74 protein-coding genes, 1 tRNA gene and 1 riboswitch are annotated in these 83668 nt (G+C 55.0%); of the genes, 57 read left to right on the forward strand and 18 right to left on the reverse strand.

The window, feature by feature from the left end; all coding sequences use genetic code 11:
* The first annotated feature begins 353 nt into the window (after positions 1 to 353).
* From KXG62_RS23680 to KXG62_RS23705, 6 genes are all read left to right on the forward strand, one after another.
* On the forward strand, positions 354 to 1010 hold the full coding sequence (locus tag KXG62_RS23680) for a hypothetical protein (RefSeq protein WP_218094492.1): 657 nt from the start codon (positions 354 to 356) through the stop codon (positions 1008 to 1010).
* A 98-nt stretch (positions 1011 to 1108) separates the two neighbouring features.
* The gene (locus KXG62_RS23685) at positions 1109 to 1777 is read left to right on the forward strand and encodes a response regulator transcription factor (protein ID WP_218094493.1); all 669 of its coding nucleotides are present in this window, start codon (positions 1109 to 1111) and stop codon (positions 1775 to 1777) included.
* Complete coding sequence (locus KXG62_RS23690; RefSeq protein WP_218094494.1) at positions 1774 to 3420, forward strand: sensor histidine kinase; 1647 nt, start codon at positions 1774 to 1776, stop codon at positions 3418 to 3420. The genes KXG62_RS23685 and KXG62_RS23690 overlap by 4 nt, the downstream gene beginning before the upstream one ends.
* A gap of 241 nt (positions 3421 to 3661) precedes the next feature.
* The gene (mscL, locus tag KXG62_RS23695; protein WP_218094495.1) at positions 3662 to 4048 is read left to right on the forward strand and encodes a large conductance mechanosensitive channel protein MscL; all 387 of its coding nucleotides are present in this window, start codon (positions 3662 to 3664) and stop codon (positions 4046 to 4048) included.
* Between the two features lie 183 nt (positions 4049 to 4231).
* On the forward strand, positions 4232 to 5323 hold the full coding sequence (locus tag KXG62_RS23700) for a M24 family metallopeptidase (RefSeq protein ID WP_218094496.1): 1092 nt from the start codon (positions 4232 to 4234) through the stop codon (positions 5321 to 5323).
* Positions 5324 to 5371: 48 nt separating this feature from the next.
* The gene (locus tag KXG62_RS23705; protein ID WP_218094497.1) at positions 5372 to 5605 is read left to right on the forward strand and encodes a hypothetical protein; all 234 of its coding nucleotides are present in this window, start codon (positions 5372 to 5374) and stop codon (positions 5603 to 5605) included.
* Here the strand turns inward: KXG62_RS23705 and KXG62_RS23710 are convergent.
* Positions 5602 to 6090 carry a cation:proton antiporter regulatory subunit gene (locus KXG62_RS23710; RefSeq protein WP_218094498.1) on the reverse strand — a complete coding sequence of 163 codons (489 nt, stop codon included), beginning with the start codon at positions 6088 to 6090 and terminating at the stop codon, positions 5602 to 5604. The two genes, KXG62_RS23705 and KXG62_RS23710, sit on opposite strands and share 4 nt — an antisense overlap.
* Complete coding sequence (locus tag KXG62_RS23715; protein ID WP_218094499.1) at positions 6087 to 7328, reverse strand: cation:proton antiporter; 1242 nt, start codon at positions 7326 to 7328, stop codon at positions 6087 to 6089. Before KXG62_RS23715 ends, KXG62_RS23710 begins: the two co-directional genes overlap by 4 nt.
* 331 nt (positions 7329 to 7659) lie before the next feature.
* A riboswitch (cobalamin riboswitch) is annotated at positions 7660 to 7846 on the forward strand.
* A 224-nt stretch (positions 7847 to 8070) separates the two neighbouring features.
* On the opposite strand from KXG62_RS23715, the gene KXG62_RS23720 reads away from it, so the two are divergent.
* The 5 genes from KXG62_RS23720 to KXG62_RS23740 all read left to right on the forward strand — a co-directional run bounded on the left by KXG62_RS23720 (position 8071) and on the right by KXG62_RS23740 (position 16528).
* Complete coding sequence (locus KXG62_RS23720; protein ID WP_218094500.1) at positions 8071 to 12084, forward strand: S-layer homology domain-containing protein; 4014 nt, start codon at positions 8071 to 8073, stop codon at positions 12082 to 12084.
* A 165-nt stretch (positions 12085 to 12249) separates the two neighbouring features.
* Positions 12250 to 13221: a DUF4430 domain-containing protein gene (locus KXG62_RS23725; protein ID WP_218094501.1), complete on the forward strand. Its 972-nt coding sequence runs from the start codon at positions 12250 to 12252 to the stop codon at positions 13219 to 13221.
* Positions 13222 to 13239: 18 nt separating this feature from the next.
* A complete protein-coding gene (locus KXG62_RS23730; RefSeq protein WP_218094502.1) occupies positions 13240 to 14118 on the forward strand; it encodes an energy-coupling factor transporter transmembrane component T in 879 nt (292 codons plus the stop codon).
* Positions 14100 to 15857 carry an ABC transporter ATP-binding protein gene (locus KXG62_RS23735; protein ID WP_218094503.1) on the forward strand — a complete coding sequence of 586 codons (1758 nt, stop codon included), beginning with the start codon at positions 14100 to 14102 and terminating at the stop codon, positions 15855 to 15857. The genes KXG62_RS23730 and KXG62_RS23735 overlap by 19 nt, the downstream gene beginning before the upstream one ends.
* Positions 15858 to 15880: 23 nt before the next feature.
* Positions 15881 to 16528 (forward strand): ECF transporter S component, encoded by a 648-nt coding sequence (locus KXG62_RS23740; protein WP_218094559.1) that lies wholly within the window; start codon positions 15881 to 15883, stop codon positions 16526 to 16528.
* Between the two features lie 114 nt (positions 16529 to 16642).
* Here KXG62_RS23740 and KXG62_RS23745 read toward each other — a convergent pair whose 3' ends face one another.
* Positions 16643 to 17302, reverse strand: coding sequence for an SGNH/GDSL hydrolase family protein (locus tag KXG62_RS23745; RefSeq protein WP_218094504.1), 660 nt, complete (start codon positions 17300 to 17302; stop codon positions 16643 to 16645).
* 245 nt (positions 17303 to 17547) lie between these two features.
* On the opposite strand from KXG62_RS23745, the gene KXG62_RS23750 reads away from it, so the two are divergent.
* The 11 genes from KXG62_RS23750 (at position 17548) to KXG62_RS23800 (ending at position 30547) form a co-directional block, all read left to right on the forward strand.
* Entirely contained in the window at positions 17548 to 18210 is a 663-nt protein-coding gene (locus tag KXG62_RS23750; RefSeq protein WP_218094505.1) for a 3'-5' exonuclease, read from the forward strand.
* A 25-nt stretch (positions 18211 to 18235) separates the two neighbouring features.
* Positions 18236 to 18481, forward strand: a complete 246-nt coding sequence (locus KXG62_RS23755; RefSeq protein ID WP_218094560.1) for a DUF3977 family protein — start codon at positions 18236 to 18238, stop codon at positions 18479 to 18481.
* 382 nt (positions 18482 to 18863) lie between these two features.
* Positions 18864 to 20657 carry a golvesin C-terminal-like domain-containing protein gene (locus tag KXG62_RS23760; protein WP_218094506.1) on the forward strand — a complete coding sequence of 598 codons (1794 nt, stop codon included), beginning with the start codon at positions 18864 to 18866 and terminating at the stop codon, positions 20655 to 20657.
* A gap of 190 nt (positions 20658 to 20847) precedes the next feature.
* Positions 20848 to 21789 (forward strand): nucleotidyltransferase domain-containing protein, encoded by a 942-nt coding sequence (locus KXG62_RS23765; protein ID WP_218094507.1) that lies wholly within the window; start codon positions 20848 to 20850, stop codon positions 21787 to 21789.
* A 133-nt stretch (positions 21790 to 21922) separates the two neighbouring features.
* Positions 21923 to 24814 carry an excinuclease ABC subunit UvrA gene (gene uvrA, locus KXG62_RS23770; protein WP_218094508.1) on the forward strand — a complete coding sequence of 964 codons (2892 nt, stop codon included), beginning with the start codon at positions 21923 to 21925 and terminating at the stop codon, positions 24812 to 24814.
* Positions 24815 to 24993: 179 nt separating this feature from the next.
* Positions 24994 to 26145 (forward strand): Gfo/Idh/MocA family protein, encoded by a 1152-nt coding sequence (locus KXG62_RS23775; protein ID WP_218094509.1) that lies wholly within the window; start codon positions 24994 to 24996, stop codon positions 26143 to 26145.
* A gap of 15 nt (positions 26146 to 26160) precedes the next feature.
* Positions 26161 to 27324 carry a dihydrodipicolinate synthase family protein gene (locus KXG62_RS23780; RefSeq protein ID WP_218094510.1) on the forward strand — a complete coding sequence of 388 codons (1164 nt, stop codon included), beginning with the start codon at positions 26161 to 26163 and terminating at the stop codon, positions 27322 to 27324.
* Between the two features lie 24 nt (positions 27325 to 27348).
* The gene (locus KXG62_RS23785; protein ID WP_218094511.1) at positions 27349 to 28170 is read left to right on the forward strand and encodes a sugar phosphate isomerase/epimerase family protein; all 822 of its coding nucleotides are present in this window, start codon (positions 27349 to 27351) and stop codon (positions 28168 to 28170) included.
* A gap of 19 nt (positions 28171 to 28189) precedes the next feature.
* Positions 28190 to 28396: a hypothetical protein gene (locus KXG62_RS23790; RefSeq protein WP_218094512.1), complete on the forward strand. Its 207-nt coding sequence runs from the start codon at positions 28190 to 28192 to the stop codon at positions 28394 to 28396.
* An 84-nt stretch (positions 28397 to 28480) separates the two neighbouring features.
* Positions 28481 to 29314, forward strand: a complete 834-nt coding sequence (locus KXG62_RS23795; protein ID WP_218094513.1) for an AraC family transcriptional regulator — start codon at positions 28481 to 28483, stop codon at positions 29312 to 29314.
* Between the two features lie 18 nt (positions 29315 to 29332).
* Positions 29333 to 30547 (forward strand): Gfo/Idh/MocA family protein, encoded by a 1215-nt coding sequence (locus tag KXG62_RS23800; RefSeq protein WP_218094514.1) that lies wholly within the window; start codon positions 29333 to 29335, stop codon positions 30545 to 30547.
* Between the two features lie 14 nt (positions 30548 to 30561).
* Here KXG62_RS23800 and KXG62_RS23805 read toward each other — a convergent pair whose 3' ends face one another.
* Positions 30562 to 31461, reverse strand: a complete 900-nt coding sequence (locus KXG62_RS23805; protein ID WP_218094515.1) for an AraC family transcriptional regulator — start codon at positions 31459 to 31461, stop codon at positions 30562 to 30564.
* Between the two features lie 227 nt (positions 31462 to 31688).
* Here KXG62_RS23805 and KXG62_RS23810 point away from each other — a divergent pair, with 227 nt between their 5' ends.
* The 9 genes from KXG62_RS23810 to KXG62_RS23850 all read left to right on the forward strand — a co-directional run bounded on the left by KXG62_RS23810 (position 31689) and on the right by KXG62_RS23850 (position 45394).
* Positions 31689 to 33020, forward strand: coding sequence for an ABC transporter substrate-binding protein (locus tag KXG62_RS23810; protein ID WP_218094516.1), 1332 nt, complete (start codon positions 31689 to 31691; stop codon positions 33018 to 33020).
* Between the two features lie 54 nt (positions 33021 to 33074).
* Positions 33075 to 34208 carry a DUF6807 domain-containing protein gene (locus KXG62_RS23815; protein ID WP_218094517.1) on the forward strand — a complete coding sequence of 378 codons (1134 nt, stop codon included), beginning with the start codon at positions 33075 to 33077 and terminating at the stop codon, positions 34206 to 34208.
* A gap of 343 nt (positions 34209 to 34551) precedes the next feature.
* Entirely contained in the window at positions 34552 to 35874 is a 1323-nt protein-coding gene (locus tag KXG62_RS23820; protein ID WP_218094518.1) for an extracellular solute-binding protein, read from the forward strand.
* Positions 35875 to 35946: 72 nt separating this feature from the next.
* Complete coding sequence (locus KXG62_RS23825) at positions 35947 to 36846, forward strand: carbohydrate ABC transporter permease (protein ID WP_218094561.1); 900 nt, start codon at positions 35947 to 35949, stop codon at positions 36844 to 36846.
* Positions 36843 to 37715 carry a carbohydrate ABC transporter permease gene (locus KXG62_RS23830; protein WP_218094519.1) on the forward strand — a complete coding sequence of 291 codons (873 nt, stop codon included), beginning with the start codon at positions 36843 to 36845 and terminating at the stop codon, positions 37713 to 37715. The genes KXG62_RS23825 and KXG62_RS23830 overlap by 4 nt, the downstream gene beginning before the upstream one ends.
* 54 nt (positions 37716 to 37769) lie before the next feature.
* Positions 37770 to 39545 carry a sensor histidine kinase gene (locus KXG62_RS23835; RefSeq protein ID WP_218094520.1) on the forward strand — a complete coding sequence of 592 codons (1776 nt, stop codon included), beginning with the start codon at positions 37770 to 37772 and terminating at the stop codon, positions 39543 to 39545.
* On the forward strand, positions 39523 to 41103 hold the full coding sequence (locus tag KXG62_RS23840; RefSeq protein ID WP_218094521.1) for a helix-turn-helix domain-containing protein: 1581 nt from the start codon (positions 39523 to 39525) through the stop codon (positions 41101 to 41103). Before KXG62_RS23835 ends, KXG62_RS23840 begins: the two co-directional genes overlap by 23 nt.
* A 43-nt stretch (positions 41104 to 41146) precedes the next feature.
* Complete coding sequence (locus KXG62_RS23845) at positions 41147 to 43663, forward strand: beta-mannosidase (protein ID WP_218094522.1); 2517 nt, start codon at positions 41147 to 41149, stop codon at positions 43661 to 43663.
* A 393-nt stretch (positions 43664 to 44056) separates the two neighbouring features.
* On the forward strand, positions 44057 to 45394 hold the full coding sequence (locus tag KXG62_RS23850) for an ABC transporter substrate-binding protein (RefSeq protein ID WP_218094523.1): 1338 nt from the start codon (positions 44057 to 44059) through the stop codon (positions 45392 to 45394).
* A gap of 123 nt (positions 45395 to 45517) precedes the next feature.
* Here KXG62_RS23850 and KXG62_RS23855 read toward each other — a convergent pair whose 3' ends face one another.
* Positions 45518 to 45724, reverse strand: a complete 207-nt coding sequence (locus tag KXG62_RS23855) for a hypothetical protein (protein WP_218094524.1) — start codon at positions 45722 to 45724, stop codon at positions 45518 to 45520.
* Between the two features lie 85 nt (positions 45725 to 45809).
* Positions 45810 to 47447: a type 2 periplasmic-binding domain-containing protein gene (locus KXG62_RS23860; RefSeq protein WP_218094525.1), complete on the reverse strand. Its 1638-nt coding sequence runs from the start codon at positions 47445 to 47447 to the stop codon at positions 45810 to 45812.
* A gap of 109 nt (positions 47448 to 47556) precedes the next feature.
* Between KXG62_RS23860 and KXG62_RS23865 the strand changes: the two genes are divergently transcribed.
* From KXG62_RS23865 to KXG62_RS23875, 3 genes are all read left to right on the forward strand, one after another.
* Positions 47557 to 49857, forward strand: coding sequence for a helix-turn-helix transcriptional regulator (locus KXG62_RS23865; RefSeq protein ID WP_246627610.1), 2301 nt, complete (start codon positions 47557 to 47559; stop codon positions 49855 to 49857).
* A 166-nt stretch (positions 49858 to 50023) separates the two neighbouring features.
* The gene (locus KXG62_RS23870; RefSeq protein WP_218094526.1) at positions 50024 to 50779 is read left to right on the forward strand and encodes a PEP-utilizing enzyme; all 756 of its coding nucleotides are present in this window, start codon (positions 50024 to 50026) and stop codon (positions 50777 to 50779) included.
* A 156-nt stretch (positions 50780 to 50935) separates the two neighbouring features.
* Positions 50936 to 53242, forward strand: a complete 2307-nt coding sequence (locus KXG62_RS23875; RefSeq protein WP_218094527.1) for a glycoside hydrolase family 95 protein — start codon at positions 50936 to 50938, stop codon at positions 53240 to 53242.
* Positions 53243 to 53333: 91 nt separating this feature from the next.
* Here KXG62_RS23875 and KXG62_RS23880 read toward each other — a convergent pair whose 3' ends face one another.
* Positions 53334 to 54059, reverse strand: a complete 726-nt coding sequence (locus KXG62_RS23880) for an AraC family transcriptional regulator (RefSeq protein WP_246627611.1) — start codon at positions 54057 to 54059, stop codon at positions 53334 to 53336.
* 192 nt (positions 54060 to 54251) lie between these two features.
* Between KXG62_RS23880 and KXG62_RS23885 the strand changes: the two genes are divergently transcribed.
* The 4 genes from KXG62_RS23885 (at position 54252) to KXG62_RS23900 (ending at position 57975) form a co-directional block, all read left to right on the forward strand.
* On the forward strand, positions 54252 to 55574 hold the full coding sequence (locus tag KXG62_RS23885) for an ABC transporter substrate-binding protein (protein ID WP_218094529.1): 1323 nt from the start codon (positions 54252 to 54254) through the stop codon (positions 55572 to 55574).
* Positions 55575 to 55653: 79 nt separating this feature from the next.
* Positions 55654 to 55914: a YqkE family protein gene (locus KXG62_RS23890; RefSeq protein WP_218094563.1), complete on the forward strand. Its 261-nt coding sequence runs from the start codon at positions 55654 to 55656 to the stop codon at positions 55912 to 55914.
* A 129-nt stretch (positions 55915 to 56043) separates the two neighbouring features.
* Complete coding sequence (locus tag KXG62_RS23895; protein ID WP_218094530.1) at positions 56044 to 56859, forward strand: helix-turn-helix transcriptional regulator; 816 nt, start codon at positions 56044 to 56046, stop codon at positions 56857 to 56859.
* A 126-nt stretch (positions 56860 to 56985) separates the two neighbouring features.
* Positions 56986 to 57975 carry an ABC transporter substrate-binding protein gene (locus KXG62_RS23900; protein ID WP_218094531.1) on the forward strand — a complete coding sequence of 330 codons (990 nt, stop codon included), beginning with the start codon at positions 56986 to 56988 and terminating at the stop codon, positions 57973 to 57975.
* Between the two features lie 22 nt (positions 57976 to 57997).
* Here the strand turns inward: KXG62_RS23900 and KXG62_RS23905 are convergent, their stop codons facing one another.
* Positions 57998 to 58360 carry a WGxxGxxG family protein gene (locus tag KXG62_RS23905; protein WP_218094532.1) on the reverse strand — a complete coding sequence of 121 codons (363 nt, stop codon included), beginning with the start codon at positions 58358 to 58360 and terminating at the stop codon, positions 57998 to 58000.
* A 250-nt stretch (positions 58361 to 58610) separates the two neighbouring features.
* Here KXG62_RS23905 and KXG62_RS23910 point away from each other — a divergent pair, with 250 nt between their 5' ends.
* The 9 genes from KXG62_RS23910 (at position 58611) to phoU (ending at position 67217) form a co-directional block, all read left to right on the forward strand.
* Positions 58611 to 59516, forward strand: coding sequence for a phosphate ABC transporter substrate-binding protein (locus KXG62_RS23910; protein WP_218094533.1), 906 nt, complete (start codon positions 58611 to 58613; stop codon positions 59514 to 59516).
* A 133-nt stretch (positions 59517 to 59649) separates the two neighbouring features.
* Positions 59650 to 61182 (forward strand): spore germination protein, encoded by a 1533-nt coding sequence (locus tag KXG62_RS23915; protein WP_425517373.1) that lies wholly within the window; start codon positions 59650 to 59652, stop codon positions 61180 to 61182.
* A 38-nt stretch (positions 61183 to 61220) separates the two neighbouring features.
* A complete protein-coding gene (locus tag KXG62_RS23920; protein ID WP_218094534.1) occupies positions 61221 to 62429 on the forward strand; it encodes a Ger(x)C family spore germination protein in 1209 nt (402 codons plus the stop codon).
* A 7-nt stretch (positions 62430 to 62436) separates the two neighbouring features.
* Positions 62437 to 62670, forward strand: a complete 234-nt coding sequence (locus KXG62_RS23925) for a hypothetical protein (protein ID WP_218094535.1) — start codon at positions 62437 to 62439, stop codon at positions 62668 to 62670.
* Positions 62671 to 62739: 69 nt separating this feature from the next.
* Positions 62740 to 63852: a GerAB/ArcD/ProY family transporter gene (locus tag KXG62_RS23930; protein ID WP_218094536.1), complete on the forward strand. Its 1113-nt coding sequence runs from the start codon at positions 62740 to 62742 to the stop codon at positions 63850 to 63852.
* A 90-nt stretch (positions 63853 to 63942) separates the two neighbouring features.
* Positions 63943 to 64881 carry a phosphate ABC transporter permease subunit PstC gene (pstC, locus tag KXG62_RS23935; RefSeq protein ID WP_218094537.1) on the forward strand — a complete coding sequence of 313 codons (939 nt, stop codon included), beginning with the start codon at positions 63943 to 63945 and terminating at the stop codon, positions 64879 to 64881.
* Positions 64878 to 65735 carry a phosphate ABC transporter permease PstA gene (gene pstA / locus KXG62_RS23940; protein ID WP_218094538.1) on the forward strand — a complete coding sequence of 286 codons (858 nt, stop codon included), beginning with the start codon at positions 64878 to 64880 and terminating at the stop codon, positions 65733 to 65735. Before pstC ends, pstA begins: the two co-directional genes overlap by 4 nt.
* A 10-nt stretch (positions 65736 to 65745) precedes the next feature.
* On the forward strand, positions 65746 to 66525 hold the full coding sequence (pstB, locus tag KXG62_RS23945) for a phosphate ABC transporter ATP-binding protein PstB (protein ID WP_218094565.1): 780 nt from the start codon (positions 65746 to 65748) through the stop codon (positions 66523 to 66525).
* A 32-nt stretch (positions 66526 to 66557) separates the two neighbouring features.
* Positions 66558 to 67217, forward strand: a complete 660-nt coding sequence (gene phoU / locus KXG62_RS23950; RefSeq protein ID WP_218094539.1) for a phosphate signaling complex protein PhoU — start codon at positions 66558 to 66560, stop codon at positions 67215 to 67217.
* 67 nt (positions 67218 to 67284) lie between these two features.
* Here the strand turns inward: phoU and KXG62_RS23955 are convergent, their stop codons facing one another.
* On the reverse strand, positions 67285 to 68043 hold the full coding sequence (locus KXG62_RS23955) for an HAD family hydrolase (RefSeq protein ID WP_218094540.1): 759 nt from the start codon (positions 68041 to 68043) through the stop codon (positions 67285 to 67287).
* A 183-nt stretch (positions 68044 to 68226) separates the two neighbouring features.
* Between KXG62_RS23955 and polA the strand changes: the two genes are divergently transcribed.
* From polA to KXG62_RS23980, 5 genes are all read left to right on the forward strand, one after another.
* A complete protein-coding gene (gene polA / locus KXG62_RS23960; RefSeq protein WP_218094541.1) occupies positions 68227 to 70896 on the forward strand; it encodes a DNA polymerase I in 2670 nt (889 codons plus the stop codon).
* 23 nt (positions 70897 to 70919) lie between these two features.
* Positions 70920 to 71777, forward strand: coding sequence for a DNA-formamidopyrimidine glycosylase (gene mutM, locus KXG62_RS23965; RefSeq protein ID WP_218094542.1), 858 nt, complete (start codon positions 70920 to 70922; stop codon positions 71775 to 71777).
* A gap of 71 nt (positions 71778 to 71848) precedes the next feature.
* Positions 71849 to 72550 carry a sporulation membrane protein YtaF gene (ytaF, locus tag KXG62_RS23970; RefSeq protein WP_218094543.1) on the forward strand — a complete coding sequence of 234 codons (702 nt, stop codon included), beginning with the start codon at positions 71849 to 71851 and terminating at the stop codon, positions 72548 to 72550.
* A gap of 27 nt (positions 72551 to 72577) precedes the next feature.
* A complete protein-coding gene (gene coaE / locus KXG62_RS23975; RefSeq protein WP_218094544.1) occupies positions 72578 to 73174 on the forward strand; it encodes a dephospho-CoA kinase in 597 nt (198 codons plus the stop codon).
* Entirely contained in the window at positions 73171 to 73749 is a 579-nt protein-coding gene (locus KXG62_RS23980; protein WP_218094545.1) for a lytic transglycosylase domain-containing protein, read from the forward strand. The genes coaE and KXG62_RS23980 overlap by 4 nt, the downstream gene beginning before the upstream one ends.
* Positions 73750 to 73835: 86 nt before the next feature.
* Here KXG62_RS23980 and KXG62_RS23985 read toward each other — a convergent pair whose 3' ends face one another.
* Positions 73836 to 74060 (reverse strand): alpha/beta-type small acid-soluble spore protein, encoded by a 225-nt coding sequence (locus KXG62_RS23985; RefSeq protein WP_218094546.1) that lies wholly within the window; start codon positions 74058 to 74060, stop codon positions 73836 to 73838.
* Positions 74061 to 74157: 97 nt separating this feature from the next.
* Here KXG62_RS23985 and nrdR point away from each other — a divergent pair, with 97 nt between their 5' ends.
* Together nrdR and KXG62_RS23995 are read left to right on the forward strand one after the other, a co-directional pair.
* Positions 74158 to 74640, forward strand: coding sequence for a transcriptional regulator NrdR (gene nrdR / locus KXG62_RS23990; RefSeq protein ID WP_218094547.1), 483 nt, complete (start codon positions 74158 to 74160; stop codon positions 74638 to 74640).
* 96 nt (positions 74641 to 74736) lie between these two features.
* Positions 74737 to 74809 (forward strand) — tRNA-Ala (locus tag KXG62_RS23995).
* Between the two features lie 275 nt (positions 74810 to 75084).
* Here KXG62_RS23995 and KXG62_RS24000 read toward each other — a convergent pair.
* From KXG62_RS24000 to KXG62_RS24010, 3 genes are all read right to left on the reverse strand, one after another.
* Positions 75085 to 76299, reverse strand: a complete 1215-nt coding sequence (locus tag KXG62_RS24000; RefSeq protein WP_218094548.1) for a site-specific integrase — start codon at positions 76297 to 76299, stop codon at positions 75085 to 75087.
* A 48-nt stretch (positions 76300 to 76347) separates the two neighbouring features.
* Complete coding sequence (locus KXG62_RS24005; RefSeq protein WP_218094549.1) at positions 76348 to 76563, reverse strand: hypothetical protein; 216 nt, start codon at positions 76561 to 76563, stop codon at positions 76348 to 76350.
* A 90-nt stretch (positions 76564 to 76653) separates the two neighbouring features.
* A complete protein-coding gene (locus tag KXG62_RS24010; RefSeq protein WP_218094550.1) occupies positions 76654 to 76857 on the reverse strand; it encodes a helix-turn-helix domain-containing protein in 204 nt (67 codons plus the stop codon).
* A 359-nt stretch (positions 76858 to 77216) separates the two neighbouring features.
* Between KXG62_RS24010 and KXG62_RS24015 the strand changes: the two genes are divergently transcribed.
* Entirely contained in the window at positions 77217 to 78242 is a 1026-nt protein-coding gene (locus KXG62_RS24015; RefSeq protein WP_218094551.1) for a hypothetical protein, read from the forward strand.
* 148 nt (positions 78243 to 78390) lie between these two features.
* Positions 78391 to 79473, forward strand: coding sequence for a hypothetical protein (locus tag KXG62_RS24020; RefSeq protein WP_218094552.1), 1083 nt, complete (start codon positions 78391 to 78393; stop codon positions 79471 to 79473).
* Positions 79474 to 79529: 56 nt separating this feature from the next.
* Here the strand turns inward: KXG62_RS24020 and KXG62_RS24025 are convergent, their stop codons facing one another.
* From KXG62_RS24025 to radC, 5 genes are all read right to left on the reverse strand, one after another.
* The gene (locus KXG62_RS24025; RefSeq protein ID WP_218094553.1) at positions 79530 to 80378 is read right to left on the reverse strand and encodes a stalk domain-containing protein; all 849 of its coding nucleotides are present in this window, start codon (positions 80376 to 80378) and stop codon (positions 79530 to 79532) included.
* An 18-nt stretch (positions 80379 to 80396) separates the two neighbouring features.
* Complete coding sequence (locus KXG62_RS24030) at positions 80397 to 80810, reverse strand: lecithin retinol acyltransferase family protein (RefSeq protein ID WP_218094554.1); 414 nt, start codon at positions 80808 to 80810, stop codon at positions 80397 to 80399.
* A gap of 78 nt (positions 80811 to 80888) precedes the next feature.
* Positions 80889 to 81257: a helix-turn-helix domain-containing protein gene (locus tag KXG62_RS24035; RefSeq protein WP_218094555.1), complete on the reverse strand. Its 369-nt coding sequence runs from the start codon at positions 81255 to 81257 to the stop codon at positions 80889 to 80891.
* A 314-nt stretch (positions 81258 to 81571) separates the two neighbouring features.
* Entirely contained in the window at positions 81572 to 82171 is a 600-nt protein-coding gene (locus KXG62_RS24040; protein WP_218094556.1) for a hypothetical protein, read from the reverse strand.
* Between the two features lie 341 nt (positions 82172 to 82512).
* Positions 82513 to 83121 carry a RadC family protein gene (radC, locus tag KXG62_RS24045; protein WP_218094557.1) on the reverse strand — a complete coding sequence of 203 codons (609 nt, stop codon included), beginning with the start codon at positions 83119 to 83121 and terminating at the stop codon, positions 82513 to 82515.
* 316 nt (positions 83122 to 83437) lie between these two features.
* On the opposite strand from radC, the gene KXG62_RS24050 reads away from it, so the two are divergent.
* The gene (locus KXG62_RS24050; RefSeq protein WP_218094558.1) at positions 83438 to 83650 is read left to right on the forward strand and encodes an AAA family ATPase; all 213 of its coding nucleotides are present in this window, start codon (positions 83438 to 83440) and stop codon (positions 83648 to 83650) included.
* Positions 83651 to 83668 lie beyond the last annotated feature (18 nt).

Consider the following 83668-nt stretch of genomic DNA (forward strand, 5'->3'; position numbering starts at 1 on the left):
TAATGTAAACTTCACGGGCACAGCGTATCCTTCAACTTGCTTGGCTTTTACACATTTCAATGTTTTTCTTTAACTGGCTCGTCAGAAAGACAATGCCAAAAACTGATTTTTCACCACACTTTTAGGGCAATTCATAGTTCGGCTGACCGAATGAATACGGCTCCCTGATTTCAGGGAGCACTTTGTGCAGCTTATCCTCATCCATCAACGGGCTACCGAGATGCCGAGATCGCGTACCGTCACATAATTTCCCACAATCGTCCGATAATTTGTCCGCATTGTTTTGTTACTTTAATAACGCGGGGATGACGCCTCCCCAGACAACAATTCATTCGTGAAGGAGTGCAGTGAAAATGAAAAGATTAAAAGTGTTGACCGCTGGGTCGGTATTGTTGACGATGGTGCTTGGAGCAAGCGGTGCGGCGCTGGCCGAAACGGCCCAGCCCGCCGAAGTCAAGCTGGAAGCTCAAGCTGCGACGACTGCCGTCAAGGCTGCGACCGTGATGGTACGCTCCGCGGGCATGCTGTTCAGTCCTGTGCATGAGCGCAAATATATGCAGCTGCTCGTTCAAGCGTACGCCCCGGAAAGCGCGGCGCAATGGAGCGCGGCGCTGGAGGAGCGCAAGCAGGTCGAGAGCGAGATGTCGAAAACGCTGGAAAAGCAAGTTATACTGAAGACAGACGCCGCTCCGGTGGAGGCCGTCAAGATCCGGAAGGTGGACGGGACGAAGGAAGAAGCGGGCGCTACCGACAGCATCCGGCTGGAGATCAAGGAAGGCGGCGAGCTGCATATGTCTCCTGCCAAGACAATCGCCGCCGTCGGCACAGTTAAGAAGGAACTTACGGAGAGCATGAAGCTTCAGGACGAGTTCGCCAAGGCGGTGGAATCGGGCGATGCCTCGGCGATACAAGCGCTGCTGCCGAAGCTGCTCGACGATTATACGAAGCAGACAGCCGAAATGAAACAAGCCGCAGAGAAGATGAAGACACAGCAACCGGAACAGCAGTAAACTCGGCCCGCATGCTGTACAAGCTGCGGCGCACGGATGCAGGGGCGTTTGCTTTGCGCGGCGCCCTTGTTCCCGAGAGACAACGGAGGGGAAGAAGGATGTATCGGATATTTCTGGCGGAGGATCAGGCCGATTTGGCCGAGGTGCTCACCGTTTATTTGCATAACGAGGGCTGGCAGGTGCGTTCGTTCCTGGAAGGCGAGTCGGCGCGCGCAGCGATTGCGGAGCGGCCGGACCTGTGGATCCTCGATATTATGCTGCCGGGCGTCGACGGCTATCAATTAATACGCGAGATTAAAGCGGATCAGCCCAAGCTGCCGGTCATTTTCATTTCGGCGCGGGATGCGGACATCGACCGGATCGTGGGACTGGAGCTCGGCAGCGACGATTATATGGCCAAGCCGTTTCTCCCCCGCGAGCTGGTCATTCGCACGCGCAAGCTGCTGGAGCGAGTGTACGGCGCGGAAACCGAGCCGAGCGCGCATCCGTGCCGGCCGTATACGCTGGATGAACGGTCGCGGCAGGTCAAGGACGAGAGCGGGCAGCCGATCGAGCTGACAAGCAAGGAGTTCGAGCTGTTGATGTACTTTACACTGCGCGCGGGCCAATTGCTGGAGCGCGAGCAGGTGCTCGCGGCGGTATGGGGCAGCGATTATTTCGGATCCGACCGCGTGGTCGACGATCTGGTGCGGCGGCTGCGCCGCAAGCTGCCGCTGCTGCGGCTGGAGACAGTATACGGATTCGGATACAGGATGGTGAAAGCATGAAAAATTGGCCCGTCGCCGTAAAAATATGGGGAGTATTCGCTTCGATTACGCTGAGCATCTTTATTTTGCTGGCGGTCTTTTTGCCGTGGACGTTGAAAGGGTTCTTTACCGATCAAATTTACGATCTGCTGCTCGATTCGCAAGCTTCCGTGCGCTTCGAGGCGCAAACGCTGCCGGGCATTGCCCTTTCAACAACAACGGTGGCGGCGCCTGTTACAGCAACAGTGGACATGACCAAGCCGGTTATGATTTTACCAATTACCCCGGTGGAGAAAACGATGGACCCAGCGCAGGAGCCGGCGGCGCAAGGAACAACTGCCGTGAAGGAAGTGCGTATCGGGAAGCTGGACGAGGTTGTGAGCCTGCAGGAGACGAAGGCCATGTCTCAGGCAATTTCGGCAGATGGACAAACGATCCGTGTGGGGAAAACGGAAGCGCAGCCGGCGAGGACGTTGACCATCGGGATGGCCAGCGCGCTCCAGCCTCCCGAGGGCCCGGTGGTCCAGCATATGCTCATCATGGGATCCGCGGAAATAAGCCGCTCGGAAGCGGCGCTCCCGCAAACGTACGTGGATGCGATCGAGCAGGATGCACATTTGCAGCAAAGCGAAGTGCAGAAATATTCACGGAACATCGACAATAAAACGATCTTTTACGTTATCCGCAAGGAGGAGCTGTCCGGAAAACCGGGCTATGTCGTGTCCTACTCCTGGGGCAACTACCGCAACGATCTCGTGTACACGATGTTCGGGCGGCTGATGCTGCTGATGGTCGCGCTCATCTTGTGCAGCTGGCTGCCGTGCCTGGCGCTGGCCAAATATTTGACGCGACCGCTCGTACAGATGGAGCGCCATGTCGGGCGCATGTCCGAGCGCGATTGGCACGAGCCGCTGACGACGAAGCGATCGGACGAAATCGGCCGTCTGGCGCGCGCGATCGAAACGATGCGGCTGCGCCTCGTGCGGCAGGACAAAGCGCAGCAGTTTTTCCTGCAAAACATTTCCCATGAGCTGAAGACGCCGGTCATGGTCATCCGCAGCTACGCGCAGTCGATTATGGACGGCTTATTTCCGAAAGGCAGCCTGCAGGAGAGCGTCGAGGTCATCATGAAGGAGTCGGACCGGCTGGAGAAGCGCATTCGCGACCTGCTGTATTTGAATAAATTGAACTATGTTTCATCGCGGGAAAAAAAGCTGCAGCCCTTCGAGCTGAAGCCGGTTATCGAGGATGTGGTGGAGCGGCTGCGCTACCGGCGGTCCGATATCGATTGGGCGATTGAGGCGGATGACGGTACGACGATGTGCGGCGACCGGGAGCAGTGGGGCGTCGCGCTGGAGAACTTGCTGGATAACCAGCTGCGCTACGCGAAGGGACGCATAACGATCGAAGCGCAGCTTCCGGCGGAGCAAGCGGGGACAGAAGCAGGGCAGCCGTCCCTGCCGGCTGTCCGCATCTGGAACGACGGCCCGCCGCTCGACGAACAGGCGGCCGCCGAGCTGTTCGAGCCGTTTCGGACCGGCGCGAACGGGCAATTCGGGCTTGGGCTGGCCATCGTCAGGCAAATCGCCGAGTATCACCGGATGACGGCCCGGGCGGTCAACGAGCGCGGCGGCGCCGCATTTTATCTGGAACCTTCAGGTTAAACGGCAAAGTGGATGAAAGGGCTGCGGCACCGGCTGCGGCTCTTTTCAATTTTGTTGAAGAAAATGCGCGCGGTTGGTGTTATACTATTACCCGTTGACGGGTAATAAGACGAGTCGTGCTGTGCATCGTCTGTCCCGTCGCTTCGCTTGCGCTCATGACAGCGGTATTCCCGTTCGCTTTTATACGGCTTGTAGGCGAAGGGCGGCATTTTTTCAATCGTTAAGGAGGTTTTATTGGAAGATGTGGAAAGATTTTAGAGCATTCGCACTGAAGGGCAATGTGCTTGATTTGGCCATCGGGGTCATTATCGGAGCCGCTTTCGGCAAAATCGTATCCTCGCTCGTCAACGACGTCCTGATGCCGATGCTCGGCCTGCTGGTCGGCGGTCTCAACTTGACGGGACTCCAGTTTACGTTCGGCGGCGCGGTGCTGAAGTATGGCGCGTTTTTGCAGACCGTGCTCGACTTCTTCATCGTCGCGTTCTCGATTTTCCTGTTCATCAAAGCGCTGCACAAATTTAAACGAAAAGAAGAGGACAAGCCTGCGGCGCCGCCGAAGCCATCCAAAGAAGAAGAGCTGCTCGCGGAAATTCGCGATTTGCTCAAGCAGCAGCAACAGTCGCGGTAAGAGAACGAGTTTCTCTTCCGCCTCCTTTTTTTGCCATGATGTTTCACGGCGATGACAGCCGGGCAGCGTAAGCGGTCTCCTTGAGGCTGGCCGGTTTAGGCTGAAGGAATCCGCATTTCCGTTATGTTATAATGATGTCAAACGATGCAAGGGACATAACGGATGAAAGGCGGGTTGCCTGCGATGAACGAACGAATGAAACGATTGTATTCCCTGTTGGAGACGGAAGCTTTGGATGCCGTGTTCGTCACGCTGCCCAAGCTTATTTATTATTTCACCGGCTTTTACACGGAACCGCATGAGCGGTTCATGGCGCTCGTATGCCCGCGCGGCGAAGAGCCGCTGCTTGTCGTGCCGCTGCTCGACTATGAGAAGGCAGCGCAAAGCGCGAGTGTAGACCGCATCGCTGCGCTGGATGACACGGACGATCCGTTCGCGGTGCTGCAGCGCCATCTGAAGGGCGGCATGAAGCGGATCGGCATTCAGGAGGATCATTTGAGCGTGAAGCGGTATGTCGGCCTCATGGAAGCGACCGGGGCGGAGCAGGCAGTGCACATCGAGCGCGAGCTGGCGCAAATTCGCGTCGTGAAAAGCGACGAAGAGGTGGCCTCCATCCAGCGTGCCATTCGCTGCATCGAAGACGTTCTGCATCAGACGCTGCCGCTTGTAAAGCCTGGGGTGACGGAGCTGGAGCTTGTGGCGGAAATGGAGTACCGGATGAAGAAGCTCGGCGCGGACGGCCCCTCGTTCGATACGATGGTGCTATCGGGCGCCAAGACCGGTCTGCCGCACGGCGTGCCGGGGAAGGAGCCGGTTCGGGAGGGCGAGCTGCTGCTGTTCGACGCAGGCGTATTCGTAGACGGCTACGCCTCGGACCTGACTCGAACGTTCGCCGTCGGCGATGTCGGTGACAAATGCCGGGACATCTACGACGCCGTGCTGCAGGCGAACGAGAAGATGATTCAGGCGGTTCGTCCGGGAGCCTCCTTCGCCAGCCTCGATCTTGCGGCGCGAAGCTGCATTGAAGGTAGAGGCTACGGCGAATACTTCATTACCCGGGCAGGCCACGGATTCGGCCTCGAAATTCACGAATACCCGTCTATCCATGCGCATAATGCCGATCTTCTGCGCGAAGGGATGGTCTTTACAGCGGAACCGGGCATCTACATCCCGGGTGTGGGCGGCGTTCGGATTGAAGACAACGTCCTGGTCACGAAGGAAGGCGCGCTTGTGCTGACCTCGTTTCCGAAGGAGCTGACCGTCATCGGCGTGTAGACGCCGGACGGCTTATGGCGGGATGCCGGCGGAAGGCTGGAACGGACGATGAACAAGACCGGCGGGATGCCGGCCATCGTGCCCGAGCGGCGGTGCGAAGGAACGCTGCGTGCCGTCTGGCACGGCTGCCGGTGCAAGCGCATGGCGGCTTCGAGCTGGCGCCGGGCGGAGTCAGCTTCGGCGGCTTCCGCAGCAGCATCTATTATAGAAGAAGCGCATGCTGAGTCCAGGGATCGGTACGATCCGAGAGGACGCAGCATACGCTTCTTTTCGCCGCTTTAGCCTTTGTGCAGCAGCTCTTTCAACTGTTTGATCTGTTTTCTTTCCCCTGCGATAACCAAGGTCATGTCCGCGGCCAGCCTGTCGTCCGGGCCGGGATTGATTTTCTGTCGATGCTTCTGGACAAGGGCCAGGATGGTGGCGCCGGTTTTCGGCCGCACCTCCAGCTCCGCGATCGATTTGCCGACGCAATGAAAGTGCGGCTCCACTTTGCACCATTCGATAATCAATTCATCCAGCGCCACGTCGATCGTCTCCAGCGCCTTCGGCTTGTAGGTCATGCCGCCGATGATCGCCGCAGTCTGCCGCGCCTCCTCGTCATCGAGCGTAATGCTGGAGACCGTCTCGTCCGGATCGTCCTCCGCGAAATGGTACAAATCTCTTCTGCCGTCGTCATGAATGACAATGACCAGCTTATCGCCGGATCTCGTGTCGATTTGATATTTTTTTCCGATCCCCGGCAGGTCGGATTCCCGAATCGTACTCATCCTTTAACATCCTCCGTTGCTCTTTCGTTATTTTTAAGCCTTTCCTTCGGTTCGCTCCATTTGAATATGAGATTTAATCCGTTATATATCAATCTGGACTCTTTCGCGAGCAATGGCCCTATAATAGCTAATACTAACACATACAGAGCGGAAAAGGGTTTCAATTTCGGCAAAAGTCCAGCGGCGATGCCCAGATTCGCGACAATAATGCTGAATTCTCCCCGCGCCATGACGGTGAGGCCGATATTCAGCGAAGCTTTATGCGACAGTCCGGCTTTGCGTCCTGCAATCATGCCGGATATGACATTGGCGGCGATCGTCAGCACGACGGCTCCAAGCGCAACCCAGGCGGCGTTGCCGAGCGTGAGCGGATCGATGCCGAGGCCGAAGCTGAAGAAGAACACGGCGCCGAAAAAATCGCGGAACGGGATGACGAGATGCTCGATCCGTTTGCTGTGCTCCGTTTCCGATAAAGCGAGGCCGAACAGGAGCGCGCCGATCGCTTCCGCCACATGCAGCTTTTCCGAGAAGCCCGCGATAAAAAATAATGCGGAAAAGACGACGATAATGAAAATTTCATGCGAAGCGATATTCAATAGCTTGTTAAGGACCGGGGGTCCTTTGCGCGCAATAACGAAAAACAGCAGCATATACCCGATTGAGATGGCCACGGATAACAGAACGCCCCCGACGGAAGTCGCTCCGCCCAGAAGCAGTCCCGACATGACGGAGAGAAACACGGCCAGAAAAATGTCGTCGAACAAGATCATGCCGAGAATCAGCTCGGTTTCCGAGTTGCCGGTTCGCCTTAGCTCCACGAGCGTTTTGGCCACGATGGCCGTCGAGGATACCGAGAGCATGCCGGCGATGATCAGCGTTTCATAGATCGGAAAATTAGCGATGAGACCGTAGGCGAAGCCGATGGTGAAGTTCATAATGACGTAGACGGATCCGCCGAAGACGATGTTGCGGCCGGACTGGATCAGCTTTGAAACCGAAAATTCCAACCCAAGGTAGAAAAGTAAAAATAGAACCCCGATTCTTCCGAGAAATCCGATAATCTCCTGACTCTCAATAAAGGTGAAGTCAAATATGCCGATGGTCGGTGCGTGCGGGCCGACCAGCATTCCGAGAATGATTAAAAACGGAATGATGGAGAGCTTTAATTTTCCTGCCAGCACCGAAACGATCGCAATCAGGAGCAATGCGGTTCCCACTTCAAAAATCATATGATCCATACAATGTCTATCCCCCCTCGTCTAAATTGGAAATACCCCTTAAGTATACATGATTATGTATAAGTAACCAACCTGGGCGCTACAATGTCCAATGATTTCCGTCTGTTCGAATCCGCTCGTTTTTGGCGAAAAATCCTTTTTTTCGGACAAGACTCGCTTTCATTAGATCGGAGTAGTTCATGTGCCGTGTAAGATAGAAGCTCTGCAGAAAATAATAAAAATACAAAAAAATGTATTGGAAATGCAGTATCATTGAAAAGGCTTCGCTCAAAAACTTTTCTTATAGACTAGCGGAACATGTCGTGATAAGATGAATGCAGTCATTTTCATAGCATTACCAAATCGGACAGGCGACGGGTTGAACATCCGTCATAATAGGGAAACCGGTGAGAATCCGGTACGGTCGCGCCACTGTAAGCGAGGAGCCTCCGCATGAGCCACTGTTTCGCAAGAAACGGGAAGGCAGCGGAAGGCGTCGATGCGCAAGTCAGGAGACCTGCCCGTTCGAGAACACCCCGGGAACCTACGCGATATAGGGAGGTGTGAGAACGTCGGCTGTCATGGCCGTGCCTTGGCGTCAGAATGCGTTATTGCGCCGACGGCTTCGGTTTTTCGTTTCGGCATCCTATCCATACGATCGCAGGCATCTTCCAATTCGGGGGATGCCTTTTTGGCGCGCCCTGCTCGGCGCGAATCTATGAAAATGATCATATCAGAGACAAGAGAGGGAGAAGCGAGAAACATGGGCATCGTTCGTACTTGGAAACGTTCGTTCCATCTGCTGGCGATCGGGCTGCTGCTGGTCGCGCAGCTCGTAAGCGGCATCGGCGGCTTTGCCGGAACTGCGGCTGCAAGCGGGCTTCCGTCCGGCACGGAGTCCGGTCAGGAGACGCGGAAGATAACGGTTCCGCAGGCTATAGAGGAAGCGTCCGCCTGGATCGCCAATCATTGGGACGTTACAAATAAAGACATGAGAGACTGGGACGCTTACGCGCTGCATGCGGCAGGCAAGGCGCTGCCGGATACAGACGGCTATTTGAAAGCAGCGAAAAGCCAGGCTGCAGCGCTCGGGACACAAGCGCTAGTGACCGACTACGTCACCTTGGCGCTTGGCGTCAAGGCGGCGGGAGGAGATCCGGCATCGCTCAACGGGATCAACTTGATCGAGCGGATATACAATCATCCGCAGCTCGACAGGCAGGGAATGAACGGGGTTATTTATGCCTTGCTCGCGCTGAACAGCGGATCGTCCCCGGTTCCGGCCGACGCCGTCTGGACGCAGGAGAAGCTGGTCAACCGGCTGGTGGCCGGCCAACTCCCGCAGCAGGGCTGGACACTGGAAGCCGGGGGCAAGAGCGATCTGGATTTGACTGGAGCGGCACTCTGGGCGCTTGCGCCTTACCGGGACCGGGCCGACGTACAATCGGCCGTAACCCAAGCGTCCGCTTGGATCGCGTCGAAGCAGTCGGGCAACGGGGACTTGAATACGGACGGCGGCGGGGTCGCTAACACCAACACGCTGGCATACATCATTCTCGGACTTTCCGCGCAGCAAATCGACGGTAGTACAGGAAGCTTTCAACATGTATACGGAGATTTATTGACCGCCTTGTTCCGCAATTATAACGCGGACGGCGGATTCGGGGTGGCCAACGGGGCGGCGTCCGACCACGCGGCGACGTATCAGGCGCTGCTGGCGCTTATTGCATACAACGCGCTGACCGGAGGAAAAGGCGGAGAGTATGAGGTTCCGCTGTCTTCGGAAGGCAACACGCAGCCGAAGGCTTCGGTATATGTTCATATCGAATACAAGGACACGACGCTTGCCGAGGGCGACCTGTTGGCGGAAACGCCGCTTGAAGCGCTGCAATTGCTCGCTGCGGCGAATCAGCTTCCCGTCGAGACGTCGGACGACTTCTTCTTCGACGTGACGAAGATCGGTACCGTATCGAAATACGTATACGGCAGCGCCTACGACTACTGGGCCTTCAATATTAAACGCAACGGCAAATGGACTAACGATTATCTCTGGAAGGACGTTAAGCTGCAGGACGGCGATGAGCTGGCCATTTTCTACGGGCCGTACGATGCGTTCAAGCTGCTGGCGGACATTTCGCTTACGCCGGTCGATCCGTTTCCGGGCGAGCCGTTCCGCGTCGCGGTGACGCAGATTGAAAATTTATACGGCGATCCGCTGGAAACCGTAGCTGCGGCCGTTTATGTGCAGGTCGGAGAGCAGAAGGTATGGACAGGTGCGCAGGGCATCGCCGAATTCCCGAACGGGTATACGGCGGAGGATAAGCGGCTTGTCGTCACCGGGCCGCTTGTCAGCGGATATCCTACCGTTCTGCGCGGAGTCAAGCGCTTGACGTTGGACGATAATCCGGGCACGGTTCCGGGAGGACCGGTCACCCCGTCGAGAACGATGACGATCAGCGTGGCAGGCGATGAGAAGCTCGGAACGATCCTGTCTTCGCAGTCGCTGGACTGGCAGAGCGGCGATACGGCGTTTACCGTGCTCGTTCGCGCGCTTGGCGCGGTACGGGTAGAGTCGAAGGGCAGCGCATCGAGCGCGTACGTAGTCGGGATCGACGGCTTGCGCGAGTTCGATAAAGGCTCGAAGAGCGGATGGATGTACGCGGTCAACTGCTCATTCCCGACGACAAGCGCGGGGAGCTATAAGGTCAATATCGGGGACCGCATCGACTGGCGCTATACGAAGAACGGCGGCGACGACGTGAAGGCGGCGCTGAGCGAATCGTGCACGCCTCCGCCGGGCACCGGCACGGCGCAGACGAACCTGAATGCGGCGAGCGAGCTGGACACGAACCTGGCGCTCATTCCGATCGGTTACGCCAACACGACTCCGGCGGATCCGAAGGTGCAAACGGTGCGGGTGTTGAACGGCAATCAAAAAATGACCGATGCCGAGAGACAAAAGCTGCGGCAAACGCTGGCGGCCAACAAGGTGGCGCTGGATCGTTCCTCTTCGGCGGGAGACGCGGCCGAATTGGCTGACGAGAAGGAAGAAGTAAGGCTGCGCGTTCCGGAGAGAGCGCTGCTCGAAGACAAGCAGCTAACCATTCGGGAGCTGGATGACGATGCGGAGCGCGAGGAACTGCTCTCCTCCATCTACGAATTCGGTCCAAGCGGGATGACATTCGATTATCCTGTCTATATCTCGATCCGCACAGCGCTGGATGCGGAAGATCTGACCCAGCTCGCGCTGGTGTGGCTGAACGAGCGGACGTCGCAGTGGATACCGATTCCGGCGGTGATCGACGCCAGAACCGGCGTCGTTACGGGGATCGTCGATCACTTTACGAAGTTCGCCGTGATCGATAAGAGCATGCTTGCCCAGCGGCCGCCGGTCGATGAAGTCGGCAAGGCGATTGACAAAGCGGTCCAATATGTGCGCAGCCATGAGGCGGAGCTGTCCGATTGGGAAGCATACGCGCTGGCGATGGCAGGAGTTCGGGTCCCGTCCGCTTATCTGGCTTCTGCGGAAGCGATGCTGAAGGAGAAGAACGGCAAGCTGCGGAACGTGACCGACTATGAACGGCTGGCTATCGGGGTCCAAGCGGCCGGCGGCAACCCCGAACAGGTTGCAGGCTATAACCTGATCCAGGCGATCGTGACTAGCGAGCGCATGACGGCGCAAGGAACGAACGGCCCGATCTTCGCGCTGACGGTGTTAGGGTCGGGGACATACCGTCTGCCGGCAGACGCCCTTTGGAACGAGGAAGCCTTGATCCGCTGGCTGCTGCAAGCGCAAAATAGCGACGGAGGCTGGCCGCTCGACCGCGGGGATGCATCCAACCTGGACTTGACGGGGATGGCGCTGGCGGCGCTCGCGCCTTACCGGGACAACGCCGAAGTGAAGGCTGCGATCGGCAAGGCGCTCGCATGGTTGTCGAGTGAGCAGCAGGCTAGCGGCGGTTACCGGCTCGGCGGGCAGGAAAATAGCGAGAGCGCGGCGCAGGTGCTGCTGGCGCTTGTCCGTCTCGGCATTCGCGCGGACGATCCGCGGTTCGTTAAATCGGGCCGCACGGTCGCTGCGGAGCTGCTCAGCTACCAGCAGGAAGACGGCGGCTTTGCCCATATGAAGGGCGAAACGTCCGGCAGCATTGCGACGGAGCAGGCGCTGCTCAGCTTGGCGGCCCATCAGGCGGCCAAACCGGCCGCGATGCGTACCGCCACGCAGCAAGCCTTCACGGATGCGGCCGACATCTCGCCTTGGGCTGCCGAATACGCGCAGAAAGCGCTGCGTTACGGCTTGATGGACGGGGTCAGCGAGAAGGAGCTGCGGTTCGCTCCGCAGGAGAAGCTGACGCGCGCGCAGTTCGTGGCGATGACGTTGAGACTGATGGGCACCGCTCCGGCCGCTGAGGCGAAGACGGCGTTCAACGACGTGGAGACCGGCAGCTGGTACGCCGGCTACGTGGCCAAAGCGTCGGAGCTAGGCATCGTCGGCGGCATGACGGAAGAATCATTCGGTCCGGACCGGAGCATGACGCGGCAAGAGATGGCGCTCGTGCTGTCCAGAGCGTTCGGTCTGCCGAAGAATGCGGAGCAGTCCGCACCGTTCGCTGATCTGAACGAGGCGTATGAAGCGGCGGTTCCGGCGATTCGCAGCGTGTTCGCAAGCGGCTATATGGAAGGCGACGACCAGAACCGATTCCAGCCTGCGGCGACCGTGACCCGAGAGATGGCGGCGGCCGTTATGGTTCGCGCGTACGAGCAGCGAAAGCAATAATCAGGTTTGCGGAGGGCACCGAGGGTGCTCTTCGCTCTGTTTAGCCGCCGAAAGGCGCTGTGCAACAGGTCCTGCCATCACAAGCAAGGACAAAGACATGGGAAAATAGGATTCGGGTATTATGAAGACCGGTAATCGCCGTCACGTCTTGAAGGAGGAATGTATATGCGTCGAACGCTCAACGGAACAGTGTGGCTACCGGCGGCTTGGATCGCGCTAACGGTTGCGCTCAGCGCCTGCGATGCGGGAGGCTCCGGAGCCTCTACCGCCTTGCAGCCGGCCGAGGCGAAGACCGAAGCCCCCTCGGGGTCCGCGCAGCCGGGCAGCGATCATCAGAGCGTAACCCATCCGGGGATGTCGCCTGCACAAGGGATCGCAGGCGGGCCGGACCGCCCGGCTGCCGGCGCTTCGCAGCCGGACGCATCTGAGCCGAAGCCGGCGGCTCCGTCCGCGGCGACACACAGCGGCGCGAATGCGGAAGCCGGCGGCTCGGCGCTGTCCGGCTCGTCCGCAGCGCCGGCTTCGTCCGCCCAGGCAAGCTCCGGCTCGCCTGCCGCCTCGCCGCAAGCGGCCTCGGGCGCGGCACTGGCCGAAACGGCCCAGCCGCCGGCACCGGCGTCGGCCGGCGCGCCGCCGCAGGCTGCCGCCTCGCCACCCGGCATCGCTTCGGCTTCCAATGCTGCGGCGCCGGAGGCTGCGGCGGCGAATCCGGCAGACGCGCCAACGCCGCAAGCGCCACAGAACCCGCCCGCTGCTTCTGCTCCTGCGGCCCGGCAAGAGACCCAAGCGACTTCCATCTCCATTCGCATCGTAGGCGACAAGGAGAAGGGGACGATTTTGGATACCGTACAGGTCGAGCTGCGGGAAGGGGATACGGCGCTTGACGTGTTGAAGCGGATCGCCAAGGAAAAGAAAATTCAGCTGGAGACGCGGGGCTCGGGCAAGAGCAGCTATATTGAAGGAATCGCCAATTTGTACGAGTTCGACAAGGGGGCGAAGAGCGGCTGGCTGTACCGGGTGAACGGCAAATTTCCGAATGTCAGCGCCGGCGCCTACGCCCTGAGCAAGGGAGACCGCATCGACTGGCTGTATACGCTGAATCTGGGCAAAGACGTCGGCAAAGAAGCGGACTCATAACGAAGGAGGAGACGACGCGTGAATACCGGCTTTCGTTCGCTGCACCCGCTGCCCTGCTTCCTGTACTTCGCCGGCGTTATGCTGCTGTCGATGCTGCTGCTGCATCCGCTCTTTCTCTCCACGATCCTGCTGCTGCTTGTCGGACTCGGATTTCTGTACGACAAGCCGGCGAAGATGATGCGAACGCTGCTGGCGGTTGCGGCAGCCGGGCTCGTGCTGCTCGTCGTCAACCCGCTGTTTTCCCATCGCGGCGAACATATTTTATTTTATATGGGCGAACAGCCGATCACGCTCGAAGCGGTCCTGTACGGCGGAGTCGTATCGCTCTCCACGATGTCGCTGCTGCTCATGTTCGTCTCTTACCAGCGGGTCATTACGAGCGACAAGTTTCTGTATTTGTTTTCGTTCCTGTGGCCCAAAGGCACGCTTGTGACGATGATGGGGATGCGCTTCGTGCCGCTGCTGCGCCGCCGGCTGCACACCATAACCCAGGTACAGCGGACGAAAGGGGTCAGCGTGCTGCACGGACCGCTGAAGAAACGCGCGCGCGACGGCATGCTGCTGCTGCAGGTGCTGCTCACCTGGTCGCTGGAGGAGGCGCTGCAGACCGCCGATTCGATGAAAGCGCGAGGCTACGGCCTCGGTCCGCGAACGGCCTATACCCGTTACCGCATGCAGGCGCGCGACTGGGCGGCGACAGGCTGGATCGTGCTGCTCGGCGCGGCGTGCGCGGCCGGCCGGCTGGACGGCTACGGTTATCTCGTGATTTATCCGACGCTTGAGCCGATCGGACTGTCGGCTGCCGAGTGGCTCGAGTACGGCCTGCTTGTACTGTTTCTCGTTACGCCCGTCTGGTTGGAAGGAAAGGAGTGGCTGCGGTGGCGTTATTGGAAATAACCGATTTTACCTTTACATACCCGGATAATACGGAGCGAACGCTGGACGGCGTCCGGCTTGCCGTGCGGCAAGGGGAGTTTGTCGTGCTGTGCGGCCCGTCCGGCTGCGGCAAAACGACGCTGCTGCGCAGCTTGAAGAGCGAACTTGCGCCGGTGGGGCGCAGGGAGGGCGAGCTGCGCTTCATGGGCAAGCCGTTTCACGAGCACGACCCGTATGCTTTGGCCAGACATATCGGCATCGTGCAGCAGGATCCCGATAACCAGATCGTGATGGAGCAGGTGATCGGGGAGCTGGCGTTCGGGCTTGAAAATATCGGCGTTCCGACGGAAGCGATGCGGCGGAGAATTGCCGAGATGGTTCATTTCTTCGGGATGGAGGACTGGCTGTACCGCAGCACGAGCGTGCTGTCCGGCGGGCAAAAGCAGCTCGTCACCCTTGCCTCCGTGCTGCTGCTTCAGCCCCGCTTGCTGCTGCTCGACGAGCCGACGGCGCAGCTCGATCCGGTCGCTGCCAAGGAATTTTTGCAGCTGCTGCGGCGGCTGAACGAGGAATTCGGCCTGACCGTGATCATGACGGAGCACCGGCTCGAGGAGCTGCTGCCGATGGCGGACCGGGTCGTCGTGCTGGGAAGTGAGGGCCGGATTCGCTATGACGGTACGCCGCGAGGGCTTGCAGGCAAGCTGGCGGACGGTGAGATGGGCGAATATTTCGATTACATGCCCTCGCTGGTCAAGCTTGCCGTGTCGCTGGAGGATCAAGGCCGGATGCCATCGGGGCCGGGGGATGCTCCTCTCTTGCAGCAGCGCCTTCCGCTGTCGGTCAAGGAGGGGCGCGCCTGGCTCGACCGCTGCCTGCCTGCCGTCCATGACCGCGAAGCGGATGCGCCGAGGAAGAACGTGCGCCAGCCGTGGAGCGGCGGCGCTAACGATGGCGCAGCTGCGGCGGTGAAGCCGCTGCTGGAGTGCCAGGGCGTCCACTTCCGCTATGACAAGAGCAGCCCGCTAATCGTCAAGCAGCTGGATTTTGCGGTGTGTACGGGCGACTTTACGGCGATTGTCGGCGGCAATGGGGCGGGCAAGTCGACGCTGCTGCAGCTGTTGGCCGGCCTGCTGCGCCCGCAGCTCGGCACCGTGAAGCTTGCGGGCAAGCGGATGGAGGCGGTGAAGGAACAGGAGCTGCGGGAGCGCATCGGTTATTTGGCGCAAAATCCGCTCGCCTATTTCCTCCACGATACGGTCGGGGAGGAGTTGCAGCGGGCTTTGCGGCGATCGCGCCACCCGGACGCTTTGCAGCGGATGCAGGCGCTGATCGAGCGGTTCGGGCTGCAGCCGCTGCTGGCGAAGCATCCGCACGATATAAGCGGAGGCGAACGGCAGCGGGCGGCGCTGGCCTGCGTGCTGCTTGCCGGGCCGGAGGTGCTGCTGCTCGATGAGCCGACCAAAGGGCTTGACCCGGTAATGAAGCAATCGTGGGGCTCGCTGCTCGAGGAGCTGCACCGGGACGGGCTGACGATCGTGCTTGTGACGCACGATATCGAATTTGCGGCGCAATATGCGAAACGCTGTGCGATGCTGTTCGACGGCGCGATGACCGCCCTAGGGCCGCCGTCCTCTTTTTTCAGCGAGAACTACTTTTACACGACGACGATCAACCGGATCGTCCGGGACCGGTTCCCGGAAGCATTAACGTATAAGGATGTGCTGGACCAGTGGCCCATACCCGTATCGCTTTCGCCATAACGGCCGTGTTGTTTCTGGCCGCGATGGGCTTTATGACCGCCGTGTCCGACGATCAATATTTGCTGATCAGCCTCGCGCTCGTGCTCGCCTCGATGCTGCCCTTCTTCATCCGCTTCGAAGTCAGGAAGATGCAAGCCCGCGAAATCGTGCTGATCGCGGTGATGGCGGCTATCGCCGCGGTCGGCCGGGTGCCGTTCGCGCCGCTGCCGAGCGTTCAGCCGACAAGCTTCGTCATCATCGTCTCGGCGCTCGTGTTCGGAGCGGAGAGCGGCTTCATGATCGGGGCGTTCGCCGCGCTCGTGTCCAATATGTTCCTCGGGCAAGGGCCGTGGACGCCGTGGCAAATGTTCGCGTGGGGGATGATGGGCTGGACGGCCGGGCTGCTCAACCGGGGCGGCCTGCTAAGCTCCAGCCGCTGGCTGCTATTGCTGTTCGGCGCCGGATGGGGCATGCTGTTCGGCTGGATCATGAACTTTTGGCTCGCTGCAGGCTTGTTGTCGCAGCATGATTGGGAGGCGATCGCCGCGCTCTACGCGTCCAGTCTTTATTTTGACCTGGCGCATGCCGGCTCCAACGTGTTTTTCCTGCTGCTGTTCGCCGCATCGTGGATCAAAATATTGCAGCGGTTCAAACGAAAGTACGGCCTGTTGCAGCCAGACGAAACCCTCTGAACGTTTGGTTCAGAGGGTTTTTGCGCATGTGGACCATGAAGCGTGGCGAAAAAAAGAAAAGATTCGAACCCGCGAACGGGCCGAATCTGATGGACTGAAGTGTGTGCACAGAGGTTACTTATCGCCGTTCCACGAGAAGCCGATGGCGTTCAAGAACGCCTTGGCCAGCGTCATGTGGCCCGTCATGTTCGGATGCACCCGGTCCCAAGCGAGCGTAGCGGGGTAAATATGCTCCAGCACCGGGGCGAACGCTTGCTGCGTATCGACGAACACGGCCTGATGGTCGGCAGCGACTTTTCTCACGACCTGGCCGTATTGATCCATGGCGGCGCGCATCAAGTCGCTCGCGTTCGGCTCGATGTAGAATGGCGTCATCAGGATGAGCCCTTTCAGCGAAGGCTTTGTCCGTTCCACCAGATCGCGCAGCGTTTGCTCGTATTCTTCGATATATACGTGCTTCTCCACGACTTGCGGCAAATCGTACTGGCGCCACACATCGTTAATGCCGATCATGATCGACAGCCAGTCCGGCTTTTGGTCGATGACATCGGTTTGCCATCTTGCGTTCAAATCGCGTACCGTGTTGCCGCTGATGCCCATATTGACGACGCGGATCCCGCGCTCGGGATAGAACGATTGCAGGAAAGAATTAACGAGCGACACATATCCGTTGCCCAGCGCGTCGGTTCGTCCTTCGCCTTCCGGTTTTTTTCTGCCGCAATCCGTAATGGAATCGCCGATCATGACGAGTTTATCTTTTTTTTGTAGCAGCAAGGTGGTTCATCCTCTCGAAGAAGTTTGGTTTCGACATAACTATTTCTCTTTTCATTCGCAGATTCCTTTTCGTTTTTGTTACAATCCGGCAGAAATGTGGCCGGGAGCAGCATCGTGATTCGTTCATCTAATCGTAGCCTTACAGTACATCCATTTGGGCGCTTCGAATCAAACGGCGTTTCGTGTATGATAGTCGTACGGCCGAGCGGGGCCGAATGAAGCGTTAAGCGGAGAGAGGGCGAAGGATGATCATCCGGTACCTATCCGAAGCGGAATACACGGTGTCGGGGCTTACGATCGATAACTTGTCGGCGCAGCGGTTTTGCATATTCGATTTTGAAGCGACCGGACCGGATTCGGGCGAAGATTACATTACGCAGATCGGCGCGATCTTGATCGAGCCTGACGGCACAACGTCCGAGCGCGCCTTCACAACGGTTGTCCGTGCGCCGAAACGGATACCGGAAGCCATCGAACGGCTGACGGGGATTACGAATGCCGTCATGGCGGACTCGCCGGCGTTCTCCGAGGTGTACGGCGATTTTGCGGACTTTGCCCAAGGGACCGTGCTGGTCACGCAGGCGGGCTACGAGTTTGATTGGCCGCTTCTTCAGCGGGAATGCCGTCTGAATGGTCTGCCGCCTTTTACGAATCCGATGATCGATACGAAAGCGTTGTTTACGTACTTGTATCCGGAAGTCGAAGACATCGTATCGACCAACTTTTTGATTCGATGGTTCGGGATCGACGATACCGACATCAAGAGGCATGACGCGCTCGGCGACAGCGTATTGATCGGAAGAATCTTCGTCGCGTTGATGGACGAGATGCGGCGCAGACAGCGGAACGGCATTCAATGGCTTGAGCCCATGAGCGTGAAGCGGATGAAGCTGCCGCCCTTGCTATAGACATGAAAGCTGGAGGGGACGAAATCTGAAATACATCGAGTTCGGGATCGGCAACCGCTGGCTCGTTCGCACGGAAACCGAGCTGGAGGACGGCAGCGAGACGGAGGCAAGGGGCATCGTGCGACCCATCCTGTATCATTCTTTTTACTTTCGGATCTGGGTCGGCAAGACTGTATGGATCTGGAGCTCCAAGGAAGGCTTCAAGAAAACGGCTAAGTCCAGACATGCGTTCAAGCTGATCTTCGGGATTGTAAGTGATCTAGAGCGTTGAACGGATCGGGGCGGTTTCGATAAAATACAGTCTAGTGCGCAGCGGAATACGCTACGTGAAGCGAAGGGGGCCGGTTCGGGAGACCGGTTTCTTTTTTTGCAGGCAGGGAGACGTAGCAGGGAATGAAAATTCATTTGGACAAATGCTTATATCGGAACAAATGATTGAAATTTACTTGTTTCCGTTTTAAAATGAAAGCGCAAACATGAAGGTGCTAACTGCTGGCCCCACGTCATCTGAAACCGAAAGCGAGGTGAAAAAAAGGCGCAAAACGAACCGGCATGAGGCTGCGCTATGCAGCATGGCCTGCGGCAGCCCGTCGGCTTGCATGAAACGCACGGAAGCGGAAATCGGATCAAACATTCGAAGGAGGTTTCTTCATTTGCCCAAGTTACATGTGCAGTTGAAGCGAAGCATGGCCGGAGCGCTCGCGTTATGTATGATCGCAATCGCTCCGCAATCCGCCTTAGCCTGGGGCGGCGTAGGTACGCGCAACGCCAGCTTAACGAACAGCAACAGCTCCGGTCACGGCAAAATTACGATGGACGCCTACAATGATTCCCGTGCCTCAGCGTTCAAAACCTACATGAATTCGATTCCCGACACAGGCTACGGGACTATGTCTTCGCGATTGCTGCGGTTCGTCGCGGAAGCGGATGTGGCCGACGAGAAGAAATGGGTCGCTGAGCTGGACGACGCCGGGAACCCGGATGTACCCATTGCGATCAGTATTTCGGAAAATGCGACGAATGACAGCGTCATTCACCTGGCAGGACACGCGGTGACTAGCATGAAAAACGACGTGCGTCTGCACAACGCGACGGAAATGCTGCGGGTGGCGATCTATTGGAAGAAGCTTAATCAGAAGCCGGAGCTGCAGTTCAGACTGCTGGCCAACGGCGTGCATCTGGCGCAGGATTATTTTGCCCATCTGAACGGCGGGCGGGATTCCGGCATGCCGCATGGCATCAACTCGGCGCTGAAAGTCGATGACAACGGGGACGGCATCGCCGAGTCGGCGGTAGGCGACGGCAATGTGATGGACAGCCTGAACTGGGATAATCATTCCGATCATAACAGCGGGCTGCCGTACGTTCTGCGAATCGCGGACGCGTTCAATGTATCGTACTGGCACAAGGACACGAACTGGAACAACAATTACCGCTACAAGCAGTCCAAGGAATTGAGCATCAGCTATTTCAATGCCTTCATGTCCGAGACGGAAGCCGACTTTGTCAAATCGCTGGAGCAAGGCTTTGTCGTTAACGGGAGCACGACGACCTACATCAATTTCTTCGGCAAAGTGGTCGTCGACAATACCGACAGCAGCTTCGCCGCCTTCGATTCGGCATGGTCCGCGTCGACGAGCGGATCGGGATACTGGGGAACGAATTACGCTGTCGACGGCACCAGCGGGGCGGATGCTTCGACGCGATGGGCGAAATTTTCAACGCCGGATTCCAGCTCCTGGTATACGTTCCGGCCGGGCCGGTACGACATCTACATGAGATGGCCGGCCGGCGCGGACAGGCCGGATGCCGCTCCGCTGGAAATTGCGTATAACGGCGGCGTCGATACGACCAAGTCGGTGAATCAGAAGGTGAATGGCGGCCAGTGGAACTTGATCGGCAATTACAATTTGGCCGCAACGGGCGGTTATGTCAAGCTGCTGGCTACGGATGCGGGGAATACGGCTGCCGATGCGGTGATGTTCGTCAAAACCGCGGACAACTTCCCGATCGCAAGCGCGGCGTATTCCAGCTCTCATGAAGGCTCGGGCTGGACGTTCGCCAATATGTACGACGGCATCCGTTCCTCCGTATCGGGGAAATTAGGCTGGAGCAGCCAAAACAATACTTCGGCCAACCATACTGAATGGTTCACGGCCGATCTCGGCAGTGCGAAGACGATCAGCCGGGTCGATCTGTACCCGAGAAACGACGCCACCCGCGTCGGAGACTGCTTCCCGATCGATTTTACGATCGAAGTGTCGGCGGATAACGTCAACTGGACGACGGTCTCGACGAAGACGAATTACGCCAAGCCGGGGAATCAGGCGCAAAGCTTCACGTTCGCGCCGCAATCCGCCAGATATGTCAAAATTAACGGAACGAATTTGAGGACCGATCAATACGGCGCTTACCGGATGCAGTTCGCCGAGATCGAAGTGTTCTAATCGCTCGATAGGTTGCGGTGCAGAGCAGCCTGGACATGGATACGTGTTCAGGCTGTTCTTTATTTTCTTGCGGAGCGAATACCGCGTGCGCTCGCTGCTTTCAAAAGACAGGCGAACAATTGTTCTTGAAAGGCGCGGGGAATCGTGTTAATATTTGGATATTATGGAATCTGTGGAGGAGGGATTTCGATTGCTGCGCCAACCGGGCGATACTATAAAAGCCGTTTTCGTGCAAGCCCTTGAATCGTTCACCGATAAGCTGAAGAAGGACGATCAGGTGATTGCCGCCATACTGATGGGCAGCCTGTCCTATGACGAAGTATGGGAGAAGTCGGACATCGATTTGAAGCTGATCGTTCATGAACAGAAGCTGGTCAAACGGTATGTTTGCTTTACGGAGAACGGCATTCCGATTAACGCCAGCATCGATTCCCGCAACGATTTCAAGCGATGGGTGGAGAAGTCGGTTCAAGGCTCCATCAGCCATTCGATGCTTGTGCGCAGCACGCTGCTGTTCGCCAAAGAAGAAAGCATCCGGGACTACTTCGCCGATATCCGTTATGTCGGAGAGCGCGACAGGCAGCTCCAGCTGCTGCAGCTCGGCTGCTTTGCCCTGGGCAGTATGGCCAAAGCGGAGAAATGGCTGTGCGTGAAGCAGGACTTTACATATTGCGCGTTCTGGATGATCAAGATGATCGATGTGCTCGCCAGAATCGAGGTCATCTTGAATAAGGAGGTGCCGATGCGGGAGGCGGTACAGCAGGCTGCCGTCTACAACCCGGCATTTTTTGGGAGCGTATACACGGGGCTGGTGAACGAGACGGTGAATGAAGCGAAGGCGGAGACGGCGCTTCGCCTCATTCAAAGCTATCTGGAAGAACGAACGGAGATGCTGTTCAAGCCGATCCTCGACTACTTGAAGCAGGAGGCGGACGTTCGTTCTTTGACAGAGATGACCGACAAGCTGTCTGCGGTCGTCCATCTGGACGGAGGCATGCTGTTCATGGCGTGCGATTGGCTGGCCGAGCGCGGCTTCATCATGAAAACGTCGGTACAGGAGGCAGCGACGCCCAAAAGCCGCATTGCGCTGGAGGAGCCGGCATATTTGTACGAAGACGACGAGATCGAATAAACGTCATTGGAGCGACCAGAGCTTCGCTTGAAAAATTGTCAGACAAGAGATTTCGAAGCGAGGACATTGTGATTATGCGCAAGATCCCGATCATGCGCGTAATGATCCCAATCGTAGGAGTGAGCCGGAAGCCGTGAAGCATTATATTGAGGTCAGAGGGGCAAGACAGAACAATTTGCGCAATATCGACGTGAATATACCGAGGGACAAGCTGACGGTCGTTACCGGCGTAAGCGGCTCGGGGAAATCGTCGCTCGCCTTTGAGGTGATATACGGGGAAGGGCAGAGGCGCTTTCTCGAATCGCTGTCCACCTTCGCCAAGAGCCGGATGAGTCAGATTAAGAAGCCGGATGTTGATTTCGTATTCGGATTGTCCCCGGTCATCGCGATCGAGCAGAAGAAAGGCATCGTCAACCCTCGCTCGACCGTAGGGACGATGACGGACTTGTACGATTTCATGCGGCTACTGTTTGCTTCCGCCGGCGATGCATGCTGTCCGTTCTGCAGTCATCCGATTCCGACGAAGACCGTCAACCAAATGATCGACCGGCTGCAGTCGCTGCCGGAAGGGACGGAAGTTGAAGTGCTGGCGCCCGTATTCAAACTGTACGGCGAAGATTATGAAACGCTGTTCGACGAGATCCGGGCCAAAGGCTTCCGTACCGTCAAGCTGGACGGGCAAGTACACAGCCTCAGCGACAATCTGGAGCTGGAGGAAGAGGCGGACTGCGAGATCGAGGTTGTGGTCGACAAGATTGTGGTCCAGCCGGGCTTGTCCAAGATGATGCTCAAGACAATCGAGAACAGCTTGAGTCTGGTCGGAGACGGCTTCATTCGCTTTGTACTCGCCGGGGATGCGGATGGTACCGTAGCGGAGTCGTTTTACCGCGGCTTTGGCTGTCCGGCGCATCAGATTACGATGGGAGAGCTGCAGGCCCATTACTTCTCGTTCAACGATCCGAACAGCGCTTGCCGCACATGCGGCGGTCTCGGCACGTTCATGCGCACGGAACCGCGGTTTCTCGTGAAAAATCCGGAGAAGAGCATCACCAGGGGCGCGCTCGACACGATGCTGCTCAGCTCGAATTCGACGTGGACGCACCGCAAAATCATGTTTCACAGCATGGCGCTGCATTTCGAGTTCAGCCTCGATACCCCGTTCTGTGAGCTTCCGGACAACATTCGGAATATGCTCGTCTTCGGCACAAAGGGGCAGAAATTCCCGATCGTTCACCCGGAGGAAGCGACGAACGTCCGCAGCCGGTTTAACGGCAGACTGGTCGGCTACGGCGGCATGGTCAACGACGTGAACCGGTGGTACAAAAACTTCGTCAAGAAAAAAGTGTCCGGCGGCGCGCAAGAGGAGTTTTTCAAGCGGGTGATGGTCGAGCACGCTTGCCCCGACTGCGAGGGCAGGAAGCTGAAGCAGCAGCGGTTTTGCGTCACCGTCGGCGGCCGCAACATTCACGAGCTGTGTACGATGCCGCTTCAGGAGCTGAGAAGCTTTCTGGCCGAAGTCTTGTTCCCGGCAGAGAAGGAGCAAGTCGGCCGGCAAATCGTCCATGAAATTACGAGCCGGCTGGGGCTGCTCATCGACATTGGACTCGAGTATCTCAGCCTCGGCCGCCGCTCCGATTCCATCTCCGGCGGCGAAGCGCAAAGAATCCGGCTGTCGACGCAGATCAGCTCGGGACTGATGGGTATGCTGTACGTGCTCGACGAGCCGAGCATCGGTCTGCATGCCCGGGACAGCGTACGCATTGTCGACACGCTGAAGAAGCTGCGCGATATCGGCAATACGATCATCGTCGTAGAGCATGACATCGACACGATCAAGAGCGCCGATTATATAATCGAGATCGGTCCCGGCCCGGGCGTGCACGGCGGCCAATTAATCGCGCAGGGAACTGCTGCGGAGCTGCGGGACAATACGGATTCGCTCACAGGCTCGTTTCTAGCCGGTTACCGGAGAATCGACCTGCCGCTCAGAAGAAGACCGTCGAACGGCTCCTCTCTTGTGATCAAGGGGGCGAGGGCGAACAATTTGCGCAATGTCGATGTCGCCATCCCGCTCGGCGTGATGGTTTGCGTGACCGGCGTATCGGGCTCGGGCAAGAGCACGTTGATCAACGAAGTGATGTATAAGCAGCTGTGCGCGGTATTTCAGGATGCGCGGGTCGTGCCCGGCGAGCATGATGCGCTGGAAGGCCACGAATCGATCTCCAGCGTCATTCATATCGATCAATCGCCGATCGGGCGCAGCAGCCGGTCCAATCCGGCGACGTACGTCGGATTTTTCGACCGTATCCGCGAATGGTTTGCGGAGTCGCCAGCCGCTGCCGAGAAAGGTCTCGGCAAGAACGACTTCAGCTTTAACCATAAGAACGGCGGCCGCTGCGAGCATTGTCAGGGCGAAGGGATCGTGACGACGCAGCTGCAATTCATGCCGGACATCGAAGCCGTCTGCCCGGCTTGTAAAGGCGCGCGCTTTAACAACGACGTGCTGGAGGTGCGGATTAAGGGCAGGACGATTGCCGACGTGCTCGAGATGAGCATCGAGGAAGCGATGACATTCTTCGAAGATCAGTCTTACATCCTCCATAAGCTGAATGTGCTGAATCAGCTCGGCCTCGGTTATTTGCGGCTCGGTCAGTCGTCGACGACGTTGTCGGGCGGGGAAGCGCAGCGGATCAAGCTGGCGACCGAGCTGGGCAAGATCAAGCGCGGCGCGCATAACTTGTATATATTGGACGAGCCGACGACGGGCCTGCATTTGCAGGACATCCAAAAGCTCATCGATTGCGTGAACCAGCTTGTCGACGCAGGTCACACCGTACTTGTCATCGAGCATCATCTGGATATGATCAAGGTGGCGGATCATATTATCGACATGGGCCCGGAAGGCGGCAAAGGCGGCGGTACGGTCGTCGCGCAGGGCACGCCGGAGGAGGTCGCCAAGGTTGCCGGCTCGCATACGGGGAAGTTTCTCCGCGGCGTGCTGGAGACGGATAACCGGTATTGGTAGGCGCACAAATCGAAAAGACACGACAATCCCCGCATCGTTTCGCCGATGCGGGTTTTATTTTGTTCCAAAATCAGTAATTCCGTTCCCATACTAATAAGACCGTCATTGGTGAAAGCGCTAGAATGGAGCCAGAGAACATAGAACATCATCTTTTTATTAGGGAAGGGAGCTATCATATCATGGCAACGATTCAGCTTGGCATCATTATGAACGGCGTGACGGGGAGAATGGGGACGAATCAGCATTTGATCCGCTCCATCATGGCCATCCGCCAGCAGGGCGGCGTGCAGCTGTCGAATGGAGACGTCATTATGCCGGACCCGATCCTCGTCGGCCGTCAGGAGCATAAGCTTCGCGCCTTGGCGGAGACGCACGGACTCGAGCGTTGGAGCACGAATCTCGACGAGTGCCTGGCCGATCCGCACAACCGGATCTATTTTGATTCGCAAACGACGGTGATGCGGTCGGAGAGCATCAAGAAAGCGATTGCGGCAGGCAAGCATATATACACGGAGAAGCCGACGGCCGAGAGCTTGAGCGACGCGCTGGAGCTGGTCAAGCTTGCGCGCGAGGCGGGCGTGAAGAACGGCGTCGTGCAGGACAAACTGTTTTTGCCCGGTTTGATCAAGCTGAAGCGGCTGATCGATTCCGGCTTTTTCGGACGCATTTTGTCGGTGCGCATGGAATTCGGCTACTGGGTATTCGAAGGCGATTGGCAGCCGGGACAGCGCCCTTCGTGGAATTACCGCAAAGAAGACGGCGGCGGCATTATCGTCGACATGTTCGCCCACTGGCGTTACGTTCTCGATAATTTGTTTGGCTCGGTCAAGTCGGTATCATGCCTTGGCGTCACCCATATCCCGGATCGTATTGACGAGCAAGGCAAGCGCTATGACTGCACAGCGGACGACGCCGCTTACGCTACGTTCCTGCTGGAAGGCGATATCGTAGCGCAAGTGAACTCCTCCTGGGCTGTTCGCGTCGATCGCGAGGACCTGCTTACGATCCAGGTCGACGGCACGGAAGGCAGCGCCGTCGCAGGCTTGCGCAACTGCCGCAGCCAGCATCGGGTCAATACGCCGAAACCGGTATGGAACCCGGACATCCCGAATCCGTTTGCCTTCCGGGAGCAATGGGAGCAAGTGCCGGACAATCAGCTGTTCGATAACGGGTTTAAAATCCAATGGGAGCTGTTCCTGAAGCACATCGTTACCGATTCTCCATTCCCGTGGGATTTGCTGGAAGGGGCAAAGGGCACGCAGTTGTCCGAGCTCGGCCTCGCTTCCTGGCAGGAGCGGCGCTGGATCGATATCCCCGAGCTGACCGTATAAGGAGGGAACCACCCGATGGCACTTCGAATCAAGCTTCCGCGTTCCGACAGGTCTTCGTATCTATATGAATTCGGCAACACCGAGCCGCTTGCCCAGGCGAAGGGCTCGTTTCACAGCCGCATCGCCTTCTCAGCCGCTCATGTGGTGTGCGATCCGTGGTCGGCGAGCGACCCGTTGTCGAGTGCCGCCATCGACTATAAGGCGACGATGGCGTACCGGCACCATCTATGGTCGCTCGGGTTCGCCGTCGCCGAAGCGATGGATACCGCGCAGCGGGGGATGGGACTCGACTGGCAGCGATCGAAGGAACTGATCGCGCACTCGATTAGCGAAGCGCGTTCCGTCGGCGGACATGTCGCCTGCGGAGCGGGCACCGACCAGTTGGCCGTGAGCCCGAATTTGACGCTGGAGCAAGTGGAGGCGGCCTATGAGGAGCAGTGCGCGTATATCGAGGGCTTGGGCGGGCATATCATCCTGATGGCCAGCCGGGCGCTGGCCGCCGTGGCCAAAGGACCGGAAGATTATGAGCGGGTCTACGGTAAAATCCTCGGGCAAGTGTCGCGGCCGGTCATTCTTCACTGGCTCGGCGACATGTTCGATCCGGCGCTCGCCGGCTATTGGGGCCATAAGGACATTGATTCGGCGATGGACGTATGCCTGCGCATCATTCGCAGCCATGCCGACAAGATCGACGGCATCAAAATTTCGCTGCTCGACGCGAGCAAGGAAATCGTCATGCGCCGCCAGCTCCCGGCGCATGCTCGGATGTATACCGGCGACGATTTCAACTACCCCGAGCTGATCAAAGGGGACGAGGCCGGATACAGCCACGCCCTGCTCGGCATATTCGACGCCATTGCACCGGTTGCGTCCGCAGCGCTGCAGGCGCTGGACGCAGGGCAGACGGACCGGTACCACGAGCTGATGGACCGCACGCTGCCGCTTTCCCGGCATATTTTCCAAAAGCCGACCTACGCCTACAAAACGGGCATCGTCTTCATGGCTTACTTGAATGGCCATCAATCGCATTTCCGGATGCTCGGCGGAGCCGAAGGCGCACGCAGCGCGATCCATCTGGCGGATTTGTTCGTGCTGGCCGATCAGGCCGGATTAATCGCCGATCCCGAGCTTGCGGCCAAACGGATGGAGCTCATGCTGACCATGTCCGGTATGGACTAAACGAACAGGTAAAGGAGACAGCCCATGACTAAGCTTGATTCCATAGAGCGGTTGAGCTTGAACCAAATCACAACGGACCGCTGGTCCTTGAAGGAAGCGGCGGAAGGCTGCGTACGGGCCGGCATTGGCTGGATCGCGCCGTGGCGGCACAAGGTAGCCGAAGCGGGACTGGCCGAAAGCAGGCGGATCATCCAGGATACGGGACTGCGCGTATCGAGCCTGTGCCGTGGCGGGATGTTTCCGGCGGAAACCGCGGGCGAGCGTCAGGCGAAGCTGGACGACAACCGCCGGGCGGTCGAAGAAGCGGCGGAGCTCGGCGCCGACGTGCTGGTGCTCGTCTGCGGCCCGTCTTCGAATAAGGACATCGCCCTTGCAAGGCAGTACGTGCAGGAGGGGATCGAGAAGCTGATTCCGTTCGCGAGGGAACACGGCGTGCGTCTGGCGATCGAACCGCTGCATCCGATGTATGCGGCGGAGCGCTCCGTCATCGTCACGCTGGAGCAAGCCAATACGCTGGCTGAACGGTTCTCGCCCCAAGATGTAGGCGTCGTCGTCGACGTGTTCCATGTATGGTGGGATCCGAACTTGTACCGCGAGATTGAGCGCGCGGGCAGCCGCATTCTCGGCTTTCACGTATCCGACTGGATCGTCCCGACGCCGGATATGCTGATGGGACGGGGTATGATGGGAGACGGCGTGATCGAAATCCGCAAAATCCGCCATGCGGTGGAAGCTGCCGGCTACCAAGGACCGATTGAGGTGGAAATTTTCAACCGGCAAATTTGGGATATGCAGGGCGACGAGGCGCTGGCGTTGACGAAAAGCCGTTATTTGGAGCACGTGTAATCGTATGGATACATGCTGATTGAATAAGTGCAAATGGGAAGGGGCGAGCCTCTTGCTGGAGACGGAATTCATCTGCTACTACTTTTGGCCTGAGGAAGAAGAAGGAGAAGAGGAGGAGGGCGGGAACCCGTCTCGGCAGCAGGAGGGGCGAGGGGATCCCCATGAGCCGGCGAATCACGCAATGCCGCCGGATGCTTCGGGGGAACGCATAGAACCGGAGAAGTAGGGAACGATCGAATTCGTCTTGCGCGGAATTCCCAGTGGAGTAAAATGGTAGTATCACCGTCTTACTCATTGGGGGAATTGCCGCTTGGAGATCCAGATGATTACACTGCCGGAGAACGGAATTCTTTTATATGAAAGCAAGCATACGGACGGCAACGTAGTGCGAGAGCACCGCCATCAGATTCATCAGATTTTGTATGTGCTGGACGGCAGCGGAACGATCAAGCTGGACGGGAATTATTCGGAGCTGTGTCCCGACCGGCTCGTGCTGATCGTACCGCATTCCGATCATTCCATTATCGCCGAGGCGAAGCTTACGCTGCTCGTGCTCGCATTCGACGCGCAATCGATGGAAACGATCGTCGAGCATGAAATCCTAAGCAAACGCTTCCCCCGCTCGGCCATTGTCAGCATGAATCCGTTCATGGCGACGGAAGTCAGGCAGCTGCTGCGCAAAATGATGTTCGAGCAGGGCAATAGCGATCAACTGAACGATTGGGCGCTGCGGATTCATCTGCAGGAAATATTGCTGCTGCTCGCCCGTTCGGGTCAGCAGGCCGTCATTACCGATTCCAACGGACTTCGGGCCGACAAGATTCGCAGATACATCGACGAGCATTATTTCGAATCGATCACGGCCGGCGAAATAGCCTCGATCATGAACATCAGCGCGAGGTACGTCAACAACATATTCAAGGAATGCTTCGGCATTACGCCGACGCAATATTTGACCCAAGTGCGGATCAGCGTGGCGAAGAAGCTGCTCTCCGAGACGGACAAAGATATCGTCACCGTATGCTTCGAGGTGGGCTTCGAGAACGTTCCGACCTTTTACCGCGCGTTCAAAAATAGCGTCAAGCTGTCTCCGAATAAGTACCGCAGGCAAAATGCGGCCGGAGACGAGCTGAATAATGGTTGAGCCAGGAGGGAAAAAACGGTGAATCGTACAAAAGCGAAAGTCGCGCTCATCGGCATCGGCGGATTCGGCAAAGTGCATACGAAAACGATCATGCAGCTCGCAGAGCAAGGCGTGCTGGAATGCGTCGCTTATGCCGAGACGAATCGGGAAGCGAACGCCGAATCCGCCGCCATGTGGGACACTGCGGGCGCCTCGCATTACCATGATTATGAACAAATGCTGCAAAACCACCCGGACATCGATCTGGTGGCGATTGCGACGCCGATTCCTTTGCACAAGCCGATGAGCATCCGTGTGATGGAGCAGGGGTTTCATGTCATTCTGGAGAAACCGCCGGCCGTCACGATTCAAGATCATGAGGAAATGGCGGCCGTAGCGCAGCGGACGGGACGACTATGCCAGGTGAATTTTCAGAATACGTCGGGCCAAGCGTTCCGTTCCAGCTTGCAGAAGCTGCAGGAGGGCGTCATCGGAACCGTTAAGCGTGTCACGGGGATCGGCGTATGGAAAAGAACGCAAGCGTATTACGACCGTACGCCCTGGGCCGGCAAGCTGATTCATAACGGCCAATATGTACTGGACGGGACCCTCTTCAATCCGTTCTCGCATCTCTTGAACAACTGCCTGATTGCGGCGGGCTGCGGCGACGCGCGCTTGGCGGAGCCGGTTTCCGTGCAAGCGGAGCTGTACCGGGCGAACGGCATCGAAGGGGAAGATACCGCCTCCGTCCGCATTCGTACGGTACAAGACGTGGAGGTTCTCCTCTATACGACGTTGTGCGCCGACCAGACGGTAAGTCCTTATATTGAGATCGAAGGCAGCGAAGGCAGCATTTGCTGGTATTCCAACAACACGATGACGATTCGTACCAGCGAAGGGGAAGAACGCGTCGATTGCGGTCCGGAGCCGTTGATGAACAAGATGTACATCAATTTACTGGAAGCGATTCGCGAAGGAGCCCCGCTGTACAGTCCGCTTGAGGCATGCCGCAGCTTCGTTCTGGCCGCCAACGGCGCTTTCGAATCGTCGCGCGAGATGCATCGCGTCCCGGAGACCTACGTAACGGTTGAGCCGTCGGGCGAAACGACGGGGAAGGTAATCGGCAGCGTCAAACAGATCATCATGAGCTCTGCACGGGCCGGCAAACTTTTTTCTGAATCGGAAGTGGAGTGGGCGGTCCGGACAGAGCCATTTGCGCTGAACAATTACGGGTCGTTCCGCATGTTCCGATGAGGGTCTGACGGAATTTATGGGATAGGCGGCATCACATCGGGAACGGCGGTCACGGGATCGCCGTTTTTTCGATATTTTTGAGGGGTCGTTCCGGTCCGCTGCCGGAAAAGGGCATGGAAATGCTTCATGTCCATATAGCCGACCGCACCGGCGATTTGCTGTACGGTCATGCCCGTCGCTTTCAGCAGCTCACAGCTTTTGTGAATGCGCAGGTTTTGCAGGTAGGTAATGAACGTCGTTCCCATCGCTTGGCGGAACAACCGCTGCAGATGGCTTTCGCTCAAAAAACAATACTCCGCCACTTGTTTGAGCGTAATCGGCTCGTGATAGCGCCGGTGAATGAGCCGGATCGCCTCTTCGATTTTGCCGCTGCCCCTCGTGCCGCTCGGCTCCGCCGTGAGCGTGCTGCGGTAAAGCTTGGCGATAAGCTGAATGAACAAGGCATGGACGACAGGCTCGTACCCGGGCTGCTTTTGGCGGTATTCGGCCAGCATCGTCTGGAACAGCTCGGTGAAGGCGCTGTCTTTATCGTAGTGGTGAAACCAGGGCCTGGGCATAAGCTCCGGCGTGAACAAGGCGCAGTGGAGTGCGGAACCGGACGGTGGGAAGGCGCCCGCCGCCTCCAGCGCCTGGGGGCGAAACACGCAGTTGATGATGCCGAGCGTCCGGCTCTTCTCCGGTGAAGTCGGCCGGTACACATGGGACGTGCCGATCGGGAGCAAATAAATGTCGCCCCGTTTGACCCGAACTACGGTGTCGCCGTTAATGTACTGGTATCCGTTGCCCTCGACGACAAAGCTGATTTCAATCGCGTCATGTGAATGCAGCGGTATGCTGAACGCTTCGTAGGCCCGGTTGACGAAGACGTTCATCCCCGGCCGAAACCGCTGATCCGACGAAAATACTGGCTTCATGAAACGTCCTCCCTTGGATCTGGAACCCAATCGCTTCCATTTTATTATATAAGGGGTATCGGATCGAAAAAAGAGCGCTTTGGCCTATACATTTGAGCGAAATCCCCCCTATGCGAAAACGCGCAGTTGATATAATGAAATCAATGACAGCGGTTTCAATATCACGGCGAATGTTATCGGCATCGACGTGCCGGTATCGGATCGAATGACGGAGGGGGCGTTCCAACATGAACAAAAGGTTGATCGTACTTTCGGCTTTGATAGGCATCGGCGGGGTGTCCGGCTGTTCGGGTCCGGCGCAGCAATCCGCGGAGACGGGCGGAACGGGGAAGGAGCAGGCTCAAGCCGGACGCAGTGCACCGACCGAACCGGTGGAGCTTTCGGTTTTTTCCGCGGGCGGGACGCAAAACGAAGAGTTCGAAAAAAATTACGCCGAGTTGATTAAGAAAAAATTTCCCCATGTGACCATCAAGTACATTAACCCGAGAGACGGAGAGGGCAACAAGTTCGAAAATTTGATTTTGTCCGGCGTCAATATCGATTTGTATTACGAGTCGATCGGCACGTTCTTTTCGACGCTGTCCAGAAACAAGGCGCAGTACGACTTATCCTCCCTTATCAAGGAGCGGGGGCTGGACTTGAACCGGTTCGAGCCGACGCTGATTGACGCGGTTCGAAAGAACGGCAAGGGCGAGATTTGGGGACTCCCCGTGACGACGAACGGCATGTCGCTATACTACAACAAAGAGCTGTTCGACAAATTCGGCGTGCCCTATTTGAAGGACGGGATGACGTGGGATGAACTGTACGAGACGGCCAATGGGCTGAACCGGACGGACGGGGACAAGAAGATCGCGGGGCTGGCGATCTCGCCGAGCCACAGCATGCGGATGAACGTGTATTCCTTGCCGTTCGTCGATCCGCAGACGATGCAGGCGACGTTCGGCAATGAGCGGTGGAAGCAGGTGCTCGATCCGATTTTGGCCCCCGCCAAAGAGTCCGCATATCGCGCGAAAATGGATGAACTCGAAGGCAAGCTGCCGTATTCCGGCGAATGGCTGAAAAAGCAGGAGTTGGCGATTTTCGGCGTCTTCTCCGACTGGCAGGTCGTCAGCCCGACGCCGGTCCCGTTCGATTGGGATATTGCGGCTTACCCGACGAACAAAGAGATGCCCGGCATCGGCAGCCAGCAATACCCAGTTTATTGGTCAATTCCGGCATTCGCCAAGCATAAGGAACAGGCTTTTGAAGTGCTCAGCTTTCTTGTGTCCGATGAATACCAGCTGGCGCTGTCCAAACGGGGCGGGATGACGGTATTGAACAATCCTTCCATTCAGAAGGCGTTCGGGCAAGACAGTCCGAATAAGGACAAAAATTTGAACGCGGCGTACTATAACAAATTCGCTCCGATTTCGCCGAAGACAGATTTCGAAAAGACGGCGGAAAATGCGATTACGAATAAGCTGGTCGATCTCGCTTACGGGCGAACCGATCTGAACACCGCCTTGCGCCAAGCGACGGAAGAGGCGAACAAGGAAATTCAAGCGGCAAGCAGATAACGGCAATCCGCCGCAAGGAAATCAACGAATCAAAGGGATAGAGGGGACTGGGATATGATCAAACCATTATTGAAACTTACCGTCCATGCCGGACGTCATAACCGGACGCATTGCCCGGTGTCATACCGTATTCCGACCGATGCGCCGCTGCTTCAAGGCAGCGGCATCGAGCTTCTGCATCTATCGACCGCCGCGGGTGAACCGGTTCCGCTGCAGTGCGAGGAGAACGGCGGAACCGTTACGCTGCACTGGATCGTCCCGAAGCTCGGTGCGGGCGAATCGGCCGTCTTCATCGTGCAGGCGGGCGGCCAGCGTCAGGAAGCGGGCGAAGGGATCGAGCTGATCGAGAAGGAGCATCAGCTGGACATCCACATCGGCGGGGCTTTCTTTACGTCGTACGTGTATGATCCGCAGCGGGCCAAGCCTTATTTGGGCCCGGTCATCGGCCCGTACGGCGAAAGCTTCACGCGGCTCGATTTCGAGACGAAGGAGCACCCGCATCACCGCTCGGTATGGCTGGCAGTCGGCGACGTCAACGGCGTTGACTTATGGAACGAGCCGAAGGACCGGCACGGCATCCAGACGTTCGAAGGATTCAAGGAACGCGTGTCCGGACCGGTATTCGCCAGATTGACCGCGAGCCAGCAGTGGTGCAATCACGGCAAAAGACCGCAAATGGCGGAGCAGCGGACGATGACCTTCTACAATACTCCGGCGGGCGAACGGTTTATCGATCTGGATACGGAGCTTCGGATGCTCGGGCGGATCGAGTTCGGGGCGACGAAGGAAGCGGGACCGCTCGGCATTCGCGTGGCCGAGTCTATGAAAGCGGAGAACGGCGGGACGATCGTCAATGCGTTCGGCTCCGTCGGCGAGGCGGAATGCTGGGGCGAGCGCGCGCCGTGGTGCGATTATTACGGCACGGTAGGGGGCAAGACGCTCGGCATCGCCGCGTTCGACCATCCGGGCAACATGGATTTCCCCACCTTCTGGCATGTGCGGGACTATGGACTGCTGGCGGCCAACAACTTGTACTTCCTGGGCGGCAAGCTGTTCCAGAAGGGCGAGACGATCCGGTACAAACACCGCATCTATTTTCACGAGGGCGACACGGCGGCGGCCGGCGTTGCGAATAAATATCACGACTACATCCATCCGCCGGTTGTCACGGCAGAAGAGCCGGAGTGATGGGACGGAAACTTACGGAGTAGACGATACTTTGAAGCGGCAAACCCATCGTATAAAGGAAACGATTGCCCGGCAAAGCTTTTCTGATGCGTCTTCCATGCAGCCGAAACTACATGTAGCAAGCGGGCAACATCCCGGATCAAGCGCCTTTCGTTGTTGGCTAACAGCCTAACAACGGGAGGCGTTTTTTATCATGCCGCCTGCCTGCGCGCCCTTCTTCGCAGACCGCATAGGATAATCCCCGAGCCGATATCTTTCTACCCTTCACCTGATGATTCTCCCCTTACTGGAACCCGCCGCGGGGTATAGAATGAACTCAGAACCAACAGGGGAGGTTAATAGAATGAAAAAAATATACACAATTGGATTATCGATGGCTGTGGCTGCTTCCGTACTGGCGGGCTGCGGCGCGCAAAAGGACGATCAAGGATCTGCTGCCGCCGGCGGCTCCAAAGATAAAGTAAAGCTTTCCGTATGGCATAACTGGACAGGTCAGGATGCGAAGGCGATTGCGATGCGAAAAATTTTGGACGATTTCCAGACACAGCATCCGGAAGTTCAGCTCGAAGTGGAAGGCCTTCCTACGGACGGATTGAAAACACGCCTGCGCACGGTGGCCGCGGCTGACGAAATGCCGGATTTGTTCGTCATGTGGCCGGACGCGATGACCAAGGAATTCGTAAGCGGCGGCTTGCTGCAGCCGGTCGATGAATTTCTGAACAGCAAGCCGGAGTGGAAAAACAACTTCATTCCGAACGCGCTGGACGGCTTCACGGTAGACGGCAAAACATACACAGTACCGATGAACTTGGCGCCGACATCTTTTATTTACTACAACCGGGCGATCTTTGACCAATACGGCGTGAAAGTGCCGAAGACATGGGACGATTTGAAATCGGCGATCGATACGTTCAACAAAAATAACATCATTCCGGTCGCGCTCGGCAACAAAGCGAACTGGGTCGCACAATCGACGATTTTCAGCACGATCGCCGACCGCGTGACGGGGACGGATTGGTTCCTGAAAGCGGCAAGCCAGAACGGCGCCAAGTTCACCGATCCGGAATTCGTCAAGTCGCTCACCGTTATGCAGGATTTGGGCAAATCGAAGGCGTTCCAGGACGGCTTTAACAGCATCGACGAAAACCAGATGATGCAACTTTACTTCCAAGGCAAAGCGGCGATGTTCATCGGCGGCGGCTGGACGGTGGCCAACCTGGTCAATAACGCGCCGAAGGAAGTGCTCGACAAAACGCACATCTCGATTCTTCCGGCGGTTGACGGCGGCAAAGGCAATGCACAGACGACCTCGGGCGTTGTCGGTACAGGGATGGGCGTGAGCAAGAAAGTAACTGGCGCGCGCAAGGATGCCGCAATGCAGCTGCTGTACGCCTTGTCCGGCCCGGAGGGGCAAAAGGCGACGCTGGAGAGCAGCACGCTCGTCAGCTATAAAATCGATCTGGACAAGAGCAAAGCGCATCCGCTCTTCGTCGAATTGAACGAATTGATGAAAAATACGAAAATCAGCCCGGTATATGATTCCAAATTAACTTCCGCTGCGGTGGAAGTGGTCAATAACGGCCTTCAGGAGCTGCTGATGGGCGGCAATCCGGAAGCGATCGCCAAGAAAATCCAGGACGCTCAGGCGGGCGCTCTAGGCAAGTAATCCGAACATCGCCTCACTCGCAGCCCTCCCTCGCGGAGGGCTGACGATTTGGTAAAGGAAGTGAGTATGAGAATGAACAACACGCTGCGCGTAAGGCGCTTTATGGTTCTCGGCCTGCTGCCCGCCGTCGTCGTTTACGCTTTGTTCGTATTCGTGCCTGTCATTTGGTCCGCCTATTACGGGTTCTTCGATTGGAAAGGCATCGGTGCGGCCAAATTTATCGGCCTCAAAAACTACGTTGAAATTTTGCACGACCCGGTCTTCTGGCGGGCGCTCAAAAACAATATTATTTTCGTGCTGGCTTCCGTCTTTGGACAAGTGCCGCTTGCGCTCGTGCTCGCCATCGTGCTTCACAAGAACAACGCGCTTCAGCGCTTTCTGCGTTCCGCGATATTTATGCCGATGGTCTTGTCGTCGGTCATTATCGGGATGATCTGGCAATATATTTACCATCCGCAAATCGGTATCCTTAACTTTTTGCTCGATAAGCTCGGCCTCGCCAGCTGGAAGCTGCAATGGCTGTCTGATGCGAAAATCGCCATTTTCTCAATGACGCCTCCGCTTATTTGGAGCTTCGTCGGCCTGTACTTGATTATTTTTATCTCCGCTTTTCAAAATATACCGGGAGACATTCACGATGCCGCGCTGATTGACGGTGCAGGCGGCGCGCGCAAGCTGTTTTCCATCACGCTGCCGATGATCTGGGGCACGGTGCAGGTGGCGCTCATTCTTTGCATTTCCGGCAGTCTCAAATCGTTTGACCTTGTGTATGTGATGACCAAGGGCGGTCCGGCGCATTCGACGGAGCTGCTTGCCACGTATATGTATAACTCGACGTTTTCTTCGTACCGGTACGGATTCGGGAGCGCGATCTCCACTTCGATTGTCCTGATCAGCCTGCTGATTATCGGTACAAGCCAATGGCTGACGAGCCGAAAACAAAAGCATGCGGAAGGGAGGGCGCATTCATGAATACGACGGTTCCGGTGCAGACGGCTTCACATAAACTCGGCTTTTCGGTGAAAAAATGGAGACGAGGCCTCTTTTGGACGCTGATGGCTGTTTACGGTCTCATCACGTTATACCCGTTACTATGGCTGTTCATCAGCGCCTTCAAGTCGAATGCGGAGTTCATTAACCGCCCCTTCAGCTTGCCGGAAGCATGGCAGGTGGACAATTTCGTCAGGGCATGGAAAGGCTCCAAGATGGGCGTCGCTTTCTTCAACTCCTTGGTCGTATCGGTCATCTCCCTTGCGATTACGCTGTTCATCTCCGCGCTGGCTTCCTTCGTGCTGGCCAGATTCCGCTTTAAGATGAAAGGCTGGATCATGGGCTTCTTCGTCGTAGGGCTGCTGATTCCGATCCACAGCACGCTTGTGCCATTATTTATATTAATGAAGCAAATGTCGCTGCTGAACACGTATTGGGCGCTCATTCTTCCTTATACGGCGTTTGCGCTGCCGACCGCGATTTTTGTACTTACGGCTTATTTGTCCTCCATTCCGAAGGAGATCGAGGAAGCCGCGTTTATCGACGGAACCGGACTGTGGGGCGTGTTTCTGCGGGTGATGCTGCCGATCTCGCTGCCTGCGCTGGCAACGGTTACGATCTTGAGCTTTCTGCATTTCTGGAACGACTTCTCCTTCGCGCTTGTATTTATAAGCAAGTCGAGTCTGAAGACGCTGCCGCTCGCCATTGCGACGTTCGCGGACGGCTATCAGACGGATTACGGGCTGACGCTGGCCGCGATGACGATCGCCGTCATTCCGACGATCATCGTTTACCTTTTGTTCCAGGAGCAAGTGATGAAGGGAATGACCGCAGGCGCGGTCAAAGGATAACACACAAAACGATCCGGCTGCGGATCGCATGAAGAGCGCAGGGGTGGGACAACCATGTGGCGATGGATCGCTTTTTCATTACAACGGAAGCTGTCGGTCATCATGCTGGTGTCGACCCTTGTGCCTTTATTGCTTTTGGGCGGTTTTGCGTATGCCGTCTCGTTCAAGACGACGGAGCAAAAAACGCGGCAGTCGGGGATCGATACGATGCGGCAGATGCAGGGGACGCTGGAGTTTATTTTGCAGGATGTCGAGAACATGTCCGTGTTTTTGATCGGGCAGCGGGATATTCAAACGTATTTGTCCTCTCCCGTCGAAGATATGGACGTGCGCTCGCGTATTTTGGGCTTTACGGCCAATCTGGTGACGTCCAAGCCTTATATATCGAATATAACGATTTATCCGGCCAACACGTTCGAACCGTTGTCGACGATGACGATCTACGAATCGGAGCTGGAGCAGCAAGTGAATATACGCGAGGTCGGCGCCAAGCATTGGACCGGTGTGTACACGATCCACAATTACGCAGGCTCCAAAAATGTCATTACGTTCATTCGCCCGCTGCGCGGCGTCGGCACATACCGGAATTTGGGCTGGCTGTCGATCAGCCTGGATGAATTGACGCTATCGCGGTATTTGTCCGAACGGAATCCCGGCGCCGGATTAGGCAAGCTATTGCTGCTGAACGACAAGGAGCGCATCATCTCCTCCACGGAAAAGCATTGGCTTCGGGAACCGATCGAAGCGGTGCTGCCGGGCGCTGCCGGCACGTTCGAAGAAAGTCTGTACGGCTCAGGGATTTACGGACAAGGTTCGGATAAGCAAATGGTACTGTATTACCGCGAGCCGCTCGTCGATTGGACGCTGGTGGGGCTGATTCCTTACCATGTGTACAGCGAGCAGAACCGGTACTTGATTATGCTGACCGCCGGCGCCGTTGCGCTGGCCGTTCTCATCAGCGCCGGATTGATTTGGTTTATTGTGCGGCAGGTGACGAATCCGCTTCGCCTGCTGACGAAACTGCTGACGCGAATCGATCCGAACGAGCCGCTGCCGGTATATCCGGTCGGTTCGAATGATGAGATCGGCCGGCTGGCGGCGAGCTACAATTTGCTGGGCCAGCATATCGAGACGCTCAAGCGGCAGTTGATCCGCAACGAAACGCGCAAGAAGGAGGCGGATTTGCGCGCGCTGCAAGCGCAGATCAATCCGCATTTTTTGTACAATACGCTGTCCTCGATTCACTGGATCGCATTGATGCGGGAGGAGAAGCGGATCGCCGATATGGTGGAGGCGCTCAGCGATTTTTTGCGGTTCAGCTTGAACAAGGGGAAAGACTTTTGCCCGGTTCAGCAGGAGCTGGCTCATATTAAAAACTACGCTCAAGTGCAATCGATCCGGTTCCCGGACAAGTTCGATCTTGAGTTTGTCGTCAGTCCCGAGCTGCAGCAAAAGCTGATGCTGAAGCTGCTGCTCCAGCCGCTGGTGGAAAATGCGATGATTCACGGGATACAGAAGAAGGAAGGAAGGGGGACGATTCACGTGGTGGTGGAGAAGACCGGCGAACGGATGCATTTTCTCGTGTTTGACGACGGCGTAGGCATGACGGAGGAACGGCTGCAGTCGATCCGGGCTTATTTGCAGTCTTCCGAGGAGCAGGTCGCACCCGGCGGCAGCTATGGCTTGAGAAACGTAAACGAACGGCTGCTGCTCCATTACGGACCGGATGCGCAGCTGCATATCGAAAGCCGCCTGCATGCGGGCACATGCGTATCGTTCTCCATTCCGGTCAAGGAGGCGCAGCCGCATGAGAATCATGATCGTGGATGACGAGGTGATCATTCGAACCGGCCTCGCCCAGGTCATTCAGTGGGAGGCGCTTGGCCTGGAGCTGCTGGAACCGGCGGCTTCGGCGGAGGAGGCGCTTGAGCGCATGCCGCGGGAGCGGCCGAATATCGTGCTGACCGACATTCGGATGACGGGGAAGACCGGGCTGCAGCTGGCGGAAGAAGCGAAACAGATCGTGCCGGAGGCCGAAATCATCATCTTGTCCGGTTACGACGACTTTGAATATATGCAGCAGGCGATTCGGCAGGAAGTAAGCGATTATTTGCTCAAGACGAGCCGGCCGGAAGACATCATCAAGACGGTGATGCGGGCGAAGCGGCGCATTGAGGAGCGCTGGGCCGTGCATAGCCGGGACGTATTCAAGAACAAGGAAGCGCGGAACCGGCTATTCGAGCGATGGGTCATTGCGGGAGATACGGCCGGGATGGATCAAGAGCTGCCGAAGGGCATTTTATCCCGCTTGTTCGCGGAACGGGAACGTGCGGTGGACGATCGCCTGCAAATATTGCTCGTCGCCGCGGAAGGCTGGGACGATACGGCAGCCCCGGGGTCGCTGCTGCTCTTCGCGGTGGAAAACATGCTCGGCGATCTGCTCCCGCACTCGGAGACGCTTGTGCAGGACAAGCGGATCGTCGTCGCCATTCGCTGCAAAAGCGGGATCGGATGCGATTTGCGTCATGTTCGCGCGGTAACGGATAAAATCGAGCGGATGCTGAAATGCCGGCTGTTTGTTGCGGCGGGGCTGCCGGTGGAGAAGCCGGAGCAGCTGCACGAGTCGTATACCGCGGCGGATTATGCGTTCGGTTACCGGGCGCTGCTCAGCGAAGATCGGGTCGAGTACATGGCGGTGCTGCAGCGCAAAGGCGGCAAGACGGTGTGTACGCATGAGGAGGAGCTGGAGCTGTCCTCCATTCTGCTCGATCATGACGCCATCGCGCTGAAAGATTGGGTCAACCGTTATATTCAAGTGCAGCTCGACGATCCGCATATGACGCTGGAATCATTGGAAGCGTCCGTTCGATCGGTGGCCGTATCCGCCCATCGCTGGCTGGAGCGGGTCATGTCCGCCACCGGACGCGGCGGAACGCTGGAGGAGAAGCCCGCGCCGCTGCAGTGGGAGCGGGGCACGGCGCCGCGAGACGCGCTGTTCCAGCATTTGTACGCCGTGATGAAGCTGTACCATCACCGTTACGCCGACGGGAAGGCGACGCATGCGCAGAAGGCGATGGCCTACATCGAGGAGCATCTGGGCGGCGATGTAGGGTTGGCGCAGGCAGCCAGGCACGTGCATGTGCATCCAAGCCATCTGAGCGAAGTGTTCAAGAAGGAGACCGGCATGACGTTCGGCGATTACGTGACAAGACAGCGGATGCGCCGCGCGATGGAGATCTTGTCGGTGTCCCCGGCGAAGGTGAGCGAAGTGGCGGCGGAGGTCGGCTACGAGGACGTCAAATATTTCGGGCAAATTTTCAAGAAATATACGGGCAAAACCCCGAGCGAATATCGGGAGAAGGCGGGTTCGCCGACGACAGGGGAATAGTCGGCGGACGCCGGTCATTTCGTAATTAAGGGAGAGGGTACGGATGGAACTGAAGAGCGTATGGAGAATTCAACATTTTGACGTGGGACAAGCAAGACCGCTGGAAGTGGCTTCGCCGGGACTCGACGACCGGTTCTGGATTACCGCCCGGGTGCCGGGGGACGTGCATTCGGCGCTGATCGAAAGAAACATCATTGAGAACCCGTACTTCGGCCATAACGACGCGAAGAGCCGCTGGATCGAACAGAAGGAATGGTGGTACCGGACTCAGTTCGACTATGCGAAGGAAGAAGGCGTGGAAGAGAAGCACGAGCTGACCTTCGAAGGGCTGGACACGTTCGCGACGGTATTCGTGAACGGACTCGAGATCGGCACGACCGACAATATGCTGATGGCGCATACGTTCGACGTGACGCGCGTGCTCGTCAACGGGAAGAACACGATCGCCGTCAAGTTCGACCCGCTTTATTTGCATAACCGGGACAAGCAGCAGTTTCAATGGTCTTCTTATACGAAGGAGCGGCCTTGGCTCCGCAAAGCGGCGATGAACTTCGGCTGGGACTGGGGCCCGCGGATGGTGACCGTCGGCATCTGGGGCAAGGTGCGCATCGAGCGCAAACGTTGGGCAAAGCTGAACAGCGTGTTCGCCCGAACGGTGCAGGCGAGCGAGAACAACGCTATTGTGCGGGTGGACTTCGATGTTACAGCCTACCGCCGCGAGCAAAGCCGCGAATGCGAGATTCGGCTGCGGGACGCCGAAGGGAACACGGTCGCCTCCTCGAGGGTTCCGGTACCCGGAACGAAAGGGATCGTCGACTTGGCCGTCGAACAGCCGCAGCTCTGGTGGACGCATGACCTCGGCACGCCGTATTTGTACGAGCTTGAAGTCGCGCTGCTGTCGAACGGAGAGAAGGTGGACGAATACCGGACCGCGCTCGGCATTCGCACCATCGAGCTGCAACTGCAGGATGAAGAAGGCCGGAACGCCTTCGTGTTCCTGCTCAACGGCGTCAAGCTGTTCGCCAAAGGCGCGAACTGGATTCCGGCCGACCATTTCATCGGCGCAATCCCGGATGAACGCTACCGCGATCTGGTTTCGCTGTCGGTCGACAGCAATATGAACATGCTTCGCGTGTGGGCCGGCGGCATTTACGAGACAGACGTGTTCTATGACGAATGCGACCGCCGCGGCGTGCTCGTGTGGCAGGATTTCGCCTTTGCCAACGCCTTGTTCCCGGATTTCAACCGCAATTTCATGGACAACGTGCGCAAGGAAGTCGAATATGCCGTGAAGCGGCTGCGCAACCGGACCTCGCTGGCCATTTGGTGCGGCAATAACGAGATCGACTGGCTGTACGACATGAAGACGTCCGGCGGCGATTTGACTTGCCCGTTCTATGGCGAGCGCATCTATCACGAGCTGATCCCGGACGTGCTTGAAGAGCTGGACAACAGCCGCGCATACTGGCCTTCCTCGCCGTTCGGCGGCAACGACGCCAACGATCCGGATGAAGGCGACCGCCACAACTGGCAGGTGTGGCACGGCTCTGTCTATCCGCGCAAGCATGGCGAAGCGCCGCTGCTCGATTACAGCATTCAAGGCGTGACGTTCAAAAATTACAAGAACGACTTCACCCTGTTCAGCAGCGAATTTGGGATGCACGCTTCGGCGAACCGCTACACGCTGGAGAAAAACATACCCGAGGGCCAGTTTTACTGGGGCAGCGTCGAGATGGCGTATCGCAATAAGGATACGAACCATCAGAAGGGCATTTTGCTGATGGAAGGCTACACAGGCATTCCGGCCAACATTGAGGAATATATGAATTTCTCGATGCTGACGCAGGCGGAAGGACTGAAGTACGGCATCGAGCATTACCGCCGCAACAAGCATCGCACGAGCGGTTCGCTCATCTGGCAGCTCAACGACAGCTGGCCGGGGACGAGCTGGTCGCTCATCGATTACGAGCTGCTGCCCAAAGCGTCCTTCTATTACGCGAAGAAGTTTTATGACCCGATGCTGCTGTCGCTCGACCACGAGCCGGGACAAGACCTGCAGGTGTGGGTCGTCAGCGACCGGCTGGAACCTTGCGAAGGAAAAGTGACGCTCAGCGTGTACGACTTCAGCGGAGCGCTCATATCGGCGCATACGTTCGACGCCGCCGTGCCCGGCAATCAGGCGGCGCGGCTCGGCAGCTTGACCGAAGCGGAAGCGCTGAGCGGCTATGCGCCTGAGGAGGTCGTCGTGAGACTGACGGCCGAAGGCTTCGCGGCGACCGCGAACATGTACTACCTTCGCGATCCGAAGGATTTGCGCATGCCCGCCGCCGATCTTCGCGTCGCGGCGAGCGAATCGGAGCAGACCGTCACGGTAACCGCCGGCCGCACGATCGCCAGAATGGTGAAGATCGATTTGCCTCAGGGCAACATCCGCTTCAGCGATAATTACTTCGATCTGCTGCCGGGCGAGCAAGTGACGGTGCGGATCAGCCATCCCGATGGCGTGCAAGTTCCGTTCGAAGGACTGCGCGTCAGCGCGTTGAATGCAAATGATCGATAAGATGTAATCCTCGATAAGCGACTCCGCGTACGGCACAGGCGCATCCCCTTCATTGCGGGATGCGCCTTTTTTTGTCCGATGAACCTTATTTTACACTGCGTTGATACGGCATAAATCATTCGCCCCTATGCTGAGCATAGGGGTTATTGCCGCTTCAGAGCGAGATTACGGGATGAGCCGATTCGCCGGAGCGGTGCGGTCGTATGCCCGAAAAACCGTATAACGGCGCCTTTTCTTGCGTACTTATCCTTTTTTTATATCCTTATCATTATTTTGGGGAACGATGTCCCGGTAAAGGAACGAAGAAAATGTCAATAGGCAGCCCATGGGCAGTGCACTAAGATAAGGTTGCATTGAAAATCATTCAATTTTGGTTGGAGGGGTTCAAAGATTATGAAGAGAAAAAAAGCATTGCCGCTGCTGCTGACCATGTCCGTTCTCGGCGCGTTTGCGCTCGCAGGCTGCGGTGCAAAAGATGCAGCTACAGGAGCGACGGGAGCCGGAGAGAAGGGGGAGGTCGTCAACCCGGATGCGTACAATAACGAACCGGTGACGCTGACGTTCTACTCGCATAACGCGTCGGTATTGAACAACGCCGAGCTCGACGCGCTCGTAACGAATGCAATCAAGAGCAAGTATCCGAACATTACGCCGCAGCTTGTCACCGGCACGAACTTGGATAAATTGATCGCCGCAGGCGAAGTACCCGACGTCATTCTGACGAGTAACTACTACTTTCACGACCTGATTCAGCTCGGTCTGGCCTCCGATCTGAACAACTTCGTTAAACAGGAGAAGATCGACTTCGCCAAATTCGAGCCGGAATCGATCAAAGTGATGAAAAGCTTCAGCGACAAGGGCGAGTTACTCGGTGTTCCTTATGCATTAAGCCAAGGGATGATGCTGTACAACAAAGACATCTTTGACAAGTTCGGCGTTCCGTATCCGAAAGACGGCATGACCTGGACGGAAACGATCGAGCTTGCACGTAAAGTGACGAGAATGGACGGCGGTACCCAATACATCGGTCTCGATTTGGGTCAACCGACGACACTGGCGCGTCAGTACGGCTTGCCGGTCATCGACGAGAAGGGCGAGAAAGCCGTTCTGCAAACCGACGCGTTCAAGAAGGTGTACAGCCTCTACGAGAAATTGTACAGCATTCCGGGCATCGTTGAGCCGAAGAAGAAGTACACATACGGTATCGACTTCTTCCTCAAAGATCAGAAGCTCGCGATGTTCCCTTACTGGCTGACGCCAACGACGGCGCGTCTGCCGCAGCTTAAGGAAACGGGCAAAGACTTCAACTGGGATGTCGTTTCACTGCCGACCTTCGAAGAGAAGCCGGGCATCGGCCGCGAGGTTGACTTCCATCTCGCCGTGGTCACCCCGACCAGCAAGAACAAGAAAGCCGCATACGCGGTCATCAAGACGATGGTCAGCGAAGACGCGCAGCGCGCAATGAACCGGGGAACGAGGCTGACGATTCTGAACGATCCGGCGCTCAAGAAAGAAACGGCGATGGATACGAAGCTGTACGAAGGCAAAAACCTGCAAGGCATCTTTAAAGTTAAACCAGGCCCGCTGCCGAAATCGAATAAATTCGATCTGAAAATTTATCCGTTCCTGAACGAAGCCGCCAAAAACATGGCTTATGACGGAAAGGATGTCAATACCGTATTGCGTGAGGCGGAGGAAAAAGGGAACAAGTGGCTGCAAGAAAATAAATAAGGCAATTGTGGGAGAGCTCGCCTGAGGCGCGGCTCTTCTTTTTTGTGCCTTTCTAAAAATATTACAAAACATCCTATTCGATGAAAGGGTTTACAGGGGAAAGGGTGACATCATGTGAAGACTTTAAAACGCATCGCTTTGGGCATCGACAGCTTGATCGAAGCGTTCGCGCAGATCGCGCTGCTGTCCATGATCCTGATCGTTACGCTGCAGGTCATGACACGCAAGTTGTTTCATTTCGTGCTGTTCTGGTCGGAGGAAGTGACGCTGCTGCTGCTCGTCTGGTTCGCTTTCGGGTTGTATTTGATCATTTCCGGTTCGGAGTTTCAAGAAATGGACGGGCGCTACCCCGTCGGAATTCCGCAAGCTGCACGCCCGGCCGATCCAAGGCGCGCAGCGGCCGATTTAATGAGGCTTATTGTTTTTTCGCGATATAGCGTTCATAGGCGCTTCGGTATACTTGCATGTATTCGGGAAGGCCCATCTTTTGTACGGTGTCGGCATATTTGTCCCATTCGCTCATCGGCTCGACGCCGGTAATGAACTTCACTTCCATGTCGGAAATATACGAATGGATCATTGAGCCGACGGACGACATGAACTCGTTTTCTTCCTCGGTGAAATTGAAGTTATACCACAGCTCCTTGACCAGATGCGGCTTCGCTTTGCTTGCCACTTTCGCCGATTGCGGCAGCGACTCCGACCCGCGAAAATATTGTTCGCGCACATAACCGGGATAGCTCCCCCCAAGCCAGGTCACATACTTCGACAGCGCCTGGTCCTGCGTCAAGCCGTCGGGATTTTTCGTAATATCATCGATATATTCGAGTTTCCCGTCGGCGGTTTCGTTGTACGTCTGGCCCTTTACCCCCATGAAGAAAAAGGTCGCGCCTTCTTCGCCGTAGAAGTAATCGATCCACCGAACCGTCGCCTCCGGGTACTTGTTTTTGTTCGTAATGACGAAGGCGCCCGGCCAAATGAGCGGTACCTTCACCTGGGTATACAGCTGGTCGCCATACGGCCCCTTCAGCGCGCCGAGCCCGATATATCCGTCCTGGTTCATCTGCGTTACGGGGTTCGGATTGATGGTCGCCCCGAAGATGCCCTGCTGCCCCTTGGCGTACAATGCGCCGGTTTTGATCGTAAAAATTTCCTTGTCGATCAGCCCCTCCGCATACAGCCTCCGCATGTAATCGATCACTTCCTTGTACTTCGGATCGATGCGGAAGAAGCGCAGTTCCCCCGGCTTATTCGGGTCTATATCGACGTATTTATGGCCGACGCCCCGGTTGCCGAAACCCCAGGCGCCGCGAATTTGCTCGATCAGCGGATTGATGCCGTTGCCGGCGTACGGAATTTCGTCCGGCAGGCCGTTGCCGTTCGGGTCCTGCTCCTTCACCGCCTTCAAATACCGGTAAAATTCCTCGGTCGTGGCCGGCTCCTTCATGCCCAGCTTGTCCAGCCAGTCCTGCTTGACCCACAGCGGCACGCCGATCAGCATGGATAAGAAGCTTGGGTCGTAGAAGGAAGGAAACGAATAAATGCCGCCGTCCGGCATCGTCAACCCCTTGCGCATGTCCGGGTACTGGTCGAGCAGTTTTTTGAAATTGGGCGCGTACTTATCGATGTAGTCGTTAAGCTTCACGAACAGGCCGAGCGATCCGTACCGGAGCAGATCGGCGGTGCCGATGCGGGCCGAATAGAACGCGTCCGGGTAATCGCCGCCGGCCAGCGACAAGTTGCGCAGCGCGGTCAAGTTCTCGAAGGGCACCAGCTGGAAATTGACGTTAACGTTGCTTTTTTGCCGGTACTGCTGCCAGACGAGCGTATCGGCGAAATTATTGCCGTTATTGCCCGACTTCCCCGTAAAGAACGTCAGCGTAATCGGCTCCTTGACAATCGGCATGCCGCTCATATTCATATTTGCTGCGCCGTTAGGCGGTTCCGTCGTTTGCTTTGCCGCGCTGTCCGGCGATGGCGTATTTTTGCAAGCCGCAAGCAGTCCGACCGCCAAAGCGGCGGCGATCGCCACCGCGCCCCATTTGTTCCTCATTGCTGTGTAACCCCCTTGCCGCTCTAAAAAACAGTTACATTGCGGCATTGCTTCATGTAATATAATAAGGGATAGCTGGGCGAATCACCAGACTTTTGGAAGAAGGAGCGTGGATTTCTTGAATGTGCGCTTCATGAAAAGACAGTCGTTGTTCATGAAAATATTCCTCAGCTTCTTGTCCATCATTTTGCTGTTCGTGTCGTTCCATATGATTTCATTCCGTTTTTTTACGAGCGGTATTCAAACCGAAATCATTCAATATAACCGGCTCATGCTGAAAAATTCGGTCGAGCGGTATCAAACCCATTTCTCCCGGCTCAAGACGCTGCTGTTCACTCTGTACAACGACGAAAAGCTGGTCGCCTTCAACCGGCAAATGGTGATGCGGCCGGACCAGGACGTCAACTTCTGGCAAGCCGGCGATATCCTCAAAGTCGTACGCTCTCAAGCCTACAATCCGGTCTATTACTTGGACAACTTGATCGTTTATTTCAACAAACCTTCCTTTGTCATCGAGAAAGAAGGCACGAGCGAGACCTCGATGTTTTTTGCCAGCTTCTATAAGAACGCGCTCTATACGGACACGTACTGGAAAACCCAGTTCGATCGCGGCATCGGCTACAAGATGCACGCCGCGGAATCGTTCGCGATCCGGACGCTCGACTCGGAGACGGAGCGGCAGCTTCTGCCGATTACGTTCCGCCTGCCGGGCGGCAACTACCAGCTGATCGCGATGCTCGACGCTTCCAGTATGATGCAGGCGTTCTACGGGGGCAGCGGGGAGAACACCCAGCGGTTCATGATCCTGAACGAGGACGGCACGGTGCTGTACCGATCCTCCGGCGAAATTACGGCCGGCGAGCTGCCGGTCTTTGACTCCGGACAGGATTATAAGCTGTCGGGCGATTACTATTATTTTATCGATAAAGACAGCGAGGCGAAGCTGACGTACGTGACAGCGGTTCCGTATGCGGAAATCGCTTCCCAGGTCTCGAAGCTGAATTATTCGATGTATATCATCTTGGCCGTCTCGATATTGATCGGCGTGGCGGCGTCGTTGTTTTTCAGCCGGGGCATTCACCGGCCGTTCAAGCAAGTCGTCGCTTCGATTTTGCACCGCAAGCCGGAGCTGGTACCCGTCAAGATACAGGAATTCGATCTGATCCACAAGGAGCTTTACGGGCTGATCCAGGAGAAGGAAGCGATTCATAACGATTTGCTGAATAAAAAATCGCTGCTGACCAGTTACGGCTACATCACCAAGCTCAAATCGATCAATTCGGACATCAATGAGTGGAAAGACATCATGGTGAAGGAAGAGCCTTACGTCATCGTCATGTACCAGCTCCACTTCCGGGAACTCGCTGCGGCGGAACAGCCGATGGATCCGGACCGGGCCGCATACTATATCCGCGAGTACATCCAGGTGCTGATGACCGAGAGATTCCCTTTGTCGCATACGTTTCAGATCGAGAACGATCAGATCTTATCGTTCGTGACGGTCGATGAGCATAACGCCGGCAGCCTGCATGAAGCGCTGGAGCTGCTCAAGCGCATATTGGACCGCGACCGGCAGCTGCTGCTCGTCGCGATCGCGGTCAGCCCGGTGTACCGGCATTCGGCGCAGTTCAACGAAGCGTACCGGCAGGTGCTCGAAATGGCGCAGCAGATCAAGCCGGGCGAGGAAACGCAGATCATAACGGAACCTGCGCCGGCAGCCGGTCATGTAGCCTTCACGCAGCTGCAGGAACAGGAGCTGTATGCGGCTTTGCAGGCGGGCAACGCTGCGGCTTGCAGCCAGCTGACCGATCGGATGCTCGATTTGCTCTCCAAGAAGGGAGCAAGCCTCATTCAATACCGCCGGTTCGCGGAAGGCGTCGCCGAACGAAGCTATCAGATCGCCGAGACGTACGGCTCGGGCGGGGAGGCTCCATTCCAGCAGCGCGAGCTGGAGCTGTTGAAGCACTGCTTCACGCGGGAGGAGTTCGAGCGGTTCTACGACCGGCTGTTCGAAGCATGCGCCGAGAAGATCCGCAATCAAAAGACGGAAAAGGACCATACGATCGAATTCGTCATGAAGTGCGTGGAAACCCGTTACGCCGAAGACATCTCGCTCGATATGCTGGCCGACAAGCTGAATTTGTCGTCCGCATATTTGTCCGTCTATATTAAAGAAAAAACCGGCATGAATTTCAGCGATCACATTAACTCGATCCGGATCCGCAAGGCGAAGCAGCTGCTGTCGGAAACGAATATGATCATTCACGATATCAGCTTGCAGATCGGTTACCGGAACGTCACGTCGTTTAATCGCATGTTCAAAAAACTGACCGGCATGTCGCCCGGCGAATTCCGCAAAAATCAGGTCGCTCACGGCATGATGGATGAGCTGTCGGGTCAGGAAGCGTGAACCGGCCCGTAAGCCAAACCGCATGAATACGAAGAAACCTCTTCGGCTCATGCGGTTTTTTCATGTTCTTCCGAATTTTTGGGTTACAACGATTTTGTACATATCGCATCCGCAGTCTCTGCGATAGGCTGAATGCAGCGGTCTATTATTGCTTGTGGGGAGGGCGATGGATTTCAACAAGATTCGGAACGGGTTTCGCGACGAGATGACAGCGCTGAAGCCGCTGCTGCATGCCGCTTATCAGAGCATACATGCGTACCAAATGCAGCGCAGTTCGGACAAGGAACGTTGCATGCGGGAGGCGATAACCGAAACGGCAGCGATTTTGCGGTCGTTTATCGGCCACATCCCTCCTTCGAAGGGGAAGTATATCGCAGCGCTGCAATGGCAGGAGGAAATGACCTCATCCGATCTGATCATGTGCTTTGATCAGGCCGTATACGAGCTTCATCTATGGACGCTGTTGCAGGAGCTTGGCATCAAGAAGGGACGGTGGGCCCGCGGCCGGCAGCCGTGGAGCCAGGAGCTGAGGGCGCTGCTCGATGAACGCAGGTTCGTCGACAAGAATCAAGACGAAGGCTCTCAACCTCCCCGGGAAGAATGGTTCAAGGCAAGTGGAACCCCGGCATGCCGGGGCACAGCCCAAGGGGCCGCGTGTATTGTTCACGGCAAAGACGATTTTCATAAGGTGTCGGCCGGTATGATCGTCGTGACCGGGATGTCGACGCCGGATTTCACGTCGATCGCGGGGCTGATGGCCGGACTCGTCACGGACCGGGGCGGCGTCCTGTGCCATGCTGCGATTTTGGCCAGGGAATACAATATTCCGTGCGTGGTTGGATGCCTGAACGCGACGGAATCGATCGCGGACGGGGAATGGATTCGGCTCGATGCCGTCTCGGGCGTCATCATGGGAACGTGACATGCAACCCAAACAAAGGCTGAAGTGCGGATTGCCTGGCCCACATGTCAGGATTGGACAAATGGAAGTTTGTTTACAGCATGGCTCCCGGCGCGGAACACGCTTACAATGAGGAAAGCGATCAATATCACGCTTGGGAGAGGAATGGATGTGCACATGACGAAACCGTTGGCGCAAGAAACGAAGCTGTTTTACCGCAAGCCGGCCAAACGCTGGCTGCAGGCGCTTCCGCTCGGAAACGGCCGGATCGGAGCGATGGTTCACGGACAAGTGAACCGCGAAGTGATTCAGCTCAACGAAGATACGGTATGGGCGCGCGGACCGCATAACCGCAATAACCCGGACGCGCTCGAGGCGGTCGGAGACATTCGCCGGCTGCTCGCGGAAGGCCGGCTTGAAGAAGCGCATGATATAGCTGACATGGCGATGATGGGCGTCTCCCGCAGGCAGCCGCCTTATCAGACGCTGGGCGAAATGAACTTTTATTTCCCGGGACATGGAGACGGGGCGGCGGTGGACTATTACCGGGAGCTGGACCTTGCGACGGGGATCGCCAAGGTCGTCTATCGGATCGGAGATACCGTCTATACGAGAGAAATGTTCACGTCGGCGCCGGATCAGGCGCTTGTCGTCAGGCTGACGGCGGACCGGCCGAACCGGCTTCGCTTCGGCGTCAATCTGTTTCGCAAATTCGACTCGATAACGGCGCCGGAAAGCGCGGATACCGTCAGTCTGGACGGCCAGTGCGGCGCTTGGGGAACGAAGTTCCATGTGCGGCTGAAGGCCGTCATCGAGGGCGGCGGCCGTTCGCGGACGCTGGGCGATCATATTTACGTGGAAGAGGCGGATGCCGTTACGCTCGTGATGACAGTGTCGACCGACTTCCGGCATGCGGCGTATCGCGAGCGGTGCAAGGAGGAACTGGAACAAGCAAGCGGCAGGCCGTACGACGAGCTTCGCGACAGGCACATCGCGGAGTATCGTTCATGGTATGACCGGATGTCGCTGGCGCTTGCGGGAGAAGGGCAGGAGGATCTATCGCTTATTCCGACGGATGCGCGGATTGCCCGCGTGAAGGAAGGCTGTGAAGATGTCGGCCTGATGGCGCTGTACTTCCATTACGGCCGTTATTTGCTGATCAGCAGCAGCCGGCCAGGGACGATTCCCGCCAACCTGCAGGGGATCTGGAACGACAGCTACATCCCTTCCTGGGATTCGAAATATACGATCAACATCAACATTCAGATGAATTATTGGCCTGCCGAAGTATGCAACTTATCGGAGCTGCATCTGCCGCTGTTCGATCATCTGGAGCGCATGCTGCCAACCGGTCAAGAGACGGCGCGCGTCCATTACGGCGCTCGCGGCTTTATGTGCCACCACAATACCGATCTGTGGGGCGATACGGCGCCGACCGACTTCGCCCGGGCCGGCTTGTGGCAGATGGGAGCGGCATGGCTGTGCTTCCATTTGTGGGATCATTATACGTACACGCTGGACCGGCGGTTTCTCGCTGAGCGGGGGTATCCGCTAATGAAGGAAGCGGCGCTGTTCATTCTCGATTTCATGTTCGAGGATGAACAAGGCAATCGGCATATCGGGCCGACGGTATCCCCGGAGAACATATATCGCCTCCCGGACGGCCAGACCGGCCGCCTCTGCATGGACCCGGCGATGGATATCCAGATCGCCAGAGGGCTGTTCGAGCGCTGCATTCAGGCGGCTGAGCTGCTGGAGACTGACGAGACGCTGCGAAGCGAGTGGCGCGCAGCGTGCGCGAAGCTGCCGGAGCCGAAGATCGGCAAGCACGGCCAGCTGCAGGAGTGGGACGAAGATTACGAGGAGGTCGATCCGGGCCACCGTCATTTGTCCCATCTCTTCGGCATATTCCCGGACGATCAGCTGCTTCGCGGCGAAAGCGTGTCACGCGCGGCCAGAGCGGCGCTCGAACGCCGTCTTCAATACGGCGGCGGAGGGACCGGCTGGAGCCTGGCGTGGATTGTCAGCCTGTGGGCGCGGTTTGGGGAGGGCGATCGCGCATGCGAGATGATCGCGAAGCTGCTGCGCACCAGCACGGCCGACAACATGCTCGACCTGCATCCTCCGCAAATTTTCCAGATCGACGGCAACCTGGGAGCGACGGCGGGCATCGCCGAGCTGCTGCTGCAATCGCATGAAGAAGCGATCCGGCTGCTGCCGGCGCTTCCTTCTTCATGGACGGATGGCGCGGTGGCAGGCCTTCGCGCCCGGGGCGGGTTCGAAGTGTCGCTGGAGTGGAAGGACGGTACGCTGGCGGCGGGACAAATCCGCTCGCGGGCCGGGGAACGCTGCCGTCTGCTTGCTCCGGTACCGGTCCGTATCGTGTATAACGGGACCGTTATCGCCGGCAGCAAGACGCCGGGCGCGATCGTTGAATTTGCCGCAGCCGCCGGTGAGACGTACGACATTCGGGTCGGCTCGTAAATCGGGCGAAAGCCAAAAACACCCTCAGTCGATTGCAGCCGTTCCTCGCATCACAGGCGCGACTTGCAGCTCTGAGGGTGTTTTTTTGCAATCAACGCAGCCTGCGCTCCTTCTTGCGGAAGGAAGTGGGGGACATGCCGTAACGTTTCTTGAACACGCGGTGGAAGTACGTGTAGCTTCCGAAGCCGCATGTGTCGGCTATTTGCTCGATCGTCATCGATGTATGCTTCATCCGCTCCATCGCGCCGGACAACCGCACCTCGAGCGCATACTGCATGATCGTCTTGCCGTAGCTTTCCTTGAAGAAATGCGAAGCGCGGGAGACGCTTAGCCGCGCATGTGCGGCCACGTCCTTGATCATGAACGTTGTCTGCGCATGCTCCTCGATGAACTGCTTCATCTTCACGGCCGTATACAGCCGGTGGCTGGAGGACTGCGTATCCGCAATGGCCCGCTCCAGCGCAAGGCAGAGCGCCCGCAGCAAATATTCGGTCAGCTCCACGTTTTCTTCGTCCAGCCGCCGCGTTTCTTTAATGATTTGCCTCCATAGGGACAGCACCGTTTCGTTCGGCTCAATTCGGATTTTGACCGGCTTTTGAGAGCGGTTCCACCACTCGTCGATCCATTCGCCTTTGCAAAATAAGTAAAAATCGCCGCTCGCGATTTTTGGACTTTTGCCGCCGATTTTCAGCTCGTAAGAACTGCCCGGCTTCAACAAAAGGAGGTCGCCTCGCTCGACTTCAAATTCCGCCCCATCCAGCCAAACGGTGCATGTTCCCTCGGTTTGCAAACGGAACAAATAGCTGGGCAGAGCCAAATTTTTATTTCCCCTGTCGCCGCGTTCAAGGTGGAAAGAATACCCGCAAAGCGAAATGCTTCTCTTTACAATATCACCATAAAAGTTAGCAGAATTGTTCATGTTTTTATTATATTGCTTATTCCAAGGCTCGACAACATGATTTAGTATGAAATTGTCGAATTCACTAGTGTGATTTTGGGGGGATAACGTATGAAGAAATTGTTAAAAAAACAGGCATGGCTCGGATTGTCCGCGCTCGTATTGCTAGCCGGCTGTGGTGGCGGCGGAGCGGGGGATGCGAAGAATGCAGCGGCGCCGAAAGAAGATTTGTACAACAATGAGCCGGTGACGCTGACCTTTTATAACCATAACGCAGGCATCCTTGGACAAGCCGATTTGGATTCTCTCGTAGGGGCGCCGGTCAAGGCGAAGTTTCCGAACATTACGATCCAACTCGTAACCGGTACCAATCTGGACAAGATGATCGCCGCGGGCGAGCTGCCGGACGTTATTTTGACGAGTAACTATTATTTGTTCGATTTGATGCAAAAGGATTTGGGCACCGACCTGAACGATTTGATCCGCCAATACAAGGTGGACATGAGCAAATTCGAGCCGGAAGCAGTCAACTTGCTGAAGAAATTCGGCAAGAAAGGCGAAATTTACGGGATTCCGTATGCGATGAACTACGGCGTCATGGCGTACAACAAAGATATCTTCGACAAGTTCGCCGTGCCGTATCCGAAGGATAACATGAGCTGGAACGAAGTGATCAACCTGGCGAAGAACGTAACGCGCATGGAACAAGGCACGCAATACGTCGGTGTCGACATGGGCGATCCGCAAGTGTTAAGCCGCGCATATTCGCTGCCGGTTGTGAACGACAAGCAGGACAAAGCAGTGCTGACGAACGATGCGTACAAAAAGGTGTTCGGCTTGTATGAGCAGCTGTACCGCATCCCGGGCATCGTCGATCCGAAGAACAAGTACACTTATGGCATCGACTATTTCTTGAAAGATCAGAAGCTCGCAATGTATCCGTACTGGATCGCGAACCTGACGACCCGTCTGCCGCAGCTGAAGGAAGCGGGCAAAGATTTCAACTGGGATGTCGTATCGTTCCCGTCGTTTGACGACAAGCCCGGCTATGGCCGGGAGATCGACTTCCATCTGGCAATGGTCACGCCGACAAGCAAGAACAAGAAGGCCGCTTACGCTGCGATCCAGTCGATGGTCACCGAGGAAGCGGAGAAGACGATGAACAAAGGCATCCGCCTGACGATTCTGAAAGACCAGGAATTGAAAAAGCAGCATGCGAGCGATACGAAACTGTATGAAGGCAAAAACTTGGCCGGCATCTTCAAAGCGAAGCCTGCGCCGCTGCCGGAGCCGACGCAATTCGATATCAAGATTTATCCGTTCCTGAAGGAAGCGGCCAAAGGCATGGCGGCCGAGAAGAAGGACGTCAATACGGTGCTTCGCGAGGCGGAGGAAAAGGCCGACAAATATATTAAAGAAGAAGGCACCAAGTAATAGCGGGATGATCGGCTTGCCGGCGTATAGAAACCTTGAAGGAAACCTGCTATAATGTGGGGAAATCGAGGTGATCGCTATGGTGAAGAAGAAGAAACCGGCCGTGCCGCAGGCGACTGCGTCTCAGGATAAGCAGCCTACGCTGAAAGATTTGCTGAATCCCGAAATCGTATCCAAGCTGAAAGCGCAAGGAGACGCGTGGAAGGCGGAAGAAGAAGCGAAACGCGAGGAAGCGAAGAAGCGGGCGCAGGATGCGCAAAAGGCGGAAAAAAAGCGGCTTGAGAACGATTTTGAGTATTTGCTGAACAATAGCAGCGCCGATTGGCGCAAACATAAGTAACGCAAGAGCGACAAAGAGTCCGTCTTCAGGGAAAGCCTGAGACGGACTCTTATTTTAGCATATAATCCAGATTTTATAGGTTTTCGGTGTTTGACATGCAGGCTTGAATCCAAGACAGGAGGGCTCGGTGTGAGTGAGCCATATGATGCGTTTGCCGCTTTTTTTCTGCAAGTGCCCATTGACATCTACGGCGTGTTTCAATCGACGCTTCCCCAGGGCTTGCATCAAGGGCATAAAGCGAAGCCAACGACCAAAAGCGGAATTCTGATCGCACTGGGGGGCGAAGCGGATTTTATCTATGAGGGCAGCAGCAGCTATGTCTTGCGGCCGGGCATGACGGTGATCGGCGGCTATAACCGTTCGATGGAAATTGCCGTGCACTCGGAGGAATTTGAATATTTTTTGGTGCACTTTTTGCCTGTGGCGCCGGAATCGGAGCAGGCGCATTTGAGCAGGGAAGTCCATATGTTTCATAACGATCTGGACGCGGCGCTTTTGCAGGTGATGAAAGAACTGCGGCGGTACTCGACAGGGCTGGGCCATCTTGAACTGCTGGAGAAGAAAACGCTGTTCTACCAGTTGGTGAACAAGACGCTGGCTTACGAGCGGTATCTACAAAATAGCGAGAGCCACACGATCATGGAACAGACGATTGCGTACATCCGTCAACATTACGCGGAGCCCATCACGTTGGAAAGCTTGGCGGGGCAGCAGGGGATGAAGGCAAAATATTTTTCGCATCTGTTTCAGAAGTATACGGGACTTGGTCCCATTCACTACTTGATCCAGTACCGGATGAAGATAGCGTATGAGCTGCTGATGACGACGCCGTTTGCCGTGCGGGATATTGCCCGCAGTGTCGGGTATATGGACGCGTATTATTTTAGCCGGTTGTTCAAGAAGCATTACGGCATGTCGCCAACTGCGCTGAAAGAGAGTGAGTAGAAGGAATAAATCCATGCGTCGATCGGGAAAATATCTATTTGCAGGATCGGGACAGGGTGATACGATATGATCGATAATGATAATCATTATCGATCATATACCGCGATTTACGAGAGGGAGATTCAGATGAAGAGGCGTTATATGCCGCGGGTCACGGCGTGTGTCATGGCGCTGCTGTTTGTGGTGGTCAGCGCATGCTCCAACAACTCGACTTCCAGCAACGAGAGCAGCCCTTCCGCAAGCGCTCAGCCGACGAAAGCGAGCTTTCCGAGAACCATAGCCAGCGCCAAAGGGGATATCACCATCTCGAAAAAGCCAGAGAGAGTCGCCCTCGTTCACTGGGGTCTGACCCAAGACCTGCTCAGCTTCGACATTCCGTCGATCGGCGTGGCGTTGCCTTTTACTGAGAAACAGTCTGTATTAGACAATGCTGTGTACAAGCCGTATACGAGCAAGTTTAAAGGGATCAAGATTGTCGGCGAGAATACCGAAGTGAATTTGGAGATACTGCTGCAATATGCTCCGGACCTGATCATCGCCGGAACGGAAACGAATCAGAAAGTGGCTGATCAACTTGCAAAGATTGCGCCGACCGTTTTTCTCGATGAAAAAAAGATGGATGTTTGGAACGACTGGCAGGGTGTGATGACGAAATTCGGCGAAATGCTTGGGCAGGAAGACGCGGCGAAGCAAGCGATCGATACGTTTGCGGCTAAAATCGCGCAAGCGAAGGATCAGCTGAAGAATGTGCAGGGCAGCGTGGCTTATCTCCAAGTGAGGGAGAAACAGATGTGGCTGCAGGGCACGAAGTCCGCCGGCCATTACTATGAGCCGCTCGGTCTGAAGCCGCCGGAGCAAGCGAGCGGGGGAGGCGCAGCGCTTACGTTGGAAGGCTTAATTCAAATCAATCCGGATTATTTGTTCCTGGGGTACTTTAATTATACGGACACCACATTGCCTGCGCTTGCCGACGAGTGGGAGAAAACGGACGTATGGAAGACACTCAAGGCCGTGAAAAACAATCAGGTGTATAAAATCGACGGCTCGCTTGCTTATGGCTATGGGCCGATCAGCAGAGCGTACGGGGTCGATGCGATTGTGAAGGCGTTAAAATAGACGGCGGAGCCGTTAATCTTTGTCATGATCGCTCCGCTCTGCGTCGCAGCCCGAGCAAGCCGAACAATCCGAGCAGCCCGATCCATCCCCAACCGCGGCCGGTTCCGGTTGCGGCAGCGGCGCGAAATACAACAGGTTCATCCCCGGTCGCTCCCCAGCGGCCTCCGGTAATCCCTGCCGGATCGGTCAGCGGAGCGGGGCCGCGCGAATGGGAATGAAGCGTTCTTTCGAATGAATGCGACATAATCGTCTTGGAAAAGCTGACTTGGTCCGCGTTGGTCGGGTTCGTCGCCGAAGGATCGACGGCTTGCTCGGCATAGGCGGACGGAGCGGCTGAGACCGCCCCGAAGAGCAGCGCAAGCAATAGGAAGGCATAAGCTTTCATGGACAGTTCCTCCAGGGACTATATTGTAACCTTGTCCCTTATCATTTCACGGCGCTGGTTGCAATATGCTCTACACTATAAGTCAGCGCTCAAGTCATCGTCCTGCCCGATGCGGAACTTGCCGATTTCCGCGATGGATTCATTCAAAGTTTTACATTCGCTTAACGTTCGGCGTGTTTCCCCTTTACATTCAACCGTTACGATAAACGAGTAAACCAAAACGCGAGAGAAAAAGGGAGGACATGCTGAAATGTTAAAGCAGCTGTCAAAGAAAAGTTTTCGTATGGGTTTGATCATGATGCTTTCCGTTGGAATGATAACGGCTTGCGGCCAGACGCAAGCGCCGGCTTCCAGCGCAAGCGGGGACAATAAATCGGGCGGCTCGACGCCGGCGCCGGCCACAGCTGCGATCCAGGGTACCGTCACTGCGTCGGGCTCCAGCGCACTGCTGCCTCTGGTCAAAGCGGCAGCCGACGAGTTCATGAAGAAAAATCCGAAGGTGACGATCAACCCGACGGCCGGCGGCTCCGGCACAGGCTTGAAGAACGTCGCGGACGGCACATCGGATATCGGCAACTCCGATATCGAAGCGGGTCCCGAATACAAAGATAAAAACTTGGTGGATCACGTCGTCGCCATCGCGCCGTTTGCGCTAATCGTCAACAAAAACGTCAAGATCGACAACTTGACCAAAAAGCAGGCAGCCGATATTTTCCAGGGCAAAATTACGGATTGGAAAGAAGTCGGCGGCGAACCGGGTAAAATCGTCGTCATCCATCGTCCGGACAGCTCCGGTTCCCGCGCTCTCGTGAAACAGATCGTGCTGAACAACCAGGAGTTCACGAAAGACGGCGTGACGCAGGAATCGAGCGGCGCGGTAGCGACGAGCGTCGGCCAGACGGCCAACAGCATCGGCTATGTCGACACGCCTTACCTTAACGATTCGATCAAGGCGCTGAAGTTCGAAGGCGTGGCGTTCAGCAAGGAGACGATCAAATCCGGAACGTATCCGCTGTACGGGGTAGAGCATATGTACACGAAAGGCGAGCCGAAGGGCGCGACCAAAGCGTTCCTCGACTACATCATGAGCCCGGAATTCCAGGATAAGAAAGTCGAAGAGCTGAAATTTTTACCGGCCAATCTGTTGAAAAAATAAGACTGCCGCAAGGCGGTGCCCAAGCGGGCTGTGACGATCCGTCACAGCCCGTTTTGCGTATCCGGACGACGTACGCTCATAAAAAATAGCAAGGGAGGAAACATATTATAAATCGGTGCGAAGGAGGTGTTCGATGATGGAAGCTTCATCGCCCCAGCAGCCCTTGCTAGCGGAGCTGGCCGGCAGCCTGCAGACGATCAAAAGCGCCTTCGGAGGCAGCACCGACATCGTGATCAAGGAAATACCGATCGGCTCCGGCGGCGGTATGCAAGCAGGCATCATTTATACGGACGGCTTGGCCGATACGGCCGGCATCCTGGAAGCGCTGATGCTCGAAGTGCGGGAGGCCGGATTTGACCCGGACCGGGCGGCGGGAAAGTCGCCGCTGGCCATACTCAAAGATTTCATAATTGCGGTCGGCGACGTTCGGGAGATCGCCGACTATGACACGCTATATACCGCGGTACTGTCCGGCGATACCGTCATTTTGCTGAACGGCTTCGCACAGGGGCTTGCCGCCAGCAAACGGCAGTGGAAGGACCGCGGCGTAACCGAGCCTTCGGCGCAGACGGTCGTACGCGGGCCGAAGGAAGGCTTCTCGGAATCGCTGCGGACGAACACCGCCTTGGTTCGAAGGCGGATCAAGGATCCGCGTCTGTGGCTGGAGACGTTGCCTATAGGCCGGGTGACCAAGACCGATGTGGCCATTATGTATATCAAAGGGATCGTGAATGAAGACGTGCTTCGGGAAGTCCGGACGCGGCTGGGCCGGATCGATATCGACGGCATTCTGGAGAGCGGCTATGTCGAGGAGCTGATTCAGGATTCGACGCTGACGCCGTTCCCGACGGTGTACAATACTGAGCGCCCCGATGCGGTAGCGGCCGATTTGCTGGAAGGCAAGGTTGCGATTCTCGTGGACGGCACCCCGTTCGCGCTGACGGTGCCGGCGCTGTTCATCCAGTTTTTCCAGGCGAGCGAGGATTATTACCAGCGCTGGGACTTTGCGACGCTGCTGCGGATATTGCGGTTCATTTCTTTGTTTATCGCGCTGCTGGCGCCGTCGCTCTACATCGCCATTACGACATTCCATCAGGAGCTGCTGCCTACGCCGCTGCTGATCGGCCTCGCCGCCCAGCGCGAAGGCATACCGTTCCCTGCGTTCATCGAAGCGGTCATGATGGAGCTGACGTTTGAAATTTTGCGGGAAGCCGGTGTGCGTATGCCGCGGGCGATCGGACAATCCGTATCGATCGTGGGAACGCTGGTCATCGGCCAGGCGGCGGTCGAAGCGGGCCTCGTGTCGCCTGCGATGGTCATCGTCGTCGCGATCACGGCGATCTCGAACTTCGTCATTCCCGCCTTCAATATGGGCATTTCCGTCCGCATCATTCGCTTCGCGCTGATGGGCCTTGCCGCGACCTTCGGACTATTCGGCGTCACCGTAGGGCTGGTGGCGCTTGTTCTGCACTTGTGCAGTTTGCGTTCTTTCGGCGTTCCGTATATGGCGCCGTTCGCTCCGTTTATTCTACAGGATCAGAAGGATTCGATCCTTCGCCTGCCGCAATGGGTGCTCTTCTCGCGGCCGCGGCTGATCAGTCAGAACAATATGATCCGGGAGCAGAATCGGGCGCCGGCCAACTCGACATCCAAGAAAGGCCGGTAATATGCTCGTAAGACGACGCAAGGAAAGGAGCGGATCCGATGAGACGATGGGCCGCAGCGCTGCTGGCGCTCACGATCCTGACGGCGACGACCGGCTGCTGGAACCGGCGGGAGCTGAACGATCTGGCGATTACGGTCGCGATGGGCATCGACCGGATCGGTGACGAATTTCAGGTATCGGCTCAACTGGTGAATCCGAGCGAGATCGCTGCGCGAAAAGGCAGCACCAGCAAAGGGGCGCCGGTCGTCACGTACTCGAAGACGGGCGGCACCGTGTTCGAAGCGCTTCGCAAGATGACGACCGAGTCGCCGCGAAAGCTGTATTTATCCCACCTGCGGATGCTGATCATCAGCGAATCGCTGGCCAAGGAAGGCATCGCCAAGCTGCTCGACGTGTTGTCGAGGGCGCATGAGCTGCGCACCGATTTTTTCATCGTCGTCGCCCGCGGCTCGAGCGCCAAGGAAATGCTGGAAATCTATACCGTACCGCAGGAAATTATACCCGCGAACCACATGTTCAAGACGATCGACACATCCAGCGCCTTGTGGGCCGCATCGGGCAAAAAAACGATCGACGAGCTCATCTCCGACATGATCAGCAAAGGCAAGGAGCCGGTGCTGACGGGCCTTGGCATCGCCGGGGATCGGAATATGCGGGAGACGAGCACTGAGGAAAACGTGCGCCATATCGTCCCTTTGTCGAGGCTGCATATCGCCGGTCAGGCGGTATTTAAAAATGACAAGCTGATCGGCTGGCTGAACGAAGAGGAGAGCAAGGCGTACAATTACGTTCTCGGCAATGTCAAGGGAACGGCCGGGGAGCTGGCTTGTCCCGAGGGCGGCAAATTAACGGTCGAAGTTATACGCACCCGGGCCCAAGTCAAAGGCAAAATAAAGGACGGGAAACCCGCAGTGGACGTGGAGCTTCGAATCGAGAACGACGTGACGGACGTGGAATGCGATATCGACCTGGAAGACGTCGGCACGATCGCCGAGCTGGAGCGGACTGTCGAGAAGAGAGTGAAGCAGTTCATCGTTCATACGGTCCGCAAGGCGCAAAATCAATGGCATGCCGATATATTCGGTTTCGGCGAAGCGATTCACCGGGCGGCGCCGAAACAATGGAAGACGCTGCAGCATGAATGGGATGCGGCGTTCTCCGAGCTGCCCGTTGCCGTCAAGATCGATGTCAAAATTCGCCGTCTGGGCACCGTGTCCGATCCGTTTATGAAATCAATGAAGGAGTAGAGAATCCATGTGGGCGATCATCGGCATCGTGCTGACAGCTGCGGCGATCGGCTGGATCGAGATCCCTTCTCTCGTAAAAAGAAAACTGAAAAAGGAACTCGTGAGCTTTTCGCTCTGTTTGCTGCTGGCCACAGGCCTGTCCATTGCCAAAAGCATGCAGCTGCAAATACCGAATCCGCTGGACCTCGTAACTGTAATCTATCAGCCGGTGAGCGACCTCTTGTTTTCCTTGTTAGGCTGATTCATCCATGCGGAGGCGGGAACGGGGTTAGAACGACAGGTTACAGACGACGGAGGGGAAGCCGCAATCATGCGTGAAAATATAATCTCGGTTCGCCAATTTAGCGTGCTGATCGCCTTCTATACGGTCGGCACCACCATTCTGATCATACCGGGAGGGCTGGCGACCGATGCCAAGCAGGATGCGTGGATTGCGTCGATCGTCGGCGTCGCATCGATGCTGCTCGTCGTCCTGCTGTACAATTCGCTCAGCAAGCGCATCCCGAACATGAGTCTGGTGCAGTACAGCGATGTGCTGTTCGGCAAGTGGGCAGGTAAAGCCGTTTCGCTTCTTCTGGTATTCTTTTCCTTTATCGGCACGGCTACGCTGCTGTTCTACGTCGGCAATTTCATGACGACGCAGGTGATGCCGGATACGCCGATCCAATTCATCAACATGCTGTTCATGTCGATTGTGGTGATGGGGCTGCGCCTCGGGCTGGAGACACTTGCGCGCGCCGCGGAAATTTTTTTCCCTTGGTTCGTTCTGCTGTTTTTCGTCCTGTTCTTGTTTCTAATGCCGGAGATTGAGCTGCAGAAGATGCAGCCGGTATTGGAAAACGGCACGAAGCCGATCCTGAAAGCGGCGTTATCGCTCGTGGCTACCGCATCGTTCACGCAAATCGTCCTGCTGATGATCATCCCCGTGCATGTGTCGAATCCGGACAAAGCCCGGAAAGCGTACTATATTGCCACGATGATCGGCGGGGTCTTTATTATTCTGGTTACGTTCCTCTGCATATCGGTGCTTGGCGTGGACACGACCTCGAGAAATATGTACCCCAGCTATGCCTTGACGAAAAAAATCAGCATCGGCCATTTTGTCGAGCGGATCGAATCGCTGATGGCCGGTCTGTGGTTTATGTCGATCTACTTCAAGATGACGCTGTATTTTTACGGCTGTACGATCGGCATTGCGCAGATGCTGAAGCTGAAAGACTACCGGCCGCTCTGTCTTCCGCTCGGGATGATCGTCGTGGTCTTCTCGCTTGTCGTCTACCCGAACGTGACGTACATGGCGCGGTGGGATTCTACGGTATATATCCCCTACGCGGCAACGGTCGGCCTGCTGCTGCCTTTGCTGATGCTTGTCTTTTCCAAGGTGAAAGGAAGACGGCGGAGACAGGCGAAACTGCCTCGATAACTTTTACATTCCTTTAACATTTCTCGTTCTTTGTCCTAACAATCGTCCATTAAGATGGAACCAAAGAGAGTGAAGGTGGGGGTATCGCCAATGAATTCATTCGCCGACCAAATGACGGATCGGATGAAGACCGAACAATACAACAAAAGCGCGAATCGGTGGACACAGGCGCGCAACGCCGGCGACCGGCTGATGCGATGGGTGTTTGCCGGCAGCGCCGTGCTCGTATCGATCATTATATTTTCCATTATCGCCTTTGTCGGCTGGAAGGGCGTCCGTACGTTCGCGGACGTCTCGCCGCTTGAGTTTTTCTTCTCGACCGACTGGACGCCGTCGCAAAACAAATTCGGCGCATTTCCGTTTTTGTACAGCACGATTGTGCTGACGCTGCTGTCTGTGCTTATGTCACTGCCGCTCGCGTTGTCGGGCGCCGTGTTCATGGCCAAAATTGCGCCGCCGTGGATGCGCGAGATTCTGCGTCCGGCGACGGACTTGTTCGTCGGCATTCCGTCTGTCGTTTACGGGCTCGTCGGCTTGACGGTCATCGTACCGTTTCTCGCCAAGTTCAATGAAGGGCTCGGTTACGGGATTTTGCCTGCGGCCATTATTCTTGCCATTATGATTTTGCCGACGATCTTGTCGATTTCGGAGGATGCGATCCGTGCGCTTCCGGGGCGGTTGGAAGAGGCTTCGCTGGCGCTGGGAGCCACCCGCTGGCAAACGATCTGGAAAGTGCTGCTTCCGGCGGCGCGGCCGGGTATTTTGACCGGGGTCATTCTCGGCATGGGTAGAGCGATTGGGGAGACAATGGCGGTATTCATGGTGATCGGGAACTCGCCGCAAATGCCGAAATCGCTGCTCGATTCGACGACGGTACTGACGACGGCGATCGTCAAGGACATGGGGAACACGCATTACGGCAGTACGTGGAATAACGCGCTCTTCTTGATGGCGCTGATGCTGCTGCTCATCTCGTTGTTCCTGATCGTGATCATCCGAATCGTAGCGAAGAGGAGCGAAGTGAAATGACAAGCAAGTTCACAGACCGCCTGGCGACGCTCTACTTCTGGGCGACCGGCTGCATCATCATCGTGCTGCTCGGCTGGTTTCTCGTCCGGATCTTAGGCGACGGCCTTCCGATGTTATCGTGGAAATTCATTACCGGCAAGCCGTCGGAAATTATGGCGGGCGGCGGGGTCGGACCGCAATTGTTCAATTCCTTCTATATATTGTTTCTGTCGCTGCTGTTCTCGCTGCCAATCGGTATCGGCGCAGGCGTCTATCTGGCCATCTATGCGAAAAATAACCGGTTTACCGAGCTCATTCGCGTATCCGTCGAGGCGCTGTCTTCCGTGCCTTCCATTGTATTCGGCTTGTTCGGATTTCTGCTGTTCGTGAACTGGATGGGGTTCAAATTCTCGATCATCGGCGGCGCGGCGACGTTAGCGCTGCTCAATCTGCCGGTGCTCGTCCGGGTGACGGAAGAGGCGCTCCGCGCCGTTCCCGGTTCGTACTGGGAAGCTTCGCTTGCGCTTGGCTCCACCCGCTGGCAGGCGATACGTAAGGTAATGCTGCCGGCGGCGCTGCCGAGCCTCATTACCGGCATTACGCTGGTCGCCGGCCGGGCGCTGGGGGAGTCGGCGATCCTCATTTACACGGCGGGGCTGTCCGTATCCCGGTTCTTCCCGGATTTCAACCCGTTGAGCATGGGGGAGACGCTGTCCGTTCATCTGTGGTATGTACAGTCCGAAGCGATCGTGCCGGACGCCCGGGATATTGCCAAAGGCAGCGCCGCGCTGCTGCTCATCGTCGTGCTGCTGTTTAATCTGCTCATTGCCATACCGAGCCGTCTGCTCCAGAACAAACTGTCGGGGGGAAAATAAGATGACCTTGATGACTGCCGAGAGCCGGACTGCCGTTCGGACGAAAATCAAAGTGGATCAACTGAATTTGCATTACGGCGATAACCATGCGCTTCACCATATTGATCTTGAAATTCAGGAGCATGCGATTGCCGCCTTGATCGGCCCGTCGGGCTGCGGCAAATCGACATTCCTGCGCACGCTCAACCGGATGAACGATCTTATCGATAGTGTGCGCGTCAGTGGAAATATTTATGTGGACGGAAAGCAGATTTACGACCCGAGCACGGACGTCGTCTCGCTGCGCAAAAAAGTCGGCATGGTGTTCCAGCGGCCGAATCCGTTCCCGATGAGCATCTACGACAATATCGCTTACGGCCCGCGCATTCACGGCACGCGCAAAAAAGCGGCGCTTGACGAAATTGTCGAGCGCAGCCTGCAGCAGGCCGCGTTATGGGACGAAGTGAAGGACCGGCTGAACAAGTCCGCGCTCGGCCTCTCGGGCGGCCAGCAGCAGCGTCTGTGCATCGCCCGGCTGCTCGCGGTGGAGCCGGACGTGCTGCTGATGGATGAGCCGACCTCGGCGCTCGACCCGATCTCTACGCTGAAGGTGGAGGAGCTGACGCAGGTGCTCAAGGACAAGTACACGATTATTATCGTTACGCATAACATGCAGCAAGCCGCCCGGATCTCGGACACGACCTCCTTTTTCCTGAACGGAGTGCTCGTGGAGACCGGCCAAACGGATAACATGTTCACGACACCGTCGGATCAACGCACGGAAGATTACATTACCGGACGGTTCGGATAACGCACTTACATTGGCATAAAGGTGGATGGTTCATGGATAACCGGCTTCTGTTTCACCAATCGCTTAATCAACTGCAGCGCACGCTGCTCGAAATGGGGAGCCGGGTCGAACAGCTGATACATCAGGCTGTCGATGCGCTGGCCCGCATGGATGAGCCGCTCGCCAAACATACAATCGAGCAGGACGACGAAATCGACGAGCTCATGATCCGCATCGAGGAGAACGCCCTGCGGCTGATCGCGCTCCAGCAGCCGATGGGCAGTGACCTGCGCATCTTGAGCACGGCGATCAAGATCGCCACCGATCTCGAACGAATCGCCGATCATGCCGTCGATATCGCCAAAATTTGCGTCCGTCTGAACGGCGAGCCGCTGGTCAAGCCGCTGGTCGACATCCCGAAGATGGCGGAGCTCGCCAAAGCGATGCTGCGGGAGAGCCTGCTGTCGTATACGGAGCGGGACGTGCATCGCGCTTCCGCGCTGGCCGGCCAAGACGATGAGGTGGATAAGCTGTACAGCACCGTTGTCCTCGACGTGAACACGCTCATGGGCAGCGATTTCGCCAGAAACCGGCAGCTCTCGCAGCTGATGCTGGCGGCGCATTTCCTCGAACGGGTAGCCGATCATACGACGAACATCGGCGAAGGCGTCATCTATATGGTGACGGGCAAGCGCAAAGATTTGAATACTTGACCGTCAGCGGAACCGGCCTCCCGCCGCAGCGTCTGCTGCCGCGGGATCGCCGGCGCGTCCGGCGAAGCTACGGCAGCAGCTCTCGCAGCTGTTCGAGGTGATTAATCAAATACACATTCCTTCGTCCCAGGCGCTGCCGGGATATTTTTTTGTCCGCCGTCGCGGAAGGGGATTGCTGCAGCCAGACCGCGTCCATTCCAGCCTTCACGGCGCCGCATACGTCGTGCTTCCACGAATTGCCCACCATCATTACCTGCCGCGGAGCAAGCTGCAGCGCATGCATGGCCGCCTGGAACAAATGCGGAGCCGGTTTCTTGTCTCCGTGCCGCTGCGTTGTGAACGCATGTTCTGCCGGAAAAAAGGAATCGAGCTGGAAGCGTCTGAGCAAATGCGCCACTTCGGTGTGGGAGCTGTTGCTGATGATCGCCAGCCGGTACGTTCTCGACAGCTGCTCCAGCGTTTCGTAGGCTTGCGGGGATACCGTCTTGGCGCTTGCCTGCATGTAGCGGACCTCGTGCATGAAGCTTTCCGCCATGCTGCCGGAGACAGGCAAGTCCAAGGCGTGCAGCGCATCGTGCAGGCATTGCTGCTGCAGCTCGTCTAGCTGCCGGAAGCCAAGCTTTCCTTTGCGCCGCTGCTGCCAGCGGGACATATACTGCTCCCAGAGCCGTTCCGCCTGCACTCCGCCGTCGTGCACCCATCGCCCGGCATACGTGTCCCATACGCTGCGGAAGCATGCTTCGAAGCTCAATCCTTGCTGTACCAGCGTTTGATTGACATCGAAGCAGATGGCGCGCTTGCCATGCGCCTGTACCGTTTCATTCATGGCCTTCCTCCGATCTCCTTCCCGTATGCTCATGTTGCCCCTGAAGGATCGAGTTAGTATCATTTTATGCGGCAATATCGGCCGTCACCCCTTTTTCCGTCAAGGAGGCAAAGCTTTTTTTCTGGTGTTCCGCATGCTATCATGTAATAGTGTGCAAGCACGTTAGGGAATGAGGTGTAGCATTTGTCCAAGCTCATATTGATCGACGGTAACAGCATTGCGTACCGCGCTTTTTTTGCGCTTCCGCTGCTGAGCAATTCAAAGGGATTGCATACGAATGCGGTATTCGGGTTCACCACCATGCTGTTGAAACTGCTGGAAGAACAACAACCGACGCATTTCCTCGTGGCGTTCGACGCCGGGAAAGCGACGTTCAGACATAAGGGATATAGCGAATACAAGGGCGGCCGGGAGAAGACGCCTCCGGAGCTGTCGGAGCAGTTTCCCGTCCTGCGCGAGCTGCTGGGATCGTTCGGCATCCGCCACTTCGAGCTCGACGGCTACGAGGCGGACGACATTATCGGGACACTGACGCGCATCGCCGACGAGAAGGGCGGCATCGACGTCACGGTTGTGACCGGCGACAAAGATATGCTGCAGCTGGCTTCCGACCGGGTCCACATCGCGCTCACTCGCAAAGGGATCAGCGAGATCGAGCTGTTCGACCCCGCGTACATTCATGAGAAATACGGGATTAAGCCGAAGCAGATTATCGACCTGAAAGGTCTGATGGGCGACGCGTCCGATAATATCCCCGGCATTCCCGGGGTAGGCGAGAAGACGGCGCTCAAGCTGCTGCACGAGTACGGCTCGGTGGAGCAGGTGCTTGAGAACGCCGCCCAGATCAAAGGAAAGATGGGCGAGAAGGTGTCCGCCCATGCGGACGACGCACGGATGAGCAAGGAGCTCGCGACGATTTACCGCGAGGTGCCGGTCGACCTTTCCTGGGACGAGCTTGCGTATCAGGGCTACGAGGAGCAACCGCTCGGCGACATGTTCCGCAAGCTGGAGTTCAAATCGCTGATCGAACGGCTGGGCCTATCTTCCGGCGGAGCGGCTGGAGCCGCGGAGGAAGAGGCGCTGGAGATCACGGAAGTGACGGCGGCGAATCTGGACAAGCTGGTGCAGGCGCTGCCGCTCGTGAAGGCGCTGCACGTTGAGGCGATCGGAGACAATCCACATCATTCGGAGGTGCTCGGCATCGCCTTCTGCGCGCCGGGGGAGACGGACGACGCAGCGGCGTGCTATTACGCCCCGTTCCAGGTATTGCAAGCGGAAGCGGCCGCCGGTGTGCGCGAATGGCTGGCCTCGGACAGCAAGTCGGTTTCGCTGTACGACCTGCACCGTTCGGTCGTGGCGCTCGCCTGGCAGGGCATCGAGCTGCGCGGCGTCGCGTTTGACGTGCTGCTGGCGGGCTACCTGCTCGATCCGACGGAATCGGCGCTGACGCTCAGCGGACTTGCGGCGCGCTACGGCGTCCCTGCGGTGCAAGCGGACGAGGATGTATTCGGCAAGGGCGCCAAGTTCCAGGTGCCGGCGGCGGACGTGCTGGCCGGCTTCATGGGCCGCAAAGCCGCAGCTGCCTACAATTTGGCTGCGAAGCAGATGGAAGCGCTCGAGGAGAGCGACATGCATTCGCTGTTCTACGAGCTGGAGCAGCCGCTCGCGCATGTGCTCGCCGCCATGGAGCGTCAAGGCATCAAGGTCGATGCCGAGGAGCTCAAGGCGTATGGGGCGGAGCTGGGCAAGCAGCTTGACGTGATCATGCAGTCGATCTACGATGCGGTCGGGATGGAATTCAACATCAACTCGCCGAAGCAGCTGGGAGATATCTTGTTCGAGAAGCTGCAGCTGCCTGTCGTGAAGAAGACAAAAACCGGATATTCCACGGATGCCGAAGTGCTGGAGAAGCTCGAGCCTTATCATCCGATGGTCGGCCATATATTGAATTACCGGACGCTGGCGAAGCTCCAGTCGACGTATGTCGAAGGGCTGCTGAAGGAAGTAAGCCCGGGAACCGGCAAGGTCCATACCTATTACAGGCAGACGATCGCCGCGACCGGACGGCTTAGCAGCCAGTACCCGAACCTGCAGAACATTCCGATCCGTCTCGAGGAAGGGCGCAAAATCCGCAAAGTCTTCGTGCCGTCCGAGCCGGGCTGGCGCATCCTGACTGCGGACTATTCGCAGATCGAGCTGCGGGTGCTCGCGCATATTTCGCAGGACGCGAAGCTGATCGAAGCGTTCCAGAACAACATGGACATTCATACGAAGACGGCGATGGACGTGTTCGGCGTCTCCGAAGACGGCGTCGACGCGAACATGCGCCGGCAGGCAAAGGCCGTCAACTTCGGCATCGTGTATGGTATTAGCGATTACGGCCTGTCCCAGAACCTGAACATTACCCGGAAGGAAGCGGCGAGCTTTATCGAGCAATATTTTGCCGTATTCCAAGGGGTTCGCGGCTATATGGACGACATCGTCAAAAAAGCGCGGCAGGACGGCTACGTAACGACGCTGCTGCAGCGCCGCCGCTACTTGCCGGAAATTACGGCGTCGAACTTCAATCTGCGCTCGTTCGCCGAACGGACGGCGATGAATACGCCGATTCAAGGGACAGCCGCGGACATTATTAAGCTGGCTATGGTGCAGATGGATGAGCGGATGCGCCGTGAAGGCGTCCGCAGCCGCATGCTGCTGCAGGTGCATGACGAATTGGTATTCGAGGTGCCGGAGGACGAGCTGGAGCGCATGAAGGCGATCGTACCCGAAGTGATGGAAGGCGCGCTGAAGCTCGATGTTCCGCTGAAGGTCGACGTCGATGCCGGCGTGAACTGGTACGAAGCGAAGTAACACAACATCAGGAGGGACAAGCCATGCCGGAATTGCCGGAGGTCGAAACGGTACGCCGCACGCTGGAGAAGCTGGTGATCGGCAAGACGGTAGAGCGCGTATCGGTGCTGCTGAAACGGATCGTTCAGCTTCCCGACGACACGGAGGCGTTCGCGCTGCTGCTGCAGGGGGAAACGATTCGCTCCGTCGAGCGGCGCGGAAAATTCCTGCGCTTCATGTTCGATCAGTATACGATGGTTTCCCATCTTCGCATGGAGGGGCGGTACGGCGTATACGGCGCAGACGAGAACATGGAGCCGCATACGCATGTCATCTTTCATTTTACCGACGGGACCGAGCTGCGCTATAAAGACGTGCGGCAGTTCGGCACGATGCATATATTTCCGTTAAATCAGGATTTGTCGGAGCTTCCGCTGAAGAAGCTGGGGCTCGAGCCGCTGGACGATTCGTTCACGCTCGAAGCGTTCCGGGACAAGCTGGGGAAGCGCGCGACCAAAATCAAGCCGCTGCTGCTCAATCAGGAATACATTGTCGGCATCGGGAATATTTATGTGGATGAGTCCTTGTTTCTGGCGGGTATCCATCCGGAGCGAGAGGCGAACACCTTGAGCAAGCAGGAGCAGGCCAAGCTGTACGAGGCCATCGTGGCGACGCTGAACGAAGCGGTTGCGGCCGGAGGCTCATCCGTCAAGTCGTACGTGAACGGCCAAGGCGAGATCGGCATGTTCCAGCATCAGCTTAAAATGTACGGACGCAAGGCGGAGCCTTGTTTGACCTGCGGACACGCCATCGAAAAAACGGTCGTCGCGGGCCGCGGCACCCATTACTGTCCGAAGTGCCAGCCGCTGAAACGGCCGAAAGCGAAGCGCAGCGGTTCCTAAAATACGGATGCACACCGCGCCCATTCCTCCCATATAGTGAAAGGTGAACTTCACCGAGGGAGGGAAAAGGCATGCTGTCTGTCGTCTCGTTGCTGCTGCTGGCGCTGGCTGTCAGTCTGGATGGATTCGGCGTCGGCGTGATGTACGGCTTGCGCCGAATCCGCATTCCGCTGCCGTCCGTTGCAATCATCTCGTTATGTTCGGGCATTATCATTTATGTTTCGATGCAAATCGGCGTCTGGATCAGCCGGTTCGTCGACCCGTCGTTTGCGAAGACGGTCGGCGCCGTCATTTTGATGGGGATAGGGCTGTGGGCGATCTACCAGATGCTGACCGAAAAGCAGGATGACGAGGAGCCGGATGCCGGCAAGCAGCCTGCCGCCGCGGGGACCGCCAAGGACCGTTCCGCCGGTGCTGCTGTCGCTACGCCCAAGGAAATTATCAATATCGAGCTGAAGCGGCTCGGGCTTGTCATTCAAATTCTTCGCACGCCGTCGATCGCGGACATGGACCGGTCCGGCAACATTTCGCCTTCCGAGGCGATGCTGCTCGGCACGGCTTTGTCCTTGGATGCTTTCGGCGCGGGCATCGGCGCGGCGCTGCTCGGCTTTACGCCTTGGCTGACCGCTGCGGTTATTGCGCTTGCGAGCGGAACGTTTCTAAGCGCGGGGCTGTCGTTTGGCTTCCGGTTTGCGAATTTGAAATGGATTCGCAAGCTGTCGATATTGCCCGGATTTGTTTTGATCCTCATGGGCATCATGAAATTGTTTTAATACTTCACAACAGACCGGGGGATGACGATGAACATCGGATTGACCGGGGGGATTGCCTGCGGGAAAAGCACGGTATCGTCGATGCTCGTGCGGCGCGGCGCGCTGCTGGTGGATGCGGATCAAATCGCCAGAGAAGTCGTAGAGCCGGGCACCCCTGTACTAGCTAGCGTTATCGAGCGATTCGGAGCAGATCTTCTGCTTCCGGATGGCTCCTTGCATCGCAAGAAGCTCGGAGAGCGCATCTTCGGCGATCAGGAGGCGCGCAAGGCGCTGGAAGGACTGCTCCATCCACCGATTCGAGCCACGATGAGAGCCCGGATGGAGGCGTACGCCGCATCCGATCCGGACAAGCTGGTCGTCGTCGACGTACCGCTCTTGTATGAGTCGAAATTGCAAGGGATGTTCCAGCAGGTGATGGTCGTATACATACCCCGTGAGCTTCAGTTGCAGCGCCTGATGGGACGGGACAAGCTGACGCAGGAGCAAGCGGAGAAACGGCTGGCCTCGCAAATGCCGATCGAGGAGAAGCGGGCGCTGGCCGATTACGTCATTGACAACTCGGGATCGCTGGAGGACACGGAACGCCAAATCGACAAGTTTTGGACGGAGAGGGGGCTGCTATGAGCTTCTGGCGGAAAAAGCGGGTGTTCGCCCTGCTGCTGCTCACCTTTATCCTCTTCTTATTTTTCAGCAGCTCGATGATTGGGCGCATGCTGTATCCGATTCAATATGAAAATGAAATCCGCGCAAGCGCGCACAAATATGAGCTGGATCCGTTTCTGATCGCGGCGATTATGCGAGTGGAGTCGAATTTCAAAACCGGAGCGGAATCCAAAAAAGGCGCTTACGGCCTAATGCAGCTCATGCCGGACACGTCGGATTGGATTATCGAGAAGGGGAACTTTGCGAACAGCTTCCGCTCGCAGTTGGACAACCCGGCCGTCAGCATCGAGCTCGGCTCCTGGTATTTGAACTGGATGCATAAGCAGTTTAACGGCAATACGATCGCCGTCATCGCCGGCTATAACGCAGGACATGGCAAAGTAAGCCGCTGGCTGCAGGAGCAGGAATGGGACGGGACGTTCAAAAACTCCGAAATGATTCCATACGGCGAGACGAGGCACTACGTTCAGCGCGTCATCTATTATTATAATAAGTACGACCAACTGTACAAAGAGAGCTGGAATAAAGGCGAATAAAAGCAAAGAAGCATTGGACGCTCCTTATGCTTATGCAGCAAAGGTTAAACGTCCAATACTTCTTGCGTATTCTTCAAAACATGCTATTATTTGTATTGACCGGCAAGCGATTGCTCGGCGATTTGCACCAAGCGGCGTGTGATGTGACCACCGATTGCACCAGTATCACGAGTAGCCATGTTACCGTAGTAACCATCTTGAGGAATGGCGATACCCAGTTCCTGTGCTACTTCGTATTTCATCTGATCCAATGCAGCGTTAGCTTGTGGAACTACCAGTACGTTGCTGCTGCGGGATTGTCCTGCACCCATGTCTGTTCACCTCCTTGTCGTTGGTAATCCTATTATGCGCGTTTGCGCGGTCTTCATTACAGGGATTCACTGGCAATATGAAAGGATGAGCGAGTTAATGAAATGCCCTTATTGCGACTACCCGGGCACCAAAGTGCTCGATTCGCGTTCCGCTAATGAGAATAAATCGATCCGCCGCCGCAGAGAATGCGAAAAGTGTCAGAAGCGCTTCACCACCTTCGAGATGGTGGAGGAAACGCCGCTGATCGTCATCAAGAAGGACGGCAGCCGTGAAGAATTCAGCCGGGAGAAGATGCTCCGCGGCCTCATTCGCGCCTGCGAGAAGCGCCCTGTATCCGTAGAGCAGCTGGAGAAAATCGTCTCCGAGGTCGAGAAGCAGGTGCGCAATACGGCACAAGCGGAAGTCGACAGCCGCGAAATCGGCGAGATCGTCATGACGCAGCTGTACCCGGTCGACGAGGTAGCGTATATTCGCTTTGCTTCCGTCTACCGTCAGTTCAAGGACATCAACATGTTCATGAAGGAATTGAACGAGCTGTTATCGAAGCATCATGTCGTCGGCGACGGCGGCAAATTGTAATCGATCATTTTGTTGCGAAAAAAGTTGACAAGCTTTTTGCCGCTATGATATATTACTCTTTGTCGCCGCATGAATCGCGGAACGATAACATACCGCGGGGCCTTAGCTCAGCTGGGAGAGCGCATCGCTGGCAGCGATGAGGTCAGGGGTTCGATCCCCCTAGGCTCCATACAAAAGAAAGCCGCTAAACACAAGGGATTCCAGGTGTTTGGCGGTTTTTTCTATGCCTTAAAAGGTGGGGATTTGAGGCCGTGGTCACACGTTTGGTCACACTAAGAGATATTTGGGTGATATTTCGGCTTTTTCGGGGCTGATGGGATTCGATCAGAACATTACTTTTTCGCTAAGAGAAGCAATCGCCCTGTCCTCTGATGAAGGCAGGGCAATTCATTTTGTACCGCTCCGAAAGCTCCGTTGAAAGGCGGTCAGTAGCTTGAGGGCTAATTATTGAATCGTCGTTGACGATTCAGAACCGGGGTCGAACAGGCTGTTTGGTTGGACGGTGAATGAAGATTCACGTTCCTTGCTCATTTGCTCCGTCCCAAAGAGCATGTTGCCATACTGCTGTGCCGTTTCCTTATGAACAGAAGGTAATACGTGACTATACGTATCCAATGTGACGCGAATATCGGAATGGCCCAATATTTCCTTTACTACCTTGGGATTGATGTTGCGGCTGAGCATCAGAGTAGCCACAGTATGTCTCAGATCGTGAAAGCGAATTTTGGGAACATCAGCCTTCTTCATAAGGTCATAAAACGTGCGGAGGAGATTGCGGGGATTGACAGGGGTTCCGATCTTGGTACATATGATTAGATCGTTGTCTTGGAAGAATGCTCCGGCAGATCGCCGTTTCTTCTCGTATTTCTTTTTCTGCTCCTTCAGATCTCCAAGGGTACGGTCAATCAGTGTAATGGTTCGCATACTGGATTTAGTTTTGGTGTCTTGATATATCTGCTTGCCGTCATGACTGAGGGTTTGACGAACATAAAGCACTCCTTGTTCAAGGTCTAGGTCCTTCCATCTTAGAGCCAATATTTCAGATTGTCGCATCCCGGTTGTTAGCGCCAGCAGAAATGCAAGATGCAGTTCATGCTTCTCGCAAAGCTTGAGGAACCGTACGGACTCGTCCAGATTCCAAACACTCATTTCTTTTCTTGGCACTTTAGGAGCCTCTGCTTCTGCCGCTGGGCTATAGGAAAGGTGCTTTCGCTTCACCGCCGTTTGGAACGAGCTTTTGACTATTTTATGAATGTCCTGAATCGTTCGCTCCGACAAGCCCTTGGTTTGGAACAGATGCGCATAGAATTTTTCGATCATTTGCGTGGTGATTTTGCTCATCTCTTGATTCTGGAAATAAGGCTTGATGTGATTCAGAATGTTTAGCTTGTATGTTCCTAATGTAACAGGTCGCAGCTTTAAAGCTTTGCTGTCCAACCATTCCCCCTCAAGAAATTCATGGTACTTGATCTTGGCATTCTTGATGTACGTTTTGTCATCAACTTGCTGCAAAAGCTTTCGCATTTCTCTTGCGGCTTCCTTCTCCGTTCGAAAGCCCCGGCGTTTTATTTGTCTTCGATTGCCGTTTTCATCCTTCCCGGCGCTAACTACGAACCAATAGGTTCCGTTCTTTTCATCCTTGTTGATTTTTGTCTGCATATAGCTACTCCTCCGGTTTGTTTGATTAAGATGGTGTTAGAGGCTAAATTATTTTGAATTGGAAAGTGAACTTGCAGTAGATTCGATTAACGTATCTCTCTCATGGCGCAACTGCTGGATTTCATCCTTAATGGCCTCTCTTCTTGTGATGGGGGTCGAACCTTCCCCAAACTCCAAAACCAGCTTTACGTGCCTTTTGGCAATGTTGGCAAGACGAGAATGTAGATGAACATCCTCAAGAGCGGCCCATAGCTGTCTGTTCATTTCTGACACCTCCTTCTCAAAATTCAGGAAAACAAAAATATCCCGCAGCGAAATGCCTGCGGGATAATGCTCCTCATTTTAGGTTTGGTTTTATTTTGTAGCTGCTTCACTTGGTTGCCGAAGACTGTTCAAAACATACTCCTGAACGCTTTTCTTGGGGATTCTGTAGGTACGTCCGATTTTAACCGATTTGATCTGATTGGTTTTCAGCAGATAGTAGGCTGAATTTCTGCCTATGCCGAGCATCTCCATTAGTGTTTCAACAGTAACGATATCATCGTAATCGTAAAACAATAGTCATTCCTCCTTCTCCAAGGTATAATATAGAAACGAAAATCAGGGGAACACGAAATGAGATTGGCAAAGTTTATGTAGTCCCCCTTTTCATTTGTTTGTCCCTTATTTGATTGTTACTGATTTCTTGTCACTTCCTTGCTACAAGCGGCATTGAGCAGAATTCAAGATTAAAGTCTGAAAAATATAACTTCCCAACTTTCCCACTATTCCCGGCTTCCCCAAATCCCCCAAAATTAAATGGAAGATTCATTGGAGTGCTTGTACTGGCTTTGGGACTATTAGTGTTTGGGAAATGCTTAATTAAGACGATGTACGTCTATAAATTATTTCTTATAAAACAGCAAGCAGGTGATTAGGTGATAAACGATTTAGCGGCTCATTTCTCCTCAAAGGCAGTCCGGTACGTAAGACGTATAGAAAACCCAAAGGAATTTGCAAAAATAAAGAAGGCGAAGAAAGAGATTAATGCGATCTTCTCGGAAGTGGGAGAGGATTTTTTGATTGAAGAAAATAAGCTGTTGAAAGTATCGAGGAAAAGAATTATGCAAATCCAAGAGGATGAAGATGAGGATGAGGAGTCAAAGAAAGATGGGAAACCGATCTGTAATTTCTTTATCATTCCCCAATATCGTCTTCGAGTATTTGATGATGAGCAACAGCGATTTAAAGAGGCGGGCCTGAGCATCAGAGTCTATGCCAGAATCAATTGGCACACATACAAGTACATAGAATTGGATTTGCTTAATGAAACGCTCGCAGGGATCAAATGGATTAATCCTAACTACCTGGATTATGATTACTACTTGTATCGGGGCAGCCAGTACCCCTATTTATTACGTTCAATCTGGCTTTCAACACGGTTGTTAAGTGAAGACGATGATAAGGTTCTTTTTGATGATCGCATCGGATGGATTGATGAATTTTTTGGACGAACAGAGTCAGGATACTTTCATTACATGAAAGATGGTCAAATTGCGATGTGGAAAAGTGAAGATGATCCCAAGAAAACTATAGATCAGATGACATACCGAGCGGTTGTGTTTTTGAAAAGCATCAAAGGCTTAATCGATAAATCAAGTTTGTTACCGATGAGTGACTCTTCCAGATTGCAAGAAGGCATAATTGGTTGGCAAGATGACTCCAAGTGGGCCATTAAATTTGATATTGTAAAGACGCACACAACGGAAGAGATTAAAAGATCGGGCAACAGTTTCAAAGTTGACAGTAAATTATATGCCCATCTTCATAAATTGGGGATATTAGAAGTTGAGGGTGAGGCGAAGCCCCGGCCCGATAAGAAGCTGAGTAATGGAAAGCGAGCCTTTGTGCTTGATAAAATACGTTTGGAAGAGTTTATTTCCGAGCACGAAATTTATCTATAGTCTTATATACGTATATATTTATTTTATAAGTGTAGACATTCATTCTTATAGTCAGTTCACCTGATTATCGAAATATATGGCCTTATAATAAAAAACAAAAATGCGCGTAACAAAAACCTAAATCAGATATGATTGGAGGTTTTTTGTTATGCTGCATACGGTTCATATGTTTTACAAGTTAAATTACCACTTATATTCAGGAGTGTTTGAGGTACTCCAACATCTCTCAAATCGTCAGAACACGAGTTTCTACAAGGAAAAGGATGAAACCTATCACTGTCATTTGCTGTTAAAGCAGGGTTTGAGACTAATTCTTAGGTATGTAGAAATCGGGGAAGGCATAAGCTACTCCGCTTTAGAAATTATAATGAATCCGATAAGGTTGCTGGACGGCAACGATTATTATCAACTTGCAGATGAAAGGTATGAAGCGGCAATAATCAAAGCGTTTAAAAAAGCATTCGATCCGATCAGGAAGGCCTTTGTCAGCAAGAAAGGAAACAAGTATCTCAAACCATTCATGCTTGATTTGCTAAATGCATACAGCGTGAAAAGAGTAGACTACGCCGTTAATTTATACACTCAGCACAGCAAGCTATACATGGAGTTAATCCGCCGCGCCAATATTCCTGACGGCTTTCAGCAATATGTTATCTTTAACCCGACAAGCAAGCGGTATGAACCACCAGAGAATAGCTTTTATATTTTTAGTAAGAGTCAGTCTAAATCGAAAAACAGCCATGTGACACTTACCGTCAATTGTTATGATAAGGGTATACAAATGCAAGAAAACGAATTGCCTTGTAACGATTACAGAGCCTCTAATACGATTCGTTTTGAGGTTCAATGTCATTATAATAAAGTGTACCAAACCATTCGCGCCAATGGACTTAATAGGGTAGGGTTTACCCAATTTCTTAATCAAGGTATTGCTTGTTCTATTCTCCGCTCTTTTTTCAAAAAAACGATTGGGATCGGTGACTACTATACACTACCGAGGGCAAGGCAAATCATTCAAAATAAGAAGATCGGGGCAGATAAGAAGGCCGCTCTACTGAGAACGTTGGAGATGGTCAATGCCAAAAGAGGAATTTGGAAGACGAAGGATGCTGTTATGGATAAGGGTGAGTTTGCGAAGTGTGTGAAGCAATTGCATGAATTAGGCATAAATCCTGTCACTATTCCGATCAAGTGGGGCGTAGATTATTTGCCAAGCCTTTTTGAATTATGAAAAAATATAAGGCGCTCTGCTCTGAGCGCCTTATACAGTGAATCAGTTATGTGCTTTTATTTGTCGGCGGTAATACTGGCAGCATCAATCCAGCTTTTGGATTTGTACTTTATGCCTGCTAGTGCCGCCATAAAATCAGCATCTTCATCCTTCAGCCAGAGATTATTTTTGCTATCCCATGAAACCAACACTCTGCCCCGATCAATCTTTTCAACTTTTCCGTAGAAGAAGCTGTAAGTTACCCTGTCTCCAACAGCGATTAGTACTCCATTTTTATCAAGGGGTTTATCGCTTTCAACAGTATCAGTGCTTTTCTTTGTTTCGCTTCCTTCATTTTCGTTATTTGGAGTGTCGGACTCATAATTAAAGTACTCACCATAGCTTGAAGGCACATTCGAGTAATCACCATTGTAAAGTGCGATAATTTGGTTGTCTCCATCCCAGATTAATTTAATCTTTAAATTTTCGCTTACAAATCTTAAAGGAACCATTGTCCGATTATTGATGATGGTTGGTGAGACATCCAGTGTCTTCTCTGTTTGGTTAACAACGGCTTTCTTACTGTCAATCCACAAATTTATACTGTTGCCGTTTAAGACTATGGAGACTTTTTTGTCTGATGAATCCCATTTGACTGTTCCACCAAATTCATTGACAATGTTGGCAATAGGGAGTAACGTTCTGTCATTGCGAATGACCGGGGTTGAGCCTTCTTCAGAATCAAGCATTTTGATATCTTGGTCAGTGCCGCTGTTGACATACATCCACGGGTCGTTAACCTTCAGTATAATACTTTTGTTGTTGCTGTCATTTGAAGCAGCATGGATGTAGGCTACCGGAGCCGTAGCTGTGGACAAAGTAAAGGCGACAGTCAGGCCGATAGTCATTTTCTTGATTGAGATCATAGACGGTTATCTCCTTTGTTAGCCTCTGCACCATGTAACAAAGTGCTCGCAATTATTGAAAATTAAATTATATTGTGACTCGCCTAACCTGCCGTAAGCTTTATTTATTGCTTCATCACGACTGCGTTTCAAGCTAGAATGGCGCTGCTCAATTGCTTTGCCATTCTTGAATGTTTCTAAAGAATCTACTTGAATTCTTCCCTTGCCATTAGATTTGGTATAATGAATGACCAACCCATTACCTATGTAAAGTCCATGATGCATGTACCCGCAATATACACTAATATGGTCACCTTTTTCCAAATGCGGGTCAGTTCCGAAATATGCTTTAGCAGCTTTTATAGGCGCAGCTTGACTACTTTCAAGCACATTAATAGCTGTCTTAGTGGCCTTTTTCACTGTCTCACCTAAAAACGATAGTGGATGGTTCATAAAATGATTCTCCTTTAGTAATTATTTGATTAATGATAAAAGATGTCTCGGCTTCTCTGTTGACTGATGGACACGCGATTATGACTCGCCTTTTGTTTTTGGTTGGATTTCAGTATGGATTGCTTGACTGGAACAGTTAATAAGCTTATTGTCTCTAAGCACTTCCAACATGACTTGTCTTATTTCTTCCAATGATTGCTTGCTAGTGTTTTTAATCCGTGGACTGTCACCTTTTGCATCATGAATCGATAGTAAGTCCACCATTGAAATATCCAGAGCATTACAAATTTTTTCTATAATTCCAATGGTCGGAGTCTTTTCTCTGCGCTCAATCTGACCAATATATGATGGAGTGATACCAGCGCTTAGAGCGAGCTGCTCCTGACTCCATCCCTTGATAATACGAATAATTCGAATGTTTTCAGCAATAATATCGCTTTGTTCCATTCTCCTCACCTCCTATTAAAAGAATAAAATTACTTTTGTTTGTCGGCAAAGCACTAAAGTTTGGGGAAAAACGCCTATAGTATAGAATTTGTACTGAGCGTATCGGTTTCCCGGATTTTGATTTAGAGATTGTTAAAATGCAAATAAAAAATCGTCCACTTCGCAGGATAGCAAAGAAAAACTCGAGACCGGAACACACGGCGTTCCGTTACGAGAATCTTTCAAGCTATCTTGAAGTAAACGATTGTTATTAAAAGTCAGTATTCAGTATAATGATCATAAAACTTGTCGTTGGTTAAATCTTTTTATGCTCGTTAATTTCTTTTTCTCTGAATATTTTGCATATCTTGAATGAATGTTTGATTCACTAATAAAGATACTTCCGATTGGTTCTCAACTGAAACAAGTTCTGGGATCACGCTAAAATCCAACTTGGAAACTTGAGCTAAAAGTTCTTGTACTTCATCAATCGCTTCGTATGTCAGATCATTAGGGTTTGCTTTGACAATGAACCGCGTCTCATACCTGCCCAAATTTTTCTTAATCACCAACGATATATGATATGGAACAGTTAATTCTTGGTCTTCATCAATCTTGAAAATCATTTGTCCAAGGGTCTCTTTAATTTTATTATACAACATTCGAATGTTTTTGGCGGTTCTTGGCAATGGTTGAATGAAAACATTTGTAACGATATATAGACCAGCTTCTTTGATAGACACTCGATATCCCTCAGTGTTTCTAAGTGTATATCTGGTTACGACAATCTGCTGATTTTCATACGAAAAGACAACGTAGCCTCCAATACCTAGAGAGTACTTCATTCCCACTTGAATATATTCGTCTTTTCCTTCTGTACGATCAATTACCTTACCGCTTTGCATCACCTTAATAATCATGTTTCTGCTTTTCATTTTTTCCGAACCCCATTCTTCTGAGTATGAGATTCCATCCTCCTCTTTGATTAGTGGTTATTGCAAAGAACCTTCGATATAGCCGATTTGAAAAAGTGTGAAGTGTACTCATTTTCCGACATTTGAGTCACTAATTGTAAAATAAAAATAAAAACGTTCACTTCACGGGATAGCAAAGAAAGATTCACAATAGGAACATACAGAGTCCCGTTCACTGAAATCTTTCAAGCAATCTTTTGAAGTAAACGATTGTTGTTAAAAGCCAGATATTCTCAATTTGAAAAGTAAAGTCTGTTTTAGAATAGCCGATTTTTTAGCAGGATGCAAATGGAATTTTGGATTCACATCAGCCCCTGTTCTTTAAGAGAAACAAAATTGCCTGATCCGATTATGATGTGATCCAGTACCTCTATGCCAACGAGTTCGCCAACGCTCACAAGCCGCTTGGTCAGAGAAATGTCTTCTGGAGATGGGGTAGAATCCCCGCTGGGATGATTGTGAGCGCAAATAATTGAAGCGCTGCAACGCTGAATCGCGGCTCGAAACACTTCGCGAGGATGTACGATTGCGGCGTTCAGGGAGCCTATTGAAACAATTTCATGATGAAGAACCCTGTTCTTGGTGTTCAGAAATAAGCAAATAAAATGCTCCTTTGTGGAATATCTCAATTCGGGTTCTAAAATATCAAATGCGTCCTTAGGTGATCGGATCATACATTGATCGTGGGAAGGAATCGAGAGCGTCTTCACCAGCTTGAACAAGGCCGTCAGTTGTCGTGCTTTTCCCCAGCCTATGCCCTTAATATTCATTAAGAGTGGTTCTGAAGCATCCATTAATTCGGGTATAGTTGGGAATTTCTCGAACAGACTTTGAACGGTGTAACTGTCAGGTTTCTCCCTTAGAGATTCGGAAATTAGGTGTTTCAATTCATCACGTTTGTTCGGGTGCATGGTTACGAACGCCTCCTGATTTGGGTTTGGAAAAATAAAAGCGTCCAATGCGACTTACGGCATTCGACGCTTGCATGACAGTCTCTCGCGAGGACAACCTATCATGCATAGGTTCAGGAGTATAATATAGAATTTAATTTCACTATTTTTCGATTTAAATAGTACAAAAGGCCTTATTCTTGTAGTTTTTAAAAAAAGGATAATGATGGAAGATGTCGAATTTTAGTAATAGAGAATCAATTTACGTTTGGATCGATTATTTGAAGATAATTCTAATTTACCAGGAGTAATCAATTCAAATATTTGGAGGGGTATTATGAAACTAAACAGTTTGTCAATAGAGAATTTTCGTAATTTTAGCAATATAAGTGTTGACCTGACAAATCAGAACGTAATCTTTGGTATGAACGATATGGGGAAAACTAACTTTATGTATGCTCTAAGATTTCTTCTTGATAAAGATATTAGAAGTGTGGTGAAAAACACCACGAATACTCGGTATGGTAGAATAATAGAAATACCTGATTAGAAATGAGGAACAGTTATG

The sequence above is a fragment of the Paenibacillus solanacearum genome (assembly GCF_910593845.1).
Lineage (GTDB): Bacteria > Bacillota > Bacilli > Paenibacillales > NBRC-103111 > Paenibacillus_G > Paenibacillus_G solanacearum.

What these genes read in the sequence shown, in the direction of transcription:
- KXG62_RS23680 (WP_218094492.1), top strand. Translation starts at nt 354, where the DNA reads ATGAAAAGATTAAAAGTGTTGACCGCTGGGTCGGTATTGTTGACGATG.
- KXG62_RS23685 (WP_218094493.1), top strand. Translation starts at nt 1,109, where the DNA reads ATGTATCGGATATTTCTGGCGGAGGATCAGGCCGATTTGGCCGAGGTG.
- KXG62_RS23690 (WP_218094494.1), top strand. Translation starts at nt 1,774, where the DNA reads ATGAAAAATTGGCCCGTCGCCGTAAAAATATGGGGAGTATTCGCTTCG.
- mscL (WP_218094495.1), top strand. Translation starts at nt 3,662, where the DNA reads ATGTGGAAAGATTTTAGAGCATTCGCACTGAAGGGCAATGTGCTTGAT.
- KXG62_RS23700 (WP_218094496.1), top strand. Translation starts at nt 4,232, where the DNA reads ATGAACGAACGAATGAAACGATTGTATTCCCTGTTGGAGACGGAAGCT.
- KXG62_RS23705 (WP_218094497.1), top strand. Translation starts at nt 5,372, where the DNA reads ATGAACAAGACCGGCGGGATGCCGGCCATCGTGCCCGAGCGGCGGTGC.
- KXG62_RS23710 (WP_218094498.1), bottom strand. Translation starts at nt 6,090, where the DNA reads ATGAGTACGATTCGGGAATCCGACCTGCCGGGGATCGGAAAAAAATAT.
- KXG62_RS23715 (WP_218094499.1), bottom strand. Translation starts at nt 7,328, where the DNA reads ATGGATCATATGATTTTTGAAGTGGGAACCGCATTGCTCCTGATTGCG.
- KXG62_RS23720 (WP_218094500.1), top strand. Translation starts at nt 8,071, where the DNA reads ATGGGCATCGTTCGTACTTGGAAACGTTCGTTCCATCTGCTGGCGATC.
- KXG62_RS23725 (WP_218094501.1), top strand. Translation starts at nt 12,250, where the DNA reads ATGCGTCGAACGCTCAACGGAACAGTGTGGCTACCGGCGGCTTGGATC.
- KXG62_RS23740 (WP_218094559.1), top strand. Translation starts at nt 15,881, where the DNA reads ATGGGCTTTATGACCGCCGTGTCCGACGATCAATATTTGCTGATCAGC.
- KXG62_RS23750 (WP_218094505.1), top strand. Translation starts at nt 17,548, where the DNA reads ATGATCATCCGGTACCTATCCGAAGCGGAATACACGGTGTCGGGGCTT.
- KXG62_RS23775 (WP_218094509.1), top strand. Translation starts at nt 24,994, where the DNA reads ATGGCAACGATTCAGCTTGGCATCATTATGAACGGCGTGACGGGGAGA.
- KXG62_RS23780 (WP_218094510.1), top strand. Translation starts at nt 26,161, where the DNA reads ATGGCACTTCGAATCAAGCTTCCGCGTTCCGACAGGTCTTCGTATCTA.
- KXG62_RS23785 (WP_218094511.1), top strand. Translation starts at nt 27,349, where the DNA reads ATGACTAAGCTTGATTCCATAGAGCGGTTGAGCTTGAACCAAATCACA.
- KXG62_RS23805 (WP_218094515.1), bottom strand. Translation starts at nt 31,461, where the DNA reads ATGAAGCCAGTATTTTCGTCGGATCAGCGGTTTCGGCCGGGGATGAAC.
- KXG62_RS23810 (WP_218094516.1), top strand. Translation starts at nt 31,689, where the DNA reads ATGAACAAAAGGTTGATCGTACTTTCGGCTTTGATAGGCATCGGCGGG.
- KXG62_RS23815 (WP_218094517.1), top strand. Translation starts at nt 33,075, where the DNA reads ATGATCAAACCATTATTGAAACTTACCGTCCATGCCGGACGTCATAAC.
- KXG62_RS23820 (WP_218094518.1), top strand. Translation starts at nt 34,552, where the DNA reads ATGAAAAAAATATACACAATTGGATTATCGATGGCTGTGGCTGCTTCC.
- KXG62_RS23825 (WP_218094561.1), top strand. Translation starts at nt 35,947, where the DNA reads ATGAACAACACGCTGCGCGTAAGGCGCTTTATGGTTCTCGGCCTGCTG.
- KXG62_RS23830 (WP_218094519.1), top strand. Translation starts at nt 36,843, where the DNA reads ATGAATACGACGGTTCCGGTGCAGACGGCTTCACATAAACTCGGCTTT.
- KXG62_RS23835 (WP_218094520.1), top strand. Translation starts at nt 37,770, where the DNA reads ATGTGGCGATGGATCGCTTTTTCATTACAACGGAAGCTGTCGGTCATC.
- KXG62_RS23840 (WP_218094521.1), top strand. Translation starts at nt 39,523, where the DNA reads ATGAGAATCATGATCGTGGATGACGAGGTGATCATTCGAACCGGCCTC.
- KXG62_RS23845 (WP_218094522.1), top strand. Translation starts at nt 41,147, where the DNA reads ATGGAACTGAAGAGCGTATGGAGAATTCAACATTTTGACGTGGGACAA.
- KXG62_RS23850 (WP_218094523.1), top strand. Translation starts at nt 44,057, where the DNA reads ATGAAGAGAAAAAAAGCATTGCCGCTGCTGCTGACCATGTCCGTTCTC.
- KXG62_RS23860 (WP_218094525.1), bottom strand. Translation starts at nt 47,447, where the DNA reads ATGAGGAACAAATGGGGCGCGGTGGCGATCGCCGCCGCTTTGGCGGTC.
- KXG62_RS23870 (WP_218094526.1), top strand. Translation starts at nt 50,024, where the DNA reads ATGGATTTCAACAAGATTCGGAACGGGTTTCGCGACGAGATGACAGCG.
- KXG62_RS23875 (WP_218094527.1), top strand. Translation starts at nt 50,936, where the DNA reads ATGACGAAACCGTTGGCGCAAGAAACGAAGCTGTTTTACCGCAAGCCG.
- KXG62_RS23885 (WP_218094529.1), top strand. Translation starts at nt 54,252, where the DNA reads ATGAAGAAATTGTTAAAAAAACAGGCATGGCTCGGATTGTCCGCGCTC.
- KXG62_RS23890 (WP_218094563.1), top strand. Translation starts at nt 55,654, where the DNA reads ATGGTGAAGAAGAAGAAACCGGCCGTGCCGCAGGCGACTGCGTCTCAG.
- KXG62_RS23900 (WP_218094531.1), top strand. Translation starts at nt 56,986, where the DNA reads ATGAAGAGGCGTTATATGCCGCGGGTCACGGCGTGTGTCATGGCGCTG.
- KXG62_RS23905 (WP_218094532.1), bottom strand. Translation starts at nt 58,360, where the DNA reads ATGAAAGCTTATGCCTTCCTATTGCTTGCGCTGCTCTTCGGGGCGGTC.
- KXG62_RS23910 (WP_218094533.1), top strand. Translation starts at nt 58,611, where the DNA reads ATGTTAAAGCAGCTGTCAAAGAAAAGTTTTCGTATGGGTTTGATCATG.
- KXG62_RS23915 (WP_425517373.1), top strand. Translation starts at nt 59,650, where the DNA reads ATGATGGAAGCTTCATCGCCCCAGCAGCCCTTGCTAGCGGAGCTGGCC.
- KXG62_RS23920 (WP_218094534.1), top strand. Translation starts at nt 61,221, where the DNA reads ATGAGACGATGGGCCGCAGCGCTGCTGGCGCTCACGATCCTGACGGCG.
- KXG62_RS23925 (WP_218094535.1), top strand. Translation starts at nt 62,437, where the DNA reads ATGTGGGCGATCATCGGCATCGTGCTGACAGCTGCGGCGATCGGCTGG.
- KXG62_RS23930 (WP_218094536.1), top strand. Translation starts at nt 62,740, where the DNA reads ATGCGTGAAAATATAATCTCGGTTCGCCAATTTAGCGTGCTGATCGCC.
- pstC (WP_218094537.1), top strand. Translation starts at nt 63,943, where the DNA reads ATGAATTCATTCGCCGACCAAATGACGGATCGGATGAAGACCGAACAA.
- pstA (WP_218094538.1), top strand. Translation starts at nt 64,878, where the DNA reads ATGACAAGCAAGTTCACAGACCGCCTGGCGACGCTCTACTTCTGGGCG.
- pstB (WP_218094565.1), top strand. Translation starts at nt 65,746, where the DNA reads ATGACTGCCGAGAGCCGGACTGCCGTTCGGACGAAAATCAAAGTGGAT.
- phoU (WP_218094539.1), top strand. Translation starts at nt 66,558, where the DNA reads ATGGATAACCGGCTTCTGTTTCACCAATCGCTTAATCAACTGCAGCGC.
- KXG62_RS23955 (WP_218094540.1), bottom strand. Translation starts at nt 68,043, where the DNA reads ATGAATGAAACGGTACAGGCGCATGGCAAGCGCGCCATCTGCTTCGAT.
- mutM (WP_218094542.1), top strand. Translation starts at nt 70,920, where the DNA reads ATGCCGGAATTGCCGGAGGTCGAAACGGTACGCCGCACGCTGGAGAAG.
- ytaF (WP_218094543.1), top strand. Translation starts at nt 71,849, where the DNA reads ATGCTGTCTGTCGTCTCGTTGCTGCTGCTGGCGCTGGCTGTCAGTCTG.
- coaE (WP_218094544.1), top strand. Translation starts at nt 72,578, where the DNA reads ATGAACATCGGATTGACCGGGGGGATTGCCTGCGGGAAAAGCACGGTA.
- KXG62_RS23980 (WP_218094545.1), top strand. Translation starts at nt 73,171, where the DNA reads ATGAGCTTCTGGCGGAAAAAGCGGGTGTTCGCCCTGCTGCTGCTCACC.
- KXG62_RS23985 (WP_218094546.1), bottom strand. Translation starts at nt 74,060, where the DNA reads ATGGGTGCAGGACAATCCCGCAGCAGCAACGTACTGGTAGTTCCACAA.
- nrdR (WP_218094547.1), top strand. Translation starts at nt 74,158, where the DNA reads ATGAAATGCCCTTATTGCGACTACCCGGGCACCAAAGTGCTCGATTCG.
- KXG62_RS24000 (WP_218094548.1), bottom strand. Translation starts at nt 76,299, where the DNA reads ATGCAGACAAAAATCAACAAGGATGAAAAGAACGGAACCTATTGGTTC.
- KXG62_RS24005 (WP_218094549.1), bottom strand. Translation starts at nt 76,563, where the DNA reads ATGAACAGACAGCTATGGGCCGCTCTTGAGGATGTTCATCTACATTCT.
- KXG62_RS24020 (WP_218094552.1), top strand. Translation starts at nt 78,391, where the DNA reads ATGCTGCATACGGTTCATATGTTTTACAAGTTAAATTACCACTTATAT.
- KXG62_RS24025 (WP_218094553.1), bottom strand. Translation starts at nt 80,378, where the DNA reads ATGATCTCAATCAAGAAAATGACTATCGGCCTGACTGTCGCCTTTACT.
- KXG62_RS24030 (WP_218094554.1), bottom strand. Translation starts at nt 80,810, where the DNA reads ATGAACCATCCACTATCGTTTTTAGGTGAGACAGTGAAAAAGGCCACT.
- KXG62_RS24035 (WP_218094555.1), bottom strand. Translation starts at nt 81,257, where the DNA reads ATGGAACAAAGCGATATTATTGCTGAAAACATTCGAATTATTCGTATT.
- KXG62_RS24040 (WP_218094556.1), bottom strand. Translation starts at nt 82,171, where the DNA reads ATGAAAAGCAGAAACATGATTATTAAGGTGATGCAAAGCGGTAAGGTA.
- radC (WP_218094557.1), bottom strand. Translation starts at nt 83,121, where the DNA reads ATGCACCCGAACAAACGTGATGAATTGAAACACCTAATTTCCGAATCT.
- KXG62_RS24050 (WP_218094558.1), top strand. Translation starts at nt 83,438, where the DNA reads ATGAAACTAAACAGTTTGTCAATAGAGAATTTTCGTAATTTTAGCAAT.